Annotated in this window: 60 protein-coding genes and 1 tRNA gene (1 of these 61 cut by a window edge); 29 read left to right on the top strand and 32 right to left on the bottom strand. The window is 66.2% G+C overall.

Annotation, left to right across the window (positions count from 1 at the left end; genetic code table 11):
- Window positions 1-5431, bottom strand: the 5' portion of a protein-coding gene (locus KA383_07700) for an alpha-2-macroglobulin (GenBank protein MBP7746003.1). Its footprint begins 632 nt before the window's first position; the window shows 5431 of its 6063 coding nt (coding positions 1-5431); it begins with the start codon at window positions 5429-5431; its stop codon lies beyond the left edge, outside the window.
- A 395-nt stretch (window positions 5432-5826) separates the two neighbouring features.
- Here KA383_07700 and KA383_07705 point away from each other — a divergent pair, with 395 nt between their 5' ends.
- Window positions 5827-8265: a hypothetical protein gene (locus KA383_07705; protein ID MBP7746004.1), complete on the top strand. Its 2439-nt coding sequence runs from the start codon at window positions 5827-5829 to the stop codon at window positions 8263-8265.
- 167 nt (window positions 8266-8432) lie between these two features.
- Here KA383_07705 and KA383_07710 read toward each other — a convergent pair whose 3' ends face one another.
- From KA383_07710 to KA383_07775, 14 genes are all read right to left on the bottom strand, one after another.
- Window positions 8433-8573, bottom strand: a complete 141-nt coding sequence (locus KA383_07710) for a hypothetical protein (protein ID MBP7746005.1) — start codon at window positions 8571-8573, stop codon at window positions 8433-8435.
- 136 nt (window positions 8574-8709) lie between these two features.
- Window positions 8710-9627, bottom strand: coding sequence for a radical SAM protein (locus KA383_07715; protein MBP7746006.1), 918 nt, complete (start codon window positions 9625-9627; stop codon window positions 8710-8712).
- 24 nt (window positions 9628-9651) lie between these two features.
- A complete protein-coding gene (locus tag KA383_07720; protein MBP7746007.1) occupies window positions 9652-10314 on the bottom strand; it encodes a peroxiredoxin in 663 nt (220 codons plus the stop codon).
- A gap of 32 nt (window positions 10315-10346) precedes the next feature.
- Window positions 10347-11210 carry an MBL fold metallo-hydrolase gene (locus tag KA383_07725; GenBank protein ID MBP7746008.1) on the bottom strand — a complete coding sequence of 288 codons (864 nt, stop codon included), beginning with the start codon at window positions 11208-11210 and terminating at the stop codon, window positions 10347-10349.
- A 48-nt stretch (window positions 11211-11258) separates the two neighbouring features.
- Entirely contained in the window at window positions 11259-11648 is a 390-nt protein-coding gene (locus tag KA383_07730; GenBank protein MBP7746009.1) for a hypothetical protein, read from the bottom strand.
- Entirely contained in the window at window positions 11645-12583 is a 939-nt protein-coding gene (locus KA383_07735) for a polysaccharide deacetylase family protein (protein MBP7746010.1), read from the bottom strand. The genes KA383_07730 and KA383_07735 overlap by 4 nt, the downstream gene beginning before the upstream one ends.
- 22 nt (window positions 12584-12605) lie before the next feature.
- The gene (locus KA383_07740) at window positions 12606-12758 is read right to left on the bottom strand and encodes a hypothetical protein (protein MBP7746011.1); all 153 of its coding nucleotides are present in this window, start codon (window positions 12756-12758) and stop codon (window positions 12606-12608) included.
- Between the two features lie 14 nt (window positions 12759-12772).
- Window positions 12773-13252, bottom strand: coding sequence for a PaaI family thioesterase (locus tag KA383_07745; GenBank protein ID MBP7746012.1), 480 nt, complete (start codon window positions 13250-13252; stop codon window positions 12773-12775).
- Window positions 13242-14468: a P-loop NTPase gene (locus KA383_07750; protein MBP7746013.1), complete on the bottom strand. Its 1227-nt coding sequence runs from the start codon at window positions 14466-14468 to the stop codon at window positions 13242-13244. The genes KA383_07745 and KA383_07750 overlap by 11 nt, the downstream gene beginning before the upstream one ends.
- Entirely contained in the window at window positions 14465-15541 is a 1077-nt protein-coding gene (locus KA383_07755; protein ID MBP7746014.1) for a 4Fe-4S dicluster domain-containing protein, read from the bottom strand. The genes KA383_07750 and KA383_07755 overlap by 4 nt, the downstream gene beginning before the upstream one ends.
- Entirely contained in the window at window positions 15538-16410 is an 873-nt protein-coding gene (locus KA383_07760; protein ID MBP7746015.1) for an ATP-binding protein, read from the bottom strand. Before KA383_07760 ends, KA383_07755 begins: the two co-directional genes overlap by 4 nt.
- Before the next feature lie 77 nt (window positions 16411-16487).
- Complete coding sequence (locus KA383_07765) at window positions 16488-17078, bottom strand: NifB/NifX family molybdenum-iron cluster-binding protein (protein ID MBP7746016.1); 591 nt, start codon at window positions 17076-17078, stop codon at window positions 16488-16490.
- Window positions 17079-17151: 73 nt separating this feature from the next.
- A complete protein-coding gene (locus KA383_07770; protein MBP7746017.1) occupies window positions 17152-17547 on the bottom strand; it encodes a DUF5320 family protein in 396 nt (131 codons plus the stop codon).
- 32 nt (window positions 17548-17579) lie between these two features.
- Window positions 17580-18029 carry a NifB/NifX family molybdenum-iron cluster-binding protein gene (locus KA383_07775; GenBank protein MBP7746018.1) on the bottom strand — a complete coding sequence of 150 codons (450 nt, stop codon included), beginning with the start codon at window positions 18027-18029 and terminating at the stop codon, window positions 17580-17582.
- A 313-nt stretch (window positions 18030-18342) separates the two neighbouring features.
- On the opposite strand from KA383_07775, the gene tsaA reads away from it, so the two are divergent.
- Entirely contained in the window at window positions 18343-18852 is a 510-nt protein-coding gene (tsaA, locus tag KA383_07780) for a tRNA (N6-threonylcarbamoyladenosine(37)-N6)-methyltransferase TrmO (protein MBP7746019.1), read from the top strand.
- A gap of 42 nt (window positions 18853-18894) precedes the next feature.
- Here tsaA and KA383_07785 read toward each other — a convergent pair whose 3' ends face one another.
- The 3 genes from KA383_07785 to KA383_07795 form a co-directional block, all read right to left on the bottom strand.
- Entirely contained in the window at window positions 18895-20292 is a 1398-nt protein-coding gene (locus KA383_07785; protein ID MBP7746020.1) for a sigma 54-interacting transcriptional regulator, read from the bottom strand.
- Between the two features lie 75 nt (window positions 20293-20367).
- Window positions 20368-20712, bottom strand: coding sequence for a HAMP domain-containing histidine kinase (locus KA383_07790; GenBank protein MBP7746021.1), 345 nt, complete (start codon window positions 20710-20712; stop codon window positions 20368-20370).
- A gap of 102 nt (window positions 20713-20814) precedes the next feature.
- Window positions 20815-22761, bottom strand: a complete 1947-nt coding sequence (locus tag KA383_07795) for a radical SAM protein (protein MBP7746022.1) — start codon at window positions 22759-22761, stop codon at window positions 20815-20817.
- A 524-nt stretch (window positions 22762-23285) separates the two neighbouring features.
- Between KA383_07795 and KA383_07800 the strand changes: the two genes are divergently transcribed.
- A complete protein-coding gene (locus tag KA383_07800; GenBank protein ID MBP7746023.1) occupies window positions 23286-23924 on the top strand; it encodes a transposase in 639 nt (212 codons plus the stop codon).
- 710 nt (window positions 23925-24634) lie between these two features.
- On the opposite strand, the gene KA383_07805 is transcribed toward KA383_07800, so the two are convergent.
- The gene (locus tag KA383_07805) at window positions 24635-26080 is read right to left on the bottom strand and encodes an RHS repeat-associated core domain-containing protein (GenBank protein ID MBP7746024.1); all 1446 of its coding nucleotides are present in this window, start codon (window positions 26078-26080) and stop codon (window positions 24635-24637) included.
- A 279-nt stretch (window positions 26081-26359) separates the two neighbouring features.
- On the opposite strand from KA383_07805, the gene KA383_07810 reads away from it, so the two are divergent.
- On the top strand, window positions 26360-27646 hold the full coding sequence (locus tag KA383_07810) for an anaerobic sulfatase maturase (protein ID MBP7746025.1): 1287 nt from the start codon (window positions 26360-26362) through the stop codon (window positions 27644-27646).
- Window positions 27647-27911: 265 nt separating this feature from the next.
- Entirely contained in the window at window positions 27912-28211 is a 300-nt protein-coding gene (locus tag KA383_07815; protein ID MBP7746026.1) for an ATP-binding protein, read from the top strand.
- A 291-nt stretch (window positions 28212-28502) separates the two neighbouring features.
- Here KA383_07815 and KA383_07820 read toward each other — a convergent pair.
- Window positions 28503-28592, bottom strand: a tRNA-Ser gene (locus KA383_07820).
- Window positions 28593-29031: 439 nt separating this feature from the next.
- On the opposite strand from KA383_07820, the gene KA383_07825 reads away from it, so the two are divergent.
- The 11 genes from KA383_07825 (at window position 29032) to KA383_07875 (ending at window position 41181) form a co-directional block, all read left to right on the top strand.
- A complete protein-coding gene (locus tag KA383_07825) occupies window positions 29032-29589 on the top strand; it encodes a hypothetical protein (protein MBP7746027.1) in 558 nt (185 codons plus the stop codon).
- Between the two features lie 65 nt (window positions 29590-29654).
- Entirely contained in the window at window positions 29655-30344 is a 690-nt protein-coding gene (locus KA383_07830; GenBank protein ID MBP7746028.1) for a flavodoxin family protein, read from the top strand.
- A 287-nt stretch (window positions 30345-30631) separates the two neighbouring features.
- Window positions 30632-31240, top strand: coding sequence for an arsenate reductase ArsC (locus KA383_07835; protein ID MBP7746029.1), 609 nt, complete (start codon window positions 30632-30634; stop codon window positions 31238-31240).
- Between the two features lie 2 nt (window positions 31241-31242).
- Complete coding sequence (gene arsM, locus KA383_07840) at window positions 31243-32121, top strand: arsenite methyltransferase (GenBank protein MBP7746030.1); 879 nt, start codon at window positions 31243-31245, stop codon at window positions 32119-32121.
- 6 nt (window positions 32122-32127) lie between these two features.
- Entirely contained in the window at window positions 32128-33204 is a 1077-nt protein-coding gene (arsB, locus tag KA383_07845; protein MBP7746031.1) for an ACR3 family arsenite efflux transporter, read from the top strand.
- On the top strand, window positions 33201-35708 hold the full coding sequence (locus KA383_07850) for a hypothetical protein (protein ID MBP7746032.1): 2508 nt from the start codon (window positions 33201-33203) through the stop codon (window positions 35706-35708). Before arsB ends, KA383_07850 begins: the two co-directional genes overlap by 4 nt.
- Window positions 35709-36014: 306 nt before the next feature.
- Window positions 36015-37508, top strand: a complete 1494-nt coding sequence (locus KA383_07855; protein ID MBP7746033.1) for a hypothetical protein — start codon at window positions 36015-36017, stop codon at window positions 37506-37508.
- Between the two features lie 268 nt (window positions 37509-37776).
- Window positions 37777-38178: a metalloregulator ArsR/SmtB family transcription factor gene (locus KA383_07860; GenBank protein MBP7746034.1), complete on the top strand. Its 402-nt coding sequence runs from the start codon at window positions 37777-37779 to the stop codon at window positions 38176-38178.
- 123 nt (window positions 38179-38301) lie between these two features.
- Entirely contained in the window at window positions 38302-39192 is an 891-nt protein-coding gene (locus KA383_07865) for a hypothetical protein (protein ID MBP7746035.1), read from the top strand.
- Window positions 39193-39207: 15 nt separating this feature from the next.
- On the top strand, window positions 39208-40431 hold the full coding sequence (locus KA383_07870) for an ABC transporter permease (GenBank protein MBP7746036.1): 1224 nt from the start codon (window positions 39208-39210) through the stop codon (window positions 40429-40431).
- 6 nt (window positions 40432-40437) lie between these two features.
- Entirely contained in the window at window positions 40438-41181 is a 744-nt protein-coding gene (locus KA383_07875) for an ABC transporter ATP-binding protein (GenBank protein MBP7746037.1), read from the top strand.
- On the opposite strand, the gene KA383_07880 is transcribed toward KA383_07875, so the two are convergent.
- The 4 genes from KA383_07880 to metH form a co-directional block, all read right to left on the bottom strand.
- Complete coding sequence (locus KA383_07880; GenBank protein ID MBP7746038.1) at window positions 41159-41887, bottom strand: N-acetylmuramoyl-L-alanine amidase; 729 nt, start codon at window positions 41885-41887, stop codon at window positions 41159-41161. The two genes, KA383_07875 and KA383_07880, sit on opposite strands and share 23 nt — an antisense overlap.
- 119 nt (window positions 41888-42006) lie before the next feature.
- A complete protein-coding gene (locus KA383_07885; protein MBP7746039.1) occupies window positions 42007-42969 on the bottom strand; it encodes a prepilin-type N-terminal cleavage/methylation domain-containing protein in 963 nt (320 codons plus the stop codon).
- A 108-nt stretch (window positions 42970-43077) separates the two neighbouring features.
- Window positions 43078-43491, bottom strand: coding sequence for a hypothetical protein (locus tag KA383_07890; GenBank protein ID MBP7746040.1), 414 nt, complete (start codon window positions 43489-43491; stop codon window positions 43078-43080).
- Between the two features lie 33 nt (window positions 43492-43524).
- On the bottom strand, window positions 43525-47067 hold the full coding sequence (metH, locus tag KA383_07895; protein MBP7746041.1) for a methionine synthase: 3543 nt from the start codon (window positions 47065-47067) through the stop codon (window positions 43525-43527).
- A gap of 256 nt (window positions 47068-47323) precedes the next feature.
- Between metH and KA383_07900 the strand changes: the two genes are divergently transcribed.
- The 6 genes from KA383_07900 (at window position 47324) to KA383_07925 (ending at window position 55912) form a co-directional block, all read left to right on the top strand.
- A complete protein-coding gene (locus KA383_07900) occupies window positions 47324-48658 on the top strand; it encodes a tetratricopeptide repeat protein (GenBank protein ID MBP7746042.1) in 1335 nt (444 codons plus the stop codon).
- 7 nt (window positions 48659-48665) lie between these two features.
- Complete coding sequence (gene tgt / locus KA383_07905; GenBank protein ID MBP7746043.1) at window positions 48666-49802, top strand: tRNA guanosine(34) transglycosylase Tgt; 1137 nt, start codon at window positions 48666-48668, stop codon at window positions 49800-49802.
- Window positions 49799-50152 (top strand): preprotein translocase subunit YajC, encoded by a 354-nt coding sequence (yajC, locus tag KA383_07910; GenBank protein MBP7746044.1) that lies wholly within the window; start codon window positions 49799-49801, stop codon window positions 50150-50152. The genes tgt and yajC overlap by 4 nt, the downstream gene beginning before the upstream one ends.
- 542 nt (window positions 50153-50694) lie before the next feature.
- The gene (locus tag KA383_07915) at window positions 50695-51612 is read left to right on the top strand and encodes a PEP-CTERM sorting domain-containing protein (protein MBP7746045.1); all 918 of its coding nucleotides are present in this window, start codon (window positions 50695-50697) and stop codon (window positions 51610-51612) included.
- Between the two features lie 302 nt (window positions 51613-51914).
- The gene (locus tag KA383_07920) at window positions 51915-52910 is read left to right on the top strand and encodes a hypothetical protein (protein MBP7746046.1); all 996 of its coding nucleotides are present in this window, start codon (window positions 51915-51917) and stop codon (window positions 52908-52910) included.
- A complete protein-coding gene (locus KA383_07925) occupies window positions 52907-55912 on the top strand; it encodes a C40 family peptidase (GenBank protein ID MBP7746047.1) in 3006 nt (1001 codons plus the stop codon). Before KA383_07920 ends, KA383_07925 begins: the two co-directional genes overlap by 4 nt.
- 12 nt (window positions 55913-55924) lie before the next feature.
- Here the strand turns inward: KA383_07925 and KA383_07930 are convergent, their stop codons facing one another.
- Window positions 55925-57226, bottom strand: a complete 1302-nt coding sequence (locus KA383_07930) for a PQQ-like beta-propeller repeat protein (GenBank protein MBP7746048.1) — start codon at window positions 57224-57226, stop codon at window positions 55925-55927.
- A 240-nt stretch (window positions 57227-57466) separates the two neighbouring features.
- On the opposite strand from KA383_07930, the gene KA383_07935 reads away from it, so the two are divergent.
- Entirely contained in the window at window positions 57467-58051 is a 585-nt protein-coding gene (locus KA383_07935) for a class IV adenylate cyclase (GenBank protein MBP7746049.1), read from the top strand.
- A gap of 20 nt (window positions 58052-58071) precedes the next feature.
- Here the strand turns inward: KA383_07935 and KA383_07940 are convergent, their stop codons facing one another.
- Window positions 58072-58668, bottom strand: a complete 597-nt coding sequence (locus KA383_07940; protein MBP7746050.1) for a sigma-70 family RNA polymerase sigma factor — start codon at window positions 58666-58668, stop codon at window positions 58072-58074.
- A 484-nt stretch (window positions 58669-59152) separates the two neighbouring features.
- On the opposite strand from KA383_07940, the gene KA383_07945 reads away from it, so the two are divergent.
- The 3 genes from KA383_07945 to KA383_07955 all read left to right on the top strand — a co-directional run bounded on the left by KA383_07945 (window position 59153) and on the right by KA383_07955 (window position 71663).
- Complete coding sequence (locus tag KA383_07945) at window positions 59153-64276, top strand: PPC domain-containing protein (GenBank protein ID MBP7746051.1); 5124 nt, start codon at window positions 59153-59155, stop codon at window positions 64274-64276.
- Between the two features lie 556 nt (window positions 64277-64832).
- Window positions 64833-67064, top strand: a complete 2232-nt coding sequence (locus KA383_07950; protein ID MBP7746052.1) for a hypothetical protein — start codon at window positions 64833-64835, stop codon at window positions 67062-67064.
- 552 nt (window positions 67065-67616) lie between these two features.
- Window positions 67617-71663, top strand: coding sequence for a hypothetical protein (locus tag KA383_07955; protein ID MBP7746053.1), 4047 nt, complete (start codon window positions 67617-67619; stop codon window positions 71661-71663).
- A gap of 207 nt (window positions 71664-71870) precedes the next feature.
- Here KA383_07955 and KA383_07960 read toward each other — a convergent pair whose 3' ends face one another.
- Window positions 71871-72071, bottom strand: a complete 201-nt coding sequence (locus KA383_07960; GenBank protein ID MBP7746054.1) for a hypothetical protein — start codon at window positions 72069-72071, stop codon at window positions 71871-71873.
- A gap of 155 nt (window positions 72072-72226) precedes the next feature.
- The gene (locus KA383_07965; GenBank protein MBP7746055.1) at window positions 72227-73288 is read right to left on the bottom strand and encodes a LacI family DNA-binding transcriptional regulator; all 1062 of its coding nucleotides are present in this window, start codon (window positions 73286-73288) and stop codon (window positions 72227-72229) included.
- Between the two features lie 75 nt (window positions 73289-73363).
- On the opposite strand from KA383_07965, the gene KA383_07970 reads away from it, so the two are divergent.
- The 3 genes from KA383_07970 (at window position 73364) to KA383_07980 (ending at window position 78292) form a co-directional block, all read left to right on the top strand.
- Window positions 73364-74773, top strand: a complete 1410-nt coding sequence (locus KA383_07970; GenBank protein ID MBP7746056.1) for a hypothetical protein — start codon at window positions 73364-73366, stop codon at window positions 74771-74773.
- 174 nt (window positions 74774-74947) lie between these two features.
- Complete coding sequence (locus KA383_07975; protein MBP7746057.1) at window positions 74948-77362, top strand: glycosyl transferase family 36; 2415 nt, start codon at window positions 74948-74950, stop codon at window positions 77360-77362.
- A 153-nt stretch (window positions 77363-77515) separates the two neighbouring features.
- The gene (locus KA383_07980) at window positions 77516-78292 is read left to right on the top strand and encodes a dienelactone hydrolase family protein (GenBank protein ID MBP7746058.1); all 777 of its coding nucleotides are present in this window, start codon (window positions 77516-77518) and stop codon (window positions 78290-78292) included.
- A gap of 9 nt (window positions 78293-78301) precedes the next feature.
- On the opposite strand, the gene KA383_07985 is transcribed toward KA383_07980, so the two are convergent.
- The 4 genes from KA383_07985 to KA383_08000 all read right to left on the bottom strand — a co-directional run.
- Complete coding sequence (locus KA383_07985) at window positions 78302-79108, bottom strand: carbohydrate ABC transporter permease (protein ID MBP7746059.1); 807 nt, start codon at window positions 79106-79108, stop codon at window positions 78302-78304.
- Window positions 79109-79205: 97 nt separating this feature from the next.
- Window positions 79206-80198 carry a sugar ABC transporter permease gene (locus KA383_07990; protein ID MBP7746060.1) on the bottom strand — a complete coding sequence of 331 codons (993 nt, stop codon included), beginning with the start codon at window positions 80196-80198 and terminating at the stop codon, window positions 79206-79208.
- Complete coding sequence (locus KA383_07995; GenBank protein ID MBP7746061.1) at window positions 80195-81532, bottom strand: extracellular solute-binding protein; 1338 nt, start codon at window positions 81530-81532, stop codon at window positions 80195-80197. Before KA383_07995 ends, KA383_07990 begins: the two co-directional genes overlap by 4 nt.
- A gap of 9 nt (window positions 81533-81541) precedes the next feature.
- The coding region (locus KA383_08000) for a hypothetical protein (protein ID MBP7746062.1) at window positions 81542-81813 on the bottom strand (272 nt) is incomplete at its 5' end.

Here is an 81813-nt window from a genome sequence, read left to right on the forward strand (position 1 = left end):
GCCGAATCCGGATTTCGTTGTCGCCATCTCGGATCAGCTTCGGATCGACGACGAACCGGCTGGGGGCGGCAAAAACGTCGGCCGGCGTGACCTTCTGCTGCGCAACGGACTGCCCGTTCACGAGCACTTCGTAGGCCACGTCCGGCTTGAGCTCGCCACTCCGGCGCAGGTAGTCGTTCAGCGCCAAGACCACGATCGCCGTGTCGCGCGTGCTACGCCACTGGGCGCCGCGGCGGTTCTTGATGAGCCAATTGGTGACCGGCTCGACGAGCTTGTGGTCCGGCTCGATGGCCAGCAGCGCCCGCAGCATGAACGCGGTCGCCTCTTCGCCGCCCTCAGACCAGTGGTAGTAGACGCCGTCCGCACCCCAGTGGGCCGTCGCCAGGACGGCGTCGTGTGACTGCTGCACACCTTCCATGATCACGGACGTGTCCGGCCGATCGTCGATCTGCACGCCGTTTTCGAAGTTCCGCACAAGCAGCCGGGCATCATCCGTCTTCCCGAACGCGTGGGCGCACAGTGCCAGCAAGGCGCGCGTGTAGGCGTTCAGCTTCTCGCGCTGCTTGAGGATGTTGGCATAGGCGCGCTGCTGGCTCGCCCCCCGCTCAGTCTTTGACAGCGCGTCATAAACAGCCAGCGCGTGGAGCATCCACGCCTGCATGTCTGGCGCGTTCTCTTCCTCGACGAGCTTTGTTTCCAGGAAGGCAACCGCACGCTTGAGCACGTTGTCCTCGACGGTAATCCCAGCGTCGCGCGCCAGCGCCAGCCCCCAGACGACGTACGCTGTCATGAAGTGATCACTCGGCGTTGTCGCGTCGCCTTTCCACCAGCTCCAGCCGCCGTCGGCGTGCTGGAAGTCGTACAGCCGCGCGAGGCACTGATTCACCACCTCGTCGAGCCGCGCGAGCGACGCGCCCCGCGACGGCTCGGCGTTCGGATCGCTCGGCTGGCTGGCCGGGTGTTCCATGCCGCCGAAGAGGCGGTTGGCCACGATCTCACGCGACAGGCCGAGGTCGCCCAGCGTCTTCGCGGTAATGACCGCCGGCAGGAACCGGCTCATCGTCTGCTCGGTGCAGCCATAGGGGTAATCGACCAGGTACGGCAGCGCATCCAGCATGGTCACTGCGAGACTGGGTGCAACCTGCACTGTGAGCGTGGTCGTGTCGGGCTGCCGCTCGGCTGGAATCGCCAACTTCACGGTGACGTCGCCCTCGCGGACCTTGCCGGACTTGGCGACGAGTTGCTCGATGCCATGGGCGAAGATGGGGAGGCTGCGTTCCATCGCGTCGGCGTGTTTCTCGCCGCGTGCCAGGGCGGTCAATTTCGCGGTGCCGGGCTGCTCGACGCGAATGCGCCAATCGACGCGCTGCTCGCCATGGGCGGGCACTTCGACCGCGGCGGGCTCGCCGGCAGCAAGTTGTCCATCGCGCAGCCAGCCCTCGAGGCTAAGCCCCTCGGCCTTCAGTCCCGGCAGCGCCTTCAACGGGGCGTCCGTGTTGTTGTTAAGCACCGCCGAGACGGTCACCGTATCGCCGACGAGGAAGAACCGTGGCGCTTGAACCCGAACGATGAGCGGTTGGCGCGTACGCGACTTGCCCGTGGCCATGCCGAACTGGCTGCCGGTGGTCGCCGCGCGGGCCGTGGCCTGCCACGCCGTGACCGAGTCGGGATACTTGACCTTCACGGTGGCGACGCCGTCGGCGTCAGTCTTGACATCCGGCTGCCAGAACGCCGTCGCGCGAAAATCGCTGCGAACCTGGATGCTGGCCGCGGGCACGTAATCGATACCGCCATCGCCGTCCTGCTCCTCAGTGGAACTTGGCACTCGCAGCAGCGCGGGCGTCATCGGCTCGCCCAAGCTCACAAGAGAGAGAGTGCGCTCACTGGCCGCTGGCATCTCGGCGAAGTAGACCCCGCGGCGCGCCCACCCACCCGATCCCTCCCCTTGACCAAACATGCCCGAGCCCGCGCCCCCACCTTCCCCAAACATGCCCCAGTCGCTGGAGATGTCACCCAAGCCCTGGGTAACGTCGAATCCGTACTGAGCTTGCTGGTTCATTCTCGCCGCCGGCTCGCCGGGCTGGGGTGTTGCGAGCGCGCGCTCGTCCAGCACCTTGCCGTCCGGGCCGTGCACCAGCCGCCGGTAAGCCAACTGCGCCGCCGTCGCGGCCAGTCGGACCCCGCTGTCACGCTTCTGCCCGAAGAAGAACGGCTGCGGATCGCCGGCGAGGTCCTGCTGGATGTAGAACACGGACTCATCCGCGAGACTCAACGCCACCTCGGCCGCCACAGGCTTGCCGTCGCAGTCCTTCGTCCGCACCGTCAGCGTGCCTTCCTGCTGTGGCTCATAGATTTCGCGATCGGGCTGCACCTCGACCGTCAGGAAGTGCTCGACCGGCGGGACGACGACCTCCTTCTGATCCTGAAAGAGCTGGTGGCCGCTCACCAGCACCGCGCCGAGGTAGATGTTCGGCACGTACTGGCCGGTGATCGGCAGTTGCAGCAGCTTCGCGTTGCCAGTCACGTGGACGAGTTGGTAGCTGAGCAGGTCCTCGGCGGAGACGGTGAACAGCACGTAACGATCGTTGGTCGGCACCGTCAGCATGACGGCGGCGGTCTGGCCGGCGCGGAACGTGTCCTTGTCGATCACGATCTCGACGCCGCCGGGGCGAAAGCCGGTCTGGTGCGTTGCGTCGGTCGCGATCCAGACAAAGCTCTCGGCGCGGATGTAGTCGTAGCCCGGGTCCTCACTGCGCCAGGCCACCTTGTAGTAGCCGTCGCGCTCCGGCTGGAACGTGAACTCGGCCCGGCCCTCGGCGTCCGTCTGCACCGGCTGCGTGAAAATGTCGTCCTGCTCGTAGCCGCGGAACTTGAGCCGCCACGGGGCCTCGCCCGGTTTGAGCACCGGCGGCCAGCAGCCCCGGTTCCCCGCGATCAGGGCCTGCAACTCGTCGCCGCGCACCTCCTGGTTGCGCGGGTCGAGCCAGATCTCGACGTAGCGCTGGCGCGACACGGCGATCTCCCCGCTCGCGGGTATCGGGTTCTGGCTGGCGTCGAGCGCCCGCACTTCGACCACCACCTTGTCCGCGGGGCGATAGATGTTGTGCGCGGGCGTCAGGTACACGTAGTACTTCTGGCGCGTGACGCGGACCACACCCTCGGCCTCAATCTCGCGCCGGGACGCATCCGCAACGCGGGCCTCGATGCGATACTCGAAATCCCGTTCCGCATTCGCCGGCGTTTCGAAAACGACCGTCGCCTTCCCGGTCGCGTCGGTCTTGAGCTTGTCTTCCTTGATGACCTGCTCGTCATCGCGGTACCACCGGCGGAACTCCCACGGATCCTCGTAGAACCAGGGGTAGTCATGCGGCGAACTCCAGGAATGCTGGAATGGCGATTGGTGGATTCGTACGGTCACATCGGCGTTGGTGACTGCGCCACCAAAGTAATACTCCGCCTGGAGCGTCGCCTCGACCCGGTCGCCGACGCGGAACACCTTCGGCCGGCCCTGCTCGTCCTTGGGCGTCTCGACCGTGACCTTGAACTCCGGGAGCTTGTATTCCTCGAACCGGCACAGCTCGGCCGCGCCGATCTCCTTATTGCCGTCTAGCAGACGGATGCTGACCTCGCCAAGGGCCATCTTCTCGGTCACGGGCAGCTCGCCCCAGGCGCTGCCGAACGCATTGAGCTCAATCTGCACCTCCTTCAGCCTCGCGCCCTGGCCATCCTCGAACACGCACTTGAGCTGCTTGCCGGCGGGCGTGGAGTACTGGCCGGCAGCGTACAGGCGCGCCGTGAGCTTCCACTTCAGGGTGTCACCCGGACGGTAGGCGGGACGGTCGGTGAAGGCGTAGATGCGCCACTTGGGTTCAGCTTGGCCATGGCGGGATGCATACGTGCTCGCGAACGCCTGGCGGTCACCGGCGAGGATTGCGGCGTAGATGTTGCGCCAGTCGTCACGGAACTGCAGATCCAGACGGACCAAGCCGTTTTCGTCGGTCGTGCCGCGCACACTGCGGGCTTGTCGCTGCCCGTCATGGTCGTAGTACTCCCACAGCAGCACGGACGCCCCGGCGAGCGGCGCCCCGTCGTACGAATTGCACACGTACGCCAGCGCCTGCCGCCCGCTTGTCTTCAGGACCAATGTGGCGTCCGTCACAAGAATCAGCGCGCGGGCACTGTGATGCGCCGCGGCAATCTCGATCATGTAGGCCCCCGGGGGCAGCGGCTCAGCGAGCGTGATCGCGTCGCGGCCGGGCCGGTGATCCCCCTTGTCCTCAATCGCCCGCGTCCAGGTCTTCAACTTCGGGCGCCCGCCCACCGTGATGCCGTGCTCGCCCGCGTCCTTGTTCGTGAAGTCGGCGTCCTCGATCAGCGTGACCTGGTAGAGGTTGAACGTCACTTCCGACACGTTTCGCCAACCGGCGTCGAATTGAATCAACGAGTCCGGCAAGAAGGCCGTGCCGACCGACACGTACACGTTCGGTGCCGTGATCTGCTCGCTGAAGTCCCGCGCGCGCGGCCAGTACTGCGACTCCCCTTCCTTGAACTCGCTGGTCAGACGCTGGAACAGGCCGAGGGCTTGCACGTAATCGGGTTCGTTGGTGAAGCCGCCCGCCTTCGCCGGTTTCGCCGGGCCGCGGCTGGCCAGCCACTCGGCGTAGGCGTACAACGCGTCGTCGTACCACGCGGTCGACTTGCCCGCCTGGAGGGCACCCTCGAACTCGACCGGCACACGCTGCTGCGCCGCAAACGTGGAGTGGTGGCGCAGCGCCATCGCCAGAACGAAGTGGGCAAACGCGATGTCGTCGGGCGTCTCGCTGACCTTCAGCGCGTTGTCCAGCACGTTGACGGGAACCTGCGCGTACCACCAGTAGTCGCCCCAGTCTTCCTGTCCCGGCGGTTGCACGGCCTTGCGCACGATCGCCAGATAGCGCACCCGTGCCGTGGCGAGGTCCGCCGACCAGCCCCACCATTCCAGCGCCCCCTGGTAATGCTGCCAGCCGGATTGCCAGTCGCGGGAGCGCGGCGAGCGCCAGCAATAGTCGCCCAGGGATTCCTGGACCTCGGCCCAGACCTGGTCGCGGTCCTCCGGCCGCTGAACTTCCCCGGCCAGCGCTTCCAACTCGCGCCGGGCGCGCTCATACGGAGTGTCGTCCGCCGTTTCCGTCGCCGCCTGCGACCGCCAGAGCGTGTCCGCCAGGCGAAAACGCACCCAGCGCGCATCGGCCGGTGGAAGCTCGAGCGGGCTGGCCTCTGCGTACACCTCGTTGCACTTCTGAAATGAGCCCTCGGCGAAGAACGCTTCGGCACGGGCCTTCAACGCCTCGTAGCCGCGCGCCTCGGCCGGCGCGGCCGGCTGAGCGCATAGCGAGGGCACGCCGGCGCACGTCACGAGACCGGACAGACACACCGTCAGCAAAGAGCGCATGGCCACTCCCTTTGTGCCGGACGCGGTATTGAACCCGGATTTGTCGGCGCTACCACGCAATTGGACGCCGTGCCACCCACCGGGTTCCCGCGCATATATACAAAGCCCTGACCGATCCGATGCAACCCGACGACCACCGATCGCGGACCCGATCGGCTATCATCCCACCCACGGCAGCACACGCAAGGTCGTCGTCGGAAGCCGGCCCACGCGACCGGAATACGGCGTGATTGCCACCCGTGCGGCCGTGAACTGGTCCCGCGGGCCAGAAATCAATTCCCCCGCGGCCGTCACTGTGCTATTCTGATATCGATATGGATTACTGACATGCCAGAGCCGCCGCGGCGTGCGCAGTGCTGGCAGTACGGCGGCACAATCATCTTTGGAGGTGGATCATGCGGCGGAGTTGGGCTCTTTTGCGACCTGGCCTCTGGCTGGCGGCACTTACGATCCTTGGGGCGGCGGCGCCCGCCCACGCGGCGCGGAATTACCTCATCATCACGGCGCAGGATTACGCCAACAGCGCCCCGCTGAATCAGTTCATCGCGCACCGCGAGGCAACGGGGTTCCGCGTGACGACCTACGTGGCCACCAGCGGGCAGACGAACACGTCGATCCGGAATTACGTGCTCGGCCTGTGGGGCACGCTCAACCAGCCCGAGTACATTCTGATCGTCGGCGACACGAGCGGAACGTCGGCGACGAACAGCACGGTGCCGCACTTCGTCGGTGGCGGCAGCAAGTCGGCGGTGACGGACTGGCCGTACGGCTGCATGCCGGGCGGCATCGACTGGTACCCCGATATTCCGGTCGGCCGGTTCAGCGTCGCCTCGGTCGCGTCACTGGGCGACGTGGTGACGAAGACCCTGTGGGTCGAGGCGGGGAACTTCCCCAATCCGGACTTCTACCGGCGCGGGGCGTTCCTGGCGAACGCGGACACGCAGGGCACGGCGGAACCCACGCACGACTGGGTGATTGACACCTACTTCGAGCCGCACGACTACGAGGGGGTGCGCATCTACGCGTCGCAGGGCGGCGACACGGCGGATGTCACCGCGGCCCTCAACACGGGCTGCTTGTTCACGGTCTACTTCGGTCACAGCTCGTCGTCGGGCTGGTGGAGCCCGTCGTTCACACAAAGCAACGTCAACGCGCTGACAAACACGGGCCTGTACGGCCTGGTGTTCGGCTTCTCCTGCAACACGGCCAACTACTCGCTGAGCGAGTGCTTCGGCGAGACTTGGCTGCGCGCACCGCTGAAGGGGGCGGCGGCGTACATCTCGGCGTCCAACTACATTTACTGGGGCAGCTGGGAGGCCTGGCAGCCGTCGGTCCATCTCGAGAAGGCGTTCTTCGGCTCGTTCTTCGAGAAGAACGAGTGGGAACTCGGCGCCGCCTGGCTCGACGGTTTGTACCGCTTCCTGGCGTCGTATGGAGGCTGGTCCGGCAATCTCAACCAGCAGCCGCCCAACCACCTCGACGAATGCCGGAACTTCTTCGAGGAGTTCGTCATCCTCGGTGACCCGGCCCTGCTGCTGCCGCACGGCAATGCCTTCCGGCTCCTCGTCGCGCCGGAGTCCGCCGCGGTGTGCGCGCCGCAGGACGCGGTCTACACAATCGACGTGCAGCCCGCGGGTGACTTCACGGAGGTCGTAAGCCTGAGCGTGCCGGACGCGCCCCCGGGCGCGACGATCACCTTCAGCGCGAACAATGCCGTCCCGCCGTTCTCAGCGGTCCTCACCGTCGGGAATACGGGCGGCGTGCCGCCGGGCAACTACACGCTGAACATCCAAGGCACTTCGGCGTCGGCGACGCGCAGCGTGGCGGCAGGGCTGTACGTCGCCGCCGGGGCGCCCAGCGCCCCCGCCCTGACCAGCCCCACGGACGGGGCGACGGACGTGGCCTTGCGGCCCCAGTTCGTGTGGGCGGCCGTCACCGGTGCCATGGAGTACACCGTCGAAGTGGCAACGGATACGGGCTTCACCAACATTGTCGCGGCGGCGACGACCACGGATACCAACTACACACTGGTGAACGCGCTCGAGTCGCTGACATGGTACTACTGGCACGTGCGTGCCACGAACGGCTGCGGGGACGGCGCGTTCGCGGCGGCGCGCAGCTTCAAGACCGTGGGGATGATCATGCCGGTTTCGTACGACATGCTCAACGGCGAGACGGGCAACTACACCTACTACGACGACACCTATAACGGGTCCGGCAATCCACAGCAGGCGCTCTCGCCGCTCAGCGGCGGGCTCGGCGACCTGACCAACGGCGTGATCGCGACGCAGAACTGGAATGTCGCGAACCTGCCCTACGTCGGCTGGCACACGGTGATGCCGACGATCACGTTCCATTTCGCGGAAGACATGCGGATTCACACCGTGGTGCTGCACGTTGATGATTCGAATGGCGCGGGTGGCGTGTATCCGCCGTCGCTGGTGCGCCTGACGATGGGTGGACAGGTGCTGGAGTACACGCCGGTCGATCCGCCGGGGGGCGAGCCGTTCGCCTTGACATATTCCGGCCTGGATCTCCAGGGCAGCACGCTGGAAGTCTACCTGGGACGAACGAGCACGCATTATCTGATGCTGAGCGAGGTCCAGTTCTTCGGCACGCCGGTGTTCATTACCGGCGACCTGAATTGCGACGGCGTGGTGAACTTCAAGGACATCAACCCGTTCGTGCTGTACATGTCGAGCTTTGAGAACTGGCAGACGCAGTACGCGGGTTGTGATCCGGAGAACGGCGACATCAACGGCGACGGGCTCTACCCGTCCTTCGCGGATATCAACCCGTTTGTCATGCTGCTCAGCGGCGCGGCGGCGCCGTAGCGGCCGGGAGCATCGGCCCCTCCAACCTGAGCATCGTGTGTGTGCGGTATGAGCACGCAGCCGGCGCCGCGCGGGCAAGCGCGACGCCGGCCGGGCTCGTGGGACGTGTGGGGGATCAGCGGGCGCTCAGCAAGATCACGAATGGATTGATGTCGCCGAAGTCCACGTCACCGTCCGGTTGCGCAGACCGTCTCGTCGCCATCCCAGGCACTGCGGATATGCAACCCGTGCTCGTTGAGCCGGCCGCAGCCGTAGCAGTAGACAACGTCGTCGGGATAGAAATCCTGAATGGCTGACACTTGCATCACGATTGAGCTCCGCGCACACCCCATGGCCGCGCACGAGCGGCCGGCTGCTTGCATTCGCGGTCCGGAAGTTCAGGTCTGCGCGCATACCCCAGTCTGCGTATGATCACAAGATTCGCTTTTCGCCTCATGCCCCTGCTCACTTGCGCAACATGAAACAGGCCTGTTCGCCGACCATCTCCACGCCAACTCGGCGGTCGGTCATCAAACCATCCAGGATCTTGATCACTTCATGCCGATGAGCCGCCAGACCGGTGGCGATGTCCGCCAGCGTGCAGGGACGACGCTGCAGCAGCGCGACCACGGCCTCGCGCGTCACCCGGCCGAGCGCGGCGCAGGCGGAGACGGGGTGCGGCCCGATCACCTCGGCTGGCGGCGTGAAAGCCCGTGCGATTTCGGCGAGACGCTCCGGGGAGACCGGCGTGACCCAGGATTCCGCCGGCGGGCGGGTCGCCGTGTTCAACTGCACGCGGTCAGCACCCAGCTGGCCGACACGCTCAACCAGTTGGCGCACGCGCGGCGCAGCGCTGGCCGGCCCGTCGATGAGGAACACCTCCAGCCAATACGCCCCGCGGTAGTCGCGCCGGAACTCCGCCAACCCGCGCCAGACCTGCTCCGCGGAGAGCGCCGCGTGGGGTCGATTCACCACCTGAAACGCAACCTCGTCCGCCGCGTCGAGCGATGGGATGACGAGATCGGCCTGTTGCAGCGCCGCACGTACGTCGGCACGCCACAGCAGGGAACCATTGGTCAACACCGCCACGGGAGTCGTGGTCAACCGTTTGAGTTCCGAAATCAGCTCGGCGAGACCGGCGTAGAGCGTCGGTTCGCCGGAGCCGCCGATCGTCACATAGTCCGGGCGGGCGTCGAGCCCGCGGCGCACGTCCGCCAGGATCTCGTCCGGTGTAAACCACGCTTGCCGCTCGATCGTCTGGCAGGTCGTGCGGCCCAGTTGGCAATAGACGCAGTCGAACGTGCACGTTTTGTACGGCACGACGTCGATGCCCAGCGAGCGGCCAAGGCGACGCGACGCTACCGGACCGAACACGTGTTGCATTGCACTTCCGGGTGCCAAACCATCCTACTTTCCGTGCGGGCACTTTTTGAGCGTCAGGAACCAGTCGAGGACCTTCGTGTCAGCCGCGGATTTCTCGACGCGCTCCTTCGCGGCGCCGCAGGAGCCCGGCGGCGGCACGATGACGTCGTCGCCCGGTTGCCAGTTGGCGGGCGTCGCGATCTTGTGTTCGTCTGAGTGCTGCATGGCCACCAGCAGGCGTTTCACCTCCTGCATGTTGCGCCCGTTGGCCAGCGGGTAATACAAGACCGCGCGCACGATGGCCTGCGGATCGATGATGAACACGGCCCGTACGGCCTGCGTGTTGCTCGCCGCCGGCTGGAGCATCCCGTATTTCTTCGAGACCTCCATGGTCAGATCGCTGATCACCGGGAATGTGACCTCGACACCCTTCAGGTCCTTGTACGTGATCTTCTCCTTGATCGTGCGCAGCCAGGCGATGTGGCTGTACGTGCTGTCGATCGACAGCCCGAGCAGCTCGCAGTTGAGGGCTTTGAATTCGCCGGCCATGCTGGCGAACGTCATGAACTCCGTCGTGCAGACCGGCGTGAAATCCGCCGGGTGCGAGAAGAACACGACCCACTTGCCTTTGTAGTCTGCAGGGAAACGGATCTTGCCCTGTGTGGTCTCGGCCTCGAACTCGGGGGCTTTGTCGCCGATCAACGGCATGCGGCATGTTTCGTCGGTCATGAGTCGCTCCTTCATTGGCTTTGTGATTGTCCGGTCCTTGTTGAGAATTCGAATACCGCGCCCACTTCGCCAGGCGTGCAGCGGCGCGGCAATCCAGTCGCGAGCGTCGCCAAAACGGGCAAGCCCGTGCAGTGGGTCGGAATCACGCTGTTCACGCCCAGGGCAGCGAGCTCATTGATGGTTCGCGTGACGCGCTTCGTCGATACGCTCTGCAGGTGCATGCCGCCCAGAACGGCGACAAGCGGAAGACCGGGATACAGCGTCTGTGCGTGGCGCAGCGTGTTGACTACGCCGGCGTGTGCACAACCCAGCACCACCACCATGCCGTCCGCCGCGCGCACAATCAACGCCTGATCATCGCTCAGCGCGTCGGCCTGCTCGCCCGCGGTATCCACGTAAAAGCTGTCGTCGTCCGGCTCAAAATCGGTCACGCGTGGCACTTCGCCCGTAACACACAGCTCGGGGCTGATCTCGGTCGGACTGCGCGTGGCAACCAGGCGCGCCGCGAGTCGAGTGCGCAGGTCCGCGGAAGGGACGGGTAACCCGATTGCGCGAATGTGGCCATTGGCCGCACGCTTGTACTTCGCTTCCAGGGCCGCGGGGTGCGCAAACACGCGTGCCGCTGGAGCCAGGTTCAACATCACCCCCAGCGCGCCGGTGTGGTCATAGTGACCGTGGCTCAGCACAATCGCGTTCGCCGTCTCGAGCGGAATGCCGAGCTCACGGGCGTTGGGCTGGAGTGCCGCCCCCGGTCCTGTATCGAACAGCAGGCGGCTGGTGGGCGTCTCGACCCAGCATGCCCAGCCGTGCTCGGCCAGCAGACCTCGCCGCCGCACGTAGTTGTCAACCAGGATGGTGATACGTACGGTGCTCATGAGCTGTCCACGCCACACACCGGGCCCGACACAAGCGGGCCGGGCTCCCTACGAACCACTCTCAGCGGCCGCCAGCAACGCCTCCAGGGCCTGGGCCGTCTCGTCGTCGAAGCCCGAGAAGGCCTGCCCCTGGTAGAAGATGATGGGCAGGTACGCGAAACTGGCGGATACGCCCTGGCTGGTGGAGTGCAGCGCCTCGTGCTGCGCCAGCCGCGCCGCCTCCCCCGACTCATACGTCAGGTGCTCCTCGATCACCAACGTGGGGTGCGCGTCCCCGATGTCCGCCAGCCAGGCCAGCGCGGCCAGGCACATCGGCCCACTGTTGTTGTGGAAAACGAGCAGGACATCCGGGTCTGGTGGCTCAGATCCTGCCGATGTCACCGGGCAGCCGGCGAGCAGCGGGGCGACGAACAGAACGACGACCGGCCAAGCTCTCATGGTGCGCCACACGGGTTGTACAATTGATCCACGTCCTCCAGCTCTTCGAGCGGGACCGCCGGCGTCGGCGTGTCGTACAGGACTTCCCGGTTGACCGGGATCATGCTCAACGGCACCTGGATGTTCACGCCGCTCGCGGCCGTCACCCACGCGTCGAAGCTCTCGGCCCATTGAATCTCGCCACTGTCGAGCAGGTTCTCATAGACCGTCCACCAGGCCTGCTTCATGCCCCCCAGGTAGGCGTGCGATGCGACCATGATCCGCTTGGGTCGCTTCGCCAGCGATTCCTGCAGCACCTGGGCGAACTCCTCCGCCGTTGAGCCGCGCGCCCACAGCGAGTAGTCGCACAGGCTGCCGTGGCCCATGTCCTCGAAGGTGACATTGCTGACCGAGATGAGCTGGCAAGCGTATTCGTCCGGATCGTAGATGAGCGCTTCGACGTCGCTGGTGCCGCGCGCGAGGATATACGCCACCCCCAGCGCGTCCGCCGCCCTCAACGTGTTCTCATCGTACGCAAAGTACCGGCTGCCGAAAGCCCGCATAGGCTTGCCGGTCACTTCCTCAACCAGCGCCTTCGTCGTGCTCATGACTTGATACTGCGTGTCGTACGCCACATCCCACAGCGGTTCCTCGGCATACCCGCCCGCGATCTCGTGTCCCTGATCGGCCAGCCACCGGATGTCCGCAGGGTAAGCGGCGAGGATGTTCTCCTGCACATAGATCAGCGCCTTCAGGTTCCGCCGCTCGAGCGCGTAGGCCCAGTTTCGGAGCCCCTGGATGTCGTGGAACTCGATCAACTGCACCAGGCCCACCGGTTGCTGCGCGCGGTCTGTCGCCGACTCCAGCCACGGCAGCGGCCAGCCTTCGCAACCGCTCAAACCACCCAGCAGACTGCCGACGACTCCGATGAGTATGCACCTGGTCATTCGTGTCACGTGTGCCTCCTTCACCGGACGTTCATGCCGGCTTCCGCACGTGCGCGAGCGCGCGAATCACCTCCGGCACATGGGTAAACGCCGGGCCGCCGCCCGCCATCTCCGGTGCCGGGTCGTTCGCCTGAAGCCGGTCCACCGTCCACCGCTCGAAGAACTTCGCAACTTCGCCGCTCACGCTTTCCTCGTCATTCAACTCTGTCGCTCAACGCACGCCCTAGTAGGTTCAGGTGTAGTCATGGAGCGCCCTTTTTCCAGGAACTTCCCGATGGCTGTCGCGCGCACCTGGCCAGCCTGCCGGATTTCCGCGCGCAAAACGAACAGGGGCGGCGACGCACGTTCCACAAATGCGCGTAGCTGCAGCAGACCGTCGCTGACCACCGGATGCCGAAAACGGACGCACAATTCAGCGGTCAGGCCGTGGCGCCCCTGCGCAAACAGGCAGTTGGTCATCGCCGCATCCAGCAGCGTTGAAATCACGCCGCCGTGCAGGATGCCATTGTAACCCTCGTACGCCGGCTCAGGCTGGAACGTCGCCTGCACGCTCCCGTCATCCGCTACCGCGAAGTGCAATCGCGGAGCGCGCCCGTTGACGTGACCGCAAACGACGCAGCGGCCGTGCGCCCGCGCCCGGGTTTCCTCCAGCAGGCTCTGGCCGACGTCAGTGGTCACAGGGGTTGGCTCCCGTCTGCAGTGTGCCCGCCAGGTAGGCAGCGACCACGTCGTCGGCCAGTTCCGGCGGTGCGCCCATGATCACCTGAATCCCATTCTCGGCAAAGAGCTGTTGCGCACGCTGCCCCATGCCGCCGGTGATGATCACGTTGGCGCCCTGCTCATGCAGCCAGCGCGGCAGCACACCCGGTTCGTGCGGCGGCGCGCGGTGCACCGTCTTGGCGCGGGCGGCTTTGGCGCCCGGGGCGACGTCGTATACGGCGAATTCGGCACAGTGACCGAAATGCGTGCAAAGACGACCGTTCTCAACCGGGATGGCGATCTTCATAAGGCAATCCTCCGTGGAATATGCCGGCCTATCATCCGCGGCTCGCGCCGGCAGGCTCAGTAACGTTTGCACGATGGTCGCGAAGGCCCGCGCCGCGGGGCTGTCCTGCGCACCAGAGGCCACAGGCGCGCCGGCGTCGCCACCGATGACCACGCGCGGATCTATGGGAATCGCTCCCAGGAACGGCACACGTGTTTCTTCGGCCAGACGCTGCCCGCCACCTCTCTTGAACAGGTCCACCACGTGCCCGCAACTCGGGCACGCGAACCCACTCATGTTCTCGACGACGCCGGCGACCGACAGGCTCAGCGACCGGCAGAACGAGACACAACGGCGTACGTCGGCCACGGCCAGCTCCTGCGGGGTGGTCACGATGACCGCCTGGGCCGGCTGCCCGACCAGCTCCGCGACCGCGAGCGGTTCATCGCCGGTGCCAGGGGGCGAGTCCACGACCAGGTAGTCCAGTGTGCCCCAGTTCACGTCCTTCAGAAACTGCTTGATGGCCCCAAACTTGCGCGGCCCGCGCCAGATGACCGGGGCACGCTCGTCCGGAAGAAAGAAGTCGATCGAGATGACCGCCAGCCGCTCGCTGACCCGCACCGGCTCGAGCAGCCCCTGCACGACCTCCGGCCGACGGCCCTCCAGACCAAGCAGCCGGGGGATGCTCGGGCCGTGAATGTCCACGTCCAGCAGCCCGACGTGCGAGCCGGCGGCGGCCAGGGCCACGGCCAGGTTGGCGGCCACGGTGCTCTTGCCCACACCGCCCTTGCCGGAGAGTACGAGCAGTTTCTGCCCGATGCGTTCCATGCGTCCCCGCAGAATCTCGTTCTCGAGTTCCCGCTCCGGATCCACCTGCCTCGGGGATGAACTCGGGCAACGATCCGTCATGTTGTGCTCCTCAACTCAACGGCCGGTCCGGGCACCGCGTCTTGACCCGATGCCGGCTGCGCATCCGACGTTCTCAGGCACGCATCCAGTGTTTGCCACAGGGCCCGCACGTCACGCGCGACGCCCTCGGTTGTGAACTCAACGATCGTGCGCGCCGCCACCTGGGCCGCCGTGACGGTCTGGTCGTAGCGCACGCGACCGGCGACGTGCATGCCGTGACGGCGCGCCGCGGCCTCGATCTGCGTCGTCATATCCGGATTGAGGTCCCACTTGTTCACGCAGACCCACGTGGGCACGCCAAAATGCCGGGCCACTCCGGCGACGCGCTCCAGATCATGTTGCCCACTGACGGTCGGCTCCGTAACGATGAGGGCCGCGGCCGTTCCGGTCAGCGAAGCGATCACCGGACAGCCAATGCCGGGCGCACCGTCGATAATGACCAGCTCGCGCCCCGTGCTCTTGGCGACGTCCCGCGCCTGGGCACGCACGACACTCACCAGCTTGCCCGAGTTTTCAGCCGCAGGCCCGAGCCGCGCATGGACCAGCGGCCCGCAGCGCGTGTCCGAGACGAACCACTCGCCACAGACGCGCTCTATGAAGTCGATGGCATGCACGGGACAGAAGCGGACACAGACCCCGCAGCCTTCACACGCCAACGGATCGATGGCGAACACAGGTTGCCCTGGCGCACCCGACGCTTCCCACATCTCGCGCAGGATTTCGTAGGTCCGCAAGGAACAGGAGCGCTGGCAGAAGTCGCAACCCTTGCAGGCGGCATGCTGGCCGCGCGGTCCGGGCGCGCCATTTCCCCCCATGTACTGGTCCACCGCCTCGAAGCGGCAGTATGTGGCGCACGCCCCGCAACGGACGCAGTCCGCCTGCCGGATAGCCGCCTCGTGGCCGCTGCGGAACTCCTCACGCACCTTGATCTCGGGCGAGAGGACGAGCGACAAGTCCGCCGCGTCCACGTCGCAATCTGCAACCACCGCGTGGCCGGCCAGGACCGCGAACGATGCCGTCAGGCTCGTCTTGCCCGTGCCGCCTTTGCCGCTGATGACGACCAGTTCCTTCATGCTGTGTGGCTCGCTTTCGCCTGCGCCGTGGCTACCCTCTCGAGCTGTTCCCACAGGCCTGCCAGCGCGGCCCGCAGGTCTGGCCGGGCCGTCACCAGCAACTCGCCGCGCGAGTACGCCTCGGCGATCCCGCGGTCATCGCGGATGGTCAGCAGCACCGGAATCCCTTCCGCGGCGCAGTACGTCGCCACGCGCTCGTCGCCGACATCGGCCCGGTTGATGACAACCCCCATCGGCACGCCGACCTGCCGCAGGGTCTGGACCGCGAGCGTCAGGTCGTGCAGGCCGAACGGCGTCGGCTCGGTCACGAGCAGGACAAAATCGGTGTCGCGCACCGTGGTCACCACCGGGCACGATGTCCCCGGCGGCGCATCGATGATCTGCCAATGGTCATCCGGCGCCGCCGCCCGGACGGCGCGAATCACCGGCGGGCTCTTGGCCTCACCGACGTTGAGCACACCGCGCACGAATCGGACGCGTCCCGCGCGCCCGGTCTCGACTACGCCGATCTCGCGGGGCACCTCGAGGATGGCCTTTTTCGGGCAGACCAGCGCGCAACCGCCGCAACTATGGCACAGTTCAGGGAAGACGAGCGGCTTGTCGCCCAGCCAGACCAGCGCGCTGTACTGGCAAACCTGCGCGCAGTGCCCGCACCGGTCGCACGCGTCCCCAAGCACCTGCGGCACCAGCAGCGTAACCGGCTCACGGTGCTCAATCGTCGGCTTGAGGAACAGGTGGCCGTTCGGCTCCTCGACGTCGCAATCGACGTACGCCACGGGGCGGCCAAGCTCCGCGGCGACCACTGCGAGATTCGTGGCGACCGTCGTCTTGCCGGTGCCGCCTTTGCCGCTTGCGACTGCAATTTTCACGGAAGCTGCCTTCTATCTGTCCGTCCGCCAGCCCCACTTCTGCTGGCCGGGCATTCCAATCGGCAGGGGTTCGGGTGTCAGGCTCCGCCGCAACCGCGACCGCGTCCACGCCCACGTCCGCCACCTTGCCCACGGCCACCGCCTTGCCCGCGGCCGCCACCGCCCTGGCCGCGGCCACGACCCATCCCGCGCCCCATGCCGCCGCCCTGGCCCATGCCGCCGCTTGGGCCCATGGCCGGCGGCGGACCAGGTGTGAAGGGCGCGCCCGGCGCAGGCACGGGACCCGGCGTTGGCGCGCTGCTCGCCCCCAGTCCGCTGTGGCCAGGCACGTTTGCCGTCGCTGTTGGCTTCAACTGGCCGGCCTTGAACTGCTCCACGACTTGGCGAACGGTTCCGGCGCAGCCCACCACTACGTCAATCCCGGCAGCACTCAGCGTCTGATGCGCATTGGGACCGCAATTGCCGGTCAGCACGCATTTCACACCGTGCTCGGCCAGCAGGCGCGCGGATTGAATCCCCGCACCTTGCCCGAGGGCCTGGTTCGTGTTGTCGAGCGCTTCGAAGCTCAGACTGTCCGTCTCCACAAGCAGGAAGAACGGGCAGCGGCCGAAACGCGGATCCACCGCCGCGTCGAGCTGCGGCTCCACAGCCGTCACTGCAATTCTCATGATTTCCTCATTCCTGCCGGCGGCGCGGGCACGCTCTGCCGCGCCCGCCGGCCGCCGCTCTGATCATGCGCCACTACGGCGTCGTCTGCTCGGCCTGCTGCGCGTTCAACTCTTCGATCCGGCGGCGCAACAGCTCGGCGTTCTGCTCCAAGCACTGGAGATCCGCCTGCAACATGCTTACCTGCTGCTCGCGCGTGGGCGCAGGCATGTCGTACGGCGCGAGGTACGGCGGAAACGCGCGCCACCCACGGCCGCGTCCCCCACGCTGCCAGCCCGTCAGGCCGGTCGTGTAGAAGCGGTGGCGCCAACCGCGCCCGCCGCCACCCCAGCCGCCGCCGCGCCCGCGCCCGAAGCCGTAGCCGGGGATGGGGTTCATATACCCAGGCATGTCGTAACCCGCGCAGTAACCGGCCGCGCGGCCGGTCCGTGGGCCTTGTCCGAGCGGTCCCGTGTGATCTCCACCAGGCATGTCATTACTCCTTCCAGCGCGCTGTGCAGCGCTCAACGTCCCCCGCGGTCTTGTCCGCGACCCTCACTACTCCGGTTGCGCCGGCCGCCGGGTGCGCGCCCCACGCGTCCACAGCCACCGGCCCCGCGCCAGCGGCGGCGTCTGCCCCCGCAACACCCCGGCATCAGAAACGCTCGCTCGTCGAGTCGATCGGTTGCGAACGCCTGCAAGACCTCTTCGACGGGGCCGCACGTCTGCGGGATGACGTGGATGCCAGCGGCGCAGAGCAATTCCTCGAGCGGCCGAGAGACGGCGCCGCAGATCAACACGTTCACGCCGTATTGCGACAGCTCGGCGGCGCGTCGGGCGATATCCTGCGAATGCAGGGGAACCGTCTGACGACGCACTTCGCGCGCCGCGTCGAGTTCGACGAGCACGACGGTCTGCGCCACGTCGAACACGGGCGAGACGCGGTCCGCGAGCACGGGGATCGCAACGTACATGACAACCGATACATGCACGGCGCGTACCAGCACGCGGACTGGCACCGATGAATGTGCATAATGCATTGCCAAAAAATTATTTACAGCTTTCCTCCGGGCAGGCTCCGAAGTTTCATAGCATTGCATTATGCAATCCCATTTTCCTGCGCACATTGCAGAATGCAATTCCCACCGTTCGTGGGGCCGGCGTGCGTGCATCGCGCTCGGACCCGATCTGGAAGCCGCCCAGTCGCCTCAGTATGCTGCACAGATCAGTGCGCTCGCGGCCCGGTGGCCTGGTGGATCGCCGCAGTCCCGCGGTTGGAGATTCGACATGGCTGAGCAGCGCGACGCCGCCGGAGGACTGACCCTCCACGCCATCGGCGTCATCCATAGTCCGCATGTGCGTCCCGAGCAGACGCCGATCCAGCCGGTCTTTGCGGAAGGTGTCCAAGGCTGGGCCGAGCTTTTGCCGGAATACGCCGCGGGCCTTGAGGATCTGGAGGGCTTCTCCCACCTCTGGTTGGTTTACTGGTTCCACCAGGCCGGCCCGGCGCGCCTGACCGTGCAGCCGTTCCTCCAGGATGCCACGCACGGCGTATTTGCCACCCGGGCCCCGACGCGGCCCAATCCCATCGGCTTGAGCTTGGTCCGCCTGGTTCGCCGCGCGGACTGTGTTCTACACATCGAGGACGTCGACATCCTCGACGGCACGCCGCTGCTCGATATCAAGCCCTATGTGCCCCGCTTCGATTACCGCGCCGATGCACGCACTGGCTGGCTGGAGGCGGTCGACGATCAGACGGCCCGCGTGCGCGGGCGCAGTCAGCTCCCCGCTGAGTGAGTTCGACGAGACAGCCGCCCGGTGCGTCGCGCGCGGGATTTGTCAGCCACCTCGCGCACGGCGTGATCGCGGCCCGGGCCCCGCGGAGTCCTGGACGCCGAGCTTCTGGAGCTTGCGAAACAGCGTGCTGGCATTGATGCCCAGCTCCCGCGCGGCGGCGGCCCGGTTGCCGTCGTGGCGCTGCAGCGCATCGTGGATGTGGATGGCTTCCAGCTCAGCCAGCGTGAGGGCCGTCTTCAGGCGGCGCGGCACTTTGCCGACCGCAACCTGCAGCGCCGCCGGCAGGCACTGCGGCTCGATCAGCCCGCCACGACACAACACGAACGCGTGCTCGATGATGTTCTCCAGCTCGCGCACATTGCCGGGGTAATCGTGGGCCATCAGAATCGCCAGGGCCGCATCCGAGACCCCCACAATGTCCTTGTTCTGCACGCGGTTGAAGCGCGTGATGAAGCGCTCGATGAGCAGCGGGATGTCCTCCCGGCGTTCCCGCAGCGGCGGCAAACGGAGGCGGACGACATTGAGGCGATAGTACAGGTCGTCCCGGAACTTCCCGCCGCGCACCAGCTCGTCCAGGTCACGATGCGTTGCCGCCACGACACGTACGTCAACTTGGACCGGCTCGACCGACCCGAGTGGCTCGTAGACGCGCTCCTGGAGCACGCGCAGGAGTCGTGTCTGCATGGCCGGAGAAACGTCTCCAATTTCGTCCAGAAAGAGCGTGCCGCGATCGGCAACCGCCAGCCGCCCCGGCTTGTCCCGTTTCGCATCCGTGAAAGCCCCCGCCTTGTAGCCAAACAGCTCGGATTCCAACAGCGTGTCGGGCAACGCGCCGCAATTCAGGGCGACAAAGCGGCGCTGGCTGCGCGGCGAAAGATTGTGAATCGCGCGGGCGACGAGTTCCTTGCCCGTGCCGCTCTCACCCTCGATCAACACCGTGCTGACGCTGTCGGCCACCTGCGGCAACAACTCGAAGAGCCGCTGCATCGCCGCGCTGCGCCCCACGAGGTCGGCGAACGTGTAGCGCCCCTCCAGCTCCTTGCGCAGTTCCTCAACCTGGCTCAGGTCGCGGAAAGTCTCCACGCCGCCGATCACACGCCCGCGCTCGTCCTTCAGCACGGCGGTCGAGACGCTGATCGGAATCCGCTCGCCGTCCGCTCTCAGGATGTAAACGGCCTTGTTCACCACCTGCCGGCCGGTCCGGTGCGTGCCCTTCAGCGCGCATTCAGTTTCGCAGATGCTCGCCCGGAAAACGTCGCAACAATGCCGGCCCAGCGCCTCCGCGCGCGTCACGCCGGTGATCCGCTCGGCCGCCGCGTTGAACGACGTGATCCGCCAGTCCAGGTCGACGGTGAACACGCCGTCCGCGATGGAGTCGAGGATGACCTGGTACGTGTTCGCGCGGGTCGCCGACTTCATTCGCTTCTTGGCAGCAGGCATACCTTGGCACTCGCGGGGAGCACCCGACCGTCGCATCCGCTCCCCGGTTTCCCGGGCGCTGTTCATCCTGAGATTCTACGCGAACGTGCGGGCACGAACGACCCGGAACCTGCCAGACGGCGACGGCGAATGTTGCGAAGATTCGAACAACGGCTTGCCGAGGGGCCGGTTCCACTGGGCCAGGCGCTCGCCGTCAACACCGATGGCAGCGTCCGTCGGGGTCTCGAGCACCACTTGCGTGGCGCGTGTGTCGCGGACGACCGGCTGGTCCGTGGCCCCACGGCTGGCCGGCAGCTTCACGGTGAAGCTCGATCCGGCACCGGCGCGTCTCACCACGCCGATGCGAGCGCCGACCTGCTCGACGACCGCGCGCACAATCGACCGCCGCAGTCCCGTGCCTGGAATTCGAGGCGTGATCACTGTCGCACCTCGCCAAAACGCATCACCGATCGGTGCGGAGACGGTGTTCCGTCCGCCGACCGCCACAGACTCGGGTCGATTCCGATCGGGCGGCGCTGAGTTTCATGTCGTAGGGTCGACTCTCAAGGGCAACGTGAGCACGGGGGGCACAACGGCATCGACAGCGCTGGTCACTGCTGGGCCCGCCCGGTCGCCCAACCTGGGGCGCGTCCGCTGTAGCGCCGCATCTTCCGGCCGCAACTCGCTTTCGACGGCCAGAAGCGGCAGCGCGTGGTCGGCGGGCCGCCCGTCGACCGCGCGCATCGGAACTGCGCTGGCCGGAGCAGTCACCTGCCGGCGGATGTCGCCGCGCAGCAGTCTCATTGCCCAACCCAAGGTGCGCCGGACGGTGCGCGACAGCCCCCACATGCCGATGAGTTGCACGAATGCGTCGGCGAAGTACAGCTTGCTCTTCGGCCGCACGACGGCGAGCAGGAACCGCAGCGGGTTATAGAAATACAGGTACACGGCCATGATGTTGAGTTGCTTGCGCCACGGCTGCCGGTGTTCCGACGCGACGACGTAGTTGGCATCCAGCATGTAGGGCTCGACGGGCCGGCCGCCGGCACTGGCGTAAACGCGCCCGGCACGATACGCACCTTCGTAGAATCGCGAACCGGTGGCCGGTGTCATCATCAACACTTGCAGGCTGATGGCGCCGGCCTTGCGGAGCAACCGAGCCTGGTTCAGCAGCCCGTACTCGCCACGCCGGGTGAACAGCGGCTGCTGGTCGTGGTGCATCATCATGGGCATCGGGCAGATACCGTGTCGCCGCAGCAGGCGAAATGCCTCGGTGGTCTTGTCCACGCTCTGGCCCTTGTTGACCAGCGTGGCGGTCATGTCCTCGACGCCCAGCCACAGGGCCCGCACACCGGCGGTCCGCACGGTCGGCAAATGGTCGCGGAGTTGAAGCGTGTCGTGGACCGTCACTTCGGTGCCCCAACGCAACTTCTTCCGAATGGGCACGCCATCGATTTCCGTCCGCGCCAACGTCTCGACGATGTCGAGAGTGCGCTGCTTGTGATTGAAGAAGTTGTCATCGGCGCCGAAAAAGTACCGAAGCCCGTACTCGCGATGCAGTCGCGCGAATTCATCGGCCACGCGCGCGCCGCTTTTCACCCGGTGCTGCCGCTGGTTGTACGCGGGGATCGGGCAATAAGGGCAATTGAACTTACAGCCAAACGTGAGGACCAGCGAGGCAATCGGGCTGTGGCGACGCACCTGTTCGGGCGCGAGTGCTCGGGACTGCAACGTGGTTCGCCGGCTCGGCGGTTCGAGCAGCCGAAACCCGATCGCAGGATGGGGCAGCTCATCGAGATTGCCCACGAGCCGCTGGATGCCGGTATCGACCAGTTCCTCCGGCACGCCGGTCGGACCGGTCCGGGCGTAGACGAGCCCCGGGATGTCGTCGAGCAGCCCGGCGTCCCGCGCGCGCAGGAAGCTGGCGCGGAGCGGCTCATCGCGGCCACGCAGGGTCAGCAGCCGCTCCAGCAGACTGAGCAAGACGTACTCTTCGCCGGTTACGGCCACATCGGCGCCCCAGGGATCGTGCGCGTCCGCGCTGAACACGTCCCACGGCTCGTAAACCGTCTTCGGGCCGCCAGCGATAATCAACGGCCGGTGCGCCGCATCGATGCGGCCGGCAGCGCGGATCAGCGCGTGGCAAGCCGCAGTATGGATCTGCATGCTGGAGACCAGGAACAGATCCGGCCGGCGCCCGTCGAGGCGCATCTCCGCCGGATGGAAATTCGGGTTCCACTGCTGGAGAACGATGCGCGTCTTCGGGAAGCCGGCCGCGACCAGGGCCGATCCGATCGCCCGCGCGCCGGCCGGCGCCATGCGCGTATCGGCATAGATGAACGGTAACATGCGCGTACGATGATCGAACGCGCACGCCACGACCGAGACCAAATCCTGATGACGGGCCAGCCCCCGCAGCCGGTCGCACACCACCGCCAGCGCACCCGGGGGGAGCAGTTCATCACCACGGGCACGGCGGGGAAGTTCCATGTCTGCCTTTCCGCGGCGCTCCGCGGTCCAACCGCCGTCTGGGCAAAGTGGCCCGCGGAGATCCTGTGACGCACTTCGCAGCCTCGCAGCGCGCATGTCCTCAGGCCGCGCGACCAAGCCCGTTAGGATTCTATGCCCGCCAAGCCCGGTCGTCGACGGCGCAGCGCGGTGCGCTTCGCGCTGGCGGTTGTGCGGCGGCTGATGACCTCGAAGCTTTGTCGCGGAACAGCGAAGGCTGGGCGAGCGCGAACAACACGCGCTCCTGGTGGCGGCACGGGCTACAGTTTGTGCTGCGCCGGCCATGCGGGGAGATCGTGCGTGGAGCCGGGCGGCGGGCAGCGGCGCTGGCCTGGGAGCGGGAGAATCTCGGGCCGCTCGGTGACGCATGCAACGAGCGGCGTTGACCCGCCTGGCTACTTGCAGTCGGCGCGGTCGGCCGCGAATTACAGGGGGGCCTTCTACTTTTCGGCCAGTCTCGCCGACTCGGCCTACTCACGTGATGCCTGGCGCGGACGACCAAGCGGGTGCAGCGCGCTCTCCAGGCCCAACGCCGCCGCTGTGCGGACGCGCCACGCCGACGTGCCGAACGGGGCCCCACGCACTACGCTCTGCCGCACCGCGACCAACTCCGCATCCGTCTCCGGCCGGTTCACGCGCGCCGTCCAGTTCCGCGACAGCGCCACCGGCGACGCCGTAAGCAGCGTACTCCGCTGACGCCGCAACGCCAGGCTGGACCACGGCCAGTCCTCCGCCCGCCGGCACAGACCGTCATCTATCAGTTGAAATGCCGCCAGCGCTGGCAGGTGGAGACCAACCTGCGGCACCTGAAGCAGACGCTCGGCCTAGCCGTGCTCAAAAGCGAGACCGTGGCCGGCGTGGAGAAGGAAATCCTGGGCTTCGCGCTGCTGCACAACTTGGTGCAGAGCGCCATGGCCGCGGCCCGGCAGGGCGTGGCTCGTGAGCGGATCAGCTTCGTGGACGCGTTGCGGCACCTGCGCTGGCCGCTCGTGGCGACCGCGCCGCCGGAGCTGTGGGTCAATCCGTTGCGGCCCGACCGGTACGAGCCGCGCGTCCGCAAACGCCGCCCGCTCGAATACCCCTTGATGAAACAACCTCGCGCCACGCTGCGGAAAACCCTGCGAAAAAAGCCTAATGCCGCTTAAGTTAATGCCATTCTAGAATGTCCCCTTTATCAATCATTAGCGGGCATGGCAGTCCCACATTCTGGGCAGACTCCTGACGTGTTGCCCGTTAGGTCGTATCCGCAACTTCGACACCGTCCGGCAAGCCGTGCGCGGCGCGCGCGGCTTCGCCGGACCAGCACGAATGGCAGGATACCTGCCAAAATGAAAGGAATCCAAAGCGGAATCACGGTCTCAACGATGTTACAGCCCATAGTGCGCCGGGGCCACAGCACGCGGTGCCATACTGTTTGGACCGAAGCATAGCAGGGTCCTCGCCCGACCGAAAACCACGGTGACCAGAACCCCTCATCCACGTTGATGAGATACGGCTGCGGAGCTGGCGAGATGAATGTAATCGCGCCATTGATGATGACGATGCCAGATAAGTTCCCCAAGCTCCATACGATGTGTCCCACAAAGCTGTAGCCTAACAGAAGACATGTTGCCAGGAAGAACCCTATGCTGGTATTACGAATGACGCTTCCCCGACACACATCTTATTCCTTCAGGCAAACACAATCTCCAGCTCACCACGCCGGTCGCACATAGAAGACAATGACTCTGAGAGTCCGTCTGGCAAAAGCGCTGCATGCGAATACAACCGAGTACCTACGGTGAATTCGCTCCGAATTAGCCACTCTGCTGCGAAACACGATCTCGCACTCGGGCAGGCCTTCGGATGTCACTTGTTACTTAATACAGGATTTTGCCACATAAAAGACGGTACTATCCTTAGTCAATTTTCCGTTCTGCACATCGAGAACAGCATCAAAAACGAGTTTCACCTTAGAGCAGCTGCATACTCCTGAACGGCATCCACTCGAAAGCACAATATAGTAGCTTATGTACTTTGTCTGCGTGTTTGGATTGTTGGGCCCCAAGTAAGTATTAATGTTGGGTGCATCAAATGTGACAAGGCGACGCGAACCGCTACAGGGCATCCGTCCGCGATTGTTCCAGTCAGACGCGACGACGCCAGGCTTATCCATAACCGATCGAAAGTCATGAGTGCCCTCGCTTTTCGGTGGAGCGGATGGCGTCCAGGTAACGGCCTCCTCCCAACTGAGGCCGCAATCGCCGCCCTCGTTGGATCGATATGACATCGACATTGCCACGTTTAGGAATAGGTGAACCTGACCTTCTTTTACTGGGTATGTGCGCCCCCCGTGGCTAATGGAATCACCGAACTTGAGTATTTTCACATTATCGAGCGTGAGGTCCTCAGCGCAACAACAGCAGCACGCGCAGGCCTGCGTTGTCGTTGACTGGTGTGCGGCGACGAAGCCGAGTGGATCCACCGCGGCTACGGGTTCATTACCGGCGAAGCAATAGAGCGCAGGTCCCCCACGTTCCTCTATCGGATCCCGACTGATCCACCGTCCCAGCGTCGGGCTGTAGTACCGGTATCCCCAGTAGCCGAGCCCGGTGTCCGCGTCAAACTGCTTCGTGCTGAAGCGCCAGACGTTGTCCGCGGCGTAGCTGCCCGTCGCCGCCGTCACACCGCCGTACGGGTCGTATTCGTACTTCGCGACCAACGCGCCCGCGGGATCGTTGGCATCGTGCGCCCAATCGACGAGCTGCCCGACGTTACCGTTCGCGTCGTAGAGGTAGGCGTAGTTGAGGTCGCCGCCGCCGACCGCGCCGCCCACGACCTGCACCGCCAGCAGGCCGCCGATCGCGCCGGCCCCCTCCAGGCTGTTCACCTGCCCGTTCAGGCCGGCGAGGTCCAGGCCCCAGGTGTATTTCCGCAGAATCGTGCCGCTGCCATCCATTTCCAGCAGCATCCGCCAACCGTCCCAGACGTACCGGCGGGTCTGCGTCACGGTCCACGCCGTGCCGCTCCAGGTCGAGACCTGCTTCTCGACCCGCCGGCCGAGGTAATCGTAGCGGAAAGTGAGTTGGATGTCGTCGACGACCTCGCCGCCGGCGGGCGGTCCGACGCGGGTGAGGCGGTTCTCGGCGTCCCACGTATAGGCCCGCGTCACACCGCTGCCGCCCTGACCGATCAGATTGACGAAGCAGCCGATATCGGCAAAGCTCACCGTGCCGTTGCCGTCGCATTCGCCGTTGAGCCAGTTGCAGTACGGATACACGGCCTCGTAGGCAAGAAAGCAGAAGGTTCCTCTTTTCCCCACCCTGGCTGCGTGGCTTCGTCGCTTCGTGGCTTCTCCGTGCCTGCGTCCCTTCTCTCAGTGGCGTCGTGACATCCTCGTCGCTTCGTCCGGCTGACGGCTGCCACCACCTCTCCGCAAGCGGCGCGCCGACCGGGGGCAGGTCACCGCCATATCGGCCGAGCGCCCGCATGGCATGTCCGCCGGACACGGGATTGCAGCATCTGGGTTTCCGGTGTGTAATGACGCCCGAGATGTGGCACGTCCGGCGCGCGTCATCCCAGCCGAAGCGGGATCGAGCCGATGCCAGCGACTCCACCCAAGTCTGAGTTGCGACCGCAGCCGCCCGGCTACGCGCATCGTTTTCACGCCATGGTGAAGCCGATCGGCGCCATTTGCAATCTCAATTGCACGTACTGCTACTACCTGCACAAGGAAGAACTGCTGGCGCAGCGCGCCCCGCGCATGTCGGCCGAAGTGCTGGAGCAGCACATCCGCCAGTACATCGAGGCGCAGACCGGTGACGAAGTCGTCTTTTCGTGGCAGGGCGGCGAGCCGACCCTGATGGGACTGGACTTTTTCCGCCAGGTCGTGGAGTTGCAGCGGCGATACCGCAAGCCCGGCCAGCGGATCGAGAACGACCTCCAAACGAACGGCACGCTACTCGATGCCGACTGGGCACGCTTCCTCAAAACCTACAGCTTCCTCGTTGGCTTGAGCTGCGACGGGCCCCGACACCTGCACGATCGGTACCGCGTCGCTAAGGGTGGCCGGCCGACACACGCGCAGGTGCTGGCGGCGGCGCGGCTGCTGAGAGAGCAGGGCGTGCCGTTCAACGCCCTGTGCGTGGTCAACCGGGACAACGCAAAATGCCCCGTGGACGTGTACCGCTTCCTGACGCGCGAGCTGGGAGTGTGGCGCGTGCAGTTCATCCCGTGCGTGGAGCCGCCGGCGTTCCGCACCGTGGTCGCCCAGCAGCTCAGCCCGCTGCTTTTGCCGGTCGTGGGTACAGCGCAAGCCCGGCCCGGGGGGCCCGACGCGGTTGTGACGGAGTGGTCGGTGGATCCCGATGAGTGGGGCCGCTTCCTGTGCGCGGTCTGGGACGAGTGGTATCGGCAGGACTACGGCCGGGTGCACGTGGACCTGTTCGAGACGACGGTGGTGCAGGCACTCGGTCTGCCGGCGCAGCGCTGCGTCAGCGCCGAGTTCTGCGGCAGGGGGCTGGCCGTGGAGCATAACGGCGACGTGTATGCCTGTGATCACTACGTGTACCCGGAGTACCGGCTGGGGAACCTGCAGCACACGCATTGGGCGGAGTTCGCGTACGGCGAGCGGCAGAAGCAATTCGGTTTCGCGAAACGCAACACGCTGCCGCGGTACTGCCGGGATTGTGAGTATTTGAAGCTGTGTTGGGGCGAGTGCCCGAAAAACCGCTTGGTGCGCACGCCGGACGGAGAGCCCGGACTGAATTACCTGTGTCCCGGGCTGAAGCGTTTCTACGCACACATCCGACGCGACCTGACAGCGATCCTGAAACGCGTACGCGCGGCACATCCGGAGCTCGCGCGGGTACCGCGCGGGTCGGGATGACGTTGGCGTTCATCGGTTCGCACGTGCTATGGCGAGGGGACGAGTGCGGGCAAAGGAGAGTTGAGCACGCACATCATGACCTCGCGTCGTGACCGCATGTTGGAGCACCTGATGCCGTTGAGCGGCACCGCGGACCGCAAACCAGGCACGCGTGGCGCGCTCGGCGTAGACGGGGTGCGTCTGCCGGCGAGCGCGCCACCCGAAACACGGCGGCAGTACGCAAAGATCATGACCGTGCCGTGGAGCGAGGAGTTCGCGCGGCGGGGTGATCAAGAAGCAGCTCGCCCACCTGGATCTGCTCGTGCTGGACGAACTCGGCTACATACCCGCCAGCAAGCTCGGCGCCGAACTGCTCTTCGACGTGATCAGCACGGCCTACGAACGCACGAGCCTGATCGTCACGACCAACCTACCCTTTGAGAACTGGGTCGAGGTGCTGGGCTCCGAACGCCTCACCGGCGCCACCCTGGACCGCCTGACCCACCGCTGCCACATCCTCGAATGCAACGGCGAAGGCTACCGCCTGGCCGACGCCAACCGCCGCCGGCGACCGCCACCCGCGTAACGGCGGACGACACGGGCGATAGCCTGCGGCCGTCGGACTCCCCCCAGACCCCCCTCATGGGGGAACCGGCTTCGCAGGTTCCGCCACACCCCCTCCTCGAGCTTCTTCCCCTCCTCCGGAAACCCCCGGCCAGTTCCTCTGCGCTCCAACCCCTGCGCCCCCTCGACATCTTTCTCTTCAACCTCTATCCTGAACCCATCAGTGCTGCACTTTTCGCCCGCCAGACGCTGCAATATTCAGCCGCCATTCACACTGAACGACAAGAGCTTGCGAAGTGCGTCTTGGATGGAACGGAGAGGGCGGGATTCGAACCCGCGGTACAGGTTTACCCCGTACGACGGTTTAGCAAACCGTTACCTTCAGCCACTCGGTCACCTCTCCAAGTCATTGAACATACAACACTTACGCATTGAACGCGATCCGCATTTTTCTGCGACGACAACCCTGACGACAACCTGTCCGGTCCCTACACTGGTCTTGCGGCATTAAGGGAAGCGGCTTGTCGAGGTTGCAGTCATGGCGAAGACCTCACGCAAGAAGCCGAATAAGCCGCATCCATCGTTCGCGCTAGCCGCGCATCCGAACGGTCAGTGGCGCAAGAAGGTCCGTGGCCGTGTGCATTTCTTCGGCGTGTGGCCTGGTCCAACGGCCGCTCTCGAACGATACCACGCCGTGGCCGCGGACCTTCACGCCGGGCGGCCAACGCGATTATCTACGCTATCGTACGCCGGTCCAACGGTCAAGGATGCGTGCAATAGCTTCCTCGGATGGCAAAGGGAAAAGGTCGACAGCGGTGAGATCGGCGCACGTTGGTTCGCGGATGTCCCGCTTCTCGACCGGCGGCTGTCCACCGGCCGAGAGCCTGGCTCGCTCGTTTCTGCTTTCGCTGACGTTCGCGCTCGGCCTGACGATCATGTTCGCGCTGATCTGGTTCAGCGTCTGGTCGGCGAGCTCACTGCTGCCCACGAGTTGGTGGAAATACATCGCGGCGGTGGTGTGCCTGCTGATGGGGCTGCATCTGCTGGGTGCGTTGCATTTCACGCTGCCGGTGCCGGCGGGGGTAAAGCCGAAGCAGAAGGGGTTTGTGGGCGCGCTGCTGCTGGGGTTGCTTTTCGGGCTGATTTCGATGCCGTGTGCCGGGCCCGTGCTGGCCGCACTCATCATCGTGACGCCGCTGTACGGGAAGTTCTTCGGCCTGACGCTCCTGGTGGCGTACAGCCTCGGGCATTGCGGGCTGGTCCTTGTAGGCGGCACGTCCATCGGCCTCGTGCAGAAGTTGGCTGACTCGAAGGGTTGGACGCGCGGAACGGACATGCTCCGGCGGATCGCCGGCGTTTTGATTATTGCGGTTGGTGTGTGGGTACTCTTCTTCGTTTGATGCGCGCCGTGCTTGGGGCGAACACGGCTCGCCGCCGGCGCGCGAGAGCTCCAAGGAGGCGCGGCATGACGGAGGACGTATCAAGACGTGGCTTTCTGAAAACCGCTGGGATTGCCGTCGCGGCGGGTGCCATCACCGGCACGGCCGCCCAGACCCAGGAGCCGCCGGCGACCGGCCGGAAGATCCGGATCATCGGCCTCGCCTGCAGCCCGCGCAAGGGCAAGACGACGGCCGCGGCCGTGCAGGTGGCGCTCGAGGCGGCGGCCGGCGTGAGCCCGGACATTCGAACCGAGCTGATCGAGCTGGCGGGGATGAACATCCCCGTATTCGACCCCGTGAACCCAAACAAAGGCGACTTCGCCGCTCTGGAACCGAAGCTCGCCGACGCCGCCGTGGCCGGGCTCATCATCGGCACGCCGGTCTACTTCAGTGGCATGTCGTCGTTGTGCAAGGCGTTCATCGACCAGTGCATGGTCTTTCGCAAGAACAACTTCGCCCTGAAGAACAAGGTGGCCGGCGTGGTGGCGGTCGGCGGGGTTCGCAACGGTGGCCAGGAACTGGCGCTCGAATCGGTGCAGGCGGCCCTGATGTGCCAGGAGATGATCGTCGTCGGCGACGGCAGTCCCACGGCGCACACCGGTGCCACCGTGCTCAACGACGGCCAGGATGATATCTCCGGCGATGAGTTCGGCCTGAACACGGTCCGCAACCTGGGCCGGCGCGTGGCAGAGGTGGCCGTGCGCATGGCGCGCTGATCCGTCCCGAGGCCGATCCCACGGGCGAGCATAGTTGCCCCGCCCGTGCAAGCCGGTATAATAATTCGCTGATTGGCGAAGTGATGGAGTGGCGGCGTGAACCCGGTGCTGCGAATTGCGAAAGCGTTGAGCGATGAGACGCGCTTGCGGGCGCTACTGGCGCTACGGGACGGGGAACTGTGTCTGTGCCACGTGGTTGGAGTGCTCGAGCTGGCCCCCTCCACCGTGTCGAAGCACCTGGACATCCTCTGCCAGGCCGGGCTGGTCCGGCGCCGCAAGGACGGACGATGGTGCTACTTCCGGCTGGCCGAGCGCGACGCCGATCCTGTGGTGCGCAGCGCATTGCGTTGGGTCCTGGCAGCGGGCGCCGAGGATGTCGCGCTGGGCAAAGACCTGCAGCGGGTTGCAAGTCTGCGACGCAAGGACCTTCAGGAGTTGGCAGCGTGCTACCGAAGCTGAGAGTTCTGTTCCTGTGTACGGGGAACTCGTGCCGAAGCCAGATGGCCGAGGGTTGGGCGCGGCACTTGAAAGGCGACGTGATCGAGCCGTATTCGGCTGGAATCGAAACGCACGGATTGAACCCGCGCGCGGTGCAGGTCATGGCCGAAGCGGGGGTGGACATCTCCGGCCAGCGTTCGAAGCACGTCGACGAGCTCCGCGACGTGCCGTTCGACTACGTGGTGACGGTGTGCGATCACGCGCACGAGAGTTGTCCGCTGTTTCCCGGCCGGACCAAGCTCATACACGTCGGCTTCGACGACCCCCCGCGGCTGGCGCGCGAGGCGAAAACGGAAGAAGATGCCCTGCGGCACTACCGCCGTGTGCGCGACGAGATTCGCGCGTTTGTCGGGCAATTGCCGGGTGCTCTGGAAAACGCGCTGAAACAAGGGAGTTAGCGATGTCAGATTCGTCTCAGGTGAATGATGCGCAGACCGTCCGCGAGCAAGTGCGGGCGGGATATGCGAAGGTGTCCCAGTCCGGCGGCCTGAGCGGCGCGGCCGCCCAATCCGGTTGCTGCTCCGGTTCGCCCTGCTGCGGACCGGCGGGCGGCAGCGCCACGGACCTGGCGCAGAAGCTGGGCTACAACGAGGCCGAGCTGGCCACGCTGCCGGACGGCGCCAACATGGGGCTCTCCTGCGGCAATCCCACCGCGCTGGCGTCACTCAAGCCCGGCGAGGTCGTGCTGGACCTGGGCAGCGGCGGCGGCTTCGACTGCTTCTTGGCTGGCCCGCGCGTGGGGAAGTCTGGTCGCGTCATCGGGGTGGACATGACACCCGAGATGCTGAGCAAGGCGCGCGGGAACGTGGCCGCCTACCGCCAGCGGACGGGCCTCGACAATGTCGAGTTTCGGTTGGGCGAGATCGAGCACCTGCCTTTGCCGGATGGCAGCGTGGACGTGGTCATCTCGAACTGCGTGATCAACCTGTCGCCCGCCAAGCCGCAGGTGTGGCGCGAAATCGCCCGCGTGCTGAAACCGGGCGGGCGCGTCGCGGTCTCCGACCTGGCGCTGCTCCGGCCGCTGCCTCCGGCCGTGCGCCGCATGGTCGAAGCGCTCGTGGGCTGCGTGGCGGGGGCGGTACTTGTCTCTGACACAGAGCGATTCGCCCGTGATGCCGGGCTGGTCGATATCCAGATTGAGCAGAAGCGCGATTACATCGAATCGATGACCTCGTTCGAGGACCCGCTCTACCAGAAGATCGCCGCGGCGCTGCCAGCCGGCACGCGCCCGGCGGATTTCGTGACGAGTCTGAACGTGACGGCCCGCAAGCCGGAGTAGCCCCACATGGATGCTGGTTGCCCAACCCGATTGTCGTTCCTGGACCGCTTCCTCACGCTCTGGATCTTCCTGGCGATGGCCGTCGGCGTGCTGGGTGGGTGGCTGTGGCCCGGCGTCGAGGACTTCCTCAACCTCTTTCAGGTTGGCACCACCAACATCCCCATTGCCATCGGCCTGATCCTGATGATGTACCCGCCGCTCGCGAAGGTGAAGTACGAGGAACTCGGCGACGTGTTCCGCAATGTCCGCGTGTTGGGCCTATCGCTGGTGCAGAACTGGGTGATCGGCCCGATCCTGATGTTCGCACTCGCCGTCCTGTTCCTGCGCGGCTACCCGGACTACATGGTCGGCCTGATCATGATCGGCCTGGCCCGCTGCATCGCGATGGTGATCGTGTGGAACGAATTGGCCAAGGGTGACAGCGAGTACGCCGCCGGCCTGGTCGCGTTCAACTCGATTTTCCAGGTGCTGTTCTACTCGGTGTACGCGTGGTTCTTCATCACCGTGCTGCCGCCGCGCCTGGGACTGAGCGGGGCGGAAGTTCATGTGACGATCGGCCAGATCGCCCAGAGCGTGTTCATCTACCTGGGCATCCCGTTCCTGGCTGGAATGATCACGCGGTTTGTGCTGCTGCGCGTGAAGGACCGCGCTTGGTACGAGCAAAAGTTCATCCCCAAGATCTCGCCGATTACGCTTATCGCGCTGCTGTTTACGATCGTGGTCATGTTCTCGCTGAAGGGCGAGAAGATCATCCAGCTTCCCCTGGACGTGGTCCGCATCGCGATTCCGCTGTGCATCTACTTCGTGCTGATGTTCCTCGTGTCGTTCTGGATGGGTAAGAAGATCGGCGCCGACTACTCGAAGACGACGACGATCGCATTCACCGCGGCCAGCAACAACTTCGAACTGGCGATCGCCGTCGCCGTCGCCGTGTTCGGCATTGGGCACGGGGCGGCGTTCGCGGCCGTCATCGGCCCGCTGGTCGAGGTGCCGGTGCTGATTGGACTGGTGAATGTGGCCTTGTTCTTCCAAAGGCGATACTTTGGGACACCAACAGCACCTGTTCAGGAGGCGCGCACATGAACCGCCGGCTGATCATGGCCATTCCCATTACGTTTGTCGTGGGCTTGCTTGCACTTGCCACCCTGGCCGTCGCGGGCGACCAACCCACCAGTTCGGCTCCATCCAGCCACGTGTCGGCCGTCCCGCCGCCGCAGGGCGTCTGTCCGCCGTTCAAGTTGCGCGATGAGCAGGGCGAGATCATCGATCCGCGGAACGGCGTCAACGCGTCCGTGCCGTACTCGCCCAAGCAGACCTGCGGTGCCGGCGGCTGCCATAACTACGACTTGATTACCGAGGGATTCCACTTCACGCAGGGCAAGGGCGAGAAGCTGCCGCCCGAGTACGCTGCCCGCTACGGTTGGGTCAAGTTCCCCGGCAACTATGGCGGTAACTGGTGCTCGCCGGCGCCGCTCTACCGCGAGCTGGCCGCCAAGCAGAACGGCAGCGCGCGGCTGATCGACATGACTTCGTTCGAGTTTGTGACGGCGACGTGTGGAAACTGCCATCCCGGCGGCGGTCCGCTGGAATTCGACCGCGATGGGCACCGCTACGACGAGCGGATGCGCGACCCGGCGGCGGGTCTGACGCCGGGCGGCGACAACGGGTTCGACGGGGACTATTTCAAGGCCCGCTGGTCGGAAACCGGCGTGATCGAGGCCGACTGCCTGCTTTGCCACGCGCCCGAATACGACTTCGGGAGCCGAAACGCTCAATTAGCTGGCCTGAACTTCCGCTGGGCCGCCACGGCGGGCGCCGGTCTTGCTACTGTGAATGGTAAGGTGGCTGCGAACGAATCGCCGGCCGTGGCCTATGACGCGGCTCGTTTCGATGCGGAAGGCAACGTGATGCTCCACATCGTGCCGGAGCCGCGCACCGATACGTGCCTGAATTGCCACTTCAAGCCGGACTGGAAGAAACGCGGCGCGGGCTACTCGACGCGCACGGACGTGCACATGGCGGCGGGGCTGCTCTGCGTGGACTGTCACGCGGCGGGAAGCCGGGCGGCCGATCCGCGCATCCGCGGGAAGGAAGTACACCAGTTCGGCAAAGGCGACGATCCATCGGGGTTTGTACGCAACGATCTGGACGACACCGTGCGGACCTGCGAAGCGTGTCACTTGGAGGGCTGGCGGAACGCCCCACGGGCAACGCACGAGTGGCTGCCGCCGATGCACCTGGAGAAACTCTCCTGCCAGGCCTGCCACATTCCGAACCGGGCGGTCAAGAGCGCCCTCGTGCAGGCCAGCGACGTGTACAACGCCGCGCCGCGGATCTCGCCACCGGGCAAGCACATCTGGACGTTCTACGACCAAGAGATGAAGTTCTGGAACCACTACGGCGAGCTGGACCTCTTCAGCGCGCACGATAAGCCGACCGACGTCACACAGCCGACGCTCGTTCGCTACAAGGGCAAGATCTACCCGGCCAACCGCGTGCATAGCACCTTCGTGGGCTACGAGGAGCCGGGCCAGCCGGGTCTGCACCAGCTCTTCATGAAGGACTTCTTCACGATGTGGAAGGAGCATCGGGCTGACCCGACCGCCAAGTATCCACAGCTTGCAAAGATCAAGGACGACAATGGCGATGGAGCCCCCGAGGTGAATCGGCCCGCTGAGCTCGACGCCTTGCTGGCGGCTACGAAGGACTACCTCACCGCCACCAAGTTCCCGCTCGACGGCAAGCGTCTTGTCTGGGTCAGCGACAGTCGGGCGTACTACTCAGCGACAGAGTACCGTGACCTGCCGCACGAAGAGTACGAGGCCACCGCCTACGCCTCCGTGTACAAGTTCTCGCACGACATTGCTCCCGCGCGGGCGGCGCTCGGCGCCGGTGGCTGCACCGACTGCCATTCCGCGCCGTCGCCCTTTTTCGATCGGCCCCTGCTGGCGCAGGCGTTTCAGGCAAGCGATGGGCAGCCGCGTTGGGTACCGAACCACGAAATCCTCGGCCTCGGGTCGGCGTGGATTCGGGCCGGCGCTTTCCGGGAGCAGTCGCTCAAGCCGCTGATGTACCTGTTGCTGGCGGTCCTGGCAGTTGTGTGGCTCGTCGCCGGATTGCGCGATGCGGCCGTTCGGAATGAGGCGCTTTCCGCCGGTCAGGCCCGGTTGGGTGCAGGGGCGCTGCTGATCGTCGCAGTACTTGGCGGTGTGCTGGCCGCACGCACGCCCGACTTGCTGAGCTACATGCTGGCGAGCCGTTTCACGCTCGATGCCAAACACTTCTGGGTCGCGGCCGCAATTCTGTTGGGGGCCATCGTCACGACGCTGCGACCGCGTCGCGGTCCCTCGCGCGTGCGGCCAGTACTCGCGTGGCTGCTGTGGATCACAGTCGTGCTAACGGGCCTGTGTGGCGGGCTGATGCTCCTGCAACTGAAGGCCTGGCCGGCGCTGACGCGGCTGGCATACACCGGATTCGATGCCGGGCTGACGTTGGTGCTCGCGCTGACCATCGTGCTACAGTTCATGCGTCTGGCGGGAGCGGCGACGCCGGGCGCGGGGCGCGTCGTCGCGGAGCAGCGTGCATGACGGGCTATTTCGCCAAGCTGCGACTGGGAGCGATTGGACGGTTCCTGGCTGGCTGGGGCGCGGTGTTTGCGTTCGTCGCCGGCGGCGGCGCGTCCGTCTGCCCGTGCTGCGGATCGCAGGCTTGCCCGGTCGGCTTTGCCGGCGCAGGGGTTGTGGGCTTCCTGGTGACGGCTCTCCTGTACGTGCCCCGATGGGTGGCTGGCCGAATGGGACACCGGCGCGGTGCACCGAGCAGACCGGAAAACACGGCTGACCACGGCGGCAGTAGCGTTGCGGGGCCAATGGTCGCCGCTCACGATCACGAGCATGACACCGCGCACGCGCCATGTTCTGATTGCCGCGGCGCTGCTGATTCTGGCGGGTCGAGTCGGGTATTCGGAGCTGCGGGGGGATGACCCCGCGCAGCCGCGTATCGCCCAGCTCGAAGAGCGCTTGAGAATCCAGCAGGCGCGCAGCGCTGCGCTCGAAGCCAAGCTGGAAGAAACCCGGCGGCAGGATCTGGCGGCGGCTCGCGCCGACGCTCTGCGGGCGCAGGTGCGTGAGGTCTTGGCTGAGCAGGAGTTCCGGGAGGCGCTCTGTCCGTCAACCACGGCCGCCGGCTACGACCGCGGGTTCGTCATGCGCAGCACCGACGAGAAGTTCCTGTTGCGCATCAATGGGCGCATTCAGACCCGCTGGACCTACTACCAGACACGCCGCGAGAACCGCTACCTGTCGCCGGGTTTTCGCCGACACGACCGTGCCGGCCTCGACCTTCAGCGCATCCGGCTGACCTTCTCGGGCCACGCGTACAGCCCGGATTTGACGTATCGCATCGATCTGCGTATGGACGCGCCCGGCGGATACGACGCCGGGATTCAGACTGCCTGGGTCAACTACCGCGTCGCCGAAGAGTTCCAGATCAAGCTGGGCGTCTTCAAGATGCCAACCGTGCGGGCCCAGATGATCGAGGACGGCAACCTCCAGTTCGTCGACCGCGCGGTCCAGGACGCGGTTTTCCAGTTCGACCGCGGCCTCGGTGTGCGCCTCTGGGGTAGCCTGTTCAGGAAACGTGTCGATTACTACCTCGACGTCGTCAACTCGTTCAACAGCTTTACCACCGCGACGATCACACCCGATCCGGCGGAGATGGACAATAATCCTGGCATCGTCTTCCATGCACTCTGGCACGCACTCAGCGAGCAGCCCGGCAAGGACTTTGCCTGGCAGGCGGATCACGAAATCCATCAATACCCGGCGCTGGACCTGGGCTTCCAGTACGCGTTCAACGACGACGCCGGCGACCAGCGCACGACCCGCATCCCGCTGCCGCGCCCTGACCCCCACGGTCCCGGCGGGTTTGATCTGACGAGCACGAACGGCCTTCAGATTCACCAGTTCGGCTGGGATGCGATGTTCAAGTATCGCGGCCTGTCAGCCTCCGGCGAGTACGTGCTCCGCCTGGTTGACCCGCGCGGCCAACGCCCCCTCGCCCCCTGGACTCAGCTCACCGGCCAGCGCGACACCGCCGCCCAGCATGGCGCGTACGTCCAATGCGGCTACATGCTGCCGATCCCCGGTCTGGAGCGGAAGCTGGAAATCGTTGGGCGCGTCGGTGGCATCGCGGCGGTCGCCAACGGGCATGAAGGCACATGGGAGTACGCCGGGGGCGTCAACTGGTACTTCCGCGGCGACGACGTGAAGCTTCAGGCCGACGTGACGAAGGTGAGCGAAGTGCCGATCACCAGTTCGCCGCACAGCCTGGCCAACGTGAACGACGACGCCCTGATCTTCCGCGTGCAGTTTCAGCTCGCGTTCTGAACCCGCGCGGGCGGCCCGCCCCGCCACGTGCGGGGCCGCCTCTTTCCAGTTATTGGCCAGCGACGACCCCGGGCTCCAGGGGGCCATCGGGTCGCGCAGCTACAACTCCCAATGTGGCAAATGTTTACGCTCACCTCTTTCACCGGTCCGCACGTCTTGAGGGGCCTTGTGAGGCATACGTTGCGGCCGGATTCCGCTTGATTTTCTGCCGCGGTTCAGTGAATATATCCGTCTATCCGAATATACGGGTATCTTCGGAGGTCGCTCCGTGCGGAACAGCGCCGAACTCTTCAAAGCCCTCGCCGACGAGACCCGCCTGCGCATTCTGAACCTGCTCGTGCGCGGCGAGTTGTGCGTCTGCGACATCATGGCCGTGCTCGACGTCGGCCAGTCGAAGGCATCCCGGCATCTGGCTTATCTGCGCAACGTTGGGCTGGTCGATGATCGTCGCAACGGCGTCTGGATGTACTACACCCTGGCGATGCCCGAGGGCGTGACACACAAGCGCATCCTTGAATGGCTCGCTGAGGCCGCGACCGAATTGCCGCAGGCGGCCGCGGACCTGAAAGCCCTCCAGAAGCTGCAGCGGGCCGCGCAACGTTGCGGCAGCAGGTGCGCTCCCTGCAATGGCGACCGCAAGGCGCTGCTCGCGCATGTCGAGAGGCGGTGAAAGGTGCCCTGCAGCGTGCATGAAACTACGGGCACATTCCGGTGAACCGCCTCGATATATATGCCGACTAACCACGGCCGTTGACCGGCGGAGTGAAAGAAGCCCCAAGGCAGGAGAACATGAATGTTGAGGAACCGAATCACAGGCACGTTGTTTCTGGCGCTGGCGATGACGACCACGGCGTTTGCACAGGAGCAGGCCGGCTCCGGTATCGTGGCGCCAACGCCGGCGGCGGCCCCCGTCCGAGCCGCTGCGCCAATCAGCCCGGCGGCCACGGCCATCCATGAAGCCGCCCAGGCGAACAAGTTCATTTTCATCTTCTTCTACCGGGCCGAGGACGAAGCCACGCTGGCGGCGCGGACGACATTCGACGCCGCGATGGAGAAGCTCGCTGAGCGGGCCAACGCGGCCGCGGTGAACATCGCCGATCCGCAGGAGCGCGCCCTCGTGGCGAAGTACCAGCTCACGCGCTCGCCCATGCCGCTCGTGCTGGCGATGGCGCCCACAGGTGCTGTCACGCGGAGCTTCCCCGTGCGGTTTACGGAGGAGCAGTTAAAGACCGCGTTCGTCAGCCCCGGCATGCAGAAGTGCCTCAAAGCGCTCCAGGACCGCAAGATGGCCTTCCTGTGCGTGCAGAACGGCACCACGCAGCACAACGCAGAGGCCCTGCAGGGCGTGCGGGACTTTGCGGCCGATCCTCAGTATGCCAAGACCACGGAGATCATCACCATCGACCCCACCGACACCGCCGAAGAGAGCCTCCTGAAGCAATTCAAGGTGGACCCGAAGACCGAAGAGGCGGTCACGGTGTTCCTGGCACCGCCGGGCGCGACCGTCGCCACGTACACGGGTGAAACGAAGAAGGACGTGCTTATGGCCGCGGCGAAGACGGCAGCAAAGGGCTGCGACCCAAAGAGCGGTTGCTGCACACCCAAGAAGCCGGCCAATGCGCCAGCGCAGCCACAGGGCCAGCCTCAGCCGCCGCAGCGGGGCACTTCCGAGAAGAAGCCGTAACCGAGGTCATCCCCCATGCATCTGCGCAAGCTCGTCTGGCGCGAAATGTTCGAGCGCAAGAACCAACTCGCCACCAGCTTCCTGGCGATCCTACTCGGCATCGCGGTCGTCGTCTCGATCAAGAACATCACCTTCTACTCAGAGAAGGCGGTCGCCGCGCAGCTCGATGCACTCGGCGCGAACGTGCTCGTCCTGCCCAAGTCGGTGTCGCTGCAGGACTACTACAGCGCCGACATGCAGAATGACGAGTTCCCCGAAGAATACGTGCAGCGCCTGGCGATGTCAGACTTGCAGGGGCTCGACAACCTGTCGCCCAAGCTGTCCGTGCCGGTCAAGCTGAAGGGCCGCGGGTTTACGCTCACCGGGATACTGCCGAAGAGCGAGTTCCAGGCCAAGGCGATGTGGGCCGGGGCGGGCATCTTCGCGCGACCCGCCGAGGGCTGCGGGACCGTCGCAGATGTTCCCGGCGCGTTCCGGCCCGCGGCCAAGGAGACGTTGGTCCGCCAGCGCGTGATCGACGATTTGAGCGACACCGAAGTGCTCATCGGCGCCGACGTCGCGGCGATTCTCGGGATGAGGGAAGGCGACAGTCTGGACGTGCTTGGTCGCACCTTCAGCGTCACGGCAGTCCTGCCAGAGACCGGCACGGTGGATGACTCGCGCATCTTCGCGCACCTGCACGCCGTCCAGGAAATGGCCGGCAAGGGCCCGGTCATCAACGCGATCGAGATCGTCGGCTGCTGCAAGGAGATCTCCGCCGGGCTCGTGCAGAAGATCAACAAGCTCCTGCCCGACGCGAAGGTCGTCACCGTCACGCAGGTGGTGGACACGCAGGTCAAGACGAACGGCATGATGGCCCGTCTGTCGATGATCTTCCTGGGCATCATCGTGCTCGTCGGCGGCGCGAGCATCGCGAACTACATGTACGCGAACGTGTATGAACGCCGGCGCGAGATCGGCACGCTGATGGCACTCGGGGCCGGTTCGTCCGTGATCCTCAAGATGTTTCTGCTGAAAGCGCTGCTGCTCGGCCTCGCCGGCGGCGTCTGTGGCTACCTGCTCGGCACCGTCCTGGCCGTGGCGCTCGGGCCACGCCTGGCGGGCATTCCAGTGCTCCCGATGCCCGTGCTTGTCGTGTGGGCGATCGGCATCTCGGTCGTGATCGCCCTAGCAGCCAGCTACTTCCCTGCGCGGCGGGCCGCGCGCCTCGATCCCTGTGCAACGCTTCAGGAGGTGTGAAACGGCATGCGATTGGAATCCGTCAGCAAGAGCTATCTGCATCGAGGCCGGACAGTCGCAGCCCTGGATAACGCGTCCCTGGAGATTGCCGCGGGCGATTTCGTGGCGGTGGTCGGCCCGAGTGGCAGCGGCAAAAGCACTTTGTTGCTTGTACTCGGCGGAATGCTCTCCCCATCCACCGGCAAGGTTTTCCTCAACGGGCACTCACTCTACGAGCTGTCGCCCAACCAACGAGCTGAGCTGCGTCGGCAGAAGATTGGGTTCGTATTCCAGACGTTCAACCTGGTTCCGTATCTGACGGCGCTGGAAAACGTGCAAATCCCGTTGTATCTGGCTGGCGTCGACGGGCCGGTCCAGAAACAGCGCGCCTCGGCGCTGCTGGAGCGCGTCGGGCTAGGCGATCGGCTGGACCACAAGCCGCCGGAATTGAGCATTGGCCAGCAGCAGCGCGTCGCGCTGGCCCGCGTCATGGCGAATGATCCCGAGATCATTCTGGCCGATGAACCAACGGGAAACCTCGATCCAGAGACTGGCCAACAGATTCTCGACTTGCTCGAAGATATCAACCGCGAAGGCCGCACGATCGTCATGGTGACGCACGATCCCCGTGCTGCGGCCCGCGCCAAGCGCACGCTCCGCCTACAGGAGGGGCGGATCACCTCCAATGGGCAATTGCCCACGGCGATCGGCGGTAGAGCGGAACCCGCCGGCCGGCCAGCCAGCCCCATCATCGGCCCAGATGCGCGCTGATCCCCTCCGCAATCGCTTCCGCGATCCGCGTGCGGTATGACGGCGTACTGAGATGCTGCGCCTCCGTCCGATTGCTCACAAAACCGCATTCGATCAACAGCGCCGGTCGCGAGTGTCCAACCAGCACGCGATACCCCGCCGTCTGCACGCCGCGCAACTCGAACCCCGCCCGCTTGAGTGCCGCCGCCACGTGCTGGGCCGCCTGACGACTCGCCGCCGTCGCATTGCGGCTCACGTAGATCGTGATGCCCGAGGCGCTCAGCCGCTTGGCCGAGTCCGCGTGGATCGACACGAACAGGTCCGCCCGCGCGCGCTCCGCCATCGCCGCCCGGCTGTCCAGCTCGATGAAGCGATCCGAGCTGCGCGTCATCACCACGTTCGCGCCCCGCTCACCCAGCAGCCCGGCAACCTGCTGGGCAATGTCCAGCACGATCACCTTCTCCGGCACGGACCCGCGTCCCAGCGCGCCGGGGTCCTTGCCGCCGTGGCCGGCGTCGACCACCACCGTCGTGCCACGCAGGCCCTGGTCACTCGGCACCACCGGCGGCGCGGGGGCCGGGTGCTCCGGGGGCGGAATCGCCGGCACCTGACGCGGAGGCCGGGTGCTGAGGACCGGCTGCGGGGGCGGTCCCAGTTGCGGCCCGGGCGCGGCACAACCCCACAACGTGGCCCCCAGCAAGGTCGTAACCAGGATTGCTCGCCACATGCTTCGCGCGCTCGCCATCGGACGTCGGCTCATGTCGCGGGACAAGATACCCGAACCGCGCGTGTATCGGCGACTGGCCGGCGGAAAAAAGTCCGCGCCCCATCGCCGCCCGACGCCGCTTACGGCCCGGGCAGCGGCATGATGTCGCGGTACTGATAATCCGGGTCGGTGGGATCATTCCACCACGCGTTCGGGTCAGCGGGGTCGTTCCCGGACGCGGTGCTCCAACCCAGCCCGCGGCTCCCCTGCGTGGTCCGCGTCACGACCGCGGCGGCGTGGCCATCCAGGAAAAGCAGATTGTGCTGGTTCCACTTGCGGTGCCAGCCACGGCGGGGGATGCGATTCCACTGCGCCGAATCGAACGGATCCTCGAAGATGATGACGAAGACACTGGAGTTGCGCAGCAGTTGCTGGCGGACGAACGCATTGGCGCGCTGCAGCCAGCGACTGGGAGACTCCGCGGCATGGGCTCCGGCCGCCCAGTTGCGGGCGAAGTGGTAGTTCGAGTCGTAGCTGCTGCCCGCGAACCAGTACAACGAGCGCGCGTTGACCACATCGCCCGTCTCGTACATCCAGAAGCTGCCGTCGTCGGAGGGGCATTCGTAAACTGGCAGGTCGCGCACCGCCTCAAACAGCGGATCATCCGGCTGCACGTCGTATGTGGGCAGCCCCGGATAGATGAAGCGGTTGAACGGCCGGCCGCCCGGCGTGTCGCGGAACTCCGGCTGCACGTAGCCCCACCATTGCACGGAGCCCGGCGCGTCCTGCCGGCCCGGATGCCCACCGAAGTAGAACCCGTGCAACACGGGCTGCACGTAGCCCGCCAGCACCTCGTTCCGCTTCTCAAATGGAAACCAGTCGCGCTCTTCGCCGAAGTACGCCAGCATGGCGGCGCTGATCTGCTTCAGGTTGGCCAGGCACTTGACCTTCTTCGCCTCCTGCCGCGCGCCCGACAGCCCCGGCAACAGGATCGAGATCAGCAGCACGATGATGCTGATGACCACCAGCAGCTCGATGAGCGTGAACCCCCGGCGGCTTCGCCCCGGCACCGCCAGCCCGTGCAGTCTGCCCCGCCACAACATCAGTAGCGCTCTCAGCCGACCGGGGCCTCCATCAGCCGCGTCCCGGTCGGACGCCGCTCGCAGCCTTGAATGATAGCACACGCGGCCCCCAAAACGCACACACTTTTTTCAGCGCGGCTGCGGCGCAGCCGCCGGTGCCGACGCCGGCGGACCGTCGCCGCGCACCGCCGTCATCTTCCCGCAGCGCCGGCACACAATGTGCATCGCGTGTTGCGCGCCGGCGTGCGTGAATTCACGCCGGTCAAGAACCCGCTCGAACTCGCGGTCACTCAACTGAAATGCGGATTGACACGCCGGGCAGTAAAACCCCACGAAGACGTCGTCGGGCGCGGCGTCCTCGTAACCCGACCAGGCCGAAACGAGCGTCGCCGTGACCAGCAGCACGGCCACCACCCCGCTCAGCACCAGCAGCCGGCGCGGTGCGCGGCCCAACCGCTCACGCGCCGCGGCAAGCCGGGCCGACAGGGGCGCGAGCCACGGCCACGTTACGATCTGCACGAGCTCGCGGATGCGACCAATCACGCAAACTCCTGCCCCCAGGCCGCGGGGCGCCACCTACCGCACGTTGAAATACCGCGCCGCCGGATGATACGCGATCAACGCGCTGGTCGATTGCTCGGGCTCGAGCTGGTACTCCTCGCCGAGCCGCACACCGATCCGCTCCGGCTGCAACAGCTTCATCAGCGGCACCTGGTCCTCGAGATTCGGACACGCAGGGTAGCCGAAGCTGTAACGGCTGCCCTGGTAGCCCTGCTGGAACAGCCTGCCCAGCTCGCGCGCGTCGCCGCCGGCGATGCCCAGCTCGACGCGCACCTGCTTGTGAACATACTCCGCCAGCGCTTCGGCCAGCTCTACGCCCAGGCCGTGCAGGAACAGGTACTGCTGGTATTGGTTCTGCTCGAACCACTGCCGCGCCACCTCGCTCACCCGGCGGCCGGCGGTGACGAGCGAAAACGCCGCCACGTCCACCACCCCGGCGCTGGCGGGTCGCCAGAAATCCGCCAGGCACCAGTACGGGTGTTTGCGCTGGCGCGGGAACCGGAAGCGGACCAGTTCGCCGCGGTGGTGCTCGGGCCGGTCGATCGTTCCGCTGGGCGGCTCGAAGATGATCAAGTCGTCGCCGTCGGAATTGCAGGGCCAGTAGCCATAGATCGCCTGCGGTTTCAGGATCTCTTCACGCTGACAGCGTTCGACAAGCTGTCGGTACAGGGGGCGGATCTCGCTCTGCACGTAGCGCTGCCACTCCTCTGGCGCGCGGCGCTTCTTGCGAAAGCCCCACTGCACCTGGAACAACATCGTTTCATTGATGTACGCCAACGGCGCCTGCAGCTCGATCTTCTCCAGCACCCGCGCGCCCCAGAACGGCGGGCGCGGCACCGGCGTGTGATGGCCGATGTCGGAGCGGGCCGGCGGCCGCACCGGCTCCAAGCCGCGCTGCTCCACCGCCAGCGCCGCCTCCTCGTCCGCGAGCGCCGCCTCAGCCGCCAGCGCCCGCTCCGCCGCCTCGTCGTCCAGCGGCTTCAGGCCATAACGCTGCTCGGCAATGCGCCGCAGCCGGTCCGGCGTCGGCGCCTCAACGACCGGTTCGGTGGTCGCGGCGGCGGCCCGGGACGCCGCGCTCTGCTGCGCCGCCTTCAATTGGGCCATGAGATTCAGGCCCTCGAACGCGTCCTTGGCGTAGTGCAGCGGGCCGCGGTAGACCTGCCGCAACTCGCCCTCCACGTACTTGCGCGTCAGCGCCGCGCCGCCCAGGATCACCGGGACCGTGATCCCCTGCTCGTTGAGCACCTCGAGGTCCGCGCGCATCACCAGCGTCGACTTGACCAGCAGCCCGCTCAGGCCAATCGCGTCGGCCTCGTGCTCGCGCCAGGCGTTGATGATGTTGTTGATCGGCTGCTTGATGCCCAGGTTGTACACCGTGTAGCCGTTGTTGGTCAGGATGATGTCAACCAGGTTCTTGCCGATGTCATGCACGTCGCCGCGCACCGTTGCCAGCACCAGCTTGCCGCGCGACTGGCCTTCGGTCCGCGCCATGTGCGGCTCGAGGTACGCCACCGCGGCCTTCATCGTCTCGGCCGACTTCAGCACGAACGGCAACTGCATCTGCCCGGAGCCGAACAGCTCGCCCACCACCCGCATGCCTTCCAGCAGGAACTCGTTGATGATGAACAGCGGCTGGTACTTCGTCAGCGCCTCGTCCAGGTCCGCCTCCAGCCCCACCCGGGCGCCATCAATGATCCGCCGCTTCAGCCGCTCCTCGACCGGCAACTCCGCGATGCGGACCTTGTCCTCAAGCTGCTCCCCGGCCGCGAACAGGCCGATGTACTGCTCGAGCGGATCGCCGTTCGTCCGCCGATCGTGAATCAGGTCCAGGGCCGCCTGCCAGCGCTCGTCACTGATCTGGTTGCGCGGCAGGATCTTGCCGGCGTGCACGATCGCCGCCGTCAGGCCGCGCTGACACGCTTCGTACAGAAAGGCCGAGTTCAGCACGACCCGCGCGGCCGGCTGCATGCCGAAGCTGACGTTGCTGACACCCAGCAGCGACTGGCAGCCCGGGAAACGCTCCATGACGCGCTGCACGCCGTCCAGCGTCTCCAGCGCCAGCCGGCGATCCTCGACGTTGCCGGTCGTGATCGGAAACGTCAGGCAGTCGAAGAAGATGTTCTCTTCGGCGATGCCGTACTTGCGCGTCAGCAGGTCGTGCAGGCGGGTGGCGATGGCGAGCTTCCGCTCAGCCGTCTTGGCCATGGCCTCGCGCGGGTCCTCGTCGATCGTCAGGGCCACCACGCCGGCGCCGTACTGGCGCAGCAGGTGGCAAATGCGCGCCAGTTTCGCCTCGCCGTCCTCCAGGTTGACGGAGTTCACGATGCACTTGCCGCCGGCAAGCTTGAGCCCGGCCTCGATCACCGCCGGCTCCGTGCTGTCGAGCATCAGCGGGGCGTTGATGTCGCTGCCGAACCGGTCGATCACCTTGTGCATGTCGGGGACGCCGTCGCGCCCGACGCAATCGACACAGACGTCGAGGACGTGCGCGCCTTCGCGGAGCTGCTCGTTGGCCACCTCGACCAGGCCCTCGATGTCGCCCTCGAGCAACAGTCGCTTGAACTGCCGCGAGCCGTTGCTGTTGCAGCGCTCGCCGACGATCAGAAAGCTCGTGTCCTGCCGCAGCGGCACCGCCGCATACAGGCTGCTGACCGCAGGCTCATGCACGATTTGACGCCGCGCCGGCTGCAAGCCCCCGACCGCATCGACGACGGCCCGCAGATGGGCCGGCGTGGTCCCGCAGCATCCACCGACGACGTTCACCCCGTCTACCGTTATGAACTCACGCAGCCAGCGCGCCAGCTCCGCGGGCGTCAGCGGGAAATGCGGCCGACCGTCCACCACCTGCGGCAGGCCCGCGTTCGGCAGCACGCTGATGTGCCGCGTGCAGTGCCGGGCCAGGTGCCGCACGTGCTCGCTCATCTCCTGCGGACCGGTCGCGCAGTTCAGCCCGATCACGTCCACCTCGGGAAAGGCCTCCAGTGCAACCACGGCGGCCGCGATCTCCGTCCCCATCAGCATCGTGCCGGTCGTCTCCATCGTGACCTGGCACATGAGCGGCACGCGCCGGCCACACTGCTCGAACGCCTGCCGCGCCGCCTGGATCGCCGTCTTGGCCTGGAGTATGTCCTGGCAGGTTTCGATCAGCAGTACGTCGACCCCGCCGTCCAGCAGCCCGCGCATCTGCTCCAGGTAGCTCGCCAGCAGCTCGTCATAGCCGATCTGGCGCAACGAGATCAACTTCGTCCCGGGCCCGATCGAACCCACCACGAACCGCGGCCGCTGGGGAGTGGCATAGGCCGCACAGGCCCGCCGGGCAATTTGGGCCGCCATCAGATTCAGGTCGTAGGTGCGCTCCGCCAGGCCGAATTCACCCAGCACGACGCGGTTGGCCCCGAACGTGTTGGTCTCGACCGCATCGCAGCCGACGTCGAGGAAATCGCGGTGGATCCGCTCGATGACGTCCGGGCACGTTTCGTTCAGGACCTCGGAGCAGTTCTCCAAGCCGCGGTAGTCGCTCAGCGGCAGCTCGAGCGCATGGATGCTGGTGCCCATCGCCCCATCGAAGACCAGCACGCGTTCGGCGAGAAGTCGCAGGAAGGCGCAATCAGCGTCCGGCAAGGTGGTGCCTCGACAATCCCGGTCACGCCGCGCGCTTGCGGCGGCCCGGTCCGGGCGGCCCGCAAGCGCCCGGCTCGACCGGCAGCCGGAGGCGCCCGGGGGCCCTTGCCTTCCGCAAGTCGTCGCGTATTATAGCGGGATTGCCGAAAACTGCCCGGAGTTCCGGCCTGCGAGGTGGAGCCACGTGCTGATGACGACCGATGCTATGGAACTGTCCAGCTTCTTCGAGGCTGCGGTCAACGTCGAGACCTTCCAGCGGTATGGCGATGCCAGCCATGCTTCGGGCGCTGCCCAGGAACGCTTCGGTACCCTGGTCCAGGAGTACTGCGAGCGCGTCGAGCGCGGCCAGGGCGACCCCCTCAAGCTGGCATTGGGCCTGCTGATCCTGGGGCGCTTCCGTGACGCTTTTGAATGGTTCGCCAAAGCGCCGGCCAGCAAGGAGCGACACTACTTCGCCGCCCAGGCCGCCAGCGCGCTGGGCCGCCATGACGCCGCCCTGGAGGAACTCCGCCAGGCCGGCAGGCACGGCTGGGACCCCCTGGAAGTCGACATGCGCTGCGCGGTCGTGCATATCCACGCGGGCGACCACGCCGCGGCGGCCCGGCTCATCCAGAAACACGATCAGGACGGCCGCGACCGCGCCGACTGGTACTACGCCAAGGGCATGTTGACCGAGACGCAAGGCGAGCACGAGGCCGCGCTGGAGTACCTGGAGAAGGCGCTCACGCTGGACCCCGACCACGCGGAAGCCATGTTCCGCTGTGCCCGCCTCTATGACCTGTGCGGGGCCGACGCCGAAGCGCTCGAGCTGTACCAGCGCCTCGCGCTGCAGCCGCGGGCCCATGTGAATGCACTGCTCAACGCTGCGGTGATCTATGAGGACATCGGCCGCTACGAAGACTCCGCCCAGTGCCTCCGCCGCGTGCTGCGCGCCTTTCCGAACCATACCCGCGCCCGCCTGTTCCTCAAGGACGTCGAAAGCTGCCTCGAAATGGTCATTGACGAGACCGGCCAGGACCACGGCGATACCCGCGCGCGCCTCCTGGACACGCCGCTCTCCGAATACGAGCTCTCTGTCCGCGCCCGCAACTGCCTCAAGAAGATGAACATCCGCACGCTCGGCGAGCTGATCCGCCTGACCGAGGCCGAGCTGCTGGCGTACAAGAACTTCGGCGAAACCTCGCTCAATGAGATCAAGGCCCTGCTCACCAAGAAGGGCCTGCGCCTGGGGCAGAGCCCGGACGAGCTCGAACTGGCCGTGGTCGAGGAGATCGCGGTGCCCAAGGCCCCGGCGCTGCCGCCCGGCCAGGAAGCCATCCTCTCCAAGTCCGTCAGCGAACTCGAGCTCTCCGTCCGCGCGCGCCGCTGTCTCCAGCGCCTCAACGTCCAGACTCTCGCCGACCTCGTCCAGTACTCCGAGTCCGACCTGCTGGCCACGCGGAACTTCGGCGTAACCTCGCTCAACGAGATCAAGTCGCGCCTCTCCGAACACGGCCTGCAGCTCGCCCCTAAGAAGACGAGCTGACCCGCCGGTGGCCAGCGGCTTCGCGTTCACCGTCCAGCACACCTGCGGCCCCGCCCGGCGCGGCGTGATCCATACGCCGCATGGCGACATCGATACACCCGCGTTCATGCCGGTTGGGACGCGTGCGGCGGTAAAGGGGCTGACGCCGGCGCAACTCGCCGAAACCGGCTCCCAGGTGCTGCTCGCCAACACGTACCACCTGATGCTGCGCCCCGGTGCGGAGATCGTTGCGGCGCTGGGCGGCCTGCAGCGGCTGATGGGCTGGTCCGGGGCCATCCTGACCGACAGCGGCGGCTACCAGGTGTTCTCGCTCTCCGAGTTGCGGCAACTCGACAACGACGGCGTGACATTCCGTTCCCACATCGACGGCCAGCTTGTGCGCCTCACGCCGGAGTCAGCCATCGCCATCCAGAACCAGCTTGGCGCCGACATCATCATGGCACTCGATGAATGCCCGCCATTGCCGGCCAAGCCAGGCGCGCTGCGGGCCGCCATCGAACGGACCATCGCCTGGGCACGGCGCTGCCGGGCAGCGCACCAGCGGCCCGACCAGGCACTCTACGGCATCGTGCAGGGCGGGTTGGAGCTGGACGTCCGGCGGGCCTGCCTGGCGGAGCTGGTCGCGATCGGCTTCGACGGCTACGCGCTCGGCGGGCTCTCGGTCGGCGAGCCACCCGCGGATATGCATGCCTTCCTGGACGCCTTCGCCCACGAATTGCCCGCGGATCGGCCGCGCTACCTGATGGGCGTCGGCACGCCGCGCGACCTTGTCGCCGCCGTCGCCGCGGGGATCGACCAGTTCGACTGCGTGCTGCCAACCCGCAACGGGCGGAAGGGCTATGCGTTCACGAGCCTCGGCGCCCGCCGGCTGCGCAACGCCTGTCACAAGCTGTCGGCCGAGCCGCTCGATCCGGCGTGCGACTGTTACACGTGCCGGCATTTCGCGCGCGGCTATCTGCGCCACCTGCTCTTGTCGGGGGAAGTGCTTGGAGCGACGCTGGTTTCGCTCCATAATATCGCCTTCTACCAGGCGCTGATGCGGCAGATGCGCGCCGCGCTGGTGGCCGGGACATTCGCCGCGTGGCGACGTGCGTTCGAGGCCGGCCCAGTCGGCGCCGAGGTCGAGACAAAGGAAGACGAATGATCGCTCTCATCACCCTGCTCGCGCAGACCGCTCCCACGTCGCAGCCCGTCGCCCCTGGCCCGGGCGATTTCCTGCGCGGCCCATTCATCCCGGTCATCCTCGGGTTGATCATCCTGTGGTGGTTCATGTCGCGCGGCCGCACGAAGGAGCGCCAGCGCTACGAGCAGATGCTCGCCAGCCTGAAGAAGAACGACCGCGTGCAGACGATCGGCGGCATCCTCGGCACCGTCGTCGATGTCCGCGACAACGAGGTGGTCGTGAAGGTCGACGAGGCCACCAACGCCAAGATCCGCTTCAACCGCTCCGCCATCAAGGAAGTTCTCCGCGAGGCGCCCGAAACCAAAAGCTGATCCGCCGCGCCCCGGGGCGGCGCGGACCGGCTGGCCCGCCAGCTCGATCCGGCGCATAGCCGCGCCAGCGCAACCGGCCGGTCTTCGCTCACACAAACGCGTTGCACGTCCGCCGCCATACGGCCGGGCCCCACCGCGCGGGCGGTCCCATCACGAGTACGCCCGCCCACATTGCCCACGTCCGACTCGACAGACTCAGCCGTTCGACACGGCACTGGTAGAGTCTTGTGCCCATCGCCGCCGGCGTCGTCGCGTGTAGATTATCGAAGACCGTGGCCGCCGCGCCGCTATCGGCCGTGCCAAGACCCCCTGCGGGCCATAGCCGCGGTCGTACTCTCGGACACCGCCCGTCACCGTCCGAGAACGCCGCCGGCTACCAGAATCTTCGCGAAAACCGGTGGAAATCGCGCGGGACCGGGGCCTATGCTCCCCTGCCTCGCCGATTGCTGACCAGGTCTGACCCACCCCCTGGTCACAAAGACCTTGCCGGAAAACGGACCTCGCCGATTGGACGCCGGATGGCGTTGGGAAAGGAGCTTGGCATGCGTACGAATCTGCTGACGATTTTGGTGGTGCTGGTAGTGGCGGCCCCGATCGCCCGGGCGGACCTGTTCCAGGCGTTCCTTGGCTTCGAGACGGTTTCCGAGATCGGCGTCTCCGGCCTGCAGTCGTCCTACTATTCCGACACCAAAATCAACCAGCCGCTCAGTGGCGCGACGACCGGCACCAGCCTGGCCGTGCTTGGGCCGGACCGCGTCACCTATCCCAACGGCATCGGCCAGGTCCCCAGCCCCGGCGGCAGCATCGGCGCCCAGTTCGACCAGGGCGTGCTCGGCATCAAGATCGACGGCCACAACATCGTGTTCCAGCTGGCCACCGCACTCAATCCACAGGCCGGCTACTACCACAGCGGCTGGAAGAGCTGGTACGGCCAGGGCGACCTGTTCGTCGACGTCACCAGCGGCAACGGCGTGGAGCACTTCGCACTGCTGAACACCTGGGGTCGCGACACCGCCGGCAACCCGTTGTCCCTCAACGGCGGCTATTACGGCGCCGCGCAGGAATTCCACGTCGGCAACAACATGAACAGCAGCCTCGAAGGCCACCTCGTCCGCCTGGCCAGCGACAGCGACATCGCCCTCACCGGCGGCACCGGCGCGTATCACAGCGGCATCGCCCCCAACGGCCTGGATCTCCGCACCTACGCCGCCGGCGGCACGGATCTCGGCGACGCCGGCCTGACGCAGACTTCGGTGGTTGACCAGAACCGGACGTGGTACCTCCAGACCTGGACGATTGGCCTGGACGACCTGTCCACCGCGGGCACGTTCGACCTCGGCCTGCACGCGGCCGCGAGCTGTGGCAACGACCAGATCGGCGGCACGTTCGCGGTTCCCGAGCCGGCTTCGCTGGCCCTGGTGCTGGCGGGTGCGCTGCTCCATCTCCGCCGTCGCGGGTAGTCCGCCGCCCCTGCCTGGCAGGGAGGGGCCGGGCGAGGGTCGAGACACGGTGGCACCGAACCAAGTCTCCTCCTTACTTCAGCCCCGTTCGCTCAGCGAGCCGGCGCGGGTCACGTCCCGCGACCGGCTCGCGGCGTTGGGCGGGACTTGGCGTGGCAGTGCCGGGGCTGAGATGCCCTCGCTCGGCGACCGGCCGGGACATTCATTTTGGTTTGGCATCGTGCCTCTGGTACGATCGGAGGTGCTGGCGTGCCGCACGCCCGTGAGTATTCGCGGGCCGCGCCGGCCACGAGGATGAGCAAATGCAGCACCATGCGTTCAGGCCGCACTGGCTGCGGCTGGCGTGGGGGACTTCTGTCGCATTGTGGCTGGCGCCGCCGCTCTGCGCCCAGACCATCGCGGTACCCGATGTGCCAGGTACAACGACCGCCGCGGTCGAAGTCCTGGTCCGCGGGACCTGGGGCACCGCACCCGGGCAGTTCGGGAAGACCGACGAGGCGTCGCGGCCCGGGCCCATGGATTTCGCCCTGACGGACGACGGCCTATATGTCCTCGACCCCGTCAATGCCCGCGTGCAACTTTTCGGCTGGGACGGCGGATTCCGCACTGTCGTGCCGATCGGCACGAAGACCGCGGATTTCCTGACCGTCGATGAGCGCGGCCGCATCATTGTGCTCGATGCCTTCGTCCGGCGCGAGCTGCGCATCTTTTCTCCCGACGGCAAACGGATCGCACAGGCCGATCTGCCCGACACGCTGCACCTGCCGTCGGCGGTCCTGGCTGTGGGCGAGCACGTGTATGTTGAGGAGCGCCACAGCCGCGTGTACGAAGTCGGCATTGCCGGCGGTGCGCCCGCCCGTGTGCTGGACACGCTGCCAGGGCGGCCGTTGGCTGCTCGCGGTGCACCGATCCAGGCCGCGAAGGCCGGGACGCATGGTGTGGCGATCCGCACGGCATGCGCGGCGGGCGCGGAGCCGCTGTCGCTGCAGTTCGCGCGCCCGGTCAACGCCATTGTGGGAATCGAGTCTGACGAGCGCGGCCACCTCTACGTCGCGGTGACCACGCCACGTGACGCCGCCCGCGATGCGTGGAAGTCCGACATCGTCCTGGCGGTGATCGACTCCGACGGCCGTCTCGCCGGCACGCTCTGTCTGTCCGACGCCTACGTTACCGACCACTACCGCAAGCTGGCCGTCTCGCGCGCGGGCGAGATCATCCAGATGCAAACGACCGAAGACGAGGTGCGCTTCGTGCGCTGGACCCTGCCGACGACCGCCGCCGCGAGGGCCGCGTTATGAAGGCCACACGCTGCACCGTCGCTGCGCTGATCCTGCTTGCCACAGCCGCGACCCAGGCCCAGATTCCCGACAAGACCCGCGCGGAGATTCTGAACTACGCCGCCACGGGCATCGGCTCGCCCTACGTCTGGGGCGGCGGCAACTGGGATCCGCTCGATCGCAGCTACGGTGGCGCCGACTGCTCGGGCTTCGTCAGCAAGGCGTGGTCGCTGACAAAGTGGACGCCCTACCGCGTCGACTTTCACGGCTACTCGACTTCTGAGTTCATCGTCACCCCGGGGCCGTACTGGACCGAGGTGGATCGCGGCAGCCTGCTCTACGGCGACGCGATCGTGTTCCGTTACAACAACAACCAGAGCGGCCACACGTACATCTATCTCGCGGGGGACGGCTGGGGTGAGCATGAGGTGTACGAAGCCCGCGGGACCGACTACGGCATCGTGCACCGCTGGCGCACCGCCTACAGTGACGCGGACATCACCAAGGGCATTCGCCGGACGGGCCTGCTTGAGAATGTCGATGTCACCGAGCACATCGTCGAGACGGACAATGGGGCGCCGTACTACACCGACGTCGGCATGACCGGCAGCTCCGAGTTCGACAGCTCCGCGCTGGGCTGCCGGCCGGGCGACTGCCGCTATCACTGGGTGACCGCGGCGCGCAATGAGACGTGCACGTTCCGACCCAGCCTGCCCGAGACCGGCTGGTATCGCGTGTACGTCACGTGCAACGAGAGCAGCCCGAACGTGCAGGGCGTCGGCGTCACGGTCAACGACCTGCTGGGTTCGCCGCGGTTCACCTGGGACCAGAATGCCGCGGCCCTGCTCAACACCTGGGTACCCATCGGCCCGGATACATTCCTGTTCAACGCCGGCACGGCCGGCACGGTGGTGTGGGATGACTTCACCGCCACGCCGACGGACGGAGCCCACGTGTTCCGCGGCGACGCGACGAAGTTCGTGCTCGACAACCGCACGGAGGTGGACGGCGTCGGCGGCCAGCCCGGCCGCTTCGCCTCGGTGCGCAGCGCGCTCGCGTGGCTGCGTGCCCACGAATCCGAAGCCCCGGACGCCATCGATATCACCTGCAACACGCTCACCGAGACCGGCTGTCTCGAACTGAACGTCCGGGATGATCTCACGATCAACGGCGATGCCGACGGCGACGGCGTGCCCGTCACGCTCGCGGTGACGCCGGGGGCCGCGGCCGAGTGGGCGCGGGCGTGTGCGCTGTATCTCGATGTGCCCATCCAGCATCACTACACGCTGCGCGACCTGGTCGTTGTGCCCCAGTTCGTTTCCGCGGGTTACGCGACTGGTGCATACGGCATGGTCATCGACGAGCAGAACCCGTCCGGCGAAGCCTGCGCCTGGACATTGACCCTGGAAAACGTGACCATCGCCGGCAGCCTGCCCGGCAACGTGCCCACCAATCCGGAATTGGACGCGCGCACCGCCGCGACGCGCTTCGGCGGCACCGACGCGAACTACGGCGCGGCCGTGTTGCAGCGCACGTCGGCCTGGGGCAACGATGACTCGTGCCGTCAGTCAGTCACCGCGCGCAACGTCGTGGTTACGCACAGCGCGACCCGCGGACTGGCACTGCAAAGCGCGTATACCGCCTGGGACATCGCCGGCGGACTGCGCGTCAGCTTCAACACGCTGGAAGGCCTGCGCGCCGACCACATCGGTGGCAGCACGCTCGCTATGCGCGGCGCGGCCGACGCCACACCGAACCGCATTTTCGGCAATTCCGGTGGCGGACTGGTGAACGTCGGCGATGCGGGCGTTGGCACTGCCACGGCGGGCAATTGTGATTTCCGCGACAACAGCAGCACCACCGGCGGCGGCATCCTGTCACTGAGCGCCACGACGCTCGTGCAGAACAGCCTGCTGGCGGGCAATCACGCCAGCGGCGCAGGCGGCGCGATCGCAGCCAGCGGCGGCGTGCTCGTCGTCACCGGCTGCACCATCGTTGAGAACACGTCCGGCGCCGGCACAGGCGGCGTCTACGTCTCCGGCGGCGCGGGCTCGCTGTTCAACACGATCCTGTGGGCTAATGGCGGCAGCCAGCAGTCCGGCGTCGCCACGGTGCGCTACTGCGCCGTGCAGGGCGGCAACGCCGGCACGGGCAACATCGATACCGATCCGGGCTTCGTCGCGCCGGCGACGGGCGATTACCACATCCGGCGCAATTCGCCGTGCGTCAACGCCGGCAATCCGGGCTACGTCGAGGCCGGCGCCGCGCTCGACTGCGATCATCAGCCGCGCGTCCAGGGCGGCAGTGTCGAGATCGGCGCGGACGAGCTGGCGTTCTGGGCGGGCGACGTGGACCACGACGGCGACGTGGAAGGCGACGACCTGGCCGGCTGGACGACGTGCATGCCGGGGCCGGACATCGCGGCGCCGGCGGATTGCACGGCAGCGCTCGACTTCGACGAGGACGGCGACGTCGATCTGGCGGATTTTGCCCGGCTGCGGCGGCGTGACGCGCTGCTCACCGCGACCGACGTGATGCTCGAGGTCCGCGATGCCAGTGGCGCCGTGCTGCCGCCGCCCGCGTACGTCGAGAGCGGCACGTGGCACAACAGCACCGCCAAGAGCCAAGTGCCGGAGCTGTCGGGCTCGGGCAGCCGCTACATCACGTATGTGTTGCCGAACACCGGGACGGACAACGCGAGTTTCGTGCCGGCGATCGTCGTGCCGGGCATCTACGAGGTCTTCGTGACGTGGGGCACGGGGGCGAACTGCTACGACGCGCAATACACGATCCGGCACGCGGACGGCCAGACCGTGCTGCTGGTCGACCAGATTCCGGAGGGCGTGGAGGGCGCCAACGCGAACACGTGGGTCTCGCTCGGGCAATACCGGTTCAACGCCGGCCAGGCCGCGGAGACCGGCTCGGTGAACGTGTCCGAAGTGACCGTCAGCGGCAAGCCGCACCCGTCGTGGAACCAGCGGGTCTACGCCGACGCCGCCCGCTGGGTGTTCATCGCGCCGTAAGGCACGCGGCGGTTATTTCGGCTCCGGCTCCGCGATGCAGTACAGGTGCTCAGCGCCGCGCAGGTACAGCGCGCGTCCCACGATCGCGGGCGACGCGGTGAAGCTGTCCGCCAGCTCGTTGACCGCCAGCACGCGCAGCTCGGGTCCCGCCTGGATCACTGCGACTTTGCCATCCCGCCCCGCGATGTACACGCGGCCATCCGCGGCCACCGGCGACGCGTACACATCGCGCAACCCCTCCAGCCGCTGCTTGCTGTACTCCGCGCGGCCGGTGCGGGCATCCACGCACGAAAGCGCGGCACGGTTCTCCTGCAAGAAATACAGCCGACCCTCATACAGCAGCGGCGACGGCACGTACGGCGTGCCCTTTCCCTCGTATGTCCACGCCACGGCGGCCGAGCCGGCGATGTCGCCCTGCGCGACCGCATAGCGAATCGCCAGCAACGCACTGCCGCGAAAGCCGCTGGTGCAGTAGATGAGGTCGCGATCGCTTACCGGGGTGGGAATCACGTTCTGCGTCATACCGCCGCATTCCCACAGCATGCGGCCCGTCTGCAGGTCATAGCTGCGAATCTTTCGCGTGGCGCTGACAATGACCTGGACCTGGCCACCGGCCGTAACGATGTGCGGTGTGGACCAGGAGGTCGGCTCGTCGCGCGGTACGCGCCAGCGCTCCGCGCCCGTACGCTTGTCCAGCGCAACAATGAATGAATCGCCCTCGTGGTCCCAGTTGACGACGACCAAGTCGCCATGCAGCGCCGGCGAGCTGCCTTCGCCAAACCCGCGGCGCGTCTCCATGTCGCCGAGGTCTTGCGACCAGAGCAGCTTGCCGTCCAGGTCAAGCCCATAGAGGCCGCGCGAGCCGAAGTACGCGATGAGGCACTCGCCATCCGTCAGGGGCGAGTTCGAGGCGGGACTGGCGTCGTTGTGGCCGCGCTCATGCAGCCCACCTTCGCACAGGGTCTGCGCCCAGACCGTCTGGCCCGTCTGCCGGTCCAGTGCCAGCAGCGTGAACTTGTACGTGCGCCCCGTGCTCTCCACGGTGGTCGGGCTCGTGCTCGCCGCGGGACGCGAATCCGGCGACACATCGGCGGGCACGGCCGTCTGCACGTAGATCCGCTCGCCCCAGATGATCGGCGTCGCATGCCCGCGCCCCGGCAGGAGCACACGCCAGCGCACGTTGCGCGTCGCGCTCCATTCGACCGGCGGGTCCGCGTGGGGCGCGACGCCGGTCGCCAGTGGCCCGCGCCATTGCGGCCAGGCGGCCGGCGGGCACTCGCCCGGTTCCTGGACGGCGGCCAGCGCGGTCAGCACGCTCACCAGCCAAAGGGCGTGGAATCCCGCGCCGCGGGTGCGGCCTGGGGACGTAGACGTGGGTGGGAGACGCATGCGGGGCCTCGCGTGGGTTCTCGACGTGCGAGCATTCTGCCGAGAACATCGCCGGCCGCAAGTGCGCCCCGGGCGGGATTCGCAGCGGCCCAGCAGTTGGCAGCGCTGGTGAGCCCGTGGCGCGCGGGGTAGGATGCCGAGCGCACCACGCATTGAGCATCAGGTATGTCACGCGAGATCGAAGTTAAACACCGGCTCGACGATGCGACGGGGCTGCGGCAGCGCCTCGTGGCGGCGGGCGCTGTGCGGGACGCACTGGCGCACGAGGTCAACCACATTCTCGACACGCCCGAGCGCCGCCTGCTGAATGCCGGTTGCGGGCTGCGGATTCGCAGTGCGCGGCCGGTGACGCCGCCGGGGCCGGCGCAGGTGACGCTGACGTTCAAGGGTCCGCGGGACGCGGCGCTGGCGCAGCGCGGGATCAAGGCCCGCGAAGAGCTGGAGACCGCGGCGGCGGACGAGGCGACGCTGCTGGCGGTGTTCGCGCGGCTGGGCTTTGCGCCGGTAATCATGTACGAAAAACGGCGCGAAACCTGGCACTGGCCCGACTGCGTTGCGACGATCGACGAGCTGCCGTTGCTGGGCTGGTTCGTCGAGCTGGAGGCCGACGATCAGGCCGCACTCCTGGCACGCCGCGCCCAACTCGGGCTGACCGATGCGAGCGCCGTCGATGAAACCTACGTCAGGCTGGCCGACCGACACGGTACGCTGAACCCGGCGGGTGTTCGCGAACTGCGCTTCAGTGCCTGATGACTGCCCTGGCGGGGGGCTTACACGTCACCGTCAGGATCCAGCGCCGCCAGTTGCTCGCGCAGCCGCTTCAGGATCCGGCTGCGCGCCTGGTACACGCTGGCCTTGCTGAGGCCCAGTTCGGCGGCGGTGTCGCTGACCGGCTGCCCGGCGAGGACGTGCAGCTCGAAGGCTCTGATCGTGAGGGGCTCAAATTCGCTGGCGATGGTGCGCATCGCCCAGCGCAGCCGGTGCAGTTGCCACTCCCGCTCCCAGCGCGCGTCGGCGCTCGCCTCCTGTTCGCCAGCCACGTAATCCAACGTCGCCGGATCCAGCGCCGCCGGCTGACCGGCCCGCTTAATGGCGCGGCGCGCCATGGCGTGGACGACTGCGGAGCGCAGGTAGGTGCGGAAGCGACCCTTGCGCGCGTCGTACTCGAAATCGCCAATGGCCTTGAACAGGTACATCTCGACTTCCTGGACGATGTCCTCGGCGTCGTCATGGCGGGCGCCACGGCTGCGGGCGTAGCGGTAGAGCAATTGCCCGTAGCGATCATGGAACTGCTGCCAGGTGAGCTTGTCCGCACGGTCGCGGAGCCGCAGGAGAAACGTCAGGCGGGTCGAGTCGGCCTGGCTCATCGGCGCTCATTGTCCCGCAGTCGGCCGCGTGTCACAAGCCATTTCGGCGCCGCCAGTTGCACCCCGGACCGCCCCCCGGGCCCCGGGCGAGAAAAACATTGCGTGGCGGGGCGAGTTACGTTAAGCTTAAGGATGTAAAGCTCTTATAGTTACGGTTCCTGGTTCGTTGGCCGAGGACCATTCGGACACATCTGGAGGGTAAGAGCTACGGGAAACGTCGTGCAACGAGGATGCGCTCCCGTCGAGTAGTGCGCCTCAAGGTAGCAGGTTCCCGGCGAAGGTTGGGCGGGATCGCGAGTACATGTCGGCGGATTGGGGAACGAGCCGCCGCGCTCGGCATAACCGGGCGAGCGAAATTGGTTCGATTGTCGCCATGGGGACAGTATACCGGTTGGCTCCGGACGCGTGGTCGCATGGGCAGGTGGGCGCCAACGGCCCTGAGCGCCGGGGGACCGCGGAATTCATCTCGCAAAAGGAGGATCTCATGAGAAAAGCACTCGTCGTTTTGTCGGCGCTGCTGCTGTGTAGCGGCATCGCCGGGAGCCAGGCGCAACCGGCCGACGGGCCGCGCGCCACGTACGTCGAAGCCGAGGGGAACGATTCCAAAGCCGCGGCCAACGCGTTCGTGCTGGTCGCGGGCGACATCATCGAGGGCACGTCAACCAGCTCAACGGGTGCCGGCCTCGACTACTTCCTGGTCCAGACCGGCCCACTCCCATTCGGCATCTACAAGCACAAGCTGGTGCTCACCTCGGACATCGTCGGCCACACCGGCACGATCCGCGGCCTGACGCAGAGCGCCGGCGTGATCAATCCGACGTCCGACGCCGCTGTGCAAACAACGTCCACCACGACCACGCCGCCGCGGTTCAATCAGTGGTACGGCTTCGGCCGGGAAGAGGCGATCTACTACCGGGTGACCGGAACATCCACCACCACGGCCGTGTATAACGCGACGCTGAGCACCGAACCGGTGCCGGTCACGGTCGTGCCAGGCTCGTTCCAGGCGGGCACGATCACGATCACCACATACGGGCAGGGTCATACCACCGACACGGACATGTGGGTGTACGACGAGAACTTGAATGCAATTCCCGACTACGGGAATGATGACACCTTTGGGGCGACCTACTCGCAGTCCACGCTCACGCGCATCTACACGCCCGGCGTGTACTACCTGGCCCTGTCGAACTGGAACGTGGCCAACAATCTCCCCAGCCCCGCGGACGATGACTATCGCAGCGGGAGCGTGATGGATTTCCCGGACTCGGCCGCTAATTCGAGCACATCGACCGCCCTGAATCTCCAATTCTCCATCACCGACGCGACGGGCGTGCCCGTGGTGGTCCCCAGTACCAAGACCGGACCGTTCGACATCAACTGGTTCCAGTTCACGGTGTTCGAGCCCACCACCGGCGCGTGCTGCGTGGGCGCGAACTGCCTCCCCGACGTTTCCGAGGTCGACTGCGCCAACATGGGCGGCACCTACAAGGGCAACGGCTCGACCTGCGGCCCGCCGAACCCCTGCGTCGGGGCCTGCTGCTTCGGCATCACCTGCGTGCCGGATATGCTGCCCGGCGATTGCCTGGCGCAGGGTGGCGTGTACAAGGGCGACGGCACGACGTGCGGTCCACCGAATCCCTGCGTGGGTGCCTGCTGCTTCCCCGACGGCAGTTGCCAGGAAACCGCAACCGAGACGGACTGCGTGAACCTGGGTGGCGTGTACCAGGGCGATGGCACCACGTGCACGCCGAATACCTGCCCGCAGCCGGGCGATGACTGTGACAACCCGGCGGACGGCGGCTTCTTCGGGCCGGGCTCCGATCCATTTGAGGGTCAGATCACGACCTGCGGGCACGGCAATGACTACAGCAACACGTGCCTCGGCAGCTACGACGGCGGCGAAGACGTCATCTACGTCGTGCATGTGGTCGAGCCGGTTTGCCTCGATATCACCGTCACCGGCGCAACCAGCGCGGACAACTGGATCGGCGTTCTGATCGATGACTCCTGCCCGCCAGATCCGACGACCTGTCTCGCGACGGCCACAAGTAGCAGCGGCACTGTGGCCCACATTGCGGGCGTCGATCTGCCCGTCGGAACGTACTACGTGATGGTGGACACCTGGCCCACGCCGAACTGCATCAACGGAACCATGGTCATCATGCCCTGCCCGACCGGGGCCTGCTGCCTGAGTTCCGGCGCGTGCGTGCCGAACCTGCCACAGGCCCAGTGCACCGCGCAAGGCGGCACCTGGAAAGGCGCCGGCACGGATTGCTTCCCGAACCCGTGCGTGCCGATCGACTACTTCTGGGACACCACGACCGGCGAAATGGGCGGGACCGGCTTCAACGGCGAGTGGATCTACTATCCGGAAGCGCCGCAAGGCCCCTGGTACAACATGTGGTGGCCGAACGAGTTCGCGCTCAATCGGCAGAAGGAAATCATCTACACGTTTACCGTCGACTTCCCGATCCCGGGCAACCTCGAAGTGGCGGCGAACTGGGCCACGCCGGACTGGCAATTGACGGAGCGCCCGCCGTTCGCGAACGAAGAGCAATTCATCCAGCGCCAGTTCCTCGCAGCGCTCACGGCTCCGGGCACGTACACATACACCGTCGTGCTGCCATTCTGCCCGCGGTGGGTCTCGCTCGACATCCGCGGCCTGGGCTACGTCATCGAGGGCACGATCCAGCACATCTGCCTGCCGCCGCCGGGCGGCGCCTGCTGCTTCCAGGACGGCAGTTGCCAGGAAACCGCGACGCCGGCGGACTGCCAGGCCCTGGGCGGTGTCTACCTGGGTGACGGCACGACGTGCACGCCGAATCCCTGCCCGCAGCCGGGCGCCTGCTGCTTCGCCGACGGGCATTGCGAGATGAGCACCGTGATTGACCCCGGCGATTGCGCTACGGGCGGCGTGTACCTCGGCGACAACACGGTCTGCGACCCGAATCCCTGCCCGCAGCCGGGCAACGACTGCAGCAACCCGAAGCCGATCACGCTGTCGCTGGCAACTCTGCCCTACGTCGACACCGACACCACGTGTGGCCGGGTCAACGACTACTCAAACACCTGCCTCGGCTACTACGACGGTGGCGAAGACATCCTCTACGAGGTGACCGTCACCGAGCCCATGTGCGTCAAGATCGCCGTCGATGGCGTCCTGACTTACCTGGGCGTCGCAATCGACGTCGCCTGCCCGCCGGGCGCGACCTGCCTCGCCTACAACAACAGCTCGGCCGGCAATCCGACGATCACCGAGGTGAATCTGGCGGCCGGCACGTACTACATCATGATCGACACCTGGCCGAGCCCGCCCTGCTCAGGCTTCACCATGACGATCAGCCCGTGCCCTGAGCCGCCGCCCAACGACAACTGCCCGACGGCCATCGCGGTCGGCGAGGGCACGCCCGCCGCGACCGGCAACAATTGCGACGCCAGTGCGACGGATTGGGCGGAGGCCTCGTGCCAGGCCAATTCCAACAAGGACGTTTGGTATGCCTACACGGCGTCCTGCACCGGCAAGGTCGTGATGGACACCGAGGGCAGCGCCCAGAGCGACACGGTGCTGAGCGTCTACGCGTCCTGCGACGGCCCGGAGATCGCCTGCGATGATGACAGCGGCACCGGCAACTGGTCGCGCCTGACATTCGCGGCCGTCGCGGGCACCACGTACTACGTGCGCGTGGCTTCCTACAGCACCGGCTGCGGCGGCTTCAACCTCAACATCGCGTGCGATCCCGTCGGCGCTTGCTGCATCGGCAGCACATGCACGCCGAACCTGACGCTGGCCGACTGCACGACCCAGGGCGGCATCTGGCAGGGCGCGGGCAGCGACTGCTTCCCGAACCCGTGCGTGCCGATCGACTACTACTGGGACACCGTCACCGGCGAACTCGGTGGCACGGGCTACAACGGCGAGTGGATCTACTATCCGAACGGGCCGAGCGGCCCCTGGTACAACATGTGGTGGCCGAACGAATTCGCCCTTGATCGCGAGAAGGAGGTCACGATCTTCTTCGCCGTGGGCTTCCCGGTCCCAGGCAACCTCGAAGTGGCTTTGAACTGGGCAACGCCGGATTGGCAGCTGACGGACCGTCCGCCGCTCGCCGATGAGGAGCAGTTCATCGAGCGCCAGTTCCTGGAGGCGATCACGGTCGGAGGCACGTATACGTACACCGTCCGGTTGCCGTTCTGCCCGCGGTGGGTTTCGCTCGACATTCGTGGCCAAGGCTACGTCATCGAAGGCACGATCCAGCACATCTGCCTGCCACCGGTGGTCGGTGCCTGCTGCATCGGTCCCGTTTGCACGCCGAACCTGACCCTCGCCGACTGCAACGCGCAAAGCGGGATCTGGCAGGGCCCCGGCAGCCATTGCTTCCCCAACCCGTGCGTACCAATCGACTACTACTGGGACATCAACACCGGTGTACTCGGCGGCACCGGCTACAACGGCGAATGGATCTACTATCCGAACGCGCCGAGCGGCCCCTGGTACAACATGTGGTGGCCGAACGAGTTCGCGCTCGATCGCCAGAAGGAGATCACGATCTTCTTCAACGTCGGCTTCCCTGTTCCGGGCAACCTCGAAGTGGCCCTGAACTGGGCGACGCCGGATTGGCCGCTGCCGGACCGTCCGCCGCTCGCCGACGAGGAGCAGTTCATCGAGCGCCAGTTCCTCGAGGCGATCACCGCCCCGGGCACGTACACGTATACCTTTGTGCTGCCGTTCTGCCCGCGGTGGGTCTCGCTCGACATTCGTGGCCAAGGCTACGTCATCGAAGGCACGATCCAGCACATCTGCCTGCCACCGGCGGTCGGTGCCTGCTGCTACCCCGATGGCAGTTGCACGATCACGGCACAGGCGGACTGCACGGCGCTGTGGCTCGGCCCCGGCACGACGTGCGACATGTGCCCGCCGCCGAACGACAACTGCCCGCTGCAGACGCCGGTGATTGAGGGCGTCTACAACTTCGACACCACCAACGCAACGTTTGACGGGCCTGGCTGGTGCATGAACGGCCCGAACGTCTGGTACTGCTACGTGGCGTCGTGCACCGGCACAGCCACCATCAGCCTCGCGGGCAGCGCGTACAACACGATGCTCGGCGTGTACCACGACTGCACCTGCTATCCGACGCAGCCCATGACGATGTGCTGCGCGCCGGTCGTGTGCACCATCCCGGTCACCGCGACCCACGGATACCTGATCGAGATCGGCAGCGTTGACGGCACAGCCGGCCCCGGCGTCCTGACGATCACCTGCAACGCCATGGGCGCCTGCTGCTTCCCCGGCTCCGTGTGCCAGGTGCTGCCGGAACTGGACTGCGCGGCCATGGGCGGCGTGTTCCAGGGGCCCGGCACGGTGTGCGATCCGAATCCGTGCATCTGCGTCGGCGACTTGAACTGCGACGGGCAGATCGACTTCCGCGACATCAACCCGTTCGTGCTGCGGCTCAGTAATCCGAGCAACTACTTCGCAGCCTACCCGAATTGCCCGGATGGCAACGGCGACATCAACGGCAGCGGCTCCGTCGGGTTCCAGGACATCAACCCGTTCGTCGCGCTGCTCACCGGTGCGCCCTTACCGATCATCTGCGGGTACTAACGCGCCGCGCGTCGCAACACGACGCCTGATCTGAACTCCTGACACAGCAGGCCGGTGAACAACTTCACCGGCCTGCTGCATCTTGGTGCGTGCGCCCCCAGCCTCACAATGGCCCGCCAATCCGCCCGCTATCCGCAATATCGCACCCTGAAAAACCCCGATCCACGGCCCGGAGTTTCATGTTTGCAGCGCCGGCCCGGATTTTGCCCCGCGCTGTCAAAGGACTTCGGGAGCGGTCTATATGGTTGTGATCAAGGGCTCGAACAGCTGCTCGACCGTGGCCGCGAGCCCCGACCCGCCGGAGCAGACTGGCCGCGGGTCGGTAGGTGAAGTGAAGCGCCAAAGAAGCATCGGTCGCCGGTGGTCAGACGCCGCCCCCGGATGGCAATGGAGTTCTGGCGTCACGTGGGCTCTCGCGCCGCGCCTGGGAAGTACCGGGGGCGACGGTCGTACGGGTCAGGTTTCTCCTCGCGCGCCGGCTGGCAGGCACGTGGGGAGCAGGAGTCACAAGTCCAGGTTCGCACGCGAACCGCAACGTATCGAAGGAGGCGCTGGCATGTTTGCACGTCGATCGGTTCTGCTCATGGTCCTCGGGGCGCTCGCCGCGTTCGGCAGCGCACCGGCCCTAGCCATCCAGGCCGGGATCACGCTCGACATCCACCAAGACATTCTGGATCAGGCCCTGTGGCCCAACGACTTTCACATCCAGGGCCTGATCTGCTCGAATGACGGCACCGTCCCCGTCGTCATCTCCCACATCGACGGCCCGTTCACCAACTTCACCTGCACCATCACCAAGATGCCCGGCGACGATTGCTGGTACTGGTTCGAGGCCACCTGGTGGCTGCCGCCCGGCATCTACATCCCCTACTGCAACGTCATTCACCTTGGCCTGCTGTTCGACGTCGATGCGGCCAACGTCATCATCGACCTCATCGGCTGGTGGACGCGCAACGGCGTGCCCGTCGGCCAGATCATGGGCAACCTGCTGAACGGCGGGTACGTGCCGCTCATGGGCTTTAACGTGGCCGACACCGGCTCTCCGCAGATCATCACGATCGGCAACGGCGACATCCCCATCACCCCGCCGCTGCCCGAGCCACTCCCGCCGCTGCCGCCGTGGCCGCCGAGCCCATTTGAGTTGCAGGTCATGCAGATGGACGTCCTGCCGTTCCCACCGGGGATGCCGCCGAACCTGGCAGACCTCTCCGAGTTCGGACCACAACAGTCCTGGCCGTGGGTGCCGGTCGTCTACCCGGATGGCCAACCGATCAACCCCGGTCGCCCGCTGCCCATGGCGCCCGACAGTTTCTTCGACGTGTTCCTCGAGTCGTTCGGCCGCGGCGGCGGTTTCCGTCCGCTGTTCCCCACGCCGATCGAGCCCGGCGGCTTCCTCGTCGCCCGGCAGCTCGTCCAGTTCATCAATAACCACGGCCTGCCCGAACAGCGCTGGTTCTGGGAGATCCACGGCGCCCAGCCCACCGAGGCCTGCTGCTTCCTCGACGGTCATTGTGAAGATCTGGTGCCCTTCAACTGCCTGCAGAAGGGCGGCCAGCCGATGGGCCCGGGCACGCTGTGCGTGCAGACCATCTGCCCGATGGTTGAACTCGGCGCCTGCTGCTACGGCACCGCCGCCCCGCAGTGCATCATCACTGACCAGATCACGTGCGAGCAGCAGTTCCTCGGCATCTGGAAGGGCCCCGGCACAAACTGCGATGACCTGAACGGCAACGGCGTCGCCGACATCTGCGAAATCCCCGTCCAGCGCCCGGAAGCTTGCTGCCTGCCCGACGGCTCGTGCCTCATGCTCCTGGTCCCCGACTGCCTCCAGATGGGCGGCGTCCCGAAGGGGATCGGCTCACATTGCCTCGGCGATCTGGACGGCAACGGCGTCGATGATATCTGCGAGGCGAAGTGGCTCCAGTTGCCCGATCTGTCAGTGCGCGGCATCGACGTGCGCGACACCCTGCCGCTCGTGCTGGCCGACGACTTCCTCTGCACGCAGCGCGGCCTGATCACCGACATCATCGTCTGGGGCTCGTGGCGGCACGACATCCTCCCGCCGGACCCCACCCAGGTGCGGTTCACGCTGAGTTTCCACGAAGACATCCCCGCCACCCCGGAAACGTACAGCCGGCCCGGCGTGATCCGCTGGGTGCAGACGTTCCCGCCCGGATCGTTCACCGCCATGCCCTACCAGGGCAACATCCAGGAAGGGTGGTGGGACCCGCGCGATCCGCAGTCTTATGAATTCCCCGGCGACACCGTGTGCTGGATGTACCGCTTCCAGGTGCCCCCGAACATGGCCTTCTGCCAGGAAGGCAATCCGGACCAACCGAAAGTGTACTGGCTCGACGTGCAGGCCGAGCCGCTCGGCGCCACCGTGGCGCAGTTTGGCTGGAAGACCTCCATCAATCACTGGAACGACGACGCGGTCTGGGGCATGGGGCCCGAACCGTACCCCGGCCCGTGGCAGGAGCTGCGCTTTCCGCCGGGACACGAGTTGCAAGGCCAGTCGATCGATCTCGCGTTCGCCCTGAGCGGCAACCTCCCGTGCCCGCCGCCGGTCTGCATCGGCGACTTGAACTGTGACGGACAGGTGGATTTCCGCGATATCAACCCGTTCGTGCTCTACCTGGCGAATTTCCCGCTGTGGCAGACGACGTATCCGGGCTGCAATCCGCAGAACGGCGACATCAACGGCGACGGCCTGTACCCGGCCTTCAGCGACATTAACCCGTTCGTTGCTTTGCTGGCGAACAATCCGCTCCCGATCCCGTGCCCTTAGGGATGGGTGAGTCTGGGCAGTCAGTCCAATAGCTGCTCGCCCGACTGAAGCAGGCCGGCGGAGTACTCCGCCGGCCTGCTTCGTTGCGCGCTGCCCGGCCAGCCGCTGCCGCCCGCACCCGTTGCAGTGCCGGAACATTCGACGGATCAACGCCTCCGCGCCGAGGCTGCGCGGTACTCCGCCAGGTCACGAGGCAACCGCACAGAATCATCGACCGGGAATGTGCGCCGGCGAGACGCGGCAGTTCGCGCGCGAAATAGTTGCTTTTACCCATAGCGCGGTTTAACTATACATTGCAGGGGTGTGGTGCCCCGAGGGCCGGCACCACGAGGACTCGGCGGAGCAACCCACGAACATGTCGGACCGCCGAGCGAGCCCCGTGTGACAGCGCGGGTGCGAACGAATCCCGTTCGGCCGAAGCGCGCATGTTCGCCAGGGACCGTGTATCCCGTTGCTTTTTGCGCACGCCGGCGGACAGGATGAGATTTCGCGCTGCGCACTGCGTTGACTCGTCAGCCAATCACACCTGGACCCGGACGAAGGAGCGAACTCATGACAGACCGCAACCAATGGAGCCGGCGCGGTGGGTGGGTCGCGGCGTGCATTCTGGCCATCGTACCACTTGCGCTGGCGGAACCGTATTTCGAGCTGAACACCGAGACCGACTGGTTGGCCGCGCTATACGGTGACCCGCCACACATCCTGGGCGTAGCGCCGTTCGAGTGGGAAGAGTACATGTTCCAATGGCAGAACCACTTGGAACAGGGTGAGCCCTATCCGCCGACGCAGTTCCTGCCGCCCGAGCTATACGTGTACGAGGGTAGCGGCAGCGGCGAGTATCCCGAAAATCCCGGCTTGGTGATGGTGTGGGGTACCGACACCGGCCTGCCACCAGGCGAATACGCGAGCGCGTGGAAGTTCGATTATGTGGACGATCCCGACTTGTCGAATGCGATCATCACCGTCACCGTGTACCCCCCGCAGTGGGGTGTGACCGGGCAAATCACGCAGGTTTCGTTTGGTATCCGCGATGCGCTCGGACGCACACGGTCGTGGTATTGGAACGTGGGTCCGGCCGGGGTGATTCCGTGGAACGTCGGAACGACCATTACCATTCACGCGTCGCAAACCGGGCTGAGCGCGGTCTCGCCACCGGCCAACGGCTACATGAACACGCCGGGCTTCGACATCACCACCGCGCAGGTCTTCATCGTCGACGAGAACGCGCAGTGGGTCGGCGGCCCGATGCCGGTACCGCCACCCGGCGGTCCGCCCGGCGGCCTTTGGAATTACTGGTACAATCTGCAGGTGCGGCCGCAGTGGCAACTCACGAAATGGTCCCAGCCGCCGGACCCCGCGCAACCCGACAACGTCTACTACGGCTGGAACGAATGGTCCGAATGGTGGAATGGCCCGGTGGTCGCGGATGACTGGGTGTGCACGACGCCCGACCCGGTGACCGATGTCCACTGGTGGGGCTCGTTCCTCGGTTGGAAGTATCCCTATCCACCGCCATTGCCGCAGCACTTCCACATCCAGTTCTGGACGGACGTGCCGGCGGACCCCACCGCCCCAGACAGCTTCAGCCATCCCGGTTATGTCATCTGGGAACTGTGGGCTTACAACTATACAACTACATGGGTGGGGTGGGACTTCGATCCGCGCACGCAGGAATACGAAGCCTGCTTCCGCTTTGACTACGTGCTCTCGCCGGGCGAGTACTTCTACCAGGAGCCCGGCCCCAACGGGCAGAATATCTACTGGATCAGCATCTCCGCCTGTGACGGCGGCCCGCCGCAGACCCCGCACGTCTTCGGCTGGAAGACACGGCCGCGCGACGCCACCTCGCCGGCGCCGGACGATGCCGTCGTGATCCTTGACCCGGTGCAGCCGGTCATCGGCAGCCAGTATGGCTTCGGATTTCCACTCTGGTGGCCCACGCCGGATCAATCGTGGGACATGGCGTTCGAGCTGACCACCAGCCCCAGCGCCTTCAAGTGGGACCAACCACCCGACCTTTGGCCGACTGGCCTGGATGTCAACGCTACGTACTACCCATACATCCTGGCGGACGACTTTCTGTGTTCGCGCGACGGCCCCATCACCAGGATTCGCATCTGGGGCTCCTGGCACGACGATTTCCTGCCGGGCGACCCCTCGAACGTGACGTTCCGGTTAAGCTTCCATAGCGACATTCCGGCCGGGCCCGTCCCCTGGAGCATGCCGGGCGATCTGCTGTGGCTGCGCGACTTCCCGCCCGGGACATTCCAGGTCCAACCGTTCGCGACCGGTCTACTGGAAGGTTTCTTCAACCCGCCGGATCAGTGGTGGTTCCCTGGCGACACCATCTGCTGGCTGTACGAATTCAACATCCCCGCGAGCGAAGCCTTCTACCAACTTGCAGGCGACATCTACTGGCTCGACGTACAGGCCCTGCCGATGGCTGACACGAGCTTCGGCTGGAAGACATCGTTCATGCACTGGAACGATGACGCCGTGTGGGCCTGGGGTCAGGATCCGCTGCCGGTTCCAGGTCCGTGGCAGGAGCTGCGCTACCCGCCGGGACACGAATTGCAGGGTCAATCCATCGATCTCGCCTTCCAACTCGAGAGTGAAGGGCTGACCGGCATCAAGTGGTCACAGCCGCCGGTGCCCTACTACCCCGAGGACGCCTTCAACGGCTGGGACCAGTATTGCATGTACTACTACCAGCTCGCCGCGGATGACTGGTTCTGCGACACCGACAACCCGGTGACCGACATCCACTGGTGGGGCTCCTTCCTCGGCTGGTACCACCGGTATCTGCCGCCGCAGGGAATGCCCCCCGCATTCCACATCGCGATCTGGACCGACGTGCCCGCCGATCCCACCCAGCCGGCCAACTACAGCCACCCGGGCGTCGTGTTGTGGGAGACGATCTGCACAAATTACATCTGGGAATTCGCGGGCTGGGACTTCGACCCGCGCGTCCCGGCCGCCGGCGCGAGTATACCGCCCGAGGCCACGTTCAAGTTCACCCAGGCGCTCACGCCCGACCAGTGGTTCTGGCAGGAGCCCGGCGGCAACATCTACTGGCTCAGCATCGCGGCGCTGTACCCAACCGGACAGGTCGTCGACTACCCATGGGGCTGGAAGACCCGCCCGCGCATCGACGGCTCGCCGGCGCCGGACGACGCCGTGTGGATCAGTGACCCGCCGGCCCCGACCATCGGCTCGACGTACGTGACCGGCGGGCCGCTGTACTACCCGACGCCGGCCGATTCCTGGGATCTGGCGTTCGAGCTCACGTCCGTCCCGCGCGACCGCGTCGTCTGCGAGCCGCAGGGCTCGGCCATCAACCCGTTCCATCCGCCGACCTACTGGTACGACGTGACGCCGGATGATTTCGGCCGCTGCGACTTCCACGTGCGCGTCTTCGACCCCAACCCGGCGAATTACACCAACGTGAGTCTGCCGCCGACCTGGCAGTTCGCGGTGCACCAGCTCGCCAACCATGAGTGGTGGGCGTCGTGGTGGGATCCCGATTGCAGCGACGCGATCTTCACGACGTTCCGGTTCCAGTTCGACAACCCGAACGCGAGCGCGTGGAGCGACTGGACCACGACCATCGGCAACACCAACGACCCGTACGACTGGGTTGTGGACCGCGCGGCGAACCACGCGCACCAGCCGGACGGCTACGGCTATCGCGTCCATGTGCCGCGCCGGGTGCCGTACGAGAAATGGGCCCAGCCGCCGATCGAGAACCCGGATTATCCGGGCTATTTCTACGGCTGGAACGAGCCGTCGGTGTACATCGGACCACAGGTTGTGGCCGACGACTTCAAGTGCTGCGACGCACGTCCGATCGCGGACATCCACTGGTGGGGCTCCTATCTCCACTGGATGGACCCGGTGCCGCCGCCGGCCGCGCCGATCCGCTTTCAGCTCGGCTTGTGGACGGACGTGCCGGTGAGCCCGGACAACCCGTGGAGCCACCCGGGTGTGCTCATCCGCGATTGGATCGTGCCGCGCGCTGCGCTCAACGAGCACTTTGTCGGCATGGATTTCCATCCAGACTACGGCTACGAGGCGTGTTTCCGCTACGACTTCGCCATCCCGATGGCGGACTGGTTCTACCAGCCCAATACGCACGAGGTGTTCTGGCTGAGCATCGCGGCCATCTATGACCTGGAGCCGCCGCCGGACCAGTTCTGGGGCTGGAAGACCCGCCGGCACTTCTGGAACGACGACGCCGTGCGCATCTTCGCGCCGCTGCCGCCGCTGCCGGGCCAGCCGTTCCTGGCCGGTCAGCCGATCGAGAACGCCGAGGGCACCTGGGACATGGCGTTCATCCTGACCACGCCGGAGCCCGGGCCGCCGGTCTGCGTGGGCGACCTGAACGGCGATGGGCAGGTCAGCTTCGGCGACATCAACCCGTTCGTGCTGCGGCTCAGCAGTCCCGCGGTATACCACGAACGGTATCCCTGCGTGCCCGATGGTAACGGCGACATCAACGGCGACGGTATTGTCAGCTTTAAGGACATCAACCCATTCGTGGCGTGCCTGAGCAACCACTCGTTGCCGATCCCGTGCCCGGCCGGTTGCAACGCACCGTAGTGCGGCACGGGTAACCGCCGGGTATCGTCCCGGCGACAACGCCACGCTCGAATCCGCAGGCCGGCGGCGCGTTCCGCCGGCCTGCGGCGTTGTGGGACCGCCGATCTCACCCGGCAAGCGACCGTCTCGCCGCGGTGCGATTTTGAGAGCGTGCCTCACTGTCGCGTCGCCCATCCGCGACGGAACGCCGCGTTTCGACCACCGGCTCTACGCCGGTTGCGCACCCGATGGCACGAACGTCATCATTAGCGGCCGCAGGTCGTACGTGAGCCAGCCAACCGGGGTTTCCTCGAACCCCGCGCTCCGCAGCAGGTCGGCCACGTCCGCAACGCTGAGCTGGCACCGGAGCCGGCGCGACAGCCGCGCGCGAAACACATTCAGGTTCAGCTGCAACAGGTGCGCGTCCATGGGCAGTCCTCCACGCGGAGGTCCGGGCGGCTCACACGCCGCCGCTACCCTGTTGGACGCCCGATGTCGGCCGGCGATTCAATGAACCCGCAGAATCCCCGCACGCTCTGGAATCGCACAGGTTGACCTGGCAAAGTGTGCCACCCCAACCGGCCCTACTGGCGGACTTCTGCGCGAAACCCGGCCCCACCCTGCTGACTGGCGCGCCGCAGCGCCGCCCGGCAAGATTCGCGGACAATCAGCTCAGGCTGCAACGGCACGCGCACCGGCGGACGCTGCGGATCCGCGATGCGCTGGCACAGCAGCTCGATCGCCCGCGCCCCCATTCGCGACATCGGCACGCGCACTGTTGTCAGCGGCGGGCGCGTCATCCGCGCCACGCGCGTGTCGTCAAACCCGACCACCGCCAGATCTTGCGGCACGGACACCCCCAGCGTCGCCGCCGCCGCAACAATGCCGGCAGCCATCTCATCGTTGGCGGCAAACACGCACGCCTCCGGCCCGAGCCAGGTCCGCAGGCGCTGTGTCGCGAGCTCGTACGCCGAATCGTACTGGTAGTCAAGGTGATACACGTCGTCGCTTGAGAACGGCAGCCCAGCCTCGCCCAGCACCTGCCGGTACGCCTCGTAGCGGGCAATGGTGTCGACGTTGGTTTCCAGGCCACCGACGAAAACGATGCGCCGCGCACCGCAGGTCGTCACGAGGTGCCGCATCAGCGCGATGGCGCCGGCCCGCTGGTCGATCACAACGCTGTCGTGCGCGGTGCCGTCGATGTCGCCATCAAGCACCACGAACGGCAGCCGAAAGTCGGTCAGCACGCCCTGGATGCGGTCGGTCACCTCGGAAACCATGACGGCAACGCCGTCGAGCAGGCTCCGCTGGCGGATGGCGTCCAGCAGCGAATGGCTGTCGTCGCCGTCGCGGGCGGATGACACGACGAGGTTGTAGCCCGACGCGCGGGCCTGGTTGTTCGCCCCGCGGATGATCTCGGAATAGAACTCGCCATGAATGTCGGGCAGCACGAGGCCGACGATCTCGCTCTTGTGCAGCATCAGGCCGCGTGCGAAAGCGTTCGGTTGATATCCCAACTCACGGATGGCAAGCTCGACCCGCGCGCGCGTCTTCTCATTCACCAGCTCCCGGCGGTTGATGACCCGCGAGACAGTGCTGATCGAGACGTTGGCGCGCCTGGCTACTTCCGCGATCGAAACGGGCATGGGCCTCACCCGGCCAAACTGCCCCCGCAGCGCCGGTTTTGACAGCGCTTCCCTGTGACCATATCCTCGCCGGGCATGAACTGTCAACTTGAGTACACCCGGTTGTTTGCGTGCCTGACCGCGCTCGTGGCGGCGGGCGCGGCCCCGGCAGACGACGCGATTCGCCGCTCGGACGAGACCCGGCAGGCGCTCGAGTATCGGTTCACGCCCGCCGACGAGGCGCTGCTGAGCGAGATCCAGCACGCTTGCTTCCTGTATTTCTGGCAGGAAGTCGGGCAGCCCGCGCGCCTGGTCAAAGACCGCAAGCTGGCTCCCGTCTCCAGCATCGCAGCGGTCGGCTTCCAGCTCTCGTCGCTGCCGATCGGCGTCGAACGCGGCTGGATCACGCGGTCCGAAGGCGACGAGCGCGCCCGCACGGCCTTGAAGGCCCTCATCGAGCGCGACGACAACAAGAAGTTCGGCATCTATCTGCACTACCCGGACATGAACACCGGCGGGCTCTCGAAAGAAGGGTTCGAGATCCTCGCCAGCACCGTAGACCACGCGTTACTCACCGCGGGCGCGATGACGGCGGCGGAGTATTTTGGTGGCGAAGTCGCGAGGCTGGTCGACCGGCTGATCGCCGACACGAATTGGAAGGCCTACGCCGTTGCGCCGGGGGGTTTCCTGTCGATGGGCTGGAAGCCGGACGATCCGAGCAGCGTCGCGGGGACCGGGAAGTTCATCGATGCGAAGTGGGACCTGGCCAGCGACGAAGAGCGGCTGATCTACTTCCTGGCGGCGGCGGCCCCGAACGCGGAGCACGCGCTCGCGCCCGAAATGTACTACCGGCTGAAGCGCGTGGTGAAGCGACACGCCGAAATGCCACCGTTCGTCGTGTCGTGGCCGGGGTCGCTGTTCACGTACTTTTTCAGCCACTGCTGGATCGATTATCGGTCGCTGGACGCCGACGATCCGGCGAAGTTCAAGGTTGATGCGGTCGCCGTCGACTGGTTCGAGAACTCACGCCGGGCCGTGCTCACGCAACGCCAGCGGTGCATCGAGCAAATCGGGCGGTTCCAGACGTTCGCGCCCGACCGCTGGGGCCTGAGCGCGTGCTCGGCGCGCGATGGCTACATCGTGCCGGAAGTGCGACCCAACCTGAGTGACACCGATCAGTGGCACGAGGGAACCGTGGCCCCGTACGCCGCCGGCTCGGCAATCATGTTCGCGCCGGCGGAGGGGGTCGCGGCGTTGCGGGCGTTTCGCGAACTGAAGGACGCGGATGGCCGGTTGGCGGTCTGGCGTGACCCGAACGAGGGCGGTTACGGGCTGGTCGACTCGTTCAATCTGGGTCAGAAGTTCGCCTGCGATGACTACGTCGGGATCGACCACGGACCGCTGTTGCTGGCGATCGAGAACGCGCGAACCGGGCTGATCTGGAAGCTGTTCATGCGCCACCAAACGGCCCGACGTGGGTTGGAGCGGCTCCGGCTGCGACCGTAGCGTCCGCGGTACCGCTTCCGAAGGCGGCGCGTGGACGGGCGGGGGTTATCGCGGCTGCGGACGGGTTTTGATTGACTTCGGGGGCAGCGTGGGGTATGCTATGAAAGCGCTTTCAGTTGCACGTGGCTTCTGCCGCGAGACGCGACTGAGTTGCTCTTGCGAGGATGCCGCCTTATGAGTACGGCCGTGAAGGCGATTACGGATAGCGGGGACGCAGCGCGCGCGGCACCGCTGGTGTCCAACCCCTACGGGCACTTCGCCACCGACGGTTCGGAGTTCCGCATCACCGACGCGAAGACGCCGCGCCCCTGGGCAAACATCATCGCTACCCCGCGCCTGGGACTGGCAGTCAGCCACACCGGCAGCGGCTTCACCTGGATCGACAACTCGCAGCTCGCTGTTATCACGCGTTGGCAGCAGGACTTGGCGCACGATTCCTCGGGCAAGTTCCTGTATGTGCGCGATGCGGACACGGGCGCGCTCTGGTCGCTGTCACCGGCGCCTGTCTGGGCCGAGCTGGACGAGTACGCCTGCCGCCACGGACTCGGGTACACGACCTTCGAGACCGCCCACGCCGGCATCGCCGCGAAGTGGACGCTGTTCTGCCATCCGCGTGAGCCGGTGGAGCTCTGGCGCGTCGAGCTGCAGAACCTGACCGACCGGCCGCGGCGGCTGGAGCTGTGTGCGTACCTCGAATGGTGCTGCGGGGTGGCACCGTCGCCGCGGCGCGAGTTTCACAAGTTGTTCCTGGAGACGGAATTCGACGCGCCCCGGCGGGCGATCTTCGCGCGAAACCACATGTGGGAGGTGCCGACGGAGAAGTACGGGCACTGGAACACGTCGTTCCCGTACGAAAGCGCGTTTGCCTGCACGGAGAAGATCCTGTCGGCGCAGGGGGACAAGGCCGCGTTCGTGGGGCGCTATGGCAGCCTCGCCGCGCCGGAGGCGCTGCGCGAGGACGTGTGGAAGCTTCACTTCGGCCGGCACGAGGATGCGATCGCGGCGTTGCGCAGCGCGATCGAACTGCGGCCCGGGCAGAAGCGGCCGCTTGGCTACGCGCTGGCGGTGGCAGGGTCGCGCGACGCCGTCGAGCACGCACTGGACGAAACCCTGCGCGTGGACCTGATCGACCAGGCGCTCGAGGAGACGCGGAGCGACTGGCGAATACGCCTGGCAGGGCAGCGCGTGGATACGCCGGAACCGTCGATCAATTACCTGGTGAACGACTGGCTGCGCTACCAGGCGATCTCGGGGCGCTTGTGGGGGCGCTGCGGGTACTACCAGCAGAGCGGGGCGTTCGGGTTCCGCGATCAGTTGCAGGACTCGCAGGTGTGGCTGCCGATCGACCCGGCGCGTTGCCGCGCGCAGATCAAGTTGCACGCGGCGCACCAGTTCGCGGACGGATCGGTCTACCACTGGTGGCACCCGCTCTCCGAGCAGGGCCATGTCACGCGGATGACCGATGACCTGTTGTGGCTCGCGTTCGTGACCGCGAACTACATCCGCGAGACGGGTGACTTGAGCGTACTGCAGGACACGGCGCCGTTCATCGATGATCCGCAGCCGCAGCCGCTCGTGGAGCACGTGCGGCGCGCGTTTGCCCGTGTATTCAAGCGCACCAGTCCGCGCGGCTTGCCCTACATCGGCGCGGGCGACTGGAACGACGGATTGAGTGCGGCCGGCCTGCAGGAGCGCGGCGAGTCAATCTGGCTGGGGCATTTCCTGGCGGGCCTGCTGGCCGACTGGGCCGAAATCTACGGCCGCACCGGCGACCTGAAGCAGGCGGCCGACTTTGACCAGCGGCGAACGGCGCTGATTGCGGCCATCAACGAATACGGCTGGGACGGCGGCTGGTACCTGCGGGCGACGCTCGACAACGGAGCGAAGCTCGGTAGCGCGGAAAACCGCGTGGCGAGAATCTTCCTCAACGCCCAGACGTGGGCAGTCCTGAATGACGTAGCGCCTGCGGAGCGTGCAGCGCAGTGCATGGCCGCGGTGCGCAAGTACCTGGTCGGCGAGGCGGGCGCGCTCCTCCTAGCGCCCGCCTTCGACCGACCGGTACCCGAGATCGGCTACATCACCCGCTACGCACCCGGGCTGCGCGAGAACGGCGGCGTCTACACGCACGCCGCCACCTGGGCCATCGCCGCCGCGTGCAAAATGCGCGATCACGAGCTGGTCGGCCGTCTGCTGACAGCGATCAACCCCGCCGTGAAGGACCCGGAGCGGTACTGGGCCGAGCCGTACGTACTGCCAGGCAACGTGGACGGGCCCGACTCGCCGCATTTCTGCCGGGGCGGCTGGACGTGGTACACGGGTTCGGCGGCGTGGCTACACCGCGTAATTCACGAGTGGGTGCTCGGCGTGCGGCCGGAATGGGATGGCTTACGGCTGGATCCGTGTCTGCCGCCGGGCTGGGACAAAGTGCGCGTCCGCCGGTCGTATCGCGGGAGCGAGCTGGACATCATGATCGTGCGGGACGGCCAGGGCACCGTGACGATCAAGCTCGACGGGCAACCGTGCGCGGGCAACGTCGTGCCGGCCACTGCTTTGGACGGCAAGTCGCACCAGGTCCATGTGAGCTGCTGATCATCTGAGCGACAACTGGCGACGGGGAGCGAGCATGAGCGCGCCACGCAGGTGCGCTGTGGCGCCAATCGCTACCACGGGGCGTTACGTGATCAGTGTTAACGTGTTATTCTGCGCGCATTGAGCATGCGATCCTTGTGAACAGGTGCACTGATGAATCCGACTCTGTTACTTTCCGCGGCTGGGCTCTTGCTCGTTACTCTGAGTGCGCAGAAGGCGGTGGACCAGCCGCCGGAGACGGCGCGGCCGTCGGCGAACGTGCCAACGGGGTTTGTCTTTCAGTCGCTGACGCACGAGGGGCGCGAGTTCAAGTACGTCCTCTACGTGCCGCGGGAGTATGATCCAAACCGCACGTGGCCGGCTCTGGTCTTCCTGCACGGCAAGGGCGAATGCGGCACCGACGGGCAGAAGCACATCGGCCAGGGCATTGGCACGAACATCATCTGGCACCCGGACCGCTGGCCGTTCATCGTCATCATGCCGCAGAAGCCGGACGAGAACGCGCCCTGGGAGACGTTCGACGGCGCGGTGATGGCCATGCTGGCCGCGACGCAGCGCGCGTATTCGATCGATCCGGACCGCATCGCGCTGACCGGCCTGTCGCAGGGCGGACACGGCACGTGGGCGCTGGGCGCGGCGCATCCGGACGTGTGGTCCGCGCTCGTGCCGATCTGTGGTTATGCGTCGCCGCTCGCACCGGCGGACATTGCAGCGAAGTTGAAGAGGCTGCCGATCTGGTGCTTCCACGGAGAAAACGATACCGCGGTCGCGCCCGAGAAATCGCGCGAGATCCTCGCCGCGCTCGAGGCCGCCGGCGTCAAGCCGAGGGCCACGTTCTATCCGGAGACCGGACACAACTCGTGGGACAAGGCGTACGCGGAGCCGGAGTTGCCGGGGTGGCTGCTGGCGCAGAAGCGCGCCGCACGATAGGGAGGTTGCTCAGCCCTTGAGCCCCGTGGTTGCGATGCCGCGGATGAATGTCCGCTGCGCGAACAGGAACAGCACGACCACGGGCACGACCATGAGCGTGGTCGCGGCCATCATCTGGTTCCAAGGCGTGTCGCCGGACTTGCTCATCAGGAATTGCAGCCCGAGTGCCAGCGTGAACTGGTGCTGGTGAGAAAGGTAGATCAGCGGGCCGACGAGATCATTCCATACCGCGAGAATATGGAAGAGGGCGACGACCGCGAGTGCGGGCTTCGACAGTGGCAGGAAAATGCGCCAGAAGCAGCCCCAGCGTGAGCAGCCATCCAGCAGTGCGGACTCCTCGAGTTCCTTCGGGATGCCGAGGAAGAACTGCCGCAAGAGGAAGATGTTGAACGCACTGCCGAACCACGCCGGCACCCACAGTGGCTTAAACGTCCCGATCCAGCCCAAGTGCTGAAACAGCATGTAGGTCGGAACCATGATAACGGGGAAGGGGATCATCATCGTCGCGAGGCAGAGCGCGAACATCAGATTGCGCCCGGGAAAGGCGATGCGTGCGAAGCCATAGGCCGCGATCGAGCTGGAGAGCAGCACGCCGATCAGGCTCAGGCCTGCGATGATGAGCGTGTTGCGCGCGTAGAGCAGATACTGGAAACCACCGCCTGCGGCGCGCTCGGCATCGACGGCGCCGGGGGTCGCCGCTGTCTCGCGCTCGGAGCTGAGCACGTACTCATAGGGCCGGACGGTCGGCTCCTGCGGGAAGAATTTCGGCGGATACGCCATGACTTCGCGATTGGGCTTGAGACTGAGGCAGAACATCCAGATCAGCGGCAGGATGTAAACAAGCGCCACCACGCCGAGGACGGCGTAAAGCAGACCGTGTTTCAGCGCTCGTCCGTGCACAGCGGCTCCCGACTCAGAGCTTCTCGTAGTGGACCATGCGGCGGCTGGCCCAGAAGACCAGGCCGGTCAGGGCGAGGATCAGCAGGAGCTGGATCCAGGCCATGGAGCTGGCGTAGCCCATCTTCAAATAGCGGAACGCGTTGTCGAACAGGTACGACGTGTAGAAGTACGTCGCGCCCTCGGGGCCTTGCCGCGTCCGCCACATCACGTACGGCAGTGCGAAGACCTGCAACGCGCCGATGATGTTGATGACGACGTTGAAGAGGATCACCGGGCTCAGGCCTGGCAGCGTGACGTGCCAGACCTGGCGGGCCGCGGAGGCGCCGTCCAGCCGCGCAGCTTCGTAGAGTTGCTCCGGGATTTCCTGGAGTCCGGCGAGGTAGATCACCATCGGCGAACCGACGAACCAGAGGCTCACCATCACCAATGCGACCATCGCCCAGCGCGGCGAGTCCAGCCACGCAGGGCCGGCGGCCATCTCGCGGATGGTCGTCGGCACGCCGGCGAGCGGCTCGGCGATATCAGTGGGCATGTGCTCGGCGGCGGCCGCGATGGGCGTCAGCGCCTGTCCGATCGGTCGGACGACCTCGTTCACCAGGCCGAGCTGCGGGTTGAGGATCCACATCCAGACGACGCCGGCGGCGACCAGCGGCACAACCGTCGGGACGAAAATGCACGCGCGGAAGAACGCCTGGCCGCGCAGGCGCTGGTTCAGCAGCACGGCCAGGAAGATGGCCAGGATCGTGGTGAGCGGGACGGAGATCAGCGTGAAGAGGAAGGTGTTGTAGAGCACCTTGTGAAACGTCTCGTCCTTCGCGAGCGCCTGGTAGTTCGCGGTACCCGTGCACGCCGGCGGCTGCAGAAGCGTGTAATCGCAGAAGCTGATGTAGAGTGAGTAGCCCATCGGCACGGCAAGGAACAACAGGAAGCCCAGCCACCATGGGGCGGTCCAGAGCAGCCCGGTGAGCAGCGTGCGACCCTTGCCGAGCGTGCGGGCGGACCTCATGAGCCGCCTCCGCGATGTCGGGCCGCCTTGCGCTGGTAATCCGCCACGATGCGATCGACGCGCGCCTGTCCCGCCGGCACGGCCGCGTCCACCGTGGACTTGCCGCGCAGCACATCTTCGAGCATGGCGAGCAACTGCGCGGAAGCCTCGGTCCACATTGGCATCGACGGATAGCCGAACGCGTCAGGCGAGCGGGCCATCTCGGCGAAGACGCGAATATGCGGGTTCGGGTGGGCCGCGAAGAAGTCCGGGCCGGGCGTGCGGAACGGCGAGACCTTGCCGTGCAACTGGCACAACTCCTCCAAGTGCGGTTGTTGCAGCAGCCAAGCCAGGAAGACCATGGCCTCATGCGGCTGCTTCGCGCCGCGCGGGATCACGAATACGTCCGCACTGGCAAAGACATTTCGCCGTTCGCGGGAAACGGATGGAAACGGTGCCACGCCGTAGTCGAGATCCGGCGTGTATTTCGCGGCCCAGTTGGCCACCCATGGACCCTGGAGCACCATCGTGAGGCGCTCGCTGAGGAACGGGTTCTGGGCGCCCTCGATCGCGCCGGCGGTCGCCTCGAACTTCAGCACTTCCGTGTTGTTCACCCGCGCGCGGTAGTCGGCGATCCAGGTGAACGCGGCGCGGCCGGCCGGCGTATCGACGTGGCACTGCGTGCCGTCCCAGAGGCGGGCATCGAAATAGCACGGGTACACCCAGTGCCACCAGCCGAGCATGCCGGGCGAAACCGTAAAACCGAGCTGCGTCACCTGGCCGGCGTCGTCTTTCTTCGTGAGGCGAAGCGCGTATTCGTTGAGCTCGGCGGTCGTCTCCGGCGGATGGTTTGGGTCGAGGCCGGCCTCCGCGTAGAGTCGGCGGTTATAGAAGAGCGCAAGCGTGAACGGCGTGCTCGGCAGCGCGTACAGCCGGCCCTGGTAGCGGCAGATGTCCAGCCAGATCGGCTCGAACGCGGGCACATCGATGTCGTACTCCCGCACCAGCTCGTCCAGCGGCAGAATCGCGTTTTGCTCGGCGTATTGGGGGACGATGTAGTCGAACAGGCCAGCGAGATCGGGTGGGTCGCCGCCGGCGGTCGCGATCAGCATGCGCTGGTCGACGTTGCTGACGGCGTTGTAGTCGACCCAGATGCCGCGCTCGGCACCGAGCGTCTCGTTGAAGCGCGTGACCAGCCGCTCGATGGCCTGCCGCTCGACGCCGGTCCATTTTTCCCAATAGCGAACGATGACGCGGTCGGCCGGGATCGCCTGCTGTTCCCGCGGGCCCAGCGCCAGCAGCAGCGCCGCCGGCACGCCCAGCACCACGAGCAGGATCAGCCCGCGTACGTTCATCAGGTCTGGTCAGTTCCCACAAGACAGGTTGGCCGGGTTCTCCGGGCCGCTGCCACCCAGGCAGTTCGCATACGCCGCGAGGTCGGCGCTGTTGACACAATGGTCGCCATTGTAGTCCAGGCACAGGCACGCGTCCGGCGGGGTGGTGCTGCCGGCGGTACAGCGCTGCCAGCCGGCAAAGTCCGCCAGGTCCACGTCACCGTCACCGTCCGCGTCGGCCCACACGGTACCGCAGTCGCACGCATCGCCGGTGCCATCGCCGTTCGAGTCCACCTGCTCCG

The organism is Phycisphaerae bacterium (assembly GCA_017999985.1).
GTDB lineage: Bacteria > Planctomycetota > Phycisphaerae > UBA1845 > Fen-1342 > JAGNKU01.

What these genes read in the sequence shown, in the direction of transcription:
- KA383_07705 (MBP7746004.1), top strand. Translation starts at nt 5,827, where the DNA reads ATGCGGCGGAGTTGGGCTCTTTTGCGACCTGGCCTCTGGCTGGCGGCA.
- KA383_07715 (MBP7746006.1), bottom strand. Translation starts at nt 9,627, where the DNA reads ATGCAACACGTGTTCGGTCCGGTAGCGTCGCGTCGCCTTGGCCGCTCG.
- KA383_07720 (MBP7746007.1), bottom strand. Translation starts at nt 10,314, where the DNA reads ATGCCGTTGATCGGCGACAAAGCCCCCGAGTTCGAGGCCGAGACCACA.
- KA383_07725 (MBP7746008.1), bottom strand. Translation starts at nt 11,210, where the DNA reads ATGAGCACCGTACGTATCACCATCCTGGTTGACAACTACGTGCGGCGG.
- KA383_07730 (MBP7746009.1), bottom strand. Translation starts at nt 11,648, where the DNA reads ATGAGAGCTTGGCCGGTCGTCGTTCTGTTCGTCGCCCCGCTGCTCGCC.
- KA383_07750 (MBP7746013.1), bottom strand. Translation starts at nt 14,468, where the DNA reads ATGACGGATCGTTGCCCGAGTTCATCCCCGAGGCAGGTGGATCCGGAG.
- KA383_07755 (MBP7746014.1), bottom strand. Translation starts at nt 15,541, where the DNA reads ATGAAGGAACTGGTCGTCATCAGCGGCAAAGGCGGCACGGGCAAGACG.
- KA383_07765 (MBP7746016.1), bottom strand. Translation starts at nt 17,078, where the DNA reads ATGAGAATTGCAGTGACGGCTGTGGAGCCGCAGCTCGACGCGGCGGTG.
- KA383_07770 (MBP7746017.1), bottom strand. Translation starts at nt 17,547, where the DNA reads ATGCCTGGTGGAGATCACACGGGACCGCTCGGACAAGGCCCACGGACC.
- KA383_07775 (MBP7746018.1), bottom strand. Translation starts at nt 18,029, where the DNA reads ATGTACGTTGCGATCCCCGTGCTCGCGGACCGCGTCTCGCCCGTGTTC.
- tsaA (MBP7746019.1), top strand. Translation starts at nt 18,343, where the DNA reads ATGGCTGAGCAGCGCGACGCCGCCGGAGGACTGACCCTCCACGCCATC.
- KA383_07785 (MBP7746020.1), bottom strand. Translation starts at nt 20,292, where the DNA reads ATGCCTGCTGCCAAGAAGCGAATGAAGTCGGCGACCCGCGCGAACACG.
- KA383_07795 (MBP7746022.1), bottom strand. Translation starts at nt 22,761, where the DNA reads ATGGAACTTCCCCGCCGTGCCCGTGGTGATGAACTGCTCCCCCCGGGT.
- KA383_07810 (MBP7746025.1), top strand. Translation starts at nt 26,360, where the DNA reads ATGCCAGCGACTCCACCCAAGTCTGAGTTGCGACCGCAGCCGCCCGGC.
- KA383_07825 (MBP7746027.1), top strand. Translation starts at nt 29,032, where the DNA reads ATGTCCCGCTTCTCGACCGGCGGCTGTCCACCGGCCGAGAGCCTGGCT.
- KA383_07830 (MBP7746028.1), top strand. Translation starts at nt 29,655, where the DNA reads ATGACGGAGGACGTATCAAGACGTGGCTTTCTGAAAACCGCTGGGATT.
- KA383_07835 (MBP7746029.1), top strand. Translation starts at nt 30,632, where the DNA reads ATGGTGCTACTTCCGGCTGGCCGAGCGCGACGCCGATCCTGTGGTGCG.
- arsM (MBP7746030.1), top strand. Translation starts at nt 31,243, where the DNA reads ATGTCAGATTCGTCTCAGGTGAATGATGCGCAGACCGTCCGCGAGCAA.
- arsB (MBP7746031.1), top strand. Translation starts at nt 32,128, where the DNA reads ATGGATGCTGGTTGCCCAACCCGATTGTCGTTCCTGGACCGCTTCCTC.
- KA383_07850 (MBP7746032.1), top strand. Translation starts at nt 33,201, where the DNA reads ATGAACCGCCGGCTGATCATGGCCATTCCCATTACGTTTGTCGTGGGC.
- KA383_07855 (MBP7746033.1), top strand. Translation starts at nt 36,015, where the DNA reads ATGACACCGCGCACGCGCCATGTTCTGATTGCCGCGGCGCTGCTGATT.
- KA383_07865 (MBP7746035.1), top strand. Translation starts at nt 38,302, where the DNA reads ATGTTGAGGAACCGAATCACAGGCACGTTGTTTCTGGCGCTGGCGATG.
- KA383_07870 (MBP7746036.1), top strand. Translation starts at nt 39,208, where the DNA reads ATGCATCTGCGCAAGCTCGTCTGGCGCGAAATGTTCGAGCGCAAGAAC.
- KA383_07875 (MBP7746037.1), top strand. Translation starts at nt 40,438, where the DNA reads ATGCGATTGGAATCCGTCAGCAAGAGCTATCTGCATCGAGGCCGGACA.
- KA383_07880 (MBP7746038.1), bottom strand. Translation starts at nt 41,887, where the DNA reads ATGTGGCGAGCAATCCTGGTTACGACCTTGCTGGGGGCCACGTTGTGG.
- KA383_07885 (MBP7746039.1), bottom strand. Translation starts at nt 42,969, where the DNA reads ATGTTGTGGCGGGGCAGACTGCACGGGCTGGCGGTGCCGGGGCGAAGC.
- metH (MBP7746041.1), bottom strand. Translation starts at nt 47,067, where the DNA reads ATGGGCACCAGCATCCATGCGCTCGAGCTGCCGCTGAGCGACTACCGC.
- KA383_07900 (MBP7746042.1), top strand. Translation starts at nt 47,324, where the DNA reads ATGACGACCGATGCTATGGAACTGTCCAGCTTCTTCGAGGCTGCGGTC.
- yajC (MBP7746044.1), top strand. Translation starts at nt 49,799, where the DNA reads ATGATCGCTCTCATCACCCTGCTCGCGCAGACCGCTCCCACGTCGCAG.
- KA383_07915 (MBP7746045.1), top strand. Translation starts at nt 50,695, where the DNA reads ATGCGTACGAATCTGCTGACGATTTTGGTGGTGCTGGTAGTGGCGGCC.
- KA383_07920 (MBP7746046.1), top strand. Translation starts at nt 51,915, where the DNA reads ATGCAGCACCATGCGTTCAGGCCGCACTGGCTGCGGCTGGCGTGGGGG.
- KA383_07925 (MBP7746047.1), top strand. Translation starts at nt 52,907, where the DNA reads ATGAAGGCCACACGCTGCACCGTCGCTGCGCTGATCCTGCTTGCCACA.
- KA383_07935 (MBP7746049.1), top strand. Translation starts at nt 57,467, where the DNA reads ATGTCACGCGAGATCGAAGTTAAACACCGGCTCGACGATGCGACGGGG.
- KA383_07940 (MBP7746050.1), bottom strand. Translation starts at nt 58,668, where the DNA reads ATGAGCCAGGCCGACTCGACCCGCCTGACGTTTCTCCTGCGGCTCCGC.
- KA383_07945 (MBP7746051.1), top strand. Translation starts at nt 59,153, where the DNA reads ATGAGAAAAGCACTCGTCGTTTTGTCGGCGCTGCTGCTGTGTAGCGGC.
- KA383_07950 (MBP7746052.1), top strand. Translation starts at nt 64,833, where the DNA reads ATGTTTGCACGTCGATCGGTTCTGCTCATGGTCCTCGGGGCGCTCGCC.
- KA383_07955 (MBP7746053.1), top strand. Translation starts at nt 67,617, where the DNA reads ATGACAGACCGCAACCAATGGAGCCGGCGCGGTGGGTGGGTCGCGGCG.
- KA383_07960 (MBP7746054.1), bottom strand. Translation starts at nt 72,071, where the DNA reads ATGGACGCGCACCTGTTGCAGCTGAACCTGAATGTGTTTCGCGCGCGG.
- KA383_07965 (MBP7746055.1), bottom strand. Translation starts at nt 73,288, where the DNA reads ATGCCCGTTTCGATCGCGGAAGTAGCCAGGCGCGCCAACGTCTCGATC.
- KA383_07970 (MBP7746056.1), top strand. Translation starts at nt 73,364, where the DNA reads ATGAACTGTCAACTTGAGTACACCCGGTTGTTTGCGTGCCTGACCGCG.
- KA383_07975 (MBP7746057.1), top strand. Translation starts at nt 74,948, where the DNA reads ATGAGTACGGCCGTGAAGGCGATTACGGATAGCGGGGACGCAGCGCGC.
- KA383_07980 (MBP7746058.1), top strand. Translation starts at nt 77,516, where the DNA reads ATGAATCCGACTCTGTTACTTTCCGCGGCTGGGCTCTTGCTCGTTACT.
- KA383_07985 (MBP7746059.1), bottom strand. Translation starts at nt 79,108, where the DNA reads ATGTTCTGCCTCAGTCTCAAGCCCAATCGCGAAGTCATGGCGTATCCG.
- KA383_07990 (MBP7746060.1), bottom strand. Translation starts at nt 80,198, where the DNA reads ATGAGGTCCGCCCGCACGCTCGGCAAGGGTCGCACGCTGCTCACCGGG.
- KA383_07995 (MBP7746061.1), bottom strand. Translation starts at nt 81,532, where the DNA reads ATGAACGTACGCGGGCTGATCCTGCTCGTGGTGCTGGGCGTGCCGGCG.